Here is a 115,343-nt window from a genome sequence, read left to right on the forward strand (position 1 = left end):
AAATATTCGAATGCATGAATATGTGCACGCAGCCAGGAAGTTGATTTCATATCAAGAAATGCCTCTACATAACTCAACTGACTGTAGGGAAGGGTTGCAATGAATACATACGCTGGTATAACCTCGCCGGTCGAATTATCTATGATCTTAAGCGTCGTTCCTGCCCAGTCCACCTCTAAGATCTCGCCTGGCTTTCTTCTGATTGGCATGGTTAGCTTATACTTCTTTGCGAAATTCCCATGTTTTTCAGCGAATGTTCGATAGGCATAAGGGACTTTTCTATCTTCTCTAGCTGCACTGGCATATTCGTTATGCAGAAGCGTCAGGGTGACATTTTTCTTTTGAAGTTCTTTGTGAACCCACTCAAAATCAACGGGGCAGTATCCCTTTTCAATAGCTTGTTTCTCAGGGAACAAGTAAGTCCCAAGCCACTGATTATTCATGGAATCCTCTAACTCCCTTAACCCTCTATCTTTAGCCCGCTGGATAACTTCAGCAATAGTATTTCGCGAGTGGCCGGTACTGGAACTGATCGTCCTCTGGCTTATACCATCGAACTCCATCCCCAGAATCTTCCGATAATTAACCATAAAAAAATCCTCCTTCTACACAAGTGTCATGCTTTTTAAGCATGTTACTTAAGTATACCGGAGGTATTTATCGTGAAAATATGTTTTTGGCTCTATATTACGCATACGGTGGCTCAATCTTCCGCAATTGGTGGTTTAATTTTGCGCATAAGTGGCTCATTTATTATGCAATATTCAAAATTGCGTACCGATTAAATGTCCACCATGATCTCCTTGAGTACTAGGAGCTTTAATTCGGTCTATCCCCCCAGCAGCTAACTGATGTTTTGTATCACGTACACCCATTTCCAACTTTAGTTCTCCTGAAGCTTTCTTAATTCTCCCCAAATCGTCTGTTTGATATTGATATCCATTCGTTTCATATTTAACATTAGGTTTTAATTTAAATTCATTTAAAAAATGACTACCTAATGCATACCCACTATTAACTCTTTTACTATTCTTACCCTTCTCACCATAAACCCGATCAATCTCAGTCTTAATCCGAGAAACCGGATCATTCCACACATTAGAATCGCCGGGACGGTTCTGTTGATTCCATCTCATAAATAAAAGGAGCATTAATTATCGGAATAATTAATGCTCCTTTTCATTTTATTTCGAAATATTGCATCATGAGAACCGTCCCCGCGATGCTTTTGATTCCTTTAATAATCTGGGGATGTACTCTGCATATGACAGGAAGAATGAACTTGTCCTTAGATAAACAGTTCACCTGTTACCTAAAAGGCAACTAAGTGCTTTAATATTTTACTTTTCTTCAAATTCCTTCATTCTCTCTATTAAACCTAAATCTATCTTTTCTTTGTTTTGATTAACATATTTGTATTCAAAATATTTTATTCTATCTGTTGGACCAAATTCACTTTCATGCCAATTTGTATAATCAAATTGCACCTTTAATTTACCTGTATCATTTAATAATAATGTCACTGAAAACCAAGGATCTTGGTCAAAATCAGTAAAAACTTTTTGGAGTTCAACCGTTAGTTGAAATAATTTGTGTAGTTCTTTTTTATAAGCTCTCTTATCTACACTATATAATTTTGGAATATAATGTGAAAAAACGCCTCCTTCTCCATCCTTAACTTCGCCATTAAAAAACAAATTATTCCATTCAGTAGGAATCATATCATTAACCTGTTGTGCTATTTCTTTGTACAAGTCGTTTAATTTTGTTTCAAAACTCATTAATATCATCCTCCTGATTTATTTGGAATCTCACGAAATACTGGGAATCATCGGGACGGTTCTATTGATTCCATCTCATAAATAAAAGAAGCATTAATTATTGGAGAAATTAATGCTTCTTTTCACTTTATTGCAAAATATTGCATTATGAGAACATTCCTTGCGACGCTCTATAAAAGTGTATTATAACTCCAAATTTAATTAATCACCAAGGATTCTTATTATACTTCAGGCTCCTCATACAAATTACTCAAGAATTCATCAATATCATTTGCTAAAAAATACATATTGCTCATGTTGTTAGGGTCTTCCGGTTCTTGTTCATGATCCCAAAAATAAATCTTGTCGTAATAAGGTTTCTTTGTCCCTATACATATTACATTCCCTGAAGGGTCATCTCCTATTGGAATAAATCCTACTGGTAACCTTTCATCCATTATCTCAATAAAATCTGTTAAATTATCATACATATCGCCTATACCATAAAACACATTCAAAACACTTGGTCCTTGCTCATTAGATATCATAAATAAATTAGGTTTTACTTTTCCCCCATTCCATTTCAATAAAAATTTTATATATTGTTCAGTTAGTTTAACATTATTTTCATTTTCAAAACTTTCTATTTTTTCTATCGATAAATTATCATGTGAACCAAAAATTTCAGCCATGTATATCCTCCTAATTAATTTCCTTTAACGATACTTACTCCACCAGCATGAGTAAACTCTCTATGAATTTTTTTATCAACAAGAATCATTGTTTTTCCATCTTGATGGTGATGCCATGTATAACCTTCAGGAGCCTCATTTAAAGAAGCAACTGGTGGATCAGAATCTTTATTCAATCCTGCCTTTATATTTGCTTTTTTATAATCTAAAGGACGATTTGTTGGATTTGCAATCTCAATCTGTACAGGCTTCACAGTTGGATGAGAGTATTCAGTGAAATCCGGATAACCATTAGGGTACTTTACAGTCTGACCCTTCTTATTTGTATATACCCAAATTCCGTTATCATCAATTCTTACTGTACCACCTTTTTTTGTCCATTTATCTGGAGAGGGGGAGTATGAGGGTTTAGTGACAAGTTGTTTTTTTGTAAATTGGACGTCTAAATTACTTTTCACCTTATCCTTCCCACCATAAACCCGATCAATCTCAGTCTTAATCCGAGAAACCGGATCATTCCACACATTATAAGGAGCGCCACCTCTAGAAGCTCCCCCTGCACCCGTTCCAGCTAACGCCGGTTGAGCACCCTTCCCTTCAACTTTAACATTCTTCGCGGCATCCGCAACGTCTTCAATTGTTTTTGCTGTTGTTCCGATTTTGCCGAGACCTTTATCTCCTATTGCTCCAATTCCTAATGATGTTAGACCGTAAGTAATGAATGCCGTTCGACTTTCGGCATCCCCATTCACAAAGTCTCGATCCCAGGCTTCTTTAAATCCTTGCCACATGTATTTCGGTACATCCAACACCTTCTGAACATTGCCTTTAGGATCATCGAAAATGTTCTTATAGAAGTTTATCGTTTCTAAGCTTTTAAATAGTAATTCAGGGAGATCTTCCTCATCGCGGTATAAAGCAAGGTTCGGTCCAAATGCTTTTTCAGCTAACGCTTCAAGCTCCTTAAACCCATCAATCGCATCCTCTACGGCATTCCCGCTTCCAACCTGCACACCTTTTACCACATCACCTAAAAAGCTCCGTGCCGTATTCCGCGCTTCATCAATCTTCTGCCGCGTCTCACCCCACCAGCGATCCACATAGCTTGAGTACCTGACCACACTATGAGACACATCCTGGCGAACATCGTCTAGATAAGCCGTCGTTTTCGATAAAGGATCGAGGACGACACTTTCATACGTTTGCTTCATCCTACTCTGAATCACCTGTGGGTTTAAGGCATATTGCAGATCTGGAAACACTTCTCCAAATGCACCACCGTATGAAGCATTCAGTGGATTTTTTCCAAAAAGACGTTCACTCCAGCTTAATGCTTCTCCCGTGATAGGATCATAATTCTGAAACAGCTTGTTTAAACCACTGAATTTTAATGCCATAAGGCCGAACTTAGCAGAAAGCGATCGATCTTCATCCATCAGTTTTCTTTCTGTTAGTTTCACTGCCGCCTGTAGGTCATGGAGCTTGTCCCGGTATTTGCGCATTTCATATTGCAACTCCGCTTGAAGGGCATCAATTTTACCGGTGTTCGCGCCCGTGATGTTCATTAGAAGAGATTGATAGTTCCATTTAAAATCGCTAATCGCTTCATCTGCTTTTCGCTCGGCATCCTGGATGCCGCTTGCTAGCTGGTCTAATTGTTCTGGTTTAATTGCTATTCTCGTCACTTCAAGCCCTCCGCTTTCTGAAGAAGTCGGTCGATTTCTTCGTTAATCGCAGAGGTCAGTTCCTCATGAACCGCATACACACTTTGAGAGGCTTGTTCGAGTTCTCCAATAAGCGATTCATAAGCTTCACGTGCCTCTCCAACCCAATTCGACGAGTAAGTCGAATGATGGTGATCAAAGACTCGTTTACTATCATCGATATCAAATCTAGCTTCCCTTACCTTTCCTAGATACGCTTCCAACGTCTCGGCTTCTGCTCGATACTTCATACGCTCTAAATAACGTTTAAATTCTTCTAGTTCGTTTAGCACCGCAACCTCCTTTTCGACCAAACCTCGTTTCACCACAAATGAAGTCTATGTGTACGTCTAGTTAGGTATAGCCGCTGTATTGTCGAGCAGGAAATGATCGCTCTCATATCTTCCATTAATTTCTAAACTTAGAATACCCTCTCTTTCCCTCCTTTTCTATGTCTTTCGACGCATTCAACGAAAATAGTCCTTTTCTCATGAGAGAAAAGGACTATTTCTGCGAATCTCGTATGGTTTTCACAACTGTATCTATTCATTCCGTTCTCCACTCACATGATTCATACCGCTCTGAATTCCATAATCTAATCAAGGACTCCCAGAGTGATGCAAATTAGAAAGCATGTGATGAAAGCACCTTTGTTTACCTCACCTCGGTAACGTAAAAAACTCCTTACTCTCACTATAGTTCCCCGCAAGCCTGCCAAGGGGTGAAAGCTTTTCGAGATCGACTTTATAGTCACCTAAATACGTATCATCTTGTATATGATAGTGCGTCATTTCCCCAAGAACAAGGGCATTAGATCCAAGCGGAATAATTTGATGGAGCTTGCATTCCATATGAATCGCCGCTTCTTTCACCCGCTTCGGTTGCACCGTCTTACTATCGATCGGTGTTAACCCAGCATGCTCAAATTCATCGACTTCCGCAGGTACGTTTTCTGCACTTTTTTGCATTTCGTTTCCAAGAGAGCTCGACACCACATTGATGACAAATTCTTGTTGCGATCGGATATTTGCGAGCGTATCCTTCTCCGTACCCTGACGCTCCCCCGTCCCTGGTCCGATGGAGATCGCGAGAATGGTAGGCCGGATGGAAGCAACGGTAAAGAAACTAAATGGTGCTAAGTTATGAACGCCGTCTTCAGACACTGTTGATACCCAGGCAATCGGTCTTGGAACAACGGAGCCGGTTAGTAGTTTGTAGATGTCTTTTGTTTTTAGGTCGGAAGGGGTTAAATCCATTGGTTTCACTCCTCATATGATGACTTATGCACTATTTTCACTAAGCCCTTTTTCCTTGAATTTAATACTCTTCAACCATTGGAGGAACTCATCTTCTTTACTATTATCCTCGCAGCTATTATTGGTTTCGAAACATTGAATGTAATAAGAAATAAGAATACCACCCGTATCTTTCGAGTTTTGTACGTACGCTAGATATCCATAGTTATCTTCTCTATTAAATTTCCCATAATAGAGATCAACCGTATCGTTGTCTATTTGTTGAAAATCTACATCTTCAGCAATGCTACCTAAAAGAGAGAAATTCGTCTCTAAATTATCTTTTTTTAAATGGCTAATATACTCAGAAGTAATCCCAATATTATAAGGAGAACTTTCAATGCCAATCAAAGCTGTTCAAATCCCTCGTCTTTCGAATAACCTTTTTCACCGATTACTCCCGATTTCGGGAAATTCATTTCATAACGATCAATACCAGAAACAAATGAGTAGTAACCTTCCTCTACCTCTTTCGTAGATTTCAAGAAACTTCTAGTAAATTCATCCTGCATCGCTCTTGTGTCAGGTAAATCTTCTGCAGACACTTTTTCAGGATCCGTAATTGGTTTGTCATTTCCCATCTGACAACCTCCTGTAAAAAGAATCACGCATAAGAAAACGAGCTTAACTATCGATTTCACAATGGAAACCTCCGATTTTGTAAAGTCTTATAGAATAAAGAAAGGATGAAACGACTAGCACCCAATATATGTATCTCTCATTATATGATATCTAAACATACCATACTAATAAATGACTGCTTGACTGAAAAGACCAAATTAAGTAATTTTTTTCTGTTACTTTTTGATCAAATAACAAAGGTAGAAGAGGTTAATCGTATCTGCCCCACCTTATACTCACTACAAAACCACTTGATATATAACCAAATGGTGTTATAATCTATATGAAACCAAATGGTGTTATATCGAGGAGGATCCATATGAGTGAAACAAACAAAGTACCACAAATCAAAAAGCAAGTAACCTTTCAAGCGCCAATAGAAAAGGTCTGGAAAGCTGTTTCTTCTCAAGAAGGCATGGCGGAATGGTTTATGCCGAACGACTTCGAGCCTGTGGAAGGGCACGAATTTAAACTGGAAACTCCTTTTGAAACATCCCCTTGTAAAGTCTTAACGGTGAACCCACCAAAAGAACTCTCCTTCTCGTGGGGGAATCAGGGCTGGGTAATTCACTTTTTATTAGAAGAAGTAGAGAACAAAACGGAATTCACACTCATTCACGATGGCTGGGGTCATCCAGATGAAATCATGAAACCAACCGATAAGACGCAGCAAGACGCCCGCAATACGATGAACAACGGCTGGGAAAGCATCGTCAACGAACGATTGCGCAAGGTTGTAGAAGCCTAATGTCGGCAGCGCCTAAGCATGATGTTTATCAGGCAATCGCAGACTCCTCCAGAAGAGAAATGCTGATGCTACTTGCTAAAAACGACGCTTCCATTAAAGAAATTAGTGAGCATTTCTCAATTAGTCGGACCGCGATCGTCAAGCATTTGAATGTTTTATCAGATGCAAACTTGGTCAGTGATCGCAAAGTTGGCCGTAGCAAAATCTACTCCCTTCAACCCGAGCAGTTAGCAGAAGTAAGAGAATGGGTCTCCTATTTCGAGCAATTCTGGGATAATAAGCTTAGTATGCTGAGGCATATGGTAGAGGAGAATGTTAAAGAATAGCTTTTGGCCCCAAAAACGCCTTTCTTAATGGAGCAATCATTAAGAAAGGCGTTTTATGTTAGCAGGGAATCGGTGGGACGGTTCTATCGATTCCATCTTCAAAATAAAAGGAGCATCAATTAAACTAATAATTAATGCTCCTCTACCTTTTTCGAAATATCGCATCATAAGAACCGTCCCGGCGAAGCGTTCTATATTTCATTAGACTCTTATTCACCTACCATACCGTCGTTATCATTATCACGCATATACGAATATAACCAATGATCACTCATGATCGGCATACTATAACCTGCTGCCTCTGCTTCTTTAATCGTCACTTGTCCATTACCGTTTGTATCAATACTAGAAATATCACCCTCTGTGTCTGAAGGAGTTGAATCGTCAGGCTCACTCTCAGTTAAGCCGAGCGATGCGTTAACTTCATCAGGGTTCACATTATCAAATGTATCAACGATCTCATTTCCGTTCAACGTATACGTGTACTCATAACTTGAAGGTATCTGCTTTTCTGTATCCGGATATGTGATAATGGCTTCGAAATCAGTAGCTTCACCTGCGCTACGGATCGCGTCTTCCATATAAGCTTGATCACCATGTCGGTTGAGTGTACTCTCTTGTGGGGTAATGTTATAAGCATTCGATACCCCTCCAAGAGAATCAGCAATGATATGTCCTTCATCTAAAACATCACTCTCGACGCCCGGAACCTTGGCCTCATCAGAATAGTATCTGCCAGACGATAATACAGGTTCGTTACGATCATCTTGTAGAATGATTTCGTCAGCAACGACACGTACGAGTTGTCCGTATTCATTCGTAAATGCCCAATATTCACGGTCACCGTAACCAATATCCACGACGACGTTAGGTTCTCGATGTCCAGACAAATCTCCACCATCAACTTCAATAAGTTCGTATCCTGCGAACTGGTCATCAACTGTTGGGTCTGGTGTTTCCTCTTCTACTGGTTCATCAACAACCGTAGTGTTCGTTTCTTCTTTTTCACTATTTTCATTTGTTTCAACTGTACTTACTTCTTGTGTATCTGTTTCTGCATCTTTATTGGATGCCTCATCTAAATTGGTACAACCAACTATAAAAATGATCGTTAAAAATAAGATGAAATAGTTCATTTTCGTTTTCATATTAGAACGCTCCTATAATAGGGAAATTTCGTAATGTTAAAAAAATCAAAAGAAAGAGTAAAAATGGAACCATAATTTCTTCTAACACTTTTATTATCCATTACTTTGATAGTTTAATTTTACCACATTTATCTACAGGGTCATTTAACATAGCCAAAGATAAAGTATCTAAAATCCACTTTTCACGCTTCATTCCTCACGCCACAAATCGACACTTCGGAAAACTAGAGCACCCAAGAAACTCGCCCCTCTTCCCCGTCCGCTGCACCAACTTCCCGCCACACTTCGGGCAAATATTCGCATTCACCTTCGTCTGGTTAATCTCTTTCTGCCTACGGATCCCATCAATGTGCGCCTGCTGCACTTCCTTGATATTTTCCTTATCCCGCTTTTCAAGCACCTTCAGCTTCACACGTATTTCTTGTTGTGAAAACAAAGGAAGAACATCACCAGGATACTGATCAACAATCCGTTTCAAATCCTCTGGATGAATCACATCACTATTTTGGAAAGGTCCCTTAAGCTTCAGCTCAGAACGGTTTGTAAAAATCACGACAGAGTAATAAGGAATTTCAGAATACTTCTCTCCCAAAAAAATTTTAAGCGACTCAATATGTCCGTAATTTTGATGAAGAGGATTTTGAAACCTCTGCTTATGCTGATAGATCGTTTGTGTCCAGTAACGCGCCTTCTCACTTCCAAAAATCCAGCCTTCATAGTTCTTCGTTTCAATCACAAAGATCCCCTTATCCGTCACCATTACATGATCAATCTGACTTGTCGTGCCGTCACCCTTTGGTATGTATAAATCATGAATCGCGGAAATCTGATAGCCTTCATACTCGGCCAGTTTTTCAATATAACGGCGGACGAGATTCTCACCCGCCTGGCCTTTCGATACTGTGAAATTTCCATTAAGAATGAGCTTTTGGAAAAGAAATATAAGACCGCCCAAAAATAATAGAAAAAAGATGAATGACATGTTCTTTGCTCCTATCTACCTATATTAATAACCTACATTTATTTCCATCGGCTTGGATAGGAGGAAAGTTTAGGATTTAATAGCTAATTATTATCAATTTTTAACATTAATCATTATGATTATCTTTTTCACTAAAAAAGCCCTCGAATGGCTATTCCATTCAAGGGTTTAAACTCCCGAAACAACACTTCAATAAATTTAATTTACTTTTGATACCGTCAATAACAATCCTTCTGATTGCTTATACTTCATATTATATCGAATTGTATCACGCTCAACAGTTGTTTCATTGTTTTCAAAATCATAACTTTCATCAAATAATTTTAATTCATTCATTATTTCTTTTACTTCATCGATAGACTGATCTTGATTTGCTAGTCCGATAGTAACGCCCATTGCTAAGACAATATCAGACCCTTCGCCCTGCCCTACTAAAACGACTTCATGAATTTGTCCCGCATCATCTTTATTTTCTATGATTGTAAGATCTTCGCTAAGTTTGGATGTAATGGAATGATCCGTTTCTTCTTCTTGCTTAAGTTCAAAAGGAACATTAACTTCCTTAGCCTCCGCTTGATAGGCTTCCACAAATTCTTCGTGGTTATAAAACAATGGAATAGTTGAATTTGCTAAAAGAAAAAATGATGAAGCAAAATAAAGAACACCCACTGCTGTCAAAACAAATCGTGTCGATTTTTTGAAAATTTTATGCTTCCATAATAAGAAGATCCCTACCGGAGGAAAAATGATAAGAAAAACCCACATAAACCAGGCTTTTTGATAAAAACGTCTATTTCCTTGTTGTTCTGGTTTATGCCGCATCCTTTTCACCACCATTAAATAGCTCTGTTATCGACTTTTCAAATATAAAGATAACGTTATTCTTCGCATTCCCCACAAGACTTTCTAGCTTATCGACGACGTTCTCTTGATAAGGAGTTTCATTTCCCTCTATTTGCAAATGATCATATAAAGAAATAGAATCTCCTTGTTTATCAGGAACATCTAATCCATATGTATCCACAAGACGTTCCTCTCCCTCTATTTCAATAATCATGTCTTGGTAAACATCTTTTTTATTGACTTCAAGTAAAAGGTTATACTGTGTTTTTGCCTGTTTTAGCTTTGCGTTGCTGTAGAGTTCCTTTGCATCTTTTTCTAGCTTCTGGATCGTTTGTTCTCTTATTTTTTCCGTCTCATCCGATTCCTTGATTTCTTCAGCTTCTTCTAAACTTACAAAAACTTCTCTGAATGCTTTTTCATCTATTTTATTTTGCGCTCTCTCAATTGCTTCTTCATATTCCTCTTCTGATTCTATCTTTGATAGTAATTCTTCTGTTTCGTTAACCATTTTTTCGCTTACCCGATCATATTCCAGAATCTTATTTGCTTCTTTTTTAGCCTCGTTATAATCTTTATCTTTTAAAGCATTTTCAGCGTAAGAATACATACTACTAACCGTTGTTGCAACAAATGAATCGATAGCTGCTGTATCCTTATCAAGGTCGTAAACCTTTTCAATTTCCTGTAATGCTTCTTCATACTTTTCTTCTTTTACTAGGCTTTTTGCTACAGACGTGTACTCATCTGCTTTAACTTGTTTTTCATCTATTTTCGGCTCTGGTTTTGGAGCTGGCTTCTCTGATTGAGATGAACTACTAGAATTTGATGAGTTTGAAGACTGGGAAATTGTTGAAGATCCACTTGATGAGTTACTTGACGAACTACTTGAAGAATTACTTGAAGAACTGCTGGAACCGCTATTTCCACTATTATGATTGTGATAGCCTGTGCACAAACCTTTGTCGATTGATTTTTGAGAACAGTTATGCCCTCCACTTGAATCAGTTCTCCCCGAATGTGCAAATGCAGATATAGGCTGAGTGAGTATCAATAGAATGACTAGACCAAGCCCAATCCAATTCGTTTTCATTATGAAATTTCCCCCTTATGAAAATCTATATCTATTAAACAACCTTTACCACATAATTATAACAGTTATCATATTGTTGTAATTATGAGATTTTTTGGATAATGATTTGTTTACATGGATTTAGGCAATACCAAATTAAACTTCAATTAGTCAGACCAAAACAAAAAAGACGAGACATCATCTCGCCTTCCCTCAAAGTACTTATGCAACAGATACTCAAAAGCCACTCTAATCCTCTACATCAATTAAATAAACCCGCTCTTCAAACCCACCACGAATTTCTCTCTTCTCCCTACGGACTTCTTCCAATTCTTCAATGGAAGAATGATGCACCTCAACTAATGAATAGATCAACTCAAGCACATCCGCCAGTTCTTCAACCGCATGACTATCTTCCTGAGCTTCAAGATACTCCTGTAGTTCTTCTTTTAATTTTAGCTGCAGCTCTTTTTTATACTCAGCTTCCTCTAAGAATTCGGTATTGCACTTATTTCCATTTGCACGAATGATTTCTGGAATACGATCTCTCACTAGCTTGTTATAGGTAGGCATTCCCTTCTCCCCTTTGAATTGTCAGTTAATTTAATCATAATATAAGACAATCTAAATTGGAAAGGAATTGCTAGATTAATCTACTATATAGATAGCAACTCAGAGATCTGCTTAAATACAATTGCAGGATTTTGAATTAACCATTTTAATTGAATTTCTCTTACTTTCTTTGAAGATTCAACTATCAACATAGCTTTACTTTGGTCAATAGACAGTCTGATGTCCTTCATTCTATATGCTTTGATTCCCGTCGCCTTATCTAAATGAGTACTATCTAACTCTGTTCTTACTTGATTAGAAAACCTTCTCAACATTCGCCACAGCGTTATTTCTTCTTTCGTTTTCATGAACAGTTCTGGAAGTTCTCTCGACTGCTTTAGTAAATTAATCGTAGATAAAGCATAAACGGAAATGCCATAACCAACGGGTCGAATAACCCTACCGAGCATATTCCAAGCTTCTACTTCAAATCGAACATATTCATCCGAGCTATTTTTCGGAAGCTCATGAATTTCATAACGCTTAAGAAACCTCACGTTAACGATTTTACCGTAGCACGTGACACCATTAGTCTTTGCTGCACCCTTTTTAGGATATAATGCAATATACATTGCATCCTGCCAGCCTTTCTTTAACTGCTTCACTGGAATATGATAAAAGCGATTTTGAAGGTGAGCCTGATAGTTCTGTTCTCTCGGAACGATTCCTATAAGGACCTTCTCTTCAAGAGAAGACTTCCACTCCTTGATAGATCCTTTAGGTAGGATCCCTTCTTGTTGGATCTCTTCTGGACTTTTTTCAATGAGATGCTCGATAAACTGTTCTACCATACGAGTTGATTGTGGTAAAAATGGCAGTGCCCCGATATTGACTTTGTTAATGCTTTTATAGAAGTCATGTTGTTCATATGTTTCTTCATCAAACCAAGGAAATAAGACATAAGCACCAAAAGCATACCGTTCATATGGACCTTCTTCTTGAACAACAAGGGCATCACGATAACGGTGCATGGTATTAATGTCATCTTCAAGTGGTCCAGGCGTCTTATACTTCCCCTCGTAATAGCTTCCTTCCACGGCAAAATCAACTCGGTACTTCGCGTCAAAAATATAATGATAATGATGATCTTTACCTTTTTTCTCGATTTTAAGAACAGTATCGGGCATTTGAGTCACTGTCGGTAAATTTCCGTCCTTCATCTGAAATTCGAGAATAATCTTTTCATTAGTTAATGGATGTTTGAACTCTCGACGTGCTGACTTATCCTTCACAAGGTTTACAAACAACCCATCGCGATCTACTTTAATAATATCCTGCTTAACTGGTATGTACTTCTTACTTAACATTCGTCCGAGCTTTAAGAAGGTCCAGTACTCGTAAAGAAGAGCAACATCCTTAATAGACATTTGATAAATCCTGCCTTCAAGAGCTAACCCACGCGATAAAATAAGAAAGATTTTATAAGATTCTCGGTACCCTGGCGCCATTTGTAAAACTAAGCTCATAACCGAACGATCAAGCTCTCCGATTTCTCTCCAAAAAACCGAACGTAGCTTTCTCTCTAATTCCTTTTTCATTCTGTCGACTTGTCCTAAAAGGTCTTGATCAACCTCTGCTTTTCTCCATCCAGGGTCAGCCACTTTTTTTCTTAATTCATCTAGCTTGTTGACCAACCGATTCATCATCCATTTCACAAATCGGTTTTCATGAGTGTCATAGGAAAGCACTTTTTTCATACCTAAGCCTTTAGATGGCATATAGGACTTTCCTGCAATCTCAATCCCTTTTGGAACCTCCTGCAAAAGATGTGGCCTTTTTCTTAAATAACTCCTACCTCTAGAATCAACTCGTCGTAGCTGATCGCCTCGAACATGCTCATGAACCGTTTTCAACTCATGATGAGGTTGTGTTTCAATCCGCTTAAGAGCATGAAGAAAATCTTGAAAATGTGCTTGAATTAAACGATAGAATTCAGCTAATGATGGCTTTTCTTCTACTTTAGAAACCGCTCCAATGTACGTCTTTTTCACAAAATGATAAGCAAGATTATAGATCTCTTCATTTACTTCCTTTAATAGCCGATTGTAATCTTCTTTATAATTTAGCTTTGAAGGAAATACCTCAATCGTTACTTCAAGTAACTGCTTCTCCCCATCATAAATTTCAAATGTGGAGTACCCTACTTCATTTTGAAATTGAAGGTTCCCCATGAGAATTGGATCTCTACCAGCTTTCACCATACTCACTGCACGTCTTAAGCTAGGATGTTCATGATGGAAACGAAGTGACTTTCCATGCTTAGAAAAAGCAACGAGCTGACAAACAACATTCTCAAAGAAAATAGGGGCATGCTCGTCCTTTTCGACAAGCTCTCCCTTCTGAACATCAAACACATGAACAGATTGAAGATTCTCTGCTGTTACGTCTAACTGCATTTTTTCATCTTGAAAATAAGATCGATCGTGATACTGCATGAGGGTTTCGTAACGCTCATGATAAGCCTTTCCCTTCAAATAAAGGGTGAGTTCATCCATTTCAATCATAACAAGTTCTACTTCTTCTCGATTAAGTCCAGAAGGAAGTAAAGCCATCGTCACGGAACCTCCTTATCATCTCAAGGAGTTTATGAGCAGATTTAGGATAGGCAGCCTGTTTTGCTGACTCCACTAGATTTTCAAGCTGATCATCAGAAACTCGCTTTCCCGCAGTAAATGTATAAAGATCTTCTAACATGCGTAATACTCTAGCATCACTTCCGGCAAGGCGAGGAAGAATTTTTTGCAGAAGCTGATAATCAAATGCATGATTAAATGTCATTAAACCAGCCTGATCATTGTAGATGCAATAAAAACATACCTCATCACGCACACGATAGCCAACATGCGCACCGATTTGTTCGAGAATGCGATTCACATCTACAAGCAGATTCGTTGCTCTATGTACAATGTCTTTATTTCCGTCATAAGCATCCTTTAAATGCAAAAACTCTCCACTTAACGCTTCATTTTGAATCTCTAACTTTTCTATCTCCTCTACACTCTCTAAGAAAGCAAAGTTATTTAAATTCACTCGATTAAACTCAATCGTGTTAGCACGGTCCAATACCTTTTTACTGAAGGGATGCGTTGTTTCATCCATATTAACGGTTCCTATAAAATACAGATTCTCCGGAATCCCCAAGTGTTCTCCAATCGTTTCTTCAGGTAAAATAGAGGACGTTATAAGAGCTCCCTTCTCCCACCGCTTACTTTCCATAACACTGAGAATATCACTAAAGTAGTATTCCACACGGGCAAGGTTCATTTCATCCAATAACACAAAATAAGGCTTGTCTCTATGATTAGATGCTTCTCGAATTACCCTAGTTAACGGGCCTTCCTGAAACTCACCTTTAATATCAACGTATCCTAATAGATCTGACCCATCACACCAGTCCGGTCGGACAGGAATTAGAGTAAATTGATCATTTTCTTCAGTTGCTCCTACACTTTCAGCAAACCATTGAACGATTTTTGTCTTACCAGTTCCAGAGATTCCGGATAGGATGACGAATGGTTTAGTTTTTAAAGATAGAAAGAGGTTCTCTACTTCTTCTTTTTCGTAGTAGAAGCCTTTGCTTGATATGTAGGAATTGATGTGTGAAACGAGTTTTGAATCAGTCATTTCTACTTTATCTCCCTTATGTTCAAAATAGGGATGAACCTCTTCAGGAAAACGTTCTTTAAATCGATGAAATAGATTTGTAGCAAAGTCATCTGTTACATTAAAGAAGTATCCCTGCTTTACGTTTCCATTACGATCAAATGGCCCCTTTTCATCTAGTCTCCACTTTTCCGGCACCTCTGCTTTTTCAATAGGAGGAGATAAATCATAGTAATCTACCGAAGTATAATACCCTTCCTTCTCCCACATACCATTAGAGATCGTATCAGGTTGAGATTGCGATATCGTAGGCTCACGAACAATAGCTACTGTTTTTACCTCTCCAGAAGAATAAGTGAATATTGGATCCTCTACCTTAGCTTCTAGCAAGTCAACATGGTGTTTAAGCGCCCTACCTTGTTTGTTCTGCTTTGGAGCCCATAGAAATCCGCCTTGCTTCTCAGAACGATGTGTTTGACCTTGGTTAACCCACCAGTATTGGTTGGCAGTTGAATTGCCCCCTGTATCTAAACTAATCCAATAGAGGAACCAATCCAGTTCGATATAATCCTCAGCAGCAACATCATTTTTAAGGTTAGAAAGCTGTTGATGGAAACTTTCTAAATCATGATGTTCATACCCTAGTTTGTTTAGCGATTTCTGTGAGTGAACATTGTATATACCAAACTCATCAGGGTGAAAGACCATAACAAGTCCTGTGGCGCTATTTTCCCCGAACCCTTTCAAACTAGCAATTCTCTCTGCCTTGTTTATAAGCTTCATATCATCATTTAGAAGTTGGACTGCCTCACGAATAATACTTTCCTTGTCCTCTACTGAAAGATTAGTTAAACCTGAGCCATACACTCTACTTCCAGATCCCCATATAGAGTTACCTAAATATTTTAAAGAGGCATTTTCTAACTCATTCTCTAACTGATTTAAAATGGTTTGATTATTTGAAGATAACGCTTCAAATACATCGACTTTCTCTCCATTTAATACAGCATGCCCTAAATTCCATACTTCCTTGTTGAAGGTATCTAATGAAATGTGATTCTTACTACCTAACAAATTGCGAAGTTGTTTTGCTCTCTCTTTCCGGAGTCTTATAATAACGGAGTGAAAAGGGTCTTGTCTTAACCTTTGAAATTCGTCTATCTTATGTATCGAATTTTTATCTACAACATTCCAATCAGAATCGATAAGGTTAACCTCCTCTAACCAAGATAGGATATTTCTTGTTCGGTATCTTGCTACTGATTCTTTCATTAGGTTCTCACCTTGTGAATTGCGAACGATGTGCATGCCTAGTTCTACTAATGAATCTAGTTTTTCTTCTTTTGTGAAGGAACTGGCGGAGCTGAGTAGTTCAAGAACCAATTTATAGTATCGATGATGAAGGATTCCGTCTCTTATGATGTTAACCTTGCTTATGGCTTGTTCATATTTCATCATCTTTTCTTCGTTTTTATTGAAGGAAGAGTCTAGAAATCCAAGGATTTTGAGGCCTTGCCTGGCTCGTGACTTCAGTCGTTTAATACTATCTTCTGAGAATTGACTACTAATTCGATGAGGATTATATTTACCTGCAATAATTTCTTCAAGAAAAGCAAGCACTTGATTAAGTGAAGCCTCTGGAAGTTCATCTGTAGTATATTGAATTAGATTAACAACTGATCTACCATTCTCTCGCTCTACCTTTGTAAAGGGTAGCTGAGCTAATAAAGAATGGAGAGAGGCTGTTCTGCCATATTCTTTTAAATCGTTACGAAAAATTTGTTTATAAGTTAAAAGGTCAGTGGTAGCTGATAGAATGATATTTTTCGAAACTAACTTCCATTGTGAATTTCCTTCTAACTTTTCTGTATCTTGAGTTTTCACCAATATTCCTTGATTACCTGAGGGCTTTATGTAATTTGTTTTATTGTTTGTTAGAGTATAGATTTTTTCATTTTGAATGTAGAAATTGTAGAGCAGTTCATACAAGTTTCATCACCTCAATCTCCTTTTATTTTCCCTTTGGTGGGACGCTCTCTTTATTTACTTTCTCTTAAACTCCTCAGTTTTCTAAACAACGGCGTTTCTATTGACAAAGGTACTAAGGCACCCCCCCAACAATTTACTTCGTATTTCTTTTTATACTCCCGATACCACCGTATGGATATTGGACTAAAAACAGCAGTTATTAAAAGAAGCAACTCATTTATCTAAAATACTGTCGAATCGTTTCCTTCATTCCCTCTTTTTTCTCTGCAAACTGCCGATGACGATGGCCGTTTCCTCCAGAAGGATGTGGAAAACCGTTTACGATCGAGTTAGCTGAAATCAAGTTGTTTTCTGCTAGATGCATCAGTACTTTCGTTACATTGACACCTAAAGGCACCATTAATGGATCGTTTAATTTCTCTAACTCGATCGGAAGATGGTTCAAAGCATATCTATGTAATACTTCCGTTTTTAATATATTTGGCGTTGAACCACTGAAGTTCTTTCCTTTATAAAAGACTGGATATGGAAGAACAGAAGTCGTTTGGATGAGATGACTGGCTGGACCAAACAGCTCACTTGTAGAGTCTAGGTTTAAGTATGTATGTAGTTCCAATTCATCTAACATCGTAATCAAATTTTTCCTCATCGGACCTTCGAAACTGGAATGGTTCTTCACCTTTTGTAAAACTTCTTCATCTTCAATTTCTTCACCCTCGTTATTCCAAACCGTTTCAAATGATTTCTTCATCTGATGAAGTCCAGGAGTAATTCCGACAATCACAATTTTTGCATGTTCATTTACGTGTTCGAACGGGGCATAATACATTTCTAAGTTCTTTTTCTCATCTCTTTCCAGTAAAAACGTTTCTTTCATTAGCTCTTCCCGATCAACAGGATTTGTTAGGGAATGAATAGTTTCTTTGAAGCTAGTAAATTTTGAATAGGTAGCGATGGCCACTTTAATCCCTCCAATATATATCAATATGTACTATGTCTATAAGCTTCCGTTTTTTTCAATATGTCAAATCAGATTCATTTTATTTTTTCTATTATTTTACTATTTGCTAGAGGTAATCGAAAGGAATAATGGATTATGATACGTAAATCATTTTTTATGAAATCATTCAATCGGTGCCTGTCACCTAGATAAAAACAAAAAAGCGAGGGACTATAGAATGATGTGTCCCCTCACTTTTTGATAATACAGATTCCCGTTATCCTAGTTCAATATGAATCTCTTTATCACCTAGCCAATTAAACACACGTGTTGCGATCATTTTCTCAAATTCATCCTCCGTCTGATCCATACAGCTTTTAAATATGGCGGCAAGATCTCTCCAGTAAAAGACGGTAAGTCCCTGTAGATTAGAAAGGCCAACCGTACGGTGCTTCAAATGATCCTCGACTTGACTCACATCCTCCGTTAGCTCCTTACTATACTTTTCAACAGCAGCAAGGCCTTTAGAGGAAGACTTATCATCTAAAATCAACAATGAGAAGTAAAAATCTCTTCCTTCTGCATAGTTCGAGCCAACGTCGATATTCCGTAAGATCTGGTTTCTCTCCTTGTCGTGGGTCGTGCCGGTAGAAATATCTGATTTATATTTCGCTTCTATGATCCATACGAACTCCTCGCATTCGATGATGACATCCACTTCCGTTGCGCCTTCAGCTGGACCTTTCTTTAAGAGAGTCTCAGGAGGTTTGATAGACTGCCAGAGTTTGATATCGAGCTTGTTCGGCAACTGATTCGTTTGGATCTGTCTCTTAACATCGTACCTTGTCTGGTTAATCCCTTTTGAACTCAGTTCAGCATACCAGTATTCTGGATTAATTTGTTGGAGTGATTTGAACACATTCCAGGTGATTGCGTCTTTACTATTCTCGCTCCTCAAATGCTTTGTTTTCATACTTCTCATTGATTGAAGGATTGGATTGTACTTATCTATCAAAAGATTGTCTCGAAAATCGTCGTACTCAAACACACCGCTTGTGGTGTGTTTTCCTTTTTTAGAGATTATCTTATTGCCACTTATAAAATCTTCGTAATTGAAATAAATGTGACCTGGGGTGTTATGCTCCAATTTCGGCCTGTGAGATAATTCCTTCTCCTCTTTAAGAACCCAAAACATATAATCACTTTCTGGCTTCTCAAAACCAAACCCTTTTTTCCGATCCTGGATGTAGGTAAGAACCCTTTTTCTAGTCTCCTGGTCAAGGTGAGCGAGTTTGGAATGAAGATCATCTCTAGTAGGATGTAGCACAACCTGATCACTGACACTGTATAACTTTTCGATATACCCGCCTGTTTCTCTAAAAGCGACAAAAGGCTTGTCCTGAAAAGGCATTGGATGCGGATAAGCATGGATGCTGTGCTCACTAATGATCTTAATGGTTCCACTTGCAGGGATGGTTAACACATCTTGACTCATCAAATCACCACTTCCATTTAATGTATTCATCTGGTGATTTTAGTGTACTATAGATGCTCTCTAGATTGTTAAGTAATCTAGGAAGACAACTCCAATATAAGATCAATAAAAACAAAAAACAGGACATCGAACCTCCCTCGACATCCTGCAAAAGTTTAATCCCCTCATCATTCTTCATCCTTATTCACTTTCTTCCTACGCAAATAAATCCACATGGCACTATACGTTATCAGCGCCAATATCAAAAAGACGGGTACAGATAGAACATCACGGATCATCATAATGGCTGCTCCACTCCTTAATTATTTTAGACTGTCCAATGGGACGGGGAAAAATAAATAGAAAAGGATGGCGATGGGGATGGAGATGATGAGTGCTTTTACCGGACTTCGATAATGGAGATAAATCATCACGAACAGGATGATATTTAAGGGAATGTTTAACCAACCGTTCCAGCCGTTATCATAGACGTACAAGCCTTTATAGGCGAAGATCGTCTCAAGCACCGTGTAGAATCCTGCCCATATGGCGATGTAACTGAATTGATTGATCCTTTTCTTTGGAAAGCGCTGCAGGTAGATGATGAGACCAACGGGACAGATAAAGAAAGTGAAGGCCATGTTAATAATCGAATGATTGATCCATTCTGCCGTAACTCCTCTGAACGCCCATAGTGTGTGATTGTAATAGAGGAAGTTATATGTAAGATTGACCACTATGAAAAAGAGAATGGTAGCATACTGCTTTCTCCACTGTGTCCAGTCGATAAATTTATAAGCAAAAAAGATCCAAACGACCATCACGAATAATAAATACATAAAGCCACCTCAATCGGATTAAGTCGTTTTATTATTGACGGTGCTTGGATCTTTTATACGTTAGTCGTCGCAAGTTCGCGGGTGCCTGTCACCCGCTATTAATAATGCCTATACCTCTTCAGCACCGTAACACCTGCAATAAACAATAAGAGCGATAAGGTCGTCGTGCTACCGATGACAGTCCAGGCTGACTCGGTCCACTGCTGTTCGACTAAAAGCTTCGTCGCTTCTCCCCGTATGTTTCCTGGGCTCCATTCCATGAATTTCGAAAGGAGTGACGTTAGCAGACTGATCAGCGAAAGGAAGAGAATACTAACGCCCGCTATTCCACCATTATGCTGGAGAATTGTTCCGACAAAAATCGTAACGGAGACGACGAAGAGAACCCAAAAGCAGTAAATGACGAGGCTGCTCACCATAAGCTTCCAGTCTACTGAAGTAAATAATAAATTTGTATAATACCAAGTGAGGCAGTAGCTTAATAGGAGTGATAAGAGCAAGAGAGCAAGCTGGGCCACAGTCTTACTGCCTAAGTATTGCCACTCGTTAACGGGACGGACCATAACAAGCGTAATGGAACCGTTTTGTCGTTCCTGAGCGATCACATTCATGGTTGCAAGAACGAACAGTAGGGTACCGATCGTGCCATATTGAGAGAGGGCGCCGCTCAATACTTCTTCACCCGTAGGTGTCGGAATCGTGATACTAGCTCCTTCTGGAAGGTTACCGGCCATATCAAGAATTTGTGGCATATAGTAACTAGTTAGAGGTTGCGAGATGCCGATAATCATTAGTACGACAGGAAGCCAGATCCATTTGCCATTCCGCATTAGCTCGAGAATTTCTTTGTGTAATAGCGTTAGAAATCGATTCATTGTCTCACAACCTTCATATAAGCATCTTCTAATGAATCATGCATCATTTCAAAGTGAGTCACTGCTTTATTCCGGTTAATGAGCTCCTGTAACAGCTCATTTGGGTGAACATGCGCAGGAAGTCTTACTTTCACAGTTTTAGGATCAATGTATTCATAAGCTTCGATGATCTCAAGCTGTTTGATGATCCCGTTCATCGGTTCTTCGGTTTGTAATTTGATTGGCAACAAATCAAATTCTTTACGCAAAGAAGGTAATGACCCTTTCCATTTTAAGCAGCCATCTTGCAGAATAAGAACTTCATCGCAAATTTGCTGGGCATCGTGCAAGATATGGGTCGAAAATAGAATCGTCATGTTCTGTTTCAGTACTTCAATCAGTTGTAAAAAGTCTCGTCTCCCTTTCGGATCGAGTGCTGATACCGGTTCGTCTAGAATGAGAAGCTTCGGTTTGTGAAGCAAGGCCTGCGCTAATCCGAGGCGCTGTTTCATCCCACCTGAGAAGCCACCGATTTTTGTAGTCATCGCCTCTTCTAAGCTGACGAACGCTAGCACCTCCACTACGCGATCATGAAGCTCTGCCTTTGGTATCGACGATAGCTTACCGGCGAAAGTAAGAAATTCTTTGGCTGTCATCCAATTAAAAAAGGATGGATGCTGAGGTAAGAAGCCAATCAATGGCCGATAGTCTTTGTTCGGATATCCCTTAAATTGAATGGATCCTGAGTCAGGTGTAAGCATTCGGGCTAACATTTGCAGCGTCGTTGTTTTACCCGCTCCATTAGGACCTAATAGGGCCATGCAGCTTCCCTCCTGAATGGTGAAAGAGAGATTCGAGACAGCTTTTTTTCCTTTAAACTGTTTCGATAGATTGTCGATTTTAACAAGCATGATTTTCACCACCTAACTGTTTTTACGTCCGATCACAAAGTAAAGGATTGCCCCAAAGAGATTCACAAAGAGAATAAGAAGGATCCACATCCATTTCGGTCCGTTTGTTTCTTTCTGTTTGATACAACTAACAAGCGCTGAAATGGTTAAGATCGCCTGCAAGATCAGCAATGGCGCCACTAACGCCCAGTTTATGTCGTTCAAGATGTCCATTTTTTCACCTCTTCCCCTTTAACCTTCGTTTATGTGGCCATACGACGAACAGCAAGTAAATTAACGTCGGCATCGGTAATTGAATCAATCCCCAGATCCCCCATAGCCACGGGTAACTTCCTTTTTTCTTTGCATCTACAAAGAGCAGCATGCTTTGCGTGAGTAATAAGAGAATAAGAATGGGAATAAAGACGTAGAGCTCAAGATTTGTCATAATCAAACATTCCTTTCTTATTCACTTTCTTATAAGTGAAATAGACAGCAAAAGGAGCAATCAGAGTTGCAGCGATCTGGAAGTATAGAAAGAAAAGTGGAGCTTCAAAAAGACTTACGATAACCACGGTTAAAATCACGACCGCTGTAAACATGAAGAGCGTACTTTCGATGTAAAACGCTTTTTTCTTTTTTTGTTGAAACAGGACTAGTTGTTTCTCCATATCAAGCTGAGAAAGTGATTCTTTTCCAAGATCATCGATATGCTGCCAATCCTGCTTGAGGTGTTGCACAACCTTTTCTTCTTCCTTGTCATTCACGGCGTATCCAACTCCTTTCGTAACTTCCGTAAACCAGTATGCACCCTGGATTTCACTGTTCCTGAGCGTATCCCGAGCATTTTCCCAATTTCATCATACGAGTATCCATAATAATGCCGTAACAAGATCGGAACTCTGAGCGTGGAGTCTAACGTATTAAAATCTGTGAAAAGATCGCTCCAATTCATCCCTTTTGTACTCGAGTCCCAGGCTAGCTTTCGCGATAAGGTACGCTTTTCTTCATCCACCCATTTCTTTTCTCGTTTTTCTTTCCGAAGCATGTCAATGTACAGCCTAGAAGCGATCGAAATCATCCACGTCGAGAACTTCCCTTCTCCTTTATACGAAGTAAGTTTGACATAACACTTCATCATCGTCTCCTGAGCAAGATCCACGCTGATTTCTTCATTTAAGGTTAGCTTTAAAAGATATTTGTAGAGGAAAGCATAATAGCACTGAAAAAGCTGAGTGAACGCATCATCGTTTCCAGCTTGTGCCTGCTGAATTAATTGAATCTCCTCCTCGCGTTCCATACAACCCTCTCCTTTACCTGCACCTATATGACGCTGACCTCTTAGAAATCGTTCATTTGAAATAAATTTATTCACGGTTATGTATATCTTTCCCACAAACAATACATAAAAAAGCTAACTTCCGTCTCGAAGAAGTTAGCTTCTCCCTCTTTCCTTCTTCAACGCTTCAAAACCCCTAAATACTCTTCCCATGGTCCAACATCTTTTCTATACCTCTCTGACATCACTCTTACGATTTGGGAAACATGAGTGAAATCGTGTACGACCCATGTAGCTAGCAATTCATTTAGCTTTGCTTCACCAAATGCGGGGTGAATGCCCGTTAATTCAAGCTGAGCTTCGGAGTCCACAATCTGCTTTAACCGCGATAAGCTATTGAAGCGAGCTTCTTTAAATTCATCTAGTTTCTATTCGATGGGGGTTTCAGTGGTTTTTGTAAGATGAGCGTACCGGTCAAACGGCGGAAAAGTATTCTGCCCACCGTTTAGTATCGTTTCTACCCTTGGAATCCAGTTCGGTCTCTCACTCTCGATCAAGTGATCGATCACTTCAGAGACAGTCCACGTTCCATCTCCTTCATTCGTCGTTAACCAACTGTTTGATAATCCGGTGAGTAAACCTTCCAGAGATCTAGGCGTTCGTTCTAGTATTTCTATCGCTTCAGCCAGATTAAAATTCATGTGATAATCCCCCTTCTTTTCTTACTTTTTAGTTCGCGAGTGCCTGTCACTAGCCGTTAACTCACAAACGGCTTCTTTCTGTTTCGTTTACTCCCTATTAAGCGTCTCATACGATCTCTTCATTCTCTACCTTTATTTGGTATAATTAGATTCAGCGTTTTTCATCACTACCAATCTATTAACAACGTGAACCAAAATGAGGTGGTTCCCTTTTATAAACGATTATTTTTATTCTTCACCCTCTCCATTCTATTAGGGGCTTGCGTTTTTTTCTCACAGGGAAACGACTATGATAAGGAAACAATCGATAAGGCAAAGAAATCGGTTGAACGTTTTATTGCTCATAACTATGAAGATATCGGATCCGTTGAGATAACCAGTTCCTATGAAAGTGAAATGGGTGGTTTAACGATTGAGGGAACGATTAATGACGGGGAGGCTGAATTTACAGCTGGGGTTCGAAGTGATTTTTCAATTGGGCATTTAGCTCCAGGAGAGGATTTCCCTAATATGAAAGAAGCGTGTAAAGAACAGATTTGTGAGTGACCGAACCTTTTAGCGAATTCAATATGTGAGGATATGATTTCATTGAAAAGCGTCTACATCTGTCTTATCTCATTATTAGTCCTCTTATCAGGCTGTAGTGTAAACTCTACTGATGATGAAATATTAGAAAAGGCAAAAGAGAAAGCGGAAAGTTATTTGAAAAATAATTATCAAAATGTAAGTGAAGTCACGTTTGTTGAGGATCCCAACAATCCAATGGATGGCATAACCGTTGAAGGAACGGTAAATGGAGAAGCGGAATTTACAATTGCGATGGATGAACGGTTTGAAATTACTGGAGTTAGTCGAGGAAAGAATTTTCCGGAGAAGAAAGATGCTTGTAAAAAGCAGATATGTGCATATTAATCTAGGCGTCTCCCCTCTGATACAGAGTGTCATCCTCTTTATTGGCCAAACTCGCGATATATTGGCCAAATCCTCATTTTATTAGCTAACTAGAATGATTCTAACAGTGGTGGGGCAACTTCTAACCGCCGTTCACGAGAGGTGATCATCATGCAATGGAAAGCACCAATTTTTATCATGCTCGCCCTTTTCCTTAGCGGGTGTAGTCTATTCTCTACTGGTAGCAATGAGTACTCGGAAGAATTCATTTTACAAGCAGAGAAAGAAGCGGAACATTTTGTAAGAGCGAATTATGAAAACGTGGATGAGGTCACTTTTAGTGACGATCATAGTAGCCCTATGGGTGGGCTTGTGATTCGAGGAAAAGTAAATGGTGAGGCTGTGTTCTCATTGGATATGGACAACTCGTTAAAGGTGATCGCGATCAGCGAAGGAACGGGTTTCCCTGTAGAGAAACCAGCGTGTAAGGAGAAAGTTTGTGATGACTAAGTTGTCATTATATTCTTTAACAGGGAGGTGTTTTTTTGAAACGTACTATTGGCATCTTCCTTTTAATCTTTTTATTAGGATGTAACGCCATATCTTCATCAGAAACGGTTGATAAACAAACGATTGAAAAAGCAAGAGAGAGCGTAGAAAGCTATTTGCGCCATAATTATGAAGACGTTGAAATAATGACGTTCAGCGATGATACGAGTGATCCGATGGAAGGTTTAATGATAAACGGAACGGTCAATGGCGCTGAATTTTCAGCGAGCCTCGATTCGGAAACGTTCAAGGTGAAAAGCGTTGGTGAGACGGAAGGATTTCCTGACGTAAAAGAAGAATGTCGGGATACCGTTTGTGATTATGAATAAGCGTTTCCTAACATTTCTAGTAAGGAGCATAGTGAATGAAAAGAATTGTCTTATTCCTATCGTTTACGATCCTAATCGGTTGTGGTGTGGAGCAAGATCCAGAACAAATCGACAAAGCGGAAGCGAGCGTGGAGCGCTATCTAAAGGCTAACTTTCAAAACGTTGAAAGCGTAGAATTTAACAACTCCCCTTCTGCCCCAATGGGCGGGCTTGTTCTAGAAGGAACGGTCAATGGGGAGACCACATTTAATATTGGGATAAATGAAGATTACACGGTCGGAGGAATCGGGAAGGGCGAGGGATTTCCCGAGCGGAAAAAAGCGTGCCTGGAGCACTCGTGTGACTATGGACAGCTGGAAAAATAGGTTAATATCTAGTCTCAAAATGATAGTTTAGTACTTTTTAAGGAAGTGATTTTATTGAAATGGCCCCTTTCTCTTTTGGCATTAACACTTCTTTTACATACGGGATGTAGCATGATTCAGAAAGAGGAATATGACGAGGAAACGATCAAAGAAGCGAAAGCGAGCGTGACAAGCTATATAGAAAATAATTATGAGAGCATTGAACAGATCACGCTGAAGGATCCCTATCAGGGAGAGATGGGAAGTTTTGAGCTTGAGGGTAAAGCAAATGGAGAGGCTTTTTCAGTGATGTTAAATAATGATTTGACGATTTCAGTTATGTCGATCCAGAGTGAGAATTTTCCCGAGAAGAAAGAAGCGTGTCTGGAGAACATTTGTGACTATTAACGTGACGAAAAAAGCGCGTCTTCCCTTTCCTGATCGCGAGGTGATTTTTTGTTAAAACGACTTTTTATGGTGCTTCTTATTTTAATTGTTCTCGGTGGGTGTAGTTGGGGATCTTCCCAAGAAACGTATGATGAAGAAACCATCGCTAAAGCGGAGGCTTCCACACAAAATTACATCGAGAGCAACTTTAAAGAGATCCAATCCGTTACAATCACAAACGTCTACCAAAATGAAATGGGCGGCATGGCGATTGATGGTACGGTGAATCAGGGGGAGGATTTCACCATCAACCTCGAAGACGATCTTACAGTCGCCGGGTTAGCCATTCGAAGCGATGATTTTCCCCCTCGGAAAAAGGGTTGTGAAGAAAGAGTTTGTGATTACTAAGAATGGCTATGAGGTGACTCTATGAAAAACCAAATCATTTTGCTTGGCACACTCCTTCTCCTTGTAGCAGGCTGTAGTGACGATTATGATGATGGAACAAAAACAAAAGCTAGAAAATCTGTTGAAAGCTTCCTTATGAACAATTACGAGGATATCAAGTCAGTTGAATTCACTAATGTTTATCAAAGTGAAATGGGTGGATTGAACGTGGATGGTACGATTAATGGTGGAGAAGCTGAATTTTCCGCTGGGATCGAAAACGATTTTTCAGTGGGAAGTATCGGGTTAGGTGAGGGGTTTCCCGAAATTAAGAAGGCGTGCCTGGTTGAAACGTGCGATTACTGAGCAAGAATACCCTCGTGATAGGAGAGAACCGCTCTTTATTGGCTAACTAGAATCATTCTAATTCCACAATTACCACTCCCCCTTCCACAACCTCCTTCAATACAATAAAACCGGCATCTGTCTCCACTTTCGAAGACAAACACCGGCCCTTATTCTTACATCTCTATCATCCGACTAACCTTCACCAAACGCCCGATATTCTCAAGCGTTTTCTCCATATTCACAGCACCATTTTCCAACGCCTCTTCTAACGTCATCACACCATTCATCACGCTGAAGACAGCATCAATGCCATGATCAAAAACAGTTTCATAGCCATCACCCAAACTGCCAGCGATCGCGATGACCGGAAGAGCAGCGTTCAAAGCTTTCCCTCGCTTTGCAACACCGACCGGGGCTTTTCCGTGAACCGTTTGCGAATCGATCCGGCCTTCACCTGTTAGGAGAAGGTCCGCTCCACTGATACAGTCTTCAAACTGAATCACATCGAGAACAAGATTAATCCCGCTCCGGAGCTCTCCTTTTAGAAATGCCACAATCCCCGCGCCGAGACCTCCTGCAGCTCCGGCGCCGCTTATGTGCGTCACTGCTTTTCCAAGGTCCTTTTCGATGACTTTAGCATAATGCGCAAGGCTGCGATCAAGTTCGTCAGCCATTGCTGGGTTTGCGCCTTTTTGCGGACCAAATATGGCTGATGCTCCTGATGATCCTGTTAAAGGATTCGTCACATCGCACGCCGCTTCGATTTGAACGGTCTTTAATCGCGGATCCAAATTAGAGACATCAATCGATGCGAGCTCACTGAGCGCTTGTCCGCCTGGAGAGAGCTCTTCGTTATTTTGATCAACTAGTTTCGCGCCTAGTGCCTGCACCATCCCTGCTCCCCCGTCGTTTGTTGCCGATCCTCCGAGACCGAGAACGATACGCTCCACACCTTGGTCTAGCGCATTTTTTATGAGCTGACCGGTTCCGTACGTTGAGGTGATCAGTGGGTTACGTTCATCACGTGGCACCAGATGCAGTCCAGAAGCGGCGGCCATTTCGATTATCGCGGTCTTTCCTTCTCCAGTTAAACCGTAGAAAGCATCAACATTAGTGCCAAGCGGACCTTTTACCTTAATGGGAATGATTGAGCCATTTGTCGCATCCACTACTGATTGAACGGTCCCTTCCCCGCCGTCTCCGATTGGAAGGTGTATATAGGTCGCTTGCGGAAATGCTTTCTGTAAACCCGCTTCCACCGCCTGACAAACGTCTAGTGCTGATAAACTTTCTTTAAATGAATCGGGTGCGATGACGATTTTCAAAGACTTCACCTACTTTAATTGTTTGATCCACATAAATTGATATGGAGCTAACGTAACATCCCCCTCCACCAATTCTTCACTGATGAGATCGTACCCACCGTATGGAAGGTCGAGGTCGACTTCTTCGTTACATGAATTTACGATAAAAAGAATCGATTCGTTTGTTTCGTTATTTCTACGAATTAACGAAAAGACCTGTTCATTGATTGGCAAGATTTCCTGATCTGCGAAAGGAGAAAAAGCGGACTCCTTCTGACGCGTACGGATTAACTTTTTCAGACCATGAAACACGTTCTTTCGTCTTGGAGAAGATTCTAACTGCTGAACGAGCTCATCATACTGGAACTTCTCACGATTAATTCGGCGATTGATGCCTGAAGTTTCTAGACCTTCTTGATCATTCTCTGAACCTAGTAGAGAATGATAATAAATCGCTGGTACGCCCATGAACGAGAACAAAATTGAGTGAGCGGCAAGCATTTTTTGAACCTTTGTATCTTCCTCAGTTTCTTCAGGATTGACGAGTGCGTCCATGTAGTTGATGTTGAGTTCATATGGCGATTGGGTGCCATCCGGGTTGCTTTTGTACGAAACCCGTCCACCATTCTCTATCACCTTATCAGCAAGGACATTTCGTTCTGCTTCCGTTAAAATACCCTCGGTTGGGCGCATGCCGATCCCATCGTGACTGGCAAGGAAGTTGAAATAAGTCGCTTTGTCTGAGACTTTATCGATTGTTTTTGCCCAATCCGTCAGCGTCTTTGTGTTATAGGTCGATAACGTATGCAAGACGAGCGGAGGTAAGGAAAATTGATACACCATATGTGCCTCGTTCTCTCCATCACCAAAATAGCTAATGTTCTCCTGGTGAGGCACATTTGTTTCTGTAATCAGCAGCGTATTTAACTTCAGCTCTTCTAAAATTGCTCGCCATAGTTGAATGATTGCGTGCGTTTGTGGCAAGTGGATACACGTTGTGCCAGATTCCTTCCACATAAAGCCGATCGCATCAAGCCTAATGCTTGTGCCGCCACGGTAGGCGTATTCTAAGAGAATATTCGACATCTCAAGTAAAGCCGGGAAATGCTTGAAGTTTACATCGACCTGATCTTCACTGAACGTTGTCCAGGCCGTTTTTCCTCCTTCGTATTCATGAAAAAGGGGCAAAGTTCGCGGACGAACAACTTGAGACGTATCGAACGTATCGTCCTTCGGAATGAAATAATGCTTATACTCCGGATCTTCTTTTAAATACTTCTGGAACCATTCACTCGACTTCGACATATGATTTGTCACAAAATCAAACATGAGGCGGTAATTGTGCGAAAGTCTTTCGACATCCGACCAGTCCCCAAGCTCTGGATGAATTTCACGGTAATCGACAACAGAAAACCCGTCATCAGACGTGTAAGGAAACATCGGGAGGAGATGCACGTCTGTGATTTCTTCTTTTGCATTTTCCTGAATAAACTTGTTTAACGTTTTTAAAGTAGGCTGCCCTTCCTCTCGAATCGCATCGCCATACATGATGAGGTAGACGTTTTTCTCGGAAAGTGGGGCCGACTCTTTCCAAGCTTTTTGTTTCCATGCTTGGACAATTTTCATTAGCTCTTCTTTGTATGATGGTGTGTAGTCTTCACCGTAAATCGTCGTTAACAGATTCTCGACCTTGTTTAAAAAGCTCATTGAACATCCACCTTTGTCGTCAGTTTCAAGGTCACGTATCCTTTTGATGGGACTGTGACATCTTCGTTCATTTCGATGCCATTTTTCTCATCCAATGTCGTTTGTGTTATCGATTGAACGTGCTCACCAAGTAATTGGACCTTCTGTTCTTGAGTTCTTGGATTAAAGAGCCTGATTATGATTGTCCGATCATCATGTGCTTGTTTCATGGAACTGAAGAAAACATTCTCGTTCGATGATTGCATCAAACTGAACGATGTTGGTAGTGACATAACAGGGTATGGAATTTCGAAACGATCCAATCTTTCTTCAAACGTGTTTAGCGTTTGTTTTTGATAGCTTACCGCATGATCATTGTAGCGATCGATTGTTTTAAATAGTGCGCGCTCATCATAACTTTCCGAAAAGTGAACCGCGTAATCAAACGTCATCTCACCCTGCATCTGCGCGTCAGGTGTGTAGACGACTTTGTTGTTAATCCCTGATGCTCTCCCCGGGCGCCATTCTAGGTCATCTCGACCAAGTAGCCCGACACTTCTAAATAATGTTAACGCAAGTTCGCCTGTCTCTTTAATTAGCTGATATTCTTTGATTCCCTTCGTTACAACCGCAGCGGTTAGCTTGCTATCTGTTGCGCCCGCGATATTTTCAAGCGGATAAATCGGCACTGGTGCTTCCGCGAACTTTTGCTCTTTCCAGCTCGCCATGTAAGGATTAACAGTCGGGCGCTGGATGAAGCTAAAGCCCTGATCACCGAATGAATGCTCTGGTTGATCTAGCGACGTTTGGAGCAATACTCTAACACGATGATCTTTTACGTCATTGTTTACATTGTGTGTCACCCGAAGGAAATTTTCTCCCGTACGCAACTCGAACGTGGAAAGAATGACGAGCTCTTTCGTCCGCATGCCGGATTCGCGCTCTTTCAGGTTTGCAGGTACATGAAGCTCGTGCTCGACGTTCATCATTTGCACACCCTTTTTAGCACTCACATTGACGGATTGAACACGACTGTAGATCGGCTCGTCCCCTTTTAATGGAGAGAAATCGTACGAGTCCCCTGCATCCGCTACGTTCTCGAACGTCAAGAAGTCAGGAATGATTTGTCCGCTTGATTTCATTGCGAGCTTCAAGGACTCATCCTCTACGAAAATAGCCAGATGATCATTTTCGATCTTCGTTTTGTCCACCTGACCTGGCTTTTCACTACTCGCTTCAACGTCTTCAACAACTTCATACGTTTGATACCCCATTGCAGGCAACTCAAGGTTCTGTAGCAGTACTTCATTTCGGTAATACCCCGGCGCTTCTACTTGCTTTTCGCCTTCAGCTGTTACGACGATCGTCTTTCCACCGCTCATATAGTCCTGATTCAGGTTGTCCATCTCAACGGTATTCCCTTCCAAATCTTTGACGGAAAACGCCTTTTCTCTTGTAAACAAGATCGCCGTTTGTGACCCTTCGAATGGAGTAGGAAGTAGCTGGAACAGAACCAAAATGCTATCGTTATTCAGGTTACCGCTAATCGCTTCCGTGATTTGCTTTTTCAATAAATTCAAGCACCCATTCGCCATGCGAATCACTTTCGTCAATCGATTGACGATTTCCTGATTCGTATCATCCGAATTACAGCCGCCGATGCTATCGTGGGCATGCACATCGAAGAGCATCTTCCACATTTCATCAAGCCACACGTTTGGATAACGTAATCCGAGTGTGCTGGCAATACTTCCAAGCGGCTCTAGCTCATGAATCAACTTCTTTTCTGCGATATCATTTAGCTTCTTAATGTCATACCGCTGTGAACGGATCGTGTTGTGAATACGTGATTTTTGCGTTGCGATGAGCTCGCCTTCAATCTCATTCGTGAAGCGATCCGCTTCATGGAACGTTTCGTTCATGAACGTTTCATAATCTGAAAGGATGTACTCATGTTTCTCATCCTTTTCGTTCAACGCCTTTACGGTTTCAGGGAATTGTTCCCGAATAAGAACCTGATCGCCTCCCGCTGGGAGTAACAAGTTATCCGTGCTTTTGTTCATAGCAGAAATTTTATCTAAAATGGGAAGCAGTCGTTCTTCCATATAATCCTGTTCATCTGACAAGAATTTTCCTGGTCCATACCCAAAGTAAGTGTTATTGGCTTTCACACTTTTTCCATCAGGAGATTTCCATGTGAAATTCAGATCACCTTTTAGCTGATCGGTATAAATACCGCGCTGCAGAATGCTGTAATCGATGCCGAACTCGTTAAAAATTGATGGTAAGTACGTGTTTTGCCCGAAGATATCTGGGAGATAACCAATGTTCATGCTGTGCCCCATCTTTTCGGCAATGCGCGTACCATATAGTAAGTTCCGGATGAGCGACTCTTTATTAACTAAAAGCGAATCTGCCTGAGTATACCAGGGACCAACAAATATCCGCTTGTTCTGGATTAAGCTCGCAAGACGCTCTTTCTCTTCAGGACGGATTTTTAAATATTCATCAAGAATAGACGATTGCGCATCGAACACATAGCCTGTATAGTTGGGATCCTTTTCCATGACGTCCATGAGACGGTCCATATTTTCAACTAGCAACAAGTTCGAATCTTCTATTGTGAAATACCATTCACGGTCCCAATGTGAGTGTGGGACGACGTATACTTTTTTCTGCTTCATTCGGTTTCCCTCCAAGGATGCCTCGTTAATAGAAAGAGGGGTCACCCCTTTGCAAGATGTGCCCCTGTATTTATTTTAAGCGTGACTTTCTTTTTTCTTCAAAATCGTAAAGCGAACAAATATGTTCACGAATGCGATAAAGGCTGCACCAACGATAAGTCCTAGCAAGTAAGCCCACAGATTTTCAACGAGCGGCCATCCCCAGAAAGCGGGTAGCGGCAGCCATTGCACTGCGCCTAATAAAACGGCTGTACTAGCGCCAAGAATCGCGCCGATAATGTTGATCGGTATCGTGATAAGCGGATTCCGAAGCATAAATGGAATTGCCCCTTCACTAATGGCAATAAAACCTAGTAATAAAGCGGTGTTCCCAGCGACACGAAGATCTGCTTCAAAAACGCGACGTCCCACAACATATTTATCAATAACCGTTGCTAAACCAAGTCCGATTGGTGGGATAACAATCGCTAGTACACGTGCCGTTAATGGATAAACTTCATCCGCTGCGAGACCAATCGCGATCGCACCGGCTGCTTTATTAATTGGGCCACCAAGGTCAAACGCTGTCGCTGCAGCAATAATCGATGCCAGAACAACATCGCCCGTGCCTTGAGCTGATTCGATCCAAGTACGCAAGACGACGTTCAACCCACCAAACACAGGGTCAACAATGTAGAAGTTTAAAAAGAAGATGGATAATACACTGATTGCAGGGATCAGAAACATCGGTTTCATCGCCTGGAAGTTTTTACTAAGTTGAATCTTCTGATTTAAGAATCGTGAAATATACCCTGCAGCTAGACCGAGAATTAATGCACCTAAGAAGCCAGAAGGTATGCCGTCTGCAATACCCCAAAAAGGGTAATGAAGTCCACCAGCAAAGGCTCCTCCAATAAACCCGGATACTAATCCAACACGGTCAGCTAATGAATACGCAACAAAAGCAGCAAAGATCGGATACATGAATTTAAAGATTAATCCGCCAAATAGATCGAGATGGTGCAGGATGACGAAGAGTTCATTTGAATGAGTCGCGTATTTCGGATCGCCTAACTCATTCACAAGACCAAATGGCATGGCTCCAAGCTTCGCAATCCCCATCATTAACCCTGCTGCAACAATGACTGGAATCATGTAAGAGATCCCTGTCATAACCGCTTGAACAGTGTCTTTTAGAAATCCACCGCCACTCTGAGAAGAAGGGACTGCTGCGTCGTCTGATTCGTTTTTCTCAACAACGCCGTCTGGATTCGTTAACGCTTTTTGAATCATTTCTTTTCCGCGTCTAAGCGGTTCAGCTACACGTGTTTGCACATACGGTTTCCCAGCAAATCGTTCTTTTTGTTTAGGAGCTATATCCGTTGCTAAAATCACGGCGTCTGCTTTTTCAATAACAGACGCTGTTAGGGCATCCTCGATCCCGTTTGCGCCTTGCTTTTCAACTAGGACGTTCACACCAAGTTCACGCCCGGCCTTTTCAAGTGCTTCTGCTGCCATGTACGTATGAGCAATTCCTGTGGCACAAGCAGTGACCGCCACAACGGTTTTTGTATATGCCTGATCACCTTTTGTTTCTTCCTTTTCTTCCAGATCGAGACCGTCTAGAAATTCCTTCTTTGATTCCGAAGCCATCAGACGTTCAAGGTATCCCTCACGCATTAAATTCGTACTTAGCGTAGACAATACTTTTAGATGCGTGGTTCCCGCTTCGCTCTCTGGAATCGCAATCAAGAAGATCAGTTGCACTTTGTTCGTAGGATCAATGCTTGCCCAATCGTCGAGAGGGGTTGTTAACCTCGCCACGGCAAAGACGGCTTTTTTAACAACAGTTGATTTGCCGTGTGGAATCGCAAGGCCTCTCTCCATTCCTGTTGGTGATACATCCTCTCTTTGTAAAACCGCTTCCAAAAATGGCTGCTCTGATTCTAAATAGCCTTCTTTAAATAATGTTGATGTGAGTTGTTTAATGACTTGCTCTTTGTGATCTGCTTCCACATCGAACATAATTAAATTTGAATCTGTCATATTCTTTAGTTCCATATCCCATTCACTCCTAACTTTCTTGTGTTGAAAACACTTACAAGTTGTTATAGTTATGTTGTACCATAGAATGATTGGTTGTTTATGTACATAGTCTGTACAATTGTACAGACTCATGAAAGCTCATGCTATACTTGACCTAGCATACACGTAAAAGAGGAGTTTATTATGGGACAGATCATTGATCAATTTGGGAATCACCTCGCACAACTAACACCTACTGAGAAGCAGGTACTTTATTACATTGACCAGCATTTAACCGAAGCGAAAAACCTCTCCCTCACTAAAATAGCAAAAGTGAATAATGTGAGTACAACGACGATCGTCCGCATGTCTCACAAGCTAGGGTTAGAGGGATTTTCAGAACTGAAGTACCGTTTGAAGAGTAGTGATGAGAAAGAAAGGATGCTAAACGATCATCCGGTAGAAAACTATAAAGAGAGTTTTATCCAGGCCTTCGAAACCATTCAACTAGATGAACTCGATCGACTAAGCGAGAAAGTTGCAAGAGCTTCCAGGGTTATAGTTGTTGGTGTAGGTTTATCAAAAATGATGGCCGAATACTTCAGTAAATTACTTATGCAAACGAACAAACAAACGCATTATACATATGAATCACATATGATCGACTTGCTACCGAATATGGTCAAACCCGATGACCTTGTCTTTTTTATCTCAACAAGCGGCGAAACAAAAACGCTCATTCACGCTGCTGAAAAGCTTTCCTTTATGGTCGTTGATACAGCAGCGATCACAAATTCATCTGATTCCACGCTCGGGCGAATGGTAATAACTAACCTCAGCATGACGGTTGGAAAAGTGAAGTTCGGAGGTTATGACATCACCGCACGATCGACGTTAATGCTCTTAATTGATTTGCTGTTTGAGAGCTATTTAAAGAAAAATGTTGGTTCATGACTGTGGGCTGGACAGTTTATTGTCCAATACCAGCTATATTGGCCAAAACCCCATTTTATTAGCCAACTAGAATCATTCTAACCACCGCCCCCCAACCTAACTACCCTCCCACCCACAAGTTCTCATCCCCCCGCCCTCCATCACCACTACAAAAAAGCCGCACCTCGCGCGAGCGCTAAGTACGGCTTTTCCCTATTCTCGATCAAACAACGACACACCAGCGATTCCTGGGTGGGTCATCTCGTACGGATCTAAGATTAAGTTTAGTTCTTCTTCTGTGAGCACATCGTACTTCAAGCAAAGCTCTCGGATTGAGGCGCCGCTTAGGATTGCTTCTCTGGCGATTCTTGCGGCTACTTCATAGCCGATGTGCGGGTTTACTGCGGTTAGGACGCCGACGCTTTTTTCGACGTACTCATTTAGTCGGTCTTCGTTTGCTTCGATGCCTTTTAGGCAGTTGTCTGTGAACGTGCGGAACGTGTTCTTCATGATGCTGAGTGATTGAAGCAAATTGAAGACGAGCACGGGTTCCATGACGTTTAATTCGAGCTGACCTGCTTCTGAAGCGAGGCAGATGGTGTTGTCGTTTCCGATTACCTGGAAAGCGACCTGGTTAATAACTTCGGGTAAGACGGGATTCACTTTACCAGGCATAATCGAAGATCCGGGCTGTCTTGCTGGCAAGCTGATTTCGCCTAATCCCGCTCGTGGTCCGGACGCCATTAGCCTTAGGTCATTTGCGATTTTTGACATGTTCATCATACACACTTTTAACACGCCAGAAACTTCGGTGTAGGCGTCGGTATTTTGCCTGGCGTCGACCATATCTTCCGCTCCTACGAGTGGTAGACCGCTAATTTCCGCTAGTTCTTTGACGACGAATTCAATATAGCGCGGATCGGCATTCAGTCCCGTTCCTACTGCCGTTGCGCCCATGTTCAACTCATATAAATGCTGACGAGATTGTTTGATCCTTTTCATATCGCGCGCAATCACGCGACTGTAAGCTTGAAACTCCTGACCAAGTCGAATCGGCACGGCATCCTGAAGATGGGTGCGTCCCATTTTAATAATGTGGTTAAACTCTTCTGCTTTTTGTTCGAAAGCGGCATGCATGTCTTCCATTGTGCTTAGCAACTGCTCCATCATATTTAAGACGGATAGATGGATAGCTGTTGGAAACGAGTCGTTTGTTGACTGTGACATATTCACATGGGTGTTCGGGCTACAAGCAATATAGTTCCCTTTTTCTTCGCCTAACAATTCAATCGCGCGGTTCGCGATGACCTCGTTTACGTTCATGTTGATGGAAGTTCCAGCGCCTCCCTGGATCGGGTCGACGATGATGTGATCATGCATCTTTCCTTCCATCAATTCATCCGCTGCTTCAACGATTGCGTTTCCGATTCCAGCATACAGATGCTTCACTTCCATGTTGGCGAGCGCCGCCGCTTTCTTCACCATGGCGAACCCTTTGATCAATTCTTCGTGGATGCGATAGCCCGTGATCGGAAAGTTCTCCACGGCGCGCAGCGTTTGAATGCCATAATAAGCATCAATCGGAACTTCCTTCTCTCCCAAAAAATCGGATTCGGTTCTTGTGTTGGTCATAGTTGTCGGCATGATGATTCTCCTTCTTCTACTTCGTCTTCTAATCTATCGAACTGTCGTGTTAAAATTCCGGCAAAAGGTGGTTTCACAAACTGCACCAATTTCTCTACAGATAAGCCTGAAATTCACCCTTTCTCTGCTTCTAGCGAGGGGATGGTTCCCCCTAGTATTTATTCATAAATAACATTTCCATCACTTGAAATAGTTCGTGTAACGCGTATCAACATTCCCCATTATAATTACTTCATGAAATAGTTCAAGGCTTTTGTACTTAATAGGCGTACCTTTTTATAGAAGCTTTTATTTGTTTAAGCTAATCTATGTAAAAAGTTTCTATAGCTCGCGTTTTATATGAGGTTAAAACATTTAACGGAACTACGGAATTGGTCCATACAAGCAACGGCCGACCACCTTAGCCTAGCTAACTACGCTAGTTACGAATCGGCATACCGCATCCCCTCCGTTCTATCGCTCAAATCAAGGAGACAATCCCTCTCCCCATTTTCCGAAACACAACGAATCGCCCCATTCGATAATGCTTGAATGGGGCGAAGCAGCGTGAGGCGATTATGTACTTATAGATCGTAGTTTTTTGATACCAGTATTAAAGCTCCCGCTTTACTTCCAGCTTCATTTCAATCTGATCTGCGGACTGGTTTGTCTTCACAAATCCTACCTTCTCATACACGCGCATGGCCGGTTTGTTTGCGGCAGCCACTTCTAACTGGATAAAATCGTTCAAACCTTCATATTGCTTTAAACCGAAAGCAATGCCCTGCTTGACGAAATCGGGACCTAATCCCTTTCCCACTAAATCAGGAGCTAAAGCAAGTCCGATTTCTAATCCTCCATCGACGATCGTAAACTCAAATAAACCTGAAACAGTCCCTTCATGCATCGCGACAAAGCCATCGCAGCCACCAGGGCCTGTGAAAACACCATTTTTCTCACCAGATATGAAGTAAGGGGTCATATAAAGGTCCGCAAACTTCCCCTCATAGTCCCAATCTTCAATTTCCTGTGCAGTTTCGAATGAGATTGGCACAAAATGAAATTTCATCACGTCTCTCCTCCGGTAAACGGCTGTTTTATTGGCCGAAATACCAATATATTGGCTAATTTATCATTTTATTGGCCAAAAACGAAATATATTGGCCAAATTCCATTTTTATTAGCTAACTAGAATCATTCTAACATTCATAAATACCGATCTCGCCAGATGCTCATCCTCCAGGATCAAAGGCCTCATTTCGCCCGATTTCAACCGTGGCTACGCCCCATGTTTTCGGGCTATTCTCACGCATCTAAAACGTTCTCTGATTCTTAAAATAACATAAAAATGGCTTAATCCTCATTTAATCCGGGTAACACTAGGTGTAGTGCTAATTAGAGGAGGTTATATCATGGAAGCTCGTGAGCGAGTACAAGAATGGATTCAATCAACGTTTGATATAGAGGATGTTACACTTCAACATGATGATTCGCTACCTTATGGGCAGCGTGTTTTATCGGAAAGTGATGATGATTATGCGATCGTCTTCTTTGATGAATCATCCGATCAAGTGATGTGTTCGTTTAAAGAGATGAAGCCGCTTTGTTTTCGCGTCGATCCGATTGTTGAATTTGCTGAAAGATACAATCAATGAAGCGTTTTAAGAAAGTCATTAGAGTAATGTAGCTATCCTTTTCGTATCTGCTAATCTACTTTTCAAAGTCTGGTTATGATTGGCTCTTCGTATGAAGATTTAAAAGGATAGCTAGCTTATTTCTACTCATCAACAATTAAAAACCTTCATCAGCTGAAGGTTTCTTTACATAAATAAATCCCCCACCTAAAACCCACCCAAATACCTTGCATATCTCATATTCTGATACCGACTCGTATAGAATGCCAGTCGATCCTTCGCCATCATCGCAATATACGGATCGGGATTTTGATGATTGATTTCAATGATTGAGATCTGACAGTTGTCGTCTAATCCGATATCAACGCCGATATTGGCTAGATGGTAGCCCTGTTCTTCGATTTTCTGAATCGAGTTTAACACGGCGCGTTTCATTTCTTCTTCTACCCTTTGAATTTCTTTGTCCTGTAGCTTCCAAACGGTTTTTAACGTTGCCCTCGCTATTTCGGTATGACCACCGGCTGTGATGTTGCTAACGATTTGCCCTTTTGCGCCATAGCGGGAATAGATCCCGATCGTTTCCCACATTCCTTTATGATTCTTTGAAGTCATCACGCGAAAGTCGATAACCCTTTGTTCATATGTTTTGAGTGGGATCGTTTGCTGCATAAGAAAGCTATTTGTCTCAAGATGCTTCCGGAAAAAGACATCGCTCTCCTCTTTACTCTCGAAACGTTCTTCGCGTCTTCTTCGGTTCTCATCGTATTTCACGATAATGTGATGTTTCTCCTTCTTCACATTCAATATACTTTTCCCTAACCGGCCGTTTAATGGCTTGATATAGACGCTGTCATGTCTACGCAGCATGTCGTGGACGCTCTGCACACCCTCGTACAGCACAGTTTCTGGCAAATATTCACCAAATTCAGGTTGCAGCATTTGATACATCTCCCATTTAGAGAAATGAGGATAGTTAAACACTCTTCCTCCTAAACGAAGTTCAAAATCGGTCATGCACTCGTGAAACTTCTCCCAGGAGGACGTTAAGCTTGGCTCGGCAATAGACATCACGACGGCAGGATAAGGGAGCTTTATAACTTCCCAGGCTTTTTTCACTGGGTGATAAAGGAAGCCGTTGATCATTCGCTTTTCTTTCTGAATCCCTTCGATAGAGAAAACCACCACAGCGCCGCCGATCGCGCGGTAGCCTTTGACAAAGCTTTTGTATGTGGATACTAGTTCGACTAGCTTTCTGTTTGTTAATTCGCAAAGAATCCCAATAAATGGACCGATAATGATCGTGTCTCCTTGCACGATAACATCATAATGACACGATAATGGGAGGTCGAGCTCTTCGATTACGTTCGTTGAGAGATGGAGTTCATCTTCTTTCGCATAATCTGAATGATATACAGTGACGTTCCAGTATTTGATGCCAAATTGAATACGATAAGTCTTTTCCGATTGTACCTCGCGACTAATGTGAGATTTCTTCGATACAATCAACCGATCATTTTTCTGAAGGTACGGTTTGACGCCTAACATCCTACTCCCTCCGCTCCATTGTCTAAAACATATCATTCTCTTCCGACTGACTACGAAGGTAGTATATGCATTTGGAAGTAAATAGGAATGTGCTTCTAAAAGATTGGTAGAATGACAGGAGAGATATGCCCGTACACCTCCCCCTTGTCTGGAATAAGATAGGAGTAAGTCTAAAGCGAAAGTGTGGTTAATATGAAGCATCTTCCACTGCCACGGCTCCTTCCTGTTCTAGAAGGAACGGTTCTATCTGGAAGCACCGCAAAAACAGTGAAAAACGCCGCGAAATATGGAGAGCACCTTATTACAGATCAGTCGTTAGTTTTTATGCTTAAACGAAAGTCGTCCATGCCTTTACCAGATAAAGCGAAAAATATCATGGTTGTCACCTCTAACCCGAAAGCTCTTAAGAATGTGAAAGAAGACGTAACGGTCATTTATGTAGAAGACGTTAGAAAAGCGTATTATCGCTTTATTTCGTTTTACAGAGGCTTATTTCAGCTGCCTGTCATTGGAGTGACAGGCACCTGCGGTAAAACAACGACGAAGGAAATGATCACGTGGATTTTGAAGGAAAGAGATCGCGTTGTTAGTACGAAGTTAAGTCATAATGGACTGGCGAGAAACCTCGATTATTTACTAGAAATTGATGATGCAACAGACAGTGCTGTGTTTGAGATGGGCGTTTCTGGGTCTAATCAGCTTCTTTATTCCGCCCATTATTTCCGGCCACAGATCGGTATTATCACAGCCATTGGTACGGATCACATCGAGGGATTTCTAAGTCAGGATGCGTATATCGCGGAAAAAGCGAAGATGTTAAAAGCCGTTGGAAAGAATGGAACGATTCTATTAAACGGAGACGACGAAACGATCCGAAACCTTGATCTAAGTGAATTTACCGGTAAGGTTCTTTACTATGGAGAGGATTCGTCAGCTCATTTCCGAGCACGCAGCATTCGGTTCAATCTTCAGAAGAACGGCATGGATTTTATCCTTGTTTGTCGTGAAGGTGAATTTTCTTGTTTTGTACCAGGATACGGCACGCATAACGTCTTCAATGCGCTCGCAGCGATCGCCGCTTCTTTCCTCGTTGGGGTGAAGATTCCAGACGCCATTCGTCGCTTGAAGTCCTTTCACCACGTCAAAAGTCACCTGCAATTTCACGAAGGAAGAAAAGGAAGCCTGCTTATTGATGACACGTGGAATACGAATCCCACTTCTATCGAGGCAGCGTTAGAAGTTCTTATTGAAACCGCTCAGGGAAGAAAAACAGTTGCCGTCCTCGGTGAAATGGAAGAGCTCGGTCACTACGCCGAGCAGGAGCATCGCAAAGTCGGTGCGCTTGTCGCGAAGAAAGACGTGGATGTGCTAATCGCCGTCGGGAAAAACGCCTATCCGATTTGTAGCGAAGCCGCTAAGTTAGGCATGAATCCGTCAGCCATTCATAACGTGACAACGCAATCGCAGCTACTCACGCTCTTAGATCAGCTCGCCTCCCCTCAAACGTCGATTCTTTTAAAAACATCGATGCGAAGATCGTTTAGCGATACGCTACAATCACTCGTAGTGAAATCAAAAAGAAACTAACAATTCCTCATAATAATAAGCCACATCTCCATTTTTTTAGATGGAGATGTGGCTTGTTTTACAAATGATCATGTATTTTTAATAGAATCTTGCACGACAATCGACTTCAAATAATGATAAACACCGTCATCATCACACGTAAATTCCGTCACATCGTCGACAATTTCTTTAATTTGGTCGGATGCATTTTTCATAGCTACAGCATAATCGGCAAATTGGAACATCGGTAAGTCGTTGTTACTATCGCCTATGGCAAGCGTCTCTACACCGGACAAGTCAAAATGCTGGAGCATTTCTTTAATGCCAGTCGCTTTGTTTACATTGGCTACCATTACTTCGACGTTATGCGCTGAAGAGATTGACGTTGTAAAATCAATGTCTTGCTTGATATTTTCTAGCTCATCTTTCCATTGATTGATATGTTCTTTCGTTCGAGCGAAGAAATAGAATTTGGAAAACTTATTTCCTTCAATTTGAGGTTTCCAATTGATCGCTTCTTTGATCGCTTCTTGACGCGAAAGCCATTCATTCAGTCCGACACCTTCTGGCTGCGGATCTTTAATTTCTGCTTCCATATAGTGACGATCTTGTTCTAAAGCAATGCGATCTCCTCCGTATGGAAAGAGCTCATAATAAACTTTCTGCTCACGCGCTTTTTCAATAATCTTTTCAACTAAGTCCAGCTGAAGTGAATGTTCAAATATGGCCTTACCTTCAACATACCCTGCCATCCCATTTGAAGAAATGATGCCATCTACTTGAAATCCTTCAGGGACAAGCTCATTAATTTCATCCGCAGCTCTGCCTGTTGCGATAAAAACGTATATGCCATTCTCTCGTAACTCATCAATCACTTGCTTCGTATATTCACTCACCTTGTTATAGTGATTCAAGATCGTACCATCCATATCTAAGAAAATAGCTTTTGGGTTCGTTAGCATTTTGACTCTCCTTCTTTCGTTATAAATCTTCTATTTTTGAATTTAAACGGCGTATTCTTTTACACCTGATCTCTCACTTCACTCTTAACGACAATATTTTCGTCTCTAACGGTTTATAAAGTTTCTGGATCTATGAATCTATTCGTAACTCCTAGTGATTGTACCATTGTATTTCCCATTTAATCATTATCAGCAAATAACATGTTACTCCTCTTTAATTACCTTGTTCAAGTTATTGATACCAATTAGTTTAAATTGGCATCAATAACCTACTTCCTTCTTTCATTATAAAAGGAGCCTATCTTATGACAGATAAGCTCCTCGTCTCTTTCATAAAATGGGGCTGAATCGGCTATGCTTGAAAGGTTAATCTACAGCTTTTTCTTCTTTTTGAAAGATGACATTAAATGAACCTAGCTCACTTGATTTTGAAAGCTTATCAATGATTGCGTTTATTTCTTGTTCCGTCTTTTCCCCTTTATATTCACTATTTGAAATGACAAATATAAGATCTTTTTTCTTTGCGTCGTATATTGAGTAATGTATTTTTCCCTCTGCTTGGTAACCTTGATTCTCTAACTCATTTACAACCTTACTAGTAAAATTAGTTTCCTTTATTTTCTTTGTGACATCCATTAGTTCAAGATCCGTTGATGGAGTGCTCCTGGCACCCACCGGCATATCATTATTATTCTCTATAGCAAAGAAATAGAAAACGGAAAAAACACTCCCTAGTAGAAGCAGAACTATCATTGCTTTTTTCATTTTAAATCCCACCTTCGCAAAGAAGTTGTCTTAGAGATATCGTATGTCCTCTTCATCGAACTATTCATAACGAGCAAACTAGGCATATGATTTCAGTTCTTTTTTTACTTATTACACCGTCTCACTCCTATTAATTTCAACATTCCGTTTTCGTTAAACTCCACTTCTACAAACAAAGAGGGAAGAATCGATGTACAATTCCTCCCTCTGTTCTAGTACATATTCATTATTCGTGATAGATAACAGGACCCGTTATGATTACTGCGCGACTCAAATCCGATCCATCAAATATCTCCCATACTCAATCGGCGTTCTGAAGACCGCTTCCCACTTATCGTGAAGGAGCTCTCCATCCTCAAACAATCCGCTCACATAGTCTGAGATAAAGTTACATTCAATAAAATAAGGCTTACCCGCTTTTGTGATGCCAATATCGAATCCAAGATCGGCTAGCTTCGGAAAATGGTGATCGAGTACGCGGGCGGTTTGAAGTCCTAGCTGTTCAATGCTTTGTAGGAGCGTTTCGTACGAAATTCTTGGATGGGAATGAGGCGCCACAGCTTCAAACGTGTACGTCGTTCCCCCTTGTGCTCCATTCGTTAGAAAGTCTCCCCCATTCGCCACCTTGCACATGACGCCCGACACCTGCCAGTCTCCATTTCGATTCTTTTGAACAGCGACGCGCAAATCAAACGGATGACCGTTAAAATCAGCTAGCGGAATCATCTCCTGAATCATGTACGTGTGCGTACGGAGGCGGTTAACGAGTACCGCAGGCAGCGTCTTTTTGAAATCAACTTGTTTGAGCTCGCCTTCCTTTGTTTTATAAGAGAGGAGCCATCCTTTCTTAACCCGCTCGACTTTCATCGCGCCAATGCCGAATTCGCCATAGCTTTTCTTGAGAATGAATTGCTTGTAGCGTGCAGCCATTTTATTTAAGTTGTTGATCGTAAAGAGCTCCGTCTCAGGCAAGTGGTCTCGAAGATTGTCATGCTTGATCAGGACTTCGTGAACTTTATGCTTCTCCACATCATAATTCGGCACATTGTAAACGACGCGGCCCTCCTTCATTAAAGATTTGATATGCGAACGGTAAGCTGGCAAGTAATCGAGCACGCGTGTATAAATGACTTTCGGCGCTGGAACTTCTTTCACGACAAACGTTTCCTGTTCATACACATAGGCTTTCACCGTCGCGACGCCTGGCTTTTGATCAAAGAATCGAAAATAACAAGGGATCATGCCAAGTTCTCTTGCTGACTTCTCCCAAATCATAAACATGCTGCGCGTGCCACCCTGTAATTCAGGCATCGCCTCATACGTTGATTTGGGAAGGATAATACCTAGATAGTGATCGCTCACAACGATCTGCCCCCTTCGCTTTAATCTATTGCGAATAGGGGCCGTGTTGTGCCTGGTCGAGTGCATTTATAGGCGCTTCTCCGCCCTATTTCATCGCCAGTGGACTGGCACCTACACCGGGCTTATCCTTTTTCATAGAATAGTAGAGAATTGAAACAGAAATGAGGAGAATATATGACAACTCCAGTATCAGGCTATATTACGGATAACCGAAACTTAGTAGGTCGAAAAGGAAATCCGAACCTTTTTTATGATATAAAAGATAATGTTGCGTTTAAAAAAGATCCAGAAAACCTTATCTATCTCTTAACCTCAGCGCAAATGCCAGCGATGATCGGCGGCTCACTTGCCGAATTAAGAATGTCGAAAGGATCTGTACGCGAGCCGCACTGGCATACAAACTCATGGGAGTTGGTATACCTCGCTTCTGGATCCGCAACCGTCGGCATCCTCAACCCGAACAATGATCAATTATTAACGTATCAGCTACGAAAAGCTGGCGAAACGGTCTTTATTCCAATGGGCTACTGGCACTGGATTAAGGCAGATTCGGACGAGACCTTGCTGTTACTATTCTTTAACAACGACCGCTTCCAAACGCAAAATGGCTCTAGCATGCTGACGAAAACCCCTCTGAAGGTTTATGAAGAAGCGTATCACATAGACCCGAAAACAATGGAAAAAGCGCTAGATCCAATTGAAGGGAAAAGTCCTGTCGTTATCGGACCGCCACCCCCTTTATCACGCAAACGTCGCAGGCGAAGATAAACGAGACAGACCTTTGTAATGGGTTCCCTTAACGAAACCTTAGGTAGGATTACCTAAGGTTATTTTTGATGCTATTACTTTGGGAGGATATGGGTGGAATGACGTTTTAAATTCGTTCGAATATGGAAGAGAGCAACCAAAGGAATTTGGTTTCATCCTTACAGGAAAACAATTATCCTTTATTATGTAACGATAAAAAGACTTAAGAGGTGACGACTTATGGCAAACATTCTAATGCTTAACATTCCAGCAGAAGGACATGTGAACCCGAGCTTAGGCATCGCGCAAGCTTTTGCCGATCGGGGAGACAGCGTCTATTATATTTCAACTGAAAAATTCAAAGATCGCCTAGAAGGCGTCGGAGCCAATGTGATTCTTCATAAGGATCGATTAGATGGTTTAGACATCAATCATGCTAGTTCAGAAGGTATCAATAACTTTTCCCATTTCCTTATGGACACATCTTTGGATATCCTTGCGCTTACAAAAGAGTTAGCGCAAGAAATTTCGATCGATTTTGTTTATTACGATGCTTTTGGACCGGGAGAAATAGTAAAAGACTATTTACAAGTGCCAGGCTTCTCTTCTTCTGCATCCTTTTTAATACCCGAAGAATACAAGAAAAACCTCCCTCTTCATCCAGATGCTTCGGTGTCATTTGATCTTGATGAAAAAGGGAGAGCTTTATTAGCTACGATGAAGCAAGAATTTGGCGTCGCTCCTAAGACCATGTTGCAGTTCATGCAAAATCAAGGTGAGCAAACGATGGTTTATTCAAGCGAGTATTTCCAACCTCATTTAAGTGAATTTAGTGAAGGGTATCATTTTATTGGTCCTAGCTTCCCGGAACGAAAAGACGCGACTGACTTCCCAATTGACCAGCTTGAAAACGAGCAGGTTCTTTTTATTTCCATGGGCACAGTGCTCGATCATGTTGAGAGCTTCTTTAATATGTGCATCGACGCCTTTACAGATTTTCCAGGGAAAGTTGTTATTTCAGCAGGATCAAGTGCTGATTTCACTAAACTAAAAGAAGCTCCCGATCACTTCATTATTCGAAAATATGTTCCTCAGCTAGATGTGTTGCAGCATACGAACGTGTTCCTTACCCACGGAGGAATGAACAGCACTAATGAAGCGATTTACTTTGAAGTTCCGATGGTCGTGCTCCCTCATGATAAGGACCAGCCTTTGGTCGCTGCACGCCTCGCAGAACTACAGGCCGGATATCCTATTTTCCCACCGAACGTAACAATCGAATCGCTACAGCATGCAGTGAATCAGGTCGTTCATAACGTGAACTATCAGCTAGGCATCCGAAAGATCAAAGAGAGCTTTCAAGCCTGTGGCGGACCTAATGAAGCATTGGAAATCATCGATCGCCACCTTGCGTCGAGATAACAGGATCATAAAGCCTCCCCGTTACGAAGTTGATTCACTTATGAAATAACCGTATACTTTTGATGGATACTAGTAGACTATTACTTACTGAAGACGGGGAGGACGAATCGTGATCGATTTGCGCAGTGATACGGTAACGAAACCAAATGAACAAATGAGAAAAGCGATGTACGAAGCTGAAGTAGGCGATGATGTGTATGGAGAGGATCCTACGGTTAACCGACTCGAACAAATCGCTGCAGAAATGCTAGGAAAAGAAGCGGCTTTATTTGTTACGAGCGGCACGCAAGGAAATCAAATTGCTGGCTTAGTCCACTGTCAGCCTGGTCAAGAAGTGATCATGGAATCTCAGGCGCACTTATTCCTATATGAAGCGGCAGCACTATCCGCCTTTGCTGGTGTACAAATTAAGACGATCGATGGGAACCGCGGTGCGATGAATCCAGGCGATGTTGAAGCGGCTATCCGAGGAGAAGATATTCATCAGCCGGAAACAGGACTCATCTGCATCGAAAACACCCACAACAAAGCAGGCGGCGCAATTGTTCCTCTTGAGAATATGGAACAAATCTATCAACTATCAAGGAAACATCAGATCCCTGTTCACTTAGATGGGGCACGATTATTCAATGCTTCTGTAGCAGCTCAAATTCCCGTAACAGAATTTGCGAAGTATACGGATTCTGTTCAGTTTTGCTTATCAAAAGGGCTCGGCGCACCGGTTGGTTCCATGATTGCCGGTTCTTCTGAATTTATCGGGAAAGCTCGAAAATGGCGCAAACGCCTTGGCGGTGGTTTAAGACAAGCAGGTGTTCTCGCTGCACCAGGCATTATTGCTCTCGAAGAAAATGTGGAGCATCTTGAGATGGATCACCTGAACGCGAAGTATCTTGCTGATGGTCTTCAGAATATTGAAGAGATTGTCCTTGTCAATCAAGTGGATACAAACATACTCTTAATTGATATTACGAATACGAAGAAAGCGACAGAAGACTTTATCCACCGTTTAAAAGAACACGGCGTTTTAGCGGGTGCGTTTGGTCCGAACGTGATTCGATTTGTAACGAATAATGGGAGTACGAAGAAAGACATGGATGCTGCATTAACGGCTGTTCGGAAAGTTGTAAGTTAAATTCTAATTTATTCATTTCACATTTTCATAGATTGAAAAAAGATCCACAAAATCATCATTCATTTTGTGGGTCTTTTATGTTGATATATCATTTTTTCACATGTAATGCGATGAAAAGTTTAACCGAAATAAGATACATAGGTAAGAGAGAGAATCTGAGACTATCCCTACTTGAAATAACCCTTACGAATCCACCTCCGCAAGATATTATTAGCTCCTTATGGATATTTATTTCCTTCCTTGCTATAAATTTCATAAACAAAATATCCAACTAAATAACCTAGTGCCGCACCTAAATTAACGGAAGATAGTAATGAGAACGAGAAATACATACTAACCACTACACCAATACCAGCCCCCAAAAGCATTCCGATTGGGATGAGACTATCTAATAAAAGTTGAGCAGATTTTGAATCTTTCTTCCCCAGATTGCCTTTATTAGATTTATACTTTAGGCTTTCAATCACAAAGACAATTATTATGCCCATTAAGACAAGAGGTGCTATTGTCTCAGCTATCCACATAATCAAATCTCCTCCCCTAAGATTATACCTGCCACTTAATATCTTCTTATGGAACTTTTATAACAGAAATGCTACACCTCTTTTAATCGAATAGAAAATTCCCAACCAATCCAATCAATAGCATAATAATCAAACTCCCAAACAGAAAATATCCGATTACCTTAATAGGTAAGGGCAATTTTCCACCTCTTGTTTTTGGATAACCTTCAATGTTTTGTTTATGAGCTATAGCATCATTGAATGGCTGATTTTCGTTTTCGTTGTTCATAGACAATCTCGCTCCACCTTTTGATAGAAGTTAATCAACTTTCGTGACCCCCCTCGATCTCTATTACTCTCGTTTCCCACTAATTCGCTTACTATACATCCAATAACATACAAAATAGCTACCCACCAAAAGAAGTAAATAGAATAACTCTGGATGATTAAATGGAGCGTTTTCTAGAGGTCCTGTTCTTAAGTCGAAAAAACTTAAGACCACATTTATCACAAAGACGGTTAGTAAGAAAATCCAACTTCCTACAATCGCTTTTTGTTTAATGAATCGAGAGCGTTCATCATTGGTTTTTGAACCACTTCCATACTCTTTATCTCCAGTAAACCAGCCAATAATTAAAAATAGACTAAATCCAACTAAAACAGACACACCCCATTCGTTTAACATTGTTACCACCTCTTCCATTTAAAGTAGACGCTTATAAATAATCTCCCTAAAAAAAATGAGATAGAATTATGCTTTGTTCGCTTAACAATCATGAACAAAACTAATCTATCTCAAATTTACATATTACACATTCATAGCGGCTAGCTTTTGCTTTCCTAAAATAACAGTTTGTATTTAATTTGAGTATGTTGGCTGACTTTCTTTATACTCTCCAAATTGGTAACGATTAAGTAGTCGATCAAGCTCCTGGCTAGCCATTAATGTCTGTTTATGTGTAAAGCCATGAGCTAACACCTTTAAGGATAAAAGAGATTTTTTTTCATCGATCAGATCAAGAAGATCTGCACGATTATAGCATTTGATTGGCGATTTAAACGCTTCCCTTCCTAAATTAATGTTGGAGAACCAGAAGTACATATAAACAGCGTGCTATATATGGATTCTAAGGAATGGGCCAAATAATAGTGCTCAAAATATAAAAAATAAAGATTTTCATTCCTACAAGTTCATTAATCAACATGTATATAACGCTATTAAATTAGTACGATAATATAGTAATTCATGTAATAGTTTACTATATTTTGCAAAAAGAAAATATAAAAAAAGAAATATTGCGAAAGAAATATTTGTGCTAACTCCAATAGCTAACTTACCATACTTTATAACGATTATGGCATCATGACTTCAATTGTCTTCAAATTTTAACCTGTTGGGGATAGATAATTGTCTTAATCTTATTTTCATATCCAACATAATGTGGGCAAATTATGCCTTCTAAAACGAAACACTGATTAACGCAAATCCGCTTCAGCAACGTCACACTCAGATTATTGACTATTCATTTTGTTGATGATCTCTATGATTTCTTCATTATTACCTGTATCAACGTTTACAAGCTTTGTATTGGTAATAATATCTTCCATTTCCTTTTGAATTTCTTCTTTATCTATATCTTCAGGAGGAGGAAAGCCACCATACCAGCGCATAGGAACGTTATATACATTAATCGTGCCATTTCCGTTACCACTATACGTAACGATGCCATCGACGATACGAGAACCACGTAATTGAACAACATCTTCTGGATAAGTGAGACTGTTCTCGTCATCAGGATTAAGAGGGGAACCAGCTGATATAAGTTGAACATTTAATTCATCTATTTCTTGATTCGCTCCTAGCTGTGACCAGACTCGAGCGTATTCAATTTCCTTGGAGGAGTAATCATCAAACGCATGATTTTCTTCGCTTTCATCTGCAGGATTTGACTCACCGCTTTTTGATTCTTCAGAAGAGGATTCTTTAGCATCTTCCTGGGAAGTGTCTTCTGATGTTGATGAAGATGAAGCTTCGTTTACTTGATTATCCTCTTCCACTTCAGTCGTTTCTTCCGTTGATAAAGTTACGTCATTCTCACCAGCATTTGCATTTAATTTAGCATTCGTATTATCTGAACATCCTGCAAGGAATAGAATAAACAATAATAAGGACATATGACAATAAAATAGCTTTACCTGTTTCTTCATTCGATCATTCCTTTTATTTATTATCTTGTCTAACGATTAGTAATAAAAAATGAAATCATCTTATTCAATCAACATCACGATCATCTAAGTGCCTCTACCAAAGCCTCCGCTAATCTTCCCCCCATAAAAATTCCCTAAATTTACAATTAATTTCCACACTATCATCCATTATTTCAGATTATTCTCATTAACTCAAGTATCAAATTTATTTTAATCAAACCTTTTTGTAGGGCTTATTTAATCAACAAAAGAAGACTATTGGTATCAAGGTATAAGAAACATACTTAAGGTATTTACTTAGTATGCTTTCACTCCTTCATTGAAAGCTTCCTATTCTATCCTTTTCCTTCCCTAACTTTATTTCCAGTTTTTCATATAAACGATCATAATCTAGCCCAGTTACATCAGCAAAACTTTCTTTAAAATCACCTGAATCATTCGTTGAATCGATAATTTCTTCAATCACTTCTTCACCTTGCTCATCTATAAGAAATTTGATCGTGAAATAACTTTGATCGTAGACATCCGTCTCTTTTTGCTCTCTAGCAGCTGCCCATTGTTCATGACTTCTAAGCTGATCATAAGTCAAAAGCTTAAAGTCACTTACTTCTATAGTAGTTTGATCATTTGATATATACTCAGCAATTCCTTCCTGAAACCATAGAGGATATTTATCCAATCCCAAAGGCGTATCAGCCACTTTTTGATCTAACGCATAATGCGTATATTCGTGTAATATCCTTTTCTGAAAAAAATAGAGTGGTGTTTCCTTACCATCCAATATTCCTTTCTTATCATCGATCCTAACAGCGATGAATAACCCATATTGATCATAAAAACCAGATACGTGATTTAAATCAGAAATACTTTCGAAATCCTTTTTATTATGAAAGAAGAGAAGATCTACGTCTTTTCCATCAATATCGCCCAATATATCTGCATTTCTATCCTTAGCCCAATGCAACGTATCTATAATTAAAGGAAATAGCTCAACATCTTGATCATCAACATAGATAGACATGTTTTCATAGACTTTCATTTCTTTAGAATGCTTTGCTTTTCTCTCTAGCTTCCCATCAAAGTTCAAACTAAGGCCAAATTTCACTGCTTGAAAATAAGTAACAGGTTCACCTGAATTTTCTTCAATCACATTATGTAATAAGATGACCCCAGCTAATAAAAGCAGTAGAAGGAGAGAAAGTAGACTTGAAAAAATAATGATAAGGATTTTAATAGTTTTATTCATATGAACCCCTTTGTTCTTTCTCATTTCTTCTTACAGCTTATCTACGAAAAGTTGAAATTGAGACATATTCTATCGTTACATCATTCCACTCATCTATGTACTACCTCAAGAAAACCCAAACCAATACTAATAAAATCGCTATTATTACCCAGATCAAAGCTTGTTGATTTTTCACGCTTTTCCCTCCTTCCATCCCACTTTGTCAAAAGCTAAGACTACTTAGCTTGTAATCAGAACAGCTGACAAATGCCGACGCACAGAAAGATATAACGGCATTTCCTTTCCTTCCAACCTTCATCTCATTTCTTTTTTGATTTAAATTTTTCTAATCTTTAGAACCAATTATTTCAAAATAGGTAGAATAACTCAACGTTCCATTCAATAAATAAGAAGCTTATCTTATGATTGATAAACTTCTTAACAGTTCTTTTAGTAACCACACATCACAAAGTAACTTCTATATTACTCCGACTCCCCTTCCCTTGCCCAAGCATCCTCATTTAACGAATAAAGGCCAGATCTCTTTTTTCAAGTGCATCCTTCAACCATCGAGGGTGCATGGTTAATAAGTTCTGTGGTAAGCGTGACTGCCCAAAAAATTGAACATCAAGTGATTCGGCAGAGTTGCATCGAAGTTCTCCACCTGTCACTTCAGCAAGGAAGCATGTTGTAATAAATTGAACAACTTTCCCATTTGGATAATGAAAAACCTGTGAAGTAGGATCAGAGTACACACCGATGATCCTGGTAATCGTTATATCCAAATTTGTTTCTTCTTTCACTTCTCTGATGGCTGTTTCGGAGACTGTCTCACCTATTTCGATATGACCAGAAGGGATCCCCCATTGCCCCACATCGGTTCTTTTCTGTAATAAAACCTCGTTTTCTTCATTTAGAATAATCACAGCAACACCAGCTTTTAGTTCATCGATTGACGACATAAACAATACCTCCTTTAAATAATAAAAAAGGCCCGAAGAGAAAGATTTCAGCGCAGTACAAATACGCTGAACCTTTCCCCTCGGACCTTTTATGTCAATAGGTGCCTTTTACTTATGTAAAAGATGTAGCCCTCGGTCACTAGCCTATCTCGATAGCGGAACCCTAGCTACAATTTTCCAGTTCATATTTACTTTACAACACATAACGATAAAGTTAAAGGTATTTTCACATGATCATGCTAGTTATTGAATAGACGAACTAAAACACCATCATCTTCCACGTCAGATACAAAAAAACCAACTCCATAGCTTGAAGCTACAGCCATAATCACAGTCCAAAGAACTAAACTCGTCATCATCCAGCTAGTGACCAGCTTTCTTTTCGAACCGAAGCTCATCCCCATAAACGCTGAAATATGCGACCCGACGAAAAAGGGACCGATGATCGTTAAGCCTGGCAAACCATACTTATCAAAAAGAACTCTTGCACGTTTCTCCTTCTTCGACTCTTGCATTTCCTCGACATGTGCTTCTGTCGTCTCGCCCTCCTCCTGAACCACACCTTTCATACGCTTTTGTTTTCGTTTCTTCCTCCATACTTTAAATTTATCTACAAATACAATTAACAAAACCACTGTCAAAGCATTTCCTAAAAAAGCAAGTATCCCTGTTAGTACTGGCGACAGCCCACCGATGATCGCTAATGGGATAACAGCAACAAGTTCAAATAACGGAATCGCCGCTAAAAGAAACACTAATAAATACGATAAAAACATCGTCTCCATTCCCCTCTAAAATAAGTCATTTCTCACTAAGTAGCCAATTATTCCACAAACAATTATCCCTATACCTAAACTATTCATAATGACCCAATCGTACCCTCAAGTATTAAGAGCACTTAACTAATAGGAAAAGCCATATTACCTTGGTCACCTATCTCACCTTGAAGACCTTTCACGGACTAAGTACCGTCACCTCCTCTCTTTCATCTCGAAAATGCTACTTAATCGTTTACTAGAAATCAATAATTCGCAATTATCCGCCAATTACCCAACACCAATTATTTCAAATTCATTTGGATAACTCAATCTTTTATTTTGATAAATATGGAAAACTTTTTTAAACAGTCCAAAAATAAATCGTCCATGCTTCACTATTTCACCCTTTCAAAACTCTTCATCAACAAACATTGAAAAAAGAACCCTTCTAATGAGGGCTCTTCCAACTTTACTCTATTAAACTATCTTGCATTCTCATCCGGTTGATGAAGACCAAAGATATTTCCTTCCGTGTCAAAGTAATAAGCCTGCCAAGCCATGCCAGGCAATGCGTATTTGGCCATCGCTGTTTTGCCGCCATTAGCAAGAACTTTCGATTCAGTAGCATCCAAATCTTCCACGCCCATTGTACAGGCGTACCCATTGATTGCAGCGTTACCTTCTGGAGGTGCACCTTGCCGTTTCATTAACGCTCCATCAATTCCTGGTTCTTTTGCATCACCAGTCACCACGCCAAAATAAGGCATTCCGGCATATTCACTCCAGTCTTCAAACTTCCAATCAAATACGTTCCCGTAGAACTTCTTAGCCCGTTCCATGTCATCTACATGAATTTCAAAATGAACAACACGTCCCATAATTCCCTCCTAATTTCAGCAAGATTTGAGAAGGACATCCGGTTATGAAATCTGTTCTTATGTATCCTTCACGTATCTATATTCGAGTCATCATGTCATACTCCTTCACGACTTTTGGTCCAATTACTCTTTCTTATCCAAATTGTCTTTCCATTCCAATTGAGCCACAATCGCATATTCCGCCGTTTTTACCGATTCAGGTAAAGTTTTGACATCGCTATCGTTCACTGACGACATTTGGTTCTCACTCGATCCAATCAAGTACGCCAAATACACCGTTTCTCCTTTTGTGATCGTGACTTCTTCTTCTATCTGTTCAAAGATAAATGCGCCCAGCTCTTTAGGCATATTGGTCGATCCTTTGCTGTATCCATCCGGTGATCCCATTGTAAAGTAAGCTACTTTTTCTTCCATTTGAAGTTGGAATGAGTGAAGAGCTTTATTGAAACGCTCTTGTTCATAATTTCCACCCCAGGTAACAAACTCTTCTTTTCCATCTTCTCCATCATTATATACAACGATCGAAGTCACGAGCGCTTCTCCTTCCCCTACGGTCCCGTCCACCGTATAAAAGGTTTTGAAATCGACTCCCATTTGATTCACGATGCTTTGCTCACGTTTTGATAGTTTGGCAGGCTTAATGTGTAAGGAACTTGCAGAAGTCTCTTGAGTAGAACCTTTCTCCTCCTGCTTCCCTTCATTGCTGCCTTCATTTGTACATGCTGCTAGAAGCAGAAATACTCCTAGTAAAGTGATAAATCGTTTCATCTTTGTGCCTCCATCTTTCTTCTAATCGATTAGTTAGGCTTTCATCTCCCTAATCTCTAGCTTAAATTCAGAAGCGAGTGCTCTTCCATGATCGAGCAGCTACTTTTTCAATCATTTTAATCACTAACAAGTTCACTATAGTCGCTTCCTCGCACTATTTCCCTTTCATCCATCATCGTCCATTCTTTCATAGAAGCTTCTGGATGATGACGTAGATAACTTTCGACTATTTTAAAACCCAGTTTATAATTGGACCACTTTGGTATATCTTTTTTCCAGTCACCGTTTTGGAATGTGTTATATAACTCCGCATTTGTGGAATCGCTCTTTTCTCTAAGTTCCTCTAGCACTCTCTTTTCTTCTTCAGTCGATAGCGGTTCTGACCAGGGCGGGCTCGCCTCAGGGTATAATTGAGATGCGAAGGAATCAGCTCTTCCCTCAAAAACAAACCCGTTTAACAGATTCATTCCTCCCGATCTATTTGGATTCTCTAGAAAAACGGTGTGATGGTATTCGTGCGCAACGGCGTATTCTAGCATTTCTTTGTCATATGTAGGTGATAAGAAGAGAACGATAACATCTTTACTTACAGTAATCGCACTAACTCCCTTCATCTCGTTTTGAATGTTTTGGTAGTCTGGGTTTACCGGCATAACATAAATGGTTTTATTTTCGCCATCAAGACTTTCCCCCGACTTAGTAAGTGATGCTTTGATTGCTTTATTAACTTCTTCTTGCTTCTTTAGTAGCTTACCTGTCTGTTCATTTAAAGTCTGAACACTTGTCGTAGGGGAGAAATAAGTAGAATAATCCAGTCCACCAGTTAAGCTCGCTCCTTCATGAGAAGCAGATTCTAGAAAAGGCTGTGTCACTTTACTATAATACTCCCCGCTCGTATTCAGTTCGGTATTCTCCATAGCCTCGTTAGTATATTCAAGAACTTCTTCGTATAGAGGAATGATTTTGAAACTTTGTCCACCTAACTCAACTTTCATAGAAGATTGGGAAGGAGTTTCATCCCTTTCACTAGAGCAACCAACGATAAGTATTAAGGCTATACATATAGCCAATCTTTTCATAAACTTTCCCATCCAAACCCTCTTTCCTATCGCAGTTTCTGTCTCACTTAGCTTCATCTGGCTTCAATAGAAGATAACGAAATGAACCACACATCCGCTGCCATCCTATTACTCCTCATAAAAAATAATCGCTTAAAACTAAAGCGATTACTTTTCTTTTCATTCCGTGCTGTCCTTATGATGTTCTAACTTCTTTATTTCCAACTCAATCTTCTTAGCTTCAAGCTCTAGCTCTTTCATCTTTATATCTTTTTCTGTTTTCTTAACATAGCCATAATAGATGAGCGATAAACCAACGACGATCGTAAGGTAAAAGAATATACCCAATTTTTCATCCCCCCTGATGTGATTAGTGTTTGAATAGGCTACACAATCATATATTTGTTTCGATCGGAGCTGCAAGTCTGTATTCTATAAGAGCTCCTCTTAACTAAAATCCCCTTAATAATATGTCGTAATGGTTAAAACAAGACTAAAAATCGTAAATAGCACTGAACCGTAAAAAACGGCACCTACATTTACTTTCAATTCATTATCTTCTTGAACTTTCCACCCTGCCTCGCTTGCCTCAGCAGTGGCGCCTTTTGATAAAAACCCTCCGCTACTGTTAAAGAAGTAAAGCACAATGGTTAGCCCTAGAGCAATAAAGAAGCTCCATTCACTAAATGAAAAAGAAATGAATACACTTGCAGCCCATACGAGTATACCGATCACAAGCGATGCAATCACTGACCTTATAATGACCTTTTTCACACTTATCTCCCCCTTCTTCTCATTAAGTTAATATCCAAGAAAATTAAACAAACAAATGACGTAAGAACAAAAAGCCGTATAGTAGCGCTCCACCAATGAAAGTGAGCAATCCAACCAATAGAAAGCCATAGACTAATCCCTTTCCCATGGCAAATAAGTCTAGAAACAAATTCTTAACTGAATGAAATAGTGTTTGCATAGCGCACTCCTTGAACATTTATCCCTTTTGTTATCTTCATTTGTTATACGAATGAAACGTATCAAATGTTTCACCTTTACCACATTATTCCTTCATTCCATAATACAAAAGGTGTAGAGAGGTTCTCCTCTCTACACCTTTTGTATTAGTTTAATTCTTGTTGCCTTACCACCTGGCCGTTAACATCTTTCTTCTCGTATAGAATTCCACTCCGTCTGATCCGTTCGCATGAAGATCGCCATAGAAGGAATTTTTCCAACCTGAGAACGGGAAGAACGCCATCGGGGCTGGTACGCCGATATTTACGCCCAGCATGCCAACTTCGATGTTTTCTCTGAAATACCGAACGTTGCTTCCGTCCTTCGTAAATAGGCAAGCCCCGTTTCCGAAATCAGATTCATTCGTGAGCTCGATCGCTTCTTCTAGATTTTTCACTCGCACAATTGATAGCACTGGCGCGAAGATCTCGTCCTTCCAGATTTGCATAGAGGAGTTTACGTGATCAAAAATCGTTGGTCCGATAAAGTAGCCTTCATCGTTGTATGCTTCGTCGTTTCGGCCGTCGCGAACGAGCGTAGCACCTTCCTCCTGACCTTTACGGATATAGCTTTCCGTTCTTTCTTTATGTTCTTTACGGATAACCGGTCCTAAGAATACGTCTTCATCAAGGCCGTTTCCGATTTTAATTTCATCGGCTTTTTCGTTTAACTTTTGAAGCAGTGGTTCCACAACATCATCTACCGCCACAACAACGGAGCATGCCATGCATCGTTCGCCCGCAGAACCGTAGGAAGCAGCGATGATTTCTTTAACCGCAGCGTCAAGATCAGCGTCAGCCATTACGATGGAATGGTTTTTCGCACCGGCAAGTGCCTGAACGCGTTTACCATTCGCAGCTCCTGTTTTGTACACATATTCGGCGACGGGCTGTGAACCGACGAAGGAAATCGCAGGCACATCTTTGTGCTCTAGAAGCCCATTCACAACGTCATGTGCTCCGTGAACAATATTCAGGACGCCATCCGGTAAGCCTGCTTCTTTAAAGAGCTCTGCTAAGCGGTTTGCGAGTAGCGGCGTTCGCTCAGATGGTTTAAGGACGAACGTATTCCCCATCGCGATTGCAAGTGGAAACATCCAGCACGGCACCATCATCGGGAAGTTAAATGGCGTGATGCCGCCAACAACACCAACAGGATAGCGATACATGCCTGATTCAAGATTCGTAGCGATATCCGGAAGGTGCTTGCCCATCATTAACGATGGCGCACCGGCTGCAAACTCAACGCATTCGATCCCGCGCTGCACTTCACCTTGTGCTTCTTTAAAACTTTTACCATTCTCTTTTGTTAGCAATCTCGCAAGCTCGTCCCAATTGTCGACGAGCAGCTGCTGGTATTTAAATAGAATGCGCGCGCGTTTCGGAACAGGCGTTTTACTCCAGGTTTTGAAGGTAGCCTTCGCTACTTTCACTGCTTCATCAAGATCTGCTTTCGTTGAAATCGGAACCTGAGCGAGCTCCTCCCCTGTTGCCGGGTTTGGTACAGCTTGAAATTGATCGGTATTCGCATCGACCCATTTACCATTTATATAGTTTTGTAGCACGTTCGTTGCCGTCGTAGCCATGTTTTCATTCCCCTTCCACTTGTGTTAGCGAATCTTTTCTTCACTTATAAATTCGTAGTCATAGCAAATCACATAAAGTTCTTCTAATTCCGCCTGTGTAGGCAAGCGAGGATGATGCGCTGGGCTCCCGCTGTCTAATGCGTCTGCTGCCATTTTGCTAATAACCTGCTTGAACGCTGTCTCATCAATTCCCCAGGATTTTAAGTTCGGGATATTTAATGAGGCACAAAGACTTTTGATAGAAGAAACCGCTACATTTGCTGCTTCTTCATTTGAGAGTGCCTCGCTTTCTTCTGTCTGAAACAGTCTTCCGAGATCAGCGAGTCGCTCGATGCAGAAGTCCTTGCTGTATTCAAGTACAGCTGGAAGCAGCATCGCGTTTGAATATCCATGCGGCACGTGAAAAAGAGCACCGATCGGACGCGACATGCCGTGTACAAGACAGACGGAAGCATTTGTAAAAGCCATACCCGCCTGAAGGGCACCTAAACTCATCGCTTCTCGTGCATCTAGATTCCCTCCATCATTGTAAGCGCTTTTAATATAACCGATAATGTGTCCAATCGCAGATAAAGCAAGCGTGTCTGTCATCGGATGAGCTCGCTTTGAGAGGTACGCTTCCACCGCATGACTGAGGGCGTCAATTCCTGTTGCCGCGGTGACATGCTGTGGCGATGAGCGCGAGAGATACGGATCCACAATCGCAGCCGCCGGCATGAAGGCGGGCTGTTTGATCATCATTTTCACATCAGTCGTTGTATTCGTAATAACGGTCACGTCCGTTGCTTCTGAGCCAGTTCCCGCTGTTGTTGGAATAGCGAGATGCGGAATCGGCGCCTTCTCTGCCATCGTTCTGTTCGCGCGATAGTCACCTATGTATCCTCCATTCGTCGCAAGAACGGCGATGGCTTTCGCCGTATCGATACAACTTCCCCCACCTAATGAAATAACGATCTCACAGTTCGTATTTCGAAAAAGCACAAGCGCTTCAGACACATAATCGTCCGTTGGTTCAGACGCAACACCCGTGTAGATCTCACTTTCCACTCCCACCTGCTTCAAATAATCCTGACAATCCGTGACATAACCGAGATTCATCATCACCTCATCACTAACAATAAGGGCTTTCTGCCCGCGACGAGCTGCTTCTGTGCCAATTTGTTTAAACGAATCTCTTCCATAGAGAATCGTTTGAGGTGTACGAAAAACCGCAAACTGTTCCACCATATCTCTCCTTTACTTAACTTCCATATGTGTGAAGCAAGAGCTGAAATCTGCGATGTGTTTGAAATGGACTTGTCTCTTTACACTACTTTCTTGATAAGAGGAGCTCATTCCTACTCATCAGTGAGAATTTCATCGTTTGTTTCTTTCAACAGCTGGTAATAAAAAGCATCCTAAGATTAAAAGAGTTCCGTTTTGCTAGGTAAATAAACTGATAGAACATGTTTTAGGATGATAGTACCTAACATAATGTTAAAAGAGAAAAAAAGGATCCGCCCCATTTATGCCGAATACATATTATGTAAATTTCATTAAAATCTATGCTTCTATTTCAAATCGATAATGATGTAAATATCGCTGCACAGGGGGATATGAATGAGTTAGAGAACTTATTAAGCATAGTTCCAAAACAAACTGTTGCTTCTAGCAAAACAAAGATTTCTCAATTGTAAAAGGAGGGCCGTGATGAAGAAGTCACTTACCTTGCAGATTGCATTCCAATTTCTATTAACTTCAATAGGCATCCTACTAATTGGCTCACTTCCTTACTTGTTTTTTAATATGAAATCGCAACTAAACGTGCTCAAAATGATTGATAACAATTCGTTAAATAATACTTCGTTTTTATATGACACAATCGTACTTAATTTTGATGCATACGTTCATCACATGCTTCATCTCTTAAACGTCATCCTAACAGGAAATACCATTGAGTACTACGTTCGGGGGAGAGAGTTACCTTTATTCCCGGAATTCATGGATGTTTATCTTACTTCTATGTTTTACCTCTTCATTTCTATCGTCCTAGCTCTTATCTTAGGAATCCTTCTTACATTCCTTACAATGTTACTTCCGGTTCATAAAAGAACTCTTCCTAAGGCTTTTCTTTTTATTATTGAATCATTGCCGGACATTTTCGTGATTTTAGTTGCACAATTAGGCATTATTTGGGTCTATAAAAAAACCAACTTTCTTCTTTTTAACATTTCCAGCGGTTTCGATGAAAACGCGATCGTTCTTCCGGTCCTCGTCCTATCACTACTGCCTGGTATATACATATATAAGTATTTATTGTTGTCCTTTGAAGAAGAGGAGAAGCTTCTTTACGTAGAACTAGCACGAGGAAAGGGATTAGAGCGATCAAGAATTTTAGTGTTACACGTTTTTAGGAACTCAATATTAACTTTATTTAACCACTTTAAGGGCGTCTTTCTTTTTGCAATCGCTAACTTATTAATGTTGGAGATTATCTTTAATATTAATGGGTTTATGACCTTTATTTTTGAGAATGGGGTACTGAATCCTGAAATACTAACCATGGGGCTGTTTATGGTATTTATCCCTTCTTTTATCATGTTCACAACAGGAAAAGTTACGCTAGAACACTACTTCAATATTGGTGGGAAGAATATATGAAGAAACAATTAATCCAACGTCCGTTGTTAATAGGAGGCACTCTCTTTATCTTATTCCTCCTTATAGGAAGTTTCGTATACACCACGTTTGCAGATCCGGCTCCACCTGAAAAAGTATTGTATGATGAGAATCGTAATGCCATTGCCTTAGCACCTTTCCCGCCCTCCCTACAGTTTCCATTAGGGAGTGATCTCGATGGAAATAACTTCGTACTCATGCTCCTCGAGGGGGCCAAGTATACCATTGGACTATCCATCATCGTTGCCTTCGGACGAATGCTATTCTCTTTCATAGGCGGATATCTTTTGTTTAGGTTACCGAGTGCTTTTCGAAAACTGTTAGCCGGGCTTGCAGATGCGCTTCACTATGCGCCGGTTACGATTTTCACCTACATATTGATCGCTCCCGTTGTGTTAACCTTCAGCTGGAGCTATGATACCGTTACGAAAGTCGTCTTCCCTATGCTCGTGCTTACTTTCATCAGTGTACCAGTACTTTCCCTTTACATTCAAAATGAACTCGACCTCATATCTAAAAAGGAATTCATAGAAAGCGCCAGAACTATGGGCGGAAGTAAATTTCATATTTTCAAAAACCATCTAGCACCTTTCCTGAATCCTAAGTTACTACTCCTTTTCGTTCAACAAGTCGGACAGGTCCTCGTTGTCTTTGCCCATCTTGGTCTTTTGAAAGTATTCATAGGCGGCACAGACGTCAGAGTTATTGAGTATGACATGGACACTGGAAAAGCCTTCACGGACTCATTTTCGATGTCAAATGAGTGGGCAGGGCTGATCGCTCAAAATTTCCAATACGTCTCTTCTTTTCCATGGATGATTCTTGCGCCCGTTACCGCCTTTGCATTAACCATTCTAGCCGTGAACTGTATCGTATATGACTTAACCTCTTCTAAGCCTCTCAAATTGAAAAGAAAGAAAAAGAAGCTGCATACTTCAACGATAAAAAGGACCATACCACCGGAGAGTTTTGAATTCAAAAGCTAATCCAGTCTTATATAAGAAGTCATTCAGTCACGAATGGCTCTTTTTCATTTCGTTTTTCTATGTAATGACGGAAAGGGAGGCGAAGGTATTGAGAGCATCTATCACAAATTCAATCATGCTCACTCATCATAACTTCATAAGAGCTTCATTTACAAAACCAAATGAAATAAGGAGCTTATCTTATTATTGATAAGCTCCGAGATACTTGAAAACTAGCTTCAGAAATATCTTCTAGTCCAAAAAAATTCTCACCCGGTAATGTTTAATGCTCTTCCTTCATGGATCTTTTAATATCAAAAAAACCTATCATTCCACACACCAATACGCCCAATAATAAAACACTTGTAAGAATCCAATTATCTCCCCAACTAGTGATCACGCTAATTAGACAACTGAATGCTATAGCTATCGCTCCATACTTTTCTCGCCATTTATCTATTTTAGACATATAAGCACACTTCATCACGCACCTCCATAAAACAATCAAGTACTCAAATCGAAACGATATCATGGAAAAACTCTGATTCAATCGAAGATCAAATCTAGTAGAATAATGCTTCTTACTTTCAAAATTTTCATCCATACCCCCCCTCGTATTCCCAATCATATTTCCTTATATAATCGGACTCATTTGGCGAATGAAGAAAACGGCCATTTCAACTTAGTATGTGTCTTTCATATTTCTCTTAAATCGATTAACCACTAAACCCGAAAGTGCAGATAGCAAAGTTACGATGAACCCTGTTGTCGGATTCAAGTTTCCCGAAAACTTCAGGATACTCAAAGTTAGGAGCAAAAGTGGTAAAAACACTAAAAAGAAAACCTTTATTTTCAGCCTCATACATTACCTCCTACATCTAGGCTTAACTAAATTCTCTAAACTTCTAATACCAATTATTTCAAATCATCTCAACTAGTACAATCGTTGCTTAAATAAAATCGAAGCTTACCTTTTTAAAAGTAAGCTCCGAAACAACTGGAAATACCAGTTCATCACACTTTCTTTATAATCATTATTTCCCTACTGACTTTAACAATTTATGGCTTACTACAAGAGAGGCAGGAATGCAAAAGATAACAAATAGGATTATACCGATGGCATCAGTTGCAAAACTGTAAGGTATATATTTGTTATAAATAAATCTAATGATCTTAAAGAATCCGTACAACAAGAAACAAGTAATTAGTAAATACAATATTTTACTAGATATCGCTTCCATTAAACCCCATCCCCTTTTACCCAAAGGCTATCATAAACAATTATAGAAAAATAGAATTCGATAGAGATTGAGCCATACCTCTTCTCTAGTGAATCCCCTCCCTCCACCTATTTAAAATCATTTATTTCAAACAAATTAAGCAATGAATAGATATCACTGGTACATATCTTGAAACCAATGAGTATAAGGAGAATGCTTCCTTTTTACAAAGTTCCTTCAAGAAGCCAAGCTTTTTATCAATATATTATTTTTCATTTGCTAGACTGCCTTATTAATACCAATTGATAATGAGAAATGATAAACTGGTACAATTAATCTTTTACAAAGATAATAAAGGAGCGTTCAAATTGGATAAGCCTGGCTTATCAACCAACATGCTAGAAACCTTCCAATGGTTTGTATTTCTGCTTGCAAGTGCGGTTGCATTGCCTATCGTCATTGGATCGATTTATGAATTGAATTTTATCGAAATTTATGGTCTCATGCAGCGTACCTTTTTCACTGTAGGGATCGCTTCATTATTACAAGCATTGTTCGGCCACCGACTCCCCATAATGGAAGTACCTGCTGGCATTTGGGTTAGCATTTTTTCCGTTATGGCCGTAACAAGCGTTCAAGCAGGAGGCACTTATAAAGGAACATTACAGACGTTAGAAATGACCATGATAATTTCAGGATTTTTCTTGATTCTCTTCGGCGCTTTCAAGGTCACACAAAAGATACTTCCGGTTTTCACACCGTTAGTAACCGGATCATTCTTCCTACTCCTGACAGTACAATTAAGTGGCACTCTCCTAAAAGGGATGCTCGGGTTACAAGAAAGCTCAAGTACAATTCAAGGTACGCAAGCGCTCATTGCTTTTCTTACCTTTTTCATTGTCCTGGGTTTATCTACGTTTGCAAGAGGATGGTTGAGCAGTTACGCCGTATTTATTGGCATCGTTATCGGATGGGTGATCTTTAGAAGCGTGATTGGAGTCCAGGAAGAACAAGCGACAGTGGCCTTATTTTCAACACCTGATTTGTTTGGATTCGGTCCCCCGCACTTTAATCTAGGTATTTTACCGTTAGCGTTTATCATTGCTCTCATTTCAATATCCAATATTGTAGCCTCCATTGAGGCGGTGAGACAGACCCTTGGCGAAGACCCCGAAAAGCGCAGCCGTCAAGTGAATAACGGAACCATGTTCTCGGGTATTAACCACTTCATCGCCGGTGGATTTGGTTCTGTCGCGAATGTTCCATCAGCTACTTCATCTGGTTTCATCGCATTAACTGGGCAAAAGCGTAAGATGCCATTCGTTTACGCAACCATCTTGTTATTGCTGATTGCCTTTTTCCCTCCCGTGATGACATTAATTTCAAGCATTCCATCTCCAGTAGCCAATGCCGCTTTAATGGCTTCCTTTGTACAATTAGTAGCTATTGGAATTAATAGTTTCACACTCGAACCACTAGATTCTAGAAAAATGACGATCATTGGCGTCTCTTATTTATTTGGTATGGGAGCGATGTTTCTCCCTTCTGAAGTCTTCTCAAATATGCCAGCTATCGTTCAGAATGTGGTGAGTAATGGGCTACTTGTTGGGACTGGTCTTGTCATCATAATGGAACAATTGTGGAGGACAAACAAGGAAAGGCGATAAAAAGTAGCCACGATTTTAACTACCCTACAGAAGCTAGTCTATCTTCTAATAAGTGCTTAAAGCTCTTCGCACAAACTATTAGTGAAAAACTGCCGGTCGAACAAATGAGTAAGATGTTCGACCGGCAGTTTTTTTATTAGTACTTTTTATAAAGTTCATTTATCAACAATACTTATAGGATTAACAAAATTCACCTTTTATATATTGACTCTTTTAATCAAACATAAAAATGAGTGCCAGAACTGACATTGTCATTAAAATGAATGCACTAATAATAAAGGTAACTATTGAAGCGAAAATATATTTCCCCTTTTTAGAATAATAAATAGAGCTTACTACAGCCAATAAAAATAAAATAGGAGAAAGCACAATTCCATATGAGCCTAATGTTAGTATAGCTAATAATAAAAATAGTAAAGGCAAGTCTTTCAACTCCTAATTTCTTTTGTTCCGTAATCCCGCCCGTTCTCTCAATAACAGCATACTTTCATGTAAATGTTTACGTAAAATCATATAATCATCAAAACAAAATAATCCAGTTATATAAAAGGTTTGATCAGCTTTTCGTTAAATCAACAACCATAACTTTTGTATGACTTTTCATTTTCTAAATAAATCTATTTAAATATTCGCCAAATATTTTGTTCATTACTTTCGGGGTGTTTTCTAAATAAACATTCATCTGTTCAATGTTTGATTCGAATTTATTAGCGTTTCTTTCATCCGTTGGAAAATCAGATATTCCTTTAATAATAATGCATTCAACATCATTCTTCTTACAAATATAAGCAATTGCTGCCGCTTCGGTATCCGCTATGGTTATTTCGTTTTTCTTCAGTTCTAAATAGTCGTTCCACATAACGACTGCTTTATCAGCGGTACCAATTGTTCCTTTATGAAAATCATCTCCATATTTTGATAGATCAATATGAACGATAAAGGATTGTTTAATAAGAGGCTCAATTTCTTTTACCGTGCAATCATATTGAACGGCTCTGTCGGGTACAAAAATATCTACATTACGAAACTGATCATTTATTCCTGCACATGTTCCAGCAACGATTACTTTAGTTAAATTAAATTTAGAAATCATATACTGATTACCACCAACACCATTTACTTTTCTTACACCAGTACTATAAAAAACAAGTTCGGTATCATTCATTGTTCTCATGAAATACTCCCCATATGGATAACCGAAACGTTCGTTATCTCTTATTCCGAAGTATTTCAATGTCGCTTCATATTCCCACTTCGTTGCTATGCTTATTCCTATCATCGACTTCGCACCCTACTAAAATGATTTATCACTATTGAATGTCTATGTACGGACTAGATCCCATTTTGTCGCTATTCTTTTTTACAATGTTCAGCGACAATTGGTTAATAATTTTACTAACCTGTTTCGTAAGGTCAATAAGGGATAAACTCTGAGATAATGGAATCACCTCATAAATAAAAAGCTAATTATTTCCCAAAGTAGAAGGCTATACCCAAGAACCATGATTAATCTATTCATAAATGCTGGATTTTCCCTACCGTTTCTCCTATCCTCAAAAAAGTCATAGGAACCTTTCACCGTCCAAAACACTATGAATATGAGCCAACCAACATAGTCGTTTAAAGGACTTTTATCAAGCAAGAACTTGGTGGCGATTAATATAATGGCAATAAGAATTAGGTTTCTTAAGAGAAACGTTAAGTTCTTTGAATGCTTGTAGGATACTTCACTACTCTTCAAATGAACCCTCCTCTTGTTTGGCGATTCTTCATGATTCATAAAAAAACTTACCAAATATATCGATACCAATTATTTCAAAATATTCCTTATTACTCAATCTTTTATTTTATAAAAGGAGCCTTTTCTATTAAAGAAGTGCTCTGGATAACAAAAGCAGAGTATGCACAAAGATTTTAAAAGAGTCTAACGGAGCTTCATTTATTTGTTAAACATAGGGAAGCTGATTCATTTAGTCTCCATTAACTAGTTCGAGGGAGAATTATTAATAGGATCTTATAGAGTGAACTACGCGTGTCATCTTGATAGTTGAAACACGATATTATAAGAAATATTGTTAGTTACCTAGCATCAATTTTCGTTCGACCCCTATTCATTTTGCCTCTATCCCCCCACTTCCTCATGATTCCTTTTCACGATCTCGCACTTTTAACACCACTTCCGTTTTATATTTGATTAATATGAAATGATTGTTGTCAAAAGTGTTATGCTAGTCTTTAAAGTGGTCAAATTGATAATCAGAAGCGACTTTTTTCTAAAGACCATTCGTACCCTACCAGAACTCCACATCTCCATGAAGGCTAGAGTAAATCCCTATCTTTTGAATGACACACACTTATTAACACTGCGATTAGAAAAGTTGATTAGCAGATTCCTTGATTAAACGAAACCTTATCCTAATGAACTTTTACTATTTGAATGAGTCGAGAGGAGTACATAGATTGAAAAAAAGGTATGCATTAACGAATGTTCATGTGATTAATGGGGACTTAAATAGAAAACTACAAAAGAACATGACAATTTTAATCAATGAACAAGGAAATATTCAACAGATTGAAAAAGAACAATCAACGACCATCCCGAATGATTATGAAATAATTAATCTATCGGGAAAGTACGTAATGCCCGGTCTTATTAATGCACATGTCCATCTATTCTCTGACGGTAAACCCTATCATGTATCCCTAAGTGAAGGTATTCTCGACTTTGCTTATAATCATCTATTAAATACGAAACTAGGAAGAAAAATATTAAAAAAACGAATGAAGCGAAACGCCCTTACAGCGCTCCATTCTGGAGTTACAACGATGCGAAGTGTAGGAGAATTTTTCTACACAGATGTTGAACTGCGTGATGAAATCATTGCAGAAAAATTTATAGGTCCGAATTTACTTGTATCAGGATATTTCCTAAGCGTAACAGGAGGACATGGTGCACCTTATCTCGCTCATGTTGGAGACTCTCCATGGGAAGCAAGAAAAAATGTTCGATTGAATGTTAGAAGTGGTGTAGATTTGATCAAAATATGTGTGACTGGTGGAGTAACAGATGCGAAGCAAATTGGGGAAGCAGGCCGTTTGCAAATGACTGTGGATGAGGTTTCAGCAATCTGTGATGAAGCTCATAAAATCGGTTTAAGAGTGGCTGCTCATGTAGAAAGTACTGAAGGTGTAAGAATCGCATTAAAAGGCGGTGTAGATACTATCGAGCACGGTGCAGAGATGGATGATGAAATCATTAGTCTTTTTAAGTGCAATCCAAATTCTTTGGACGGTTATACTTCGCTTATCCCAACACTTCAAGCAGCTTATCCTTCAGCTATTTTAGATGCAAGTCTATCTAAGGTAAATGATGTTGTGAAGGAAAACTCTAAGTTGGTATATGATTCGATGTTATTGGGTGTTAAACAAGCTATTCGCCACGACATCAACATGGGGATTGGTACCGATTCCGCTATGCCTTTCGTCACTCATTATGACTTGTGGAGAGAACTCGACCATTATATTAGGCAGACGAGCTTGGATACCAAAGATATCATTGATCTTGTTACTCGTTCTAATTCGGAGATTTTAGGTATTAATGAAAGTACTGGAACTCTTGATATTGGTAAAAATGCAGATTTGCTCGTCTTAGAAAAAAATCCGCTAGATATCATTGAAGCAATATCAGGAGTAAACATGGTTATGGTTAAAGGTGATTTAATCAAATCACCTTCTATTCCTAACATTAGCGAAGTTGACGATATTCTAAACTCCGTATGGAAAGCTCAGAATTCAACAAATGAAACGAGTTTTTAGTTATCATTTACTCATTAAACACTACCATTGTAGGATATAGTGTAGGCCTCCTGTCTATTCGAGAACAGGAGGCCTTGTTTATTAGTGAAGGAGAATTGTATGACTGGGGTTGCTCCCCTGGAACATTTACATTGAAATGAACCCCGAACTTGTCTTTTCCCATCCCATACAAAGGGCTAAAGTCTGTTTTATGAAGGGGGATAACCACTTGTCCGCCGTCTTCCAAAGCAGAGAAGATTTCTCCTACTATTGCCTCTTCTTCATGGTGGATGGCAATCTGAATCGTATTACCTGGCTGATAAGGCATACGTGCAAACGTAACAGAGAACATCAGATCCGCGTCGCCTACTTTCAATTGGGCATGCATAACACGATGCTTCATGTCCTCCGTCATATGAAAAGAGATATCTAGAAACCGCCCTTTTGTTTGAACAAACACTAAGTAAGTTTTATCTCCCTTCCAACTTTGAAAGGGTTCATACTCTAACTCCTTTCAAGAACCAACTCTTAAAATGAAGTTGGCCCTTTTAGATTAGATCAGACACATCGATTTCAACATGGTGAAGTAACCTCTCCGACACTTAGATCCTCCCTTTTATTATTCAATGATCGCACCCGATTGCAAAAAATATCGAAATAAAACTTTTCATACAAAAAACATAGGAAAGATTTAATCTCCCTATGTTTTTCATCATATTATTTATCTGCCTGGTTTTGCTTCTTTTTTAAATACTCCACACGTATTTTTACCACTTTTCTTCTCTTACAAGAGAATTTATTCAACAATATAATCTATTTATTGCAGGAAGCTTTATCTTGTACACTTATTTCATAAAAAGTGTTCTTCTACTTTTTAAAGAAAGGCTCCGACATGACGGATCATAGATATTCATTATGATTGTTTCCAACCACTAGTTTGTATCCTTAGAACAGAAGCTGTTACTCCTATGAGGCAGAAGATAATTCCTATTGGCAAGATGAAGAATAGTAAAAGGTCTGGAATTATTCCAAGGTACGGTAGAATTGTACACATTGGAACTGCAACGGTCAGGGTTAATAAGATAATCAAATCTAGTTTTTTGGTATCCAAATAAAAGTCCTCCTAAACAAATCAATAGTTTGATTAACATCTAATCTTAGCCAAAATGATTAATACCAATTATTTCAAAACAGAGCTTATAAATCCATCTTTTCTCCTCAAAAAAAGAGCCTATCTAATTAAAGATAAATGAAGATATCCCTATGCTCACGAAAGTATCATTAAATAAAAATACACACAGAGCTGTCCAAATTACCACAACTATTACAAAAGATAGCCTTGGATAAAATACTTTGATTACAACTAAATAAAATATAATCAAAAAAAGAACCAATGTGAAACCATTGTAATACCAAAACTCAATATCCTTTGTATCATAAATAAAAAAAGAGAAAAAAAACGGAAATACTATTATAACTAACAATTTACTTTTATTATCTTTGGTCATAGCAACCCCTCCTAATTCCTCAGGCTTTCCACAAAAGATAGCTCACTTTGTTCACCATGACGACAAGCGCATACTAATGGTCTGTTCCGTCCCCTTTACTTCATCAGGAACACATACCCTCAGACGTTTCAATTCCCTTTCAAGGTTTTGGAGTGAATATAGCTAATTTCATATATGTAAGAGTTTGGTTTTATTTCCAATAACCTCAATTAGCTCGACTTCAAGTCTTCCACAATCCTTCCATGAAAACTTAACCTTACCACCCTTATTTTACCATAAAACTGACCTATCAAATGAATATGCCCCGTTCCGATTTACATTGCTTGACATTGATGCATTTTAAAGATTCACTTCAACTAGAGTCCTTCACTAAACTTCAGAAGAGGTATTATAAAAGGAAACTGCCTCTACTTAAAGTTACTATATTTTCATCTTGATTTTGGTAGTTTACCTTTCCTCTAACGAGATTAAGAGGAAGTATGTTTAGCGCTCTGGATCGGTTCTGATCTATTTATTCTAAGGGAAAAGCTAACTAGCTAGCATTTCAGCTAGTTATAAGTATCCTGTCTCATCAATCGATGAAGTAGGATCCTTTCGTAGGCGCTAGCGTAAACTAATTGAGGGTGGCGCGGCAAAAGATGCGTTTCAATAAATCGACCATTCGATTCGACTCTGAGAAATGGCAGTAGGTCAGCTTAAGGATCAAGGTAAAATAAAAGGAGCCCGCTTCATCACATAGGATGAAGCGAACTCCTTGTTAATACAATGGACATCATTTATTAAAAATCTTTTTCAGAAAAGTAGTTCATCTGAGGACTTTGCTTTTGGCCCCCTACTTCTTTTCCTGTTTCTTTCACAGCTTCCTTCGCTCGTCGAACAGCATGACCGTACTTACGCTCCCAACTCTTCGTTGCAATAGCGAATGCAATAAGCGTTACAACCGAAAGAGCTCCAGTCGCTGGTAGGAATGAAGGCGAGATCATCCCATCTGCATACGCTACACCAATTGGTGAGAAAAGGATATACGTTTCGCAAATGCTTGCGATTAATAAAATACCAGCTGGCGCGCTGTATTTCCACGGCGTCATATTCACCTTGGAAGCCTTCGGGAATACATAAGCTTTCTCCTGTGGCTTAACGTAAGCAATCCCAAACATGATCGCCACTTCAGCGACAAATAGAATACCGTAAATATGAATAAAGTGAATGTCGAGCGGAAGACCAAAGAGCTGTTCGGTTCCCCACACCATCATGTAGTAAGCGACCACATGAAATACAATCGCTACTTTCGCCGCTAATGCCGGCACCTTCTTGGAAATAATTCCGATCAATACAACGGCCACAATAGGAATGTTGAAAAAGCCGGTGAATTTTCGAATCAGATCCCATAATCCGTTCGGTGCGTACATCAACATCGGTGACACGAAAAACGTAACAAGTGCAATAATGGAGCCAAACCACTTACTAGATTTAATCAGCTGGTCGTCTGAGGCATCCTTTTTAAATGCCGGCTTATAAATATCAAGAGCAAACATCGTTGAAGCACTATTCAAAAGGGAGTTATATGAACTTAAGACGGCCCCAAGCAATACAGCTAAGAAAAAGCCAGACAAGTAAGGTGGCAGCACATTCGTTACGAGCGTAGGATAAGCCAGGTCAACGGACTTAAGATTCCCTTCGTAAAGGTGAAAAGCGATAACGCCCGGAATCATCATGAAAATCGGAATAAGAAGCTTGAAGAATCCGGAAAAAATAACGCCTTTCTGTCCTTCCTTTAAACTCTGTGCACCGAGCGTACGCTGTATCACGTATTGATTTGTTGCCCAGTAAAACATGTTGGCGATAATCAAACCGGTAAAGATCGTACCGAATGGAACCGAGTCATCCGCTCCCCCAATCGCGTTCAGTTTTTCTGGATTTGTCGTTGTGATGGTTTTTACACCGTCTAGAAAAGCGCCATCGCCAAGGGCGATAAGTCCAAGAATCGGAACGAGCGCTCCGATAATGAGTAGACCGACTCCATTAATCGTATCGGAAACGGCAACGGCTTTTAACCCGCCGAAGATCGCATATACTGCCCCGATAAGGCCGATCCCCCAAATCACAACCCAAATCGACTGGGTGTATGTAATGCCTAAAATCGATGGTACATCAAACAATTTCAGAACGGCTAGAGCCCCAGAGTAGAGCATCGAAGGAATCGTGACGAGTACGTATCCAACCATAAATAAAACGACAGTATAGCGACGCACCCCTTCATCAAACCGTTTACTAAGAAATTCAGGAAGGGTTGTAATCGACATGTTCAAATATTTTGGTAGTAAATAAAGTCCCATGAGAACAACCGCTACACCTGCCGTTACTTCCCAGGCCATGTTCGATAGATTCGTCCGAAACGCCTGGCCGTTTAATCCAACTAGCTGCTCAGCAGAAAGGTTCGTTAGCAAAAGCGATCCTGCTATAAACCCACCGCTCAATCCTCTTCCTGCCAGAAAATAACCTTCTGACCCATTTGTAGTCCCTCTTGTTTTGCGATAAGCTATGTATCCAACAAGCACCATGAATGCTATACACGTAAGCAATGTAAACCATAGTGACTGCATTTTGTCTCCTCCTCTACCCCAAGAAAAAAATTTTCTCGTATGATTGTAGTAGATGGAATATCCTTTTTATTATATTAGTAAACATTTTTTTGAAATTTGGGGTAGAAAACAGGTGAAAGTTAGTAAAAAAGGAGTGGAATTCGGAAGATAATCTCTCATATAAAAAAGAGCATATAGTTCTTCCTAGTAAATCAGGAGGTTTTCTAACATAATTAATAGACAAAAGTGAATGTTGCGCATTTACCCCTTTCCCTATACACTTACTCAACAAAATACTATACCTTTACTCTCTACAACAGACCTAACAGGACGAATCTCTCTATCACAATGAAAAGAGGTGAGTGCATGTATGCTACTGGTATGAGCACATTTGATTTTGTACTCTATTTCGCATTTATCATGCTATGCTTTTGGATGAGGATCTATCGTGAACGTGTTAAAGAGCAAAAAAAGGAAATCCATCAGTTGAAAGAGGAAAATGAAAAGCTGAAAGAAGCCGTGCGTTTTTATCATGAGCAGCGTGATAATATGGGTTAAATAGTCGAAATATAGTGAGCTTAAGTGAATAAAGAAACGTACTTAATATATGATAATAACACGCTATTTTCAAAAAACAGGCACTTCCAACCTTTTAGTTGGATTGTGCCTGTTTGTTTATTAAGCCATCCTTTTGTGAGCCATTATCTAGCCCAATACAACTCTACCATTCTACTTTTTTCATTCAAAGAAAATTTCATCTCATGGGGAGATTCTCCATATGGATTCTCCACTGTTACTTCCCACATATTATCATTTCGATCGATGTGCGTATGAGGTACGTCTTCAAGTGCACTTATGTATTCCTCTTCAGTAACGGTCATCTCTTCGCCGTTCTTCTTTAGAATGTATTTTCCATCTTTCTCATAGCCAATGTGATCCCCCATATGACTCTCTAACCAATTTTCTACTTCAGTAGAGTTTTGTTGAGCGATATCTAGGACATTGGCTTCCGTGATTTGCGGCTTTTTCTCTAAGAGATCAAAAAGAAAGTACTCATGATAATCGCAATCTGCATCACAAACATCAACCACAAGTGCATCAGCTGGTAATTCACTACTTTCTACCTTTTCCTTACCAGCAGTATCAATTCTGTAGGATTCGTCATCCGTCTGAGGGTGATTTGTTCGTTGACCGCTCGCACTTAAAAAGTAAGTATCCACATCCTTTTCTTTAAGCATAGGCTTCTTTATAAGGTCGATTTGTTTCAAGAAAAAATCCGCTTTCGTCAGCGTTTGAGCCGCAAAATGCACTCCCTCACTTCCAACCTTCGTTCGTTCTACTATAAGTTCCTCATCATTAGCTGCAAGTTCAATATTGTAGTGAACCTTCTCGGGAGAAGCGTTCTCTTCCACAACCATATAGAGATCGTTCATTGTTCCTTCATCACTGATTTCCATATTAAAATCGATTACTTTTGAAGAATCATTTTCATCTCCAAGCTTACTATGTATGTTCTTCCATTCTTCCGCTAAACTGCCACTATAGAAATTAGTATTAAGAAGAGCGACTTCCTGAGGTTGTTCATACAAAAACGTTTGAACCCAAGGAGCAATTGATGATGTTAAGAAGATAAATAACCCAACATAAACAGCCCGCTTCTTAGCCTTCACATTTACTTTAGTTTTAGTGAAAAACAAGAAGGATATAAGGAATCCAAGTGGAAGCCGCCAATCATTGAATTGCAACGAAAAACCTCCAAGAAACGTATAGCCGATCAGCTTTAAGAACAAATAGTGTTCAGAGTCAGCCGCCTTCCGAAAAATAATAATGAGAACTATTAGAATGAGAACGTAATAAAACAACCAAATCAAATTTTCCATGTTTCACCTCCTATCTAAACGGTACCATAGTGGTGGTGCCTGTCACCACCCGTTTTCGCTCGAACATTGTCGATCTGCTCCACTCCACCTAATCGTCACTCAAAGGCGGTTTGTGATCTCCTTTTAACTCCACTATAATGGAGGGTAAGCTACTTAACAGGCTAGAAAGGAGTACGACATGTTTACGACATATCGCTCTAAAATGACAACCTGGAGAACGGTTTTCTTCATCTTCATCAGCGCGCTTACAACGCTTGCCATGTTTCTGATTGATCCGGTATCTTCTAGCTCTGGCGAATCTGCCGCTTTATATATCATGATTTTTATTTTAGTTGGGTGTGCCCTCTCCATATTAATGGCCTTCGTTGTATATCGAACTAGTGATGAGAAAAAAGGATGGGCTACGATCGGATTGCTACTTACACTTTTCAACATCGCTGTAATCGCTTACTTTATCTATGTGGGTCTTCGGCTAGCATAAGCTGATTGAATAATGAACCAAAAGCGTCACTTATAAAAAATCACTAAACTAAACAAAACAAGCGTCTTCCCTTTTACGGATGGGAAGACGCTTGTTTATGGACAAATTCTATCTCCTAACACGCCATAAGTCTTTTCTCTTTCTAACAAAAGCACCCCCCCGCCCAAGCATGCTTCGTGATAAAATACAATAAAAGGAAATTCGTGAAAAGGACTGACTCCCATGCCAAATCAATACTTTATTGGTATCACACCACCACCCGACTATCTTGCCAAAGTTGAACATTTCCAAAGAAAATGGATCAACTTCCTAGGAGTAGAACCACATATTACTCTGAAAGCGCAGGGCGGACTATCCCCCGACAAGAAATGGATCGAAAAAGTGGAGAACTTATGCAAAAAAATCCATCCGTTCACGCTAACAGTAGCAGAACCTCACTACTTCGGAGACAATATCCTCTATCTAAGTGTCACTTGCGATCAATTATTCCCGCTCCATGAAGCCATTGTAAAAGCGATTTCTCCACCTGAAGAGCTCATCAAGCACTACTTTGAATTAGATGACTACGTTGGGCATTTAACTCTCGGCAAAGAACAGTACGGTATATCGAAATCTGATTTAAAGGATATGGAGCTTTTAGCAAAACAGGAACTCACGCCCTATCCTACCTTCAAAGTAGAATCCATTCGAATTTATGAATTAAAGCCTAGCAACAAGCGGTACGAACCCTATGTAGATCTTCCGCTAGGAGCAAATCTATAACTTATTTGAACCCCTCCGTTTCTTCGAGACGTAGGGGTTCTTCTATCTTCGTAATCTCACAAGATCCTGAGCTTCAAGAATAGAAAAAGAAATGAAAGATCCTCTCTTCGTAACATATGATGAACAAATGCATCGTTTCAGAAGGAGTGGCACAGATGCTCGAAAAATTCGTAGATCGCCTCCCTATCATGCCAATCATCCAACCCGTAAAGACAAATCACGGGATTCCCTATTATGAAGTGACGATGAAGGAAAGTTTTCAGAAGCTTCATCGCGATTTGCCAGCAACACGCGTTTGGGGATATAACGGGCAATACCCTGGTCCTACGTTTCAAGTTCACCGAAATCACCCGATCCGTGTGCTTTGGAAAAATGAACTTCCTGAAAAGCATTTCCTCCCAATTGACCACACCATTCATGGGGCTGGTACAAACGTTCCTGACGTTCGTACGGTTGTGCATCTTCACGGTGGGGTTACGCCTGATACGAGCGATGGTTATCCTGAGGCATGGTTCACCCGAGAATTTCAACAGGGAGGGCCCTATTTCACCGATCCCATTTATGAATATCCAAATCATCAAGCAGCTACGACCCTCTGGTATCACGATCATGCGATGGGGATTACACGGTTAAATATCTACGCAGGTCTCGCTGGGATGTATATTGTTCATGACGAAGAAGAGCGATCCCTCAGGCTACCGGAAGGTGAGTTTGATATCCCCCTTCTTCTTCAGGATCGTTCTTTTCATCGAGATGGTTCCTTGTACTATCCAGCTGAACCAGATCCTCCTGTCGAAGGCGTTACGCCATCGGTCCTTCCTGACTTCTTCGGGAAAGCCAATCTTGTTAACGGGATGGTATGGCCTTATCTGGAAGTCGAGCCGAGGAAATACAGATTTAGAATCCTAAATGGATCAAACGCAAGATTCTACCGCTTCTCCCTATCCAACCAGTTCCCATTCGTTCAAATCGGCACAGATCAGGGGCTTCTCGGAAAGCCGGTGCCTGTCACTCGCGTTTTGATCGCTCCTGCCGAGCGTGTCGACGTCGTCATTGATTTCAGTCGCTCGGCAGGCGAAACCCTTACCTTAATGAACGATGCCGCCTCCCCTTATCCTCAGGGGAAAAGTCCGAATCCCAAAACAACGGGCGTAATCATGCAGTTCCGTGTAAAGAAGAAGCTCTCTCTTCCCGATCAAAGCGTCGTTCCTCAGACATTATCTCGGTACGAGATCATATACGAACAACAAGCAAACAATCAACGCAACCTTCTCCTCAACATGAGGCCTGATCAATATAAACGATCCATTCACCTATTAAACAACCAGCTCTGGTCAGATCCAATCAGTGAAATGCCTAGATTAGGCGATGTTGAAATCTGGAGCTTCGTCAATTTATCAAATGCAACGCATCCCATCCACTTGCATCTCGTTCGCTTTCAAATCCTTAATCGCCAGCCCTTTGATCGAGATCTATATGAAAAAGAAGGTAAGATCGTTCCAACCGGCCCACGCATGAAGCCAGATCTCAATGAGCAGGGCTGGAAAGATACCGTGCGAGCAAACCCAAAAGAAATCACGCGAATCATCATGAAGTTCGTACCTTATGCAGGCTTGTTTGTATGGCACTGTCATATTCTCGAGCATGAAGATTATGAAATGATGCGACCTTATGTAGTAGTCAAAAAATAAGAAGGGGGTCAGATAGGAACCTGACCCCCCTTCTTTGGATTTCTTCCCCTCAAAATGGTATTCTTATTCCGTTAATAGCTTACATAAAAGGAGCCTACATATGACGAACCCATCCATTTGCGTGATTGGCGCAGGCTTTCATGCAACGACGAACATTTATCCCGCTCTTGTCGAAACAGGTGCAACGATTACGGCTGTCGCTACACGAAACTTAGATCGCTCAGAGCAAACACTTCTTCGTTTTGGAAGCACTGGAACACCGTATGATAATTACAAGAAAATGCTAGAACAGGAGTCATGTGACGGTGTCATCGTTGTCGCACAACCCACAGACCAGGCAGCCCTTGTTATGGACTGTATCCAAGCCGGTAAAAATGTGTATGTCGAAAAGCCACTTGGCATGACAACGGAAGAGTCAGAACTAGCGGCAGATGCTGCAGAGAAAGCTGGCATTAAGCTTATGGTTGGCTTTATGAAGCGCTATGCGCCGATTTATAAGCAGCTTCACTCGCTTATTACAAATGAAGAACTAGGATCAGTTCGTTCATTCGAAGCGCGATTCGCCGTTGATACAACACCATTTTGCCAAAACGATGAAGAATTCCTAAAGTTTGCTGCCATTCACATCGTTGATTTAGTTCGCTATCTATTTGGAGAAACAATAGCTGTAAGTGGATTTAAAAACAGCTCGAATTCACACATCAATCAAAGCATTAGCCTTCAATTCGAAAGCGGAACAGTTGGAACCCTATCATTCACTGGGATGACAGCCTGGTCTAGAGAAAGCGAAAAACTGACGGTTACGTTTGATCACGGATTTGCCTCAGCCGATGAGGTACACACCCTAACCGTGCACAAATCTCAATCCTTTAAGGAACTTCCATGGAAAGCACCGGCTGAATCTGATTTCGTATACAGTCCTTCCGCCTCAACGATGTCAGGCTCAATGAAAGATCTTTACCTCCGCGGCTTTGTCGGTGAAATGCAGCACTTCGTCTCATGCTGTACAACAAATGAGACGCCCCGCTCAGATGGAAAAGATAACATTCGTACGATGGCGTTGATTGATCGGATTTTGAAGACGTTAAAGTAAGTTAAATTCCTAACATTGCATTTCTTTAGGATATAAACATATAAAACCCCGTAACTAGATAAACGTGTTACGGGGTTTTTCAACCCATTCTTTCAAACTCTCTGACTTGAACCTTTATTCCCGTCTCTTTTTTCTCTCAACCAGAGCAAATATCAACAGAGCAATGGTTAATACCATCATGACCATGTATAGCCAGGGAAAGCTCATGTTCCCAAAATAATCTAGACTCATGACGATAACATTCAAAAACATTAGTAAGATAAAGGCTATATCACTTTTGTAAGGCTTCCGTTTTTCAAAAAATAAGCTCATAAAAAATCATTCTCGCTTTCCTATAATATTAACGACTATATCTTAAGAAAATTAATTTCTAAAAAGTGAGCAACTCCAATTTAAAACTGTATATAGGAATGCCTTTTTCTATTTCTTTTAAAAGCAATCTAGATTTATCACTTAGGAATAACGAAAATACGAAGTTACCGCTCCCATACCATATCCAATGGCAGCAATTAGAAGGATATCTCCCCCATTCGAAAAGAAAGCAATAGATTGGAATTTCGTAGGATCTGTGAAACCGTCCAAGAATGGCAACAAGTTCGTTAATCGAATCAAGGCATATAGCATAATAACTTGCCAACTCGACATTGCGGCATCTCTTAATATTTTCTTTTGACGTTCATCTTCCTTTGAAAAGCCAGTATCATCACCTGATACTCTTTTCGTGGAAACAATAATCACTGACATGATACATCCCATAATCAGAACAAGAATGATATCCATTGCATTTATCCCCTTTTCTTTAGCGTTTTTTGATAGTTAAAGAGTGAGTCTACTTTCGTTTCTAGAGCTAAAGCAATAGCAAATGCCAATTCTAAACTTGGATCATACTTATTGTTTTCAATAGCGTTGATCGTCTGTCTGCTAACTTGACACAATTCCGCTAACTTCCCTTGTGAAATCCCCTTACCTTCTCTTAAAACCTTAATGCTGTTCTTCAACTTTGAGCTCTATCCCTTCTATCTATCCTGTCAAATTCCTTTTACACCTTATATGTTAATAAAATCCAGAAAAGGTGTCAAATACTTTTGACACCTTTTCTGGATTCCTTGATAAACTAGCCTATAAAAATACAACCTCAATTTATTTCAAACCCCGTCCACATACTCCTTCGCCTCCAACAGCGATAACCCAAATTCTTCTCGTGCCTTTTTCACGGCTTCTACCGTTTTTCCTTCTTTCATGAGCTCTCGCAATTCATCGTTAATCGGATGTTCAGGCAAATCCAGATGCTGGGCCATTCGATTTAACTGATCGTGCATACTTTTCATTCGCACGCTAAGACTATTCATCTGAGCACTTACTCGAAAAACGAGATAAAAAACAGCTGCTAACAAGCCTACAAGTGCAATCTCCATCACGTCAACATTCCCCCCTTCCTCATTTCAAACAGCTATAAATACAACCATACTGATAGCACACCGAACACAACGATAAATAAACCGTGTCCTAACCAGCGATATTTCCTATGAATACCAACCCGGCTTTCTAAATGTCTAAAGTACATGGCACAGCACAAAAGTCCTAAGAAACCGATCCAGAAGCCTTGTTGATCATCGTAAACGATGGCTAGCTTGATTATTCCTAATCCTACAAACGCCATGCCAACAGATCCTATCGCAGTATAAAAAAGCAATCCTAAATGATTGTTCACAAGCTTCACCACCAAAGCAATATTAAAGCTAGCTCACTGACTAAAATGATAGTTAAATAGAATATAGCCCATAAATAAGACATGCGCTTCTTCGCCATATGTATCTTTCATTTCTAATTTATAAATCGAATTTCCTAATTCAGCCCTTTTCCCTTCCCCAATCTTATGGTCATCTCTACGAATCACTGTTTTAGACCCAATCCCAAATGACTGATAATGATAGGTGTGATCACGATAGTTAAGATAGAGACTTTCCTTTAACTTGGCGACATTTTTGACTGAGTAGTCCATTTGAATGCTGCCAACTTCATCGTTATTAGAGAAGATCAGCCATTCATTTGTTCCGCGAAGGCGATTTTCATTTTTACCTTTTAGAATGATGTGATGACCATCTTCTGACGTAAACGCTAGATTAAGAAACCATCTTCCTGGGCTGTCCATAATATCTGCGACAACTCGCTTCCACGGCTTATGATAAAGTCGCTTGTATTCCCCAACAAGTTCCCGTCCGTCAAACACTCGCTTCGGCGCTGCTGAGACTCGATCTCCTAAGCGTGTCACCATACGTTCTTCATCCGCTTCTGGCTGAAAAGCAAGATCCTTCTTATGCTGCCACTTCATCATAAATATAATCAATATAGCCGCCACCGGAAAACCCATTAGCAACAAGAGCTGATCCATCTCGAATTTCCCTAGAAACAAATAACGTAGAGATAGCCCTATAAAGCCTACAACAAATAGTAAAAGTAGTTTCCCCAAAATGAACTCCTTTCTTGCTAAATAACATCCATTTTTGTTCTATTACTACTTACGAATCGATTTAATGAAAGTTTCACACCTTATCACAGGCTACCCCTTATCCCCACCCTCTAACAAGAAAGATCCTCACCAGCTCGCCATTGATTAATCGCTTCTTTCACAAATTCCTCCACACCGCTTTCCTGTAAATCAATTGATTTTTTAATTCGGATACATCCTTTTCCACAATCCAAACCATTCAATAATTCACTTGCTCGATCGATTTTCTTAATATCTCCTACATAAAGACTTACATAGGACTTTTGAGCATTAAGATTAAACAACACGCTCGACTTCCCTTTATAGCTAAGCATTTTATATTGAATGCCTTCTTCGAGCTCTGGAGCATTTTCAATTATGTACTGTCGTACTGCTAGGAGCTTTTCCTTTCTCCAATCATCCTCTAGCATTTCAAAATATCCCTCTGGTGTTTTCGCTTCATATTGCATGTTTTAGTCTCCTTCTTATTATTAAAATAAGTCACCGTACTAGCAAGAAAGGTCAAATTGCTCCGGTGTCTCCACTTTCGGAAAGCGCTTAAAACCATTAACCTATTAGATAACTCTTGATAGATACATAAAAATTAAAGAGTGCGGCAACGAAAAAGAAATAACCTAGGTAGGGCGTAGCCTCTTTTTTACAATATTCTATTCCCATAACCAACATAATACTGCCTAGAAACAGCATCATATAAGGTATTGCCGCATAATCCTCCGTTATACTCGCATATACAATTATAGAAAATGTTACGACCGCTAAACCAATCCTAATTTTTTTAATATCTCATCCACCTCCTCTTCATACGTACTTCTATCATTTATAAACTAGCTTTTCCCGCTTACGTCTGCTTATTAAGACTTCTAACCCCATGAAGCCAAACCCTACAAGATTCATGAGGAAATTACCGATATTGCCTAAGTCGTTTACTCTTAATCCTATCAAAAAACTACCTAACAAGATCATTGGAATCACGATAAAATACCTCAAATGCGCCCCTCCTGTTTGCCATATTAATTATAAAAACCCTCATCCTAAATAATACCATCTTTCACCGATTTATTGATTTTCGTTCGAGGCAATTAACGAAAGCACTATTGCACAAATATTTTCGATTAGACCTGGAACCCTCTCTTATTTTCCTTTAAGCTTAATGAAGAAATAAATGAAAGGTTGATTGTTTGAAGAAGTTACTATCCCTGTTTTTAGTATGTTTATTCGTCTTCTTTCCTATAGAAGACACGCTTGCCGCTAATGTGAACAAAGACTTTTCCGTTGAAAAAACGAAAAATTCACCGGAAGACAACCGGCAATCCATTGCTAGAGAATATAGAGAGAAAACAAACTCCCTTCTATTATCCACTCAAACTAGTAAAAACACATGGAACAGCGCTGAGACCTCACATAAGCTATTGACCACACATGTACAGGCGCTAGGAAACGGAAAATACCGCGTAACTGTTGTGATGGAATGGAAGATAGTGCCCAAGAAGCGATTACATGATGTGATCAGCTTCGCTTTACCTGACCTTGGGGATGATTATTATATAGAGGCAAACTCGTTAATCGGAAAGCAGCTGGTGGTTGCGGAGAACATTGAGACCGGGGAGACCCAAACGATGGATTACGAGTATACGAACACCCCGGCGGAAGAGGCAGATTCCTTTTATGTTTCTCCAGCGGAACGAGTTGTTCTAAGTCAAAACTTAAAAAATGATTGGGACGAATACAAGGTTCGTAGCATCTATCAAACGCTCAGTGGTGTGATTCAAGAAACTGAGGAACTAAATACATATGCCTTACACGTTAATGGGGGTTATAGTCATCAAATTCACCCTGATGAAAATTGGAGCGTACGCTTATTTCCGTATGAATTCAGCATTGATATCAATCAGTTGGTGAACGGGGATCCTTATCAAACACCCGATTCTTTTGATCATTACCTACAAGCTGAAACACAGCTGGTTATGAAATAACGATCACTTACACGCAAAAAAAGAGCTCGCCATGAGCCCTTTTTTTGCGTTAATCTTTATTCCGTAACGCCAACTTGATCCCAGGCTGACGCGACACTATTGTACGTAGTAGATCCGGCGCCGTATAAATCATCTGCCGATTGTAGAAGAGCCGATCTTGCGTCACTAAAGTCACTTGTTGGAGTGAGGTATGTTGTAAGAGCACGGTAATAAATTTGCTCTGCTTTGCTATCTCCAATGCTTTCGATGGTGAAATAAGCTGCTTTGTTTGGAATGCCACTGTTCGTATGAACGCCGCCATTGTCTTGAGACGTTTGAACGTAGTCATCCATATGAGATGGTTGGTTATATGCTTCTGGATTCGATAGACTTCTTAGCGCATCTCCAGGTGTACCAGGCGTATAGACGTCTTCCCCCATAAGATAATCTTCGGGCTCGATGAAATACCCGAACACATCTGACATTGATTCGTTAAGTGCTCCCGATTGATCACGATACTGTAGTCCCGCTGTGCGTTCTGTTACTGCGTGCGTTATTTCATGACCAACAACATCTAGCGCTGCTGATAATGGAGCAAAAGTGGTCCCATCGCCATCACCATAAACCATTTGCGTTCCGTCCCAGAAAGCATTGTTATAGTTTGAGCCATAGTGCACTGTAGAACGAATCGTTGCACCGTTATCATCAAAGCTATTGCGATTATGTGTCGACTCATAATAGTCATAAACAACGCCTGCATTGTAGTGCGCATCAACAGCTGCCGCTTGATCTGAAGAAACAAACTGATTGTCATCATCTGTTACGATCGCGCCAGGAAGGCTTGATCCATTATTGGCACTATACGTCTCAATGAGGCCACCTTTTGTTACGTCACGAAGAAGATAGCTACCATTTTGTGATACCGTATTTAGCGATTTCTGATCACCCAATACGCCCGTTCCTGTTCCTGTCTCGGCGCCGTCAGCTAGCGCATTATACGCTTCTACAACGGAACCATCGCGAGCATCCACATAGATTTGCCAGTTCGCAGGATAAGGATCAATAAAGTTCAGCTGCACTTTATAAGCAAGAACATAGCGATCGCCGTCCTCATAAACAACTTTTTCTCCCTGACCCGTCATGTTTTTATTATCACGAAGACTTGTTTCAGGTTGTACATCAACATGGTTCCATGCTGTGTTAACCGCTTCTTCTTCAGATACCTTCGCATTCTTACTTCCTTCAAATTTCTTTACAGCGTCTGGATGCAGATTGCCGTTCACGGCTGCAACTTCCCCATCTTTATCTGTATGTACGATGAATGTCGCTCCATCAAGTGGTACCCCATTTACCGTTTGAACATATGTGTAATGAGTCATGCCTAGCTTATCTTTCGATTGATCGATCAGCTTAAGATCATTCTCATTCACCTGGAATAGGGCTTCATTTTCCTGTAGATATTGCTGGACATCTCCTTCACTCGCAACCTTTTGTTCTGATAGTTTACCAGATAAGAAAGATGGCACCTTCCGTTCCTTTTCCCAGCTCTCCTTTACAATCTCCATCTTTTCAAGTGCTTGCTTCTGATCCACATTCAAATCCTTTGGCGATGCGGCTGATGCAGTTGGTAGTGCGCCCCCAAATGCAAGTCCTGTCGCAAGTGCGACGGCGATTCCCTTTTTCAAAAAATCTCCTCCCCTTCTCGGAATGTTTTGAATTTTTAATACACTAGTAGCCTATCATAGAATTTCTGAAGGTTGTATTGGGAAATCTGTTAGACGATACGCCCGTATACTCACTATGTTGCCATAACATTTCCCAATAACTTTCTAGAGATTTAAGTGATAAGCTTAATCTAGAACGTTTAGTGATTGGAAAAATATTCTTTTTATAGAAATCACATGAAAATCTAACCATCTATCGTCTGATCACTTGATATAATTGAGTGTAAATGGCAGTCATTTCGTACTACAAGATTGGTACCCTACCATCTAAAAAGTATTTCCCCTTTTAACTCGCAACAAATAATTCGCAATACATTTCAATAATAATTATTTCAATATTATTTCAGTTAAGACAATATAGAGGTTTCTATGTAACGAATTGGAAACCAGTTCAGGCAATATGTGAACGGTTCATTGGTTGACGAACAACTCTAGTTAGATTAGTATCTAATTAGATACTAATCTAACTTATAGGAAGGTGGGTCGTATATTGCAGTTAAACCGATTAGTTAATTTCCATAAAACACTCGGGGATCCAACTCGGATTCGCATTCTTTCGTTGCTCGCTAAAGGTCCTCTCCACGGCCAAGCCATCGCTGGCAAACTTGGATTAAAAGCACCTACGATCACTCATCATATGACGAAATTAAGAGACACCGGCATTGTTTATCAACGTAAGGATAAAAACACCATCTATTACTACATAGATGAGAAGAAATTCCGCTCTTACTCAGAAGCCCTGCCGATTATGCTTTACCAGCCTGACTACGATAAGGAGGACGATTCTGTGAAAACGCAAGCTGTTATCAATAATTTCTTAGCACCAGATGGTACGCTCAAGCACCTCCCTTCTCAACGAAAGAAAAAAATCATTATTCTTAAGCACTTAATCAACGGATTAGAACGAGGGAAAAAGTACCCTGAGAAAGAAATGAACGAGTATATCAAAAAGTTCCATCCCGACTTCGCAACCATTCGTCGAGAGTTTATTATCAATCATTTTATGTACCGAGAAAATAACATTTACGAACTAAATCCAGAAGAAATGTGGGCGACGATCGATTAATCGCAAGACAGCTATTTGAACTCTGTTGAAGTACAATGGACGAATTCAAAAAAAAACGGATTCCCTCACTCATGAGGAAATCCGTTTTCTTTTTACAATCCGTAATTTGTGACGCCGCCATCAACGAAAATATTTTGTCCGGTAATGTAGCTTGATCCTTTTGAAGCGAAGTAAAGAACGGATGTTTTAAGCTCATCCAACTCTCCAATTCGTTTCATTGGCGTTCTTTTATTAATCATCTCTTTAAACTCTGGGTCTTCTAAGGAATCTTTAATGAAATCCGTCTTAAACATCCATGGACTGATCGCATTTACGGTAATGTTGTTTTCAGCTAATTCGTTAGCTAATTGCTTCGTTAAGTGAATAACGCCTGCTTTACTTGTCCCATAGACTGAGCTGAAGAATATACTTACATCTCCTGCAACAGAAGCGGTATTAATGATGCGACCATATTCCTGTTTCTTCATATATGGTACAACTGCCTGACTCATAAAGAAGACAGACTTCACATTAGTATCCATCACTTTATCCCAGCCATCTTCGTCGAGATTTTCGATCGTGCCAGGTGCATTCGTTCCTGCATTGTTAACGAGAATATCAATTTGTCCATACTCTTCATTGATTGCTGCGGTTACTTTCTCAATGTCCTGCTTACTTGTCACATCGCATGAATAGGCTTTAACTTCTGCGCCGGTTTGATCAGCGATTTCCGCTGCTGCTTTTTGAACCTTATCTAGTGAACGTCCAAGCAAAACGACTTTTGATCCGCTCTCCGCTAGCGTTTCTGCCATAAGGCGACCGATTCCGCTACCCCCGCCAGTTACGATGGAAACTTTCCCGTTGTTTTTAAATAAATCCAATATCTTCACTTCCTTTTATTATACAAGTATTGTGATGGTTTCCCATATCGCATGGAAATGAAACTTCACGCTTTAGGGCTTGGATGGACCTTTATTGATCCCTTCTCCCTTTACACCATTTCGTTTAGCTCACGTACCCATGTGGAAAACTAATGTGTAGAGCTTACAAGAGAGAAAGAACATCTTTCAACTATAACGACTTACGAAAGGAAACGAACATGTCTATTTTACCTAGAGAATTCTACCAAAAACCGACATTAGAACTAGCGAAGGCTCTCCTCGGCTGCGAGTTAGTGAAGGAAACGGATGAAGGAGTTGCCTCCGGTTATATTGTGGAAACAGAAGCATATTTGGGCGCACAGGATCAAGCCGCTCATAGCTTCAACAACAAACGAACGAAACGCACAGAAGTGATGTTCGGGCCTGCAGGGAATGCTTATACGTACGTGATGCACACGCACTGTTTATTCAATGTGGTCAGTGCTGACACCGATGTCCCTGAAGCCATTCTTGTTCGCGCCGTTGAACCTCTCAAAGGATTAGACTTAATGGAGCAGCGAAGACCTGGACGTAAACAAAAGGAATGGACGGATGGTCCCGGCAAATTAACTAAAGCGCTTGGAATTGATCCAGGTGATTATGGTCATGCCTTAGTACGTCCTCCTCTATATATTCAACGTGGCTATACGCCGGATCACATTTCTGAAGGAAAACGAATCGGTATTGATAATTCAGGAGAAGCTCGTGACTATCCGTGGAGATTCTGGGTGACTGGAAATCCGTATGTATCGAGGTAGCTCGCAATATGCTTCCCTCAAGTCGCTTTCTTTTATTTTCAAAATTTAAAGGTCTATACTAGTACTATAGCAACAAGATATCATCTTCAATCAACTAATCAGGAGGTTTTATGCATGAGTAAAGTCGCAGTTATTACAGGTGCAGGAAGTGGATTAGGACAAGCAGCTGCTGTTCGTTTAGCAGATGAAGGGATTAATATCGTTGCAGTAGACATTAACGAAGAAGGCGGTAATGAAACGGTCGACCTAGCGAAAAAAGCGGGTGTTGATGCGCTTTTCATAAAAGCTGATGTATCTAAAGCGGACGAAGTAAAGAATTACGTCGACAAAACAGTTGAAACCTTTGGTTCAATTGATTATTTCTTTAATAACGCCGGCATCTCCGGTAGTGGTGAATATTACTTAAATACGAAAGTAGAAGAAATAGAAAAGATCGTAGACATTAACTTAATGGGCGCCTTATACGGTGTTCGTTACGTAGCTGATGTTATGATCAAAAATGATGGAGGTTCAATTGTAAATACAGCTTCAAGTGCCGGTGTGATTGGTCAAGATTCTGTAGTCACTTACTCTGCCACAAAGCACGGTATTATTGGACTTACGAAAAGTATCGTAGCTGAATATGCGAAGGACGGATTACGCGCAAATGCAATCGCTCCGGGACCAACGGCAACTCCAATGGTAAAAGACTTCTATGAAGCGAATCCAAAAATGAAAGAAAATGCAGAAGCTGGTATTCCTCAGAAGCGTCTCGGTACCCCTGAAGAAGTAGCTGAGCTCGTGACGTTCCTTTTAACTTCTAAAGCGCAGTACATCAATGGTGAAGTCATTCGCATTGATGGTGGGTTTACGAATACGAAGTAAGGGTTAAGGAAGCTTCATTTTTAAATTAAGTACAATTTATTAACAACTATGTCATGCCCCACTTCTTAAGAGGTGGGGCACCTTTTATGTCATTTTCCTCCGCTCCACTAATCTAGGAGCGATAATAAGGTTAAGGAAAGCTCACTCTTGACAGTATACCGACCGGTGTGTTTATATTATTGATACTACACCGATCAGTTTACTTTAAAAGGAGCGAAACGTATGTTTTCGAAATCACAAATTAGCGTCATAGCTGCAGTTGGATTTGTCATTATGTGGAGTTCAGGTTTTATTGGCGCAAGATTAGGAACGGCTGAGGCTAGTTCAATGACGGTATTAATGTGGAGGTTTATTGTTGCTTCCCTTATTTTAGCGAGCTGGTGGCTATGGAAGCACCGTAAAAAATTATCGATAAAAAGTGTCATTACTCAAGCACTCATCGGTCTCTTTGCTCAAGGTGTTTATTTGTATGGCGTCTTTTTATCTGTGGAAAACGGCGTGTCTGCTGGTACTTCAAATCTAATCACAACCCTTCAACCAATAGCTGTAGCCGCTTTAGCTGGTCCTCTATTAAAAGAATCGACTTCTCTGAAGCAGTGGAGCGGGTTACTGTCGGGGATCGCTGGGGTTTTGTTTGTTGTATATGGTGATTTAGGAACTTCTTCTCAAGTTCCCTTATGGGCTTATGGACTATCCTTTTTAGCAATGATGAGTCTCGTCTTTGCAACTTTATTTGAAAAAACAAGAAAAAACACTGTTTCAATTATCGACGCTCTACCGATCCAAACTCTTATTAGCGCTCTTCTTTTCTCGATTGTTGCATTCTCCACGGGAAAAGCTTCCCCTCCAATCACGGTAGAATTCTGGGGAGCTGTTGCCTGGGTGGCTGTTCTATCTACGATTGGAGGATATGGGTTTTACTGGTGGAATCTTAAGTTAGGAAGCATTACTCGAGTGAGCAGCCTGTTATACCTCACTCCACCAGTCACGATGATCTGGTCCTTTCTTATGTTTGGTGACAGAATTGGTTTGCTAACGATTATGGGAATGCTATTATGTTTACTAGGTGTATGGGTCATCAAGAAAGATGTCCCAGAAGCAGGATATCAGAGAGAATTAAATAATAAAGGGTGTGGAATAAATGGATGAGAAGATCAAAATGACACCTGCTGCCTCACGAATTCTAGATACAGCCTCCGATTTGTTTTATTGGAAAGGAATTCATTCCATCGGGGTCGAAACCATTGCCACCGAAGCTGGCGTGACTAAAAAGACACTATACGATCGCTTTGGATCAAAAGACCAATTGATCGTAGAATATTTAAAAAAACGAGATCAACAGTGGAAAAAACACTTATTCACATATTTAGACCGTGTAGCTGATCATCAACCTTTGGAAAAGATCTTAATCATCTTTGACGCTTTGGAGAGTTGGTTAGAAACAAATAATCAGAGAGGCTGCGCTTTTGTAAATGCATTAGCTGAGTTGCCAGAAGAGTCACATCCCGGTAGAGAAGTGATTATTGAAGAGAAAAGATGGTTAATGGAGCTGTTTACAACGTATCTTAAGGAATTAGAATTTCAGAATGCAGAAGAATTAGGCGAAATACTGCTGATTCTTCATGAAGGGGTGACGGTTTCTTATTCGATGAGCCTTTCGTCGAAAGTAGCTTCAGCCAAGGAAACAGCTAAATTACTCATTCATAAAATATAAAACATATCACTTAGGAGGCAATTGCCTCCTAAGTGATATGTTAAAAAGTTCTGCTTCTTATCCCTTTTGTTTTCGACTCAATAGTGTAATCGTGATGAGAATGATCACGAGTCCTATACTTTGCGTTAAAGTCAAAACCTCTCCCAAAATGACTAATCCAAATAGAGAAGCCGTAACCGGTTCGACCATCGCGATGATCGCTGCAACGGATGCTGACGTTTTCTTCAAACCTTCTATATATAAGTAAAAAGAAATACCTGCGCCGATGATACCGAGAGTGATAAACCAAATTAGATCCTCAGAAAACAAGGCATCGAGCGCTTCCTTATGATCAATAAATAGAAACATAACAATGGTAAATGTCGCAAAAGCCATACTAAGAACAAAAGGTGGACGCCCTTCTTTAGAAGCGTTCTTAAAACCAAAAATAAACAGAGCGTATGAAAGACCTGATAATAGTCCACTTGTGATTCCAAGAATATTTAAACTGCCAAGTCCCGTTTCATAAACGTTTGTTAATAAGCTGATCCCCCCCATCACAATAACCATTGCAATAACCTTAAATGGGGTGACGGTCTCTATTCGAAAAAGAAATGAACTAAACAGCACGAACAGTGGTGCCGTGTACATCAAAGTTGACGCTACCGCTACACCAGATTCCGAAATACTAAGAAAGTAAAAACTGAAATTTCCAGCGACCGCTAAACCGGCTAATACTGACCACATCATCGTCTTCGTTGAATAATTAATTTTATTTCCTTTTCGATGAAGTAGTAGCCATACAAAAATACCAACAAATCCTATTGATCCTCTATAGAATGAGATCACTAACGGATCCCAACCTTTATCCATTAATATTCCTGCCAACCCTCCGGAAATCCCCCACAAAACAGCTGCTATGATCACATAGCCTATATTAAATAAATGCATTTATACCCTCCTAAATTGAAGCCTTTATGACCTGTTTGGAGGAAATTCCCACTCTTTTACTAACTAAAACTAAAATCATGCAAACCCGTTCACATTCCATACTTTTTACTACAACGCCATAATATTTTAATAATTATACGATAACTTAGGAATTCGCCAATAATTGCGCATATTCTCCATCATACACAAAAAAGCTCATCCTGATTTTTTCTTCAGGATGAGCTTTTATTACTATTATTCATCTAGCAAACCATTCTCTACTAACCAATCATGGGCTACAACGGAGACGCTGTTTCCTTCAATGTCGACTTTATAATTTAACTCGCGCATAATATCACTATTTAGTTTTTCACCTAAACGCGCTGTAATCTCTTCCACTTCCGGATACTTTTCGAATACATCCTCATTGATACTAACCGCCGCTCTATATGGCGGGAAGAAGGTTTTATCGTCCTTCAGGGTAACAAGGTCATACTCGACAATAGTAGCATCTGTTTCAAATGCGACCGAGACATCGACCTGTCCATTGTCTAAAGACCTTTGTGTTAAACCAAGGTCCATCAGCTTAATTTGACTAGAATCAAATTCAAATCCGTATGTTTTCTCTACACCAGGCAATCCATCAGGTCGATTCGCAAACTCTGCGTCTGAGGCCATTGTTAGCTTTCCTGGGTTTTCATTCACGTACTTCGCTAAATCACTAATCGACTCAATGCCTAATTCTTCTGCCTGCTCTTTCTTCATAGCGAGAGCATAGGTGTTGTTAACGTTAGACATATTCATCCAATGGATATCATTATTTTTGGCATCTAACTCTTTGACCTTATCAAATGCTTCCACTGGATCAGCAATCGGCTCTTCGCCCATATATGTAATGAGTGCCGTTCCTGTATATTCCCACATCATATCAACCTGACTATTTTCGAGCGCTTTACGAACAACGGTACTCCCCAGGTTGTTCATTTGCTTCACGTCAAACCCTTCCTCCTTTAGAAGAAAAGCGGTCATTTCGGAAAGTAGGTATTGCTCTGTAAAGTTCTTGCCACCAACCGAAATCTGTTTCCCCCCAATCCCTACGCTTGAGCACGAGGCTAGCATGGAAAGGATGGAAATGATTCCGATAATACGAAATAGTTTTCTTTTCATACAAACACCTCCTATCGTTACGTTTCTTGTGGTGGTCTAGATCCCTTTGGTACAATCTTTCGTTCAAGTAATCGAAGAAGATAGTCTACAAAAATAGCTAGTAAGGTTACTGGAATAGCACCAGAAATTAAATAACCGTTATCAAATAACTGGATGCCGGTAAAGATCCATACGCCTAGACCGCCACCGCCGACAACATAAGCAAGTGCAGCCGTTCCGATATTTAATACGACGGCTGTACGAATACCTGCAAGAATCGAATATGATGCATTCGGTAATTCAATTCGAAAGAGTATTTGAATTGGCTTCATGCCCATCCCTCTTGCTGCATCGATTAAATTCTCATCAATGGAATCAATTCCCGCAACCGTATTCCGATACATCGGTAACAGCGAGTATATAAATAGGGCAAATACTGCCGTGTTAAATCCGATTCCTAGAATACTAATCATCAAAGCAAGAACAGCAAGACTTGGAATCGTTTGACCAAGGTTAACCGTATTTGAAACGACCCACTCAGCTCTTCGAAAGCTTTTACGCGTGACAAGAATGCCAATAGGTAGCGCTACGATGACCGCTAGGAAAGAAGAAACAAGTACAAGCTGCATATGCTGCTTCAATAAGTGAAGAAACGTACTGGATTGACTGAAAATATAGTCAAAATAGCTGTTGCTGATGGCCCAAATAAAGAACACGGCCACTATTCCGTAGACGAGAAAGCTTACAATACGGCTCATAACTTTTTTCTTATTCATCAAATCACCCCTTCTGCACCAGGGTAGGCTTTGCCTTAATTTCAAAATGAAGATACTTTTGAACGAGATCAATCGTAATGGCGCCAAGTTTGTTACCGTCATCATCAACTACGATCACTTGATCCGCTTCCTGATTTAGAAGCATGGATAACGTATTACGCAAATCATGGTGAACATTAATCGTAATGGTATCCTCAATCGTTTCATCTTCATTAACAAGACCAATGATTTCTTGAATGTCTTGAATGGTATGAAGACTTAAACTCTTAATTGCACGGTCTTTCCCGAAGAATTCACGAACAAATTCATTCTTAGGACGAACAAGCATTTCAGACGGCGTATCGTATTGCATGACTTCCCCACCGCGTAATAGAACGATTTTGTCTGCCATTTTAATCGCTTCGTCAATGTCATGACTAACGAAAAGAATTGTTTTCTTTACTTCACGCTGAATTTGAAGAAACTCATCTTGAATTTTCTCACGAATAATCGGATCAAGAGCTCCAAATGGCTCATCCATTAGCATAACGGGCGGGTCAGCTGCTAATGCGCGAATAACACCAATACGCTGCTGCTGTCCTCCAGAAAGCTCATGCGGATAACGTTTACCAAATTTCTCACCGCTTAATCCGATCATTTCCATCAATTTATTAAAACGATTGCGCTTCTCTTTCTTTTTCCACCCTAATAGGTCGGGAACAATCATCACGTTTTCTTCAATCGTCATATTCGGAAATAGACCATTGCTTTGAATGACGTAGCCAATTTTTCTTCGAAGAGCAATTTGATCTAAAGACATAGAATCTTCACCATCAATAGTGATCTTTCCATCTGAAATCGATTCCAAACGATTCACCATTCGAAGCAGGGTTGTTTTCCCACAGCCTGACGGTCCTAATAAAACCACAATTTGTCCTTTTTCAACGGTGAAGTCTACACCATTCACAGCTGTTACGCCGCCTTCAAATGTTTTGGTTGTTTGATCAAATGTAATCATTTCTTCACCTCACTCCTTAATTCGCAATGCTTTTTGGTGTATAACGTTTTTGAATCCATAACAAGATGCCATCTGCGATCATAGCAAGAATGGCAACGGCAATTGAGCCACTAATAATTAAGTAATTGTCCCCACGTGAAATGCCCTGAGTGATAAGAACACCGAGTCCTCCTGCACCAATATAAGCAGCGATGACACCGATTCCGATGTTAAGTACAACGGCTGTTCGAATACCTGCCATTATGATGGGGAACGCATTCGGAATTTCGACGCGAAGAAGTCGCTGACTCGTTTTCATCCCTAATCCCTTTGCTGCATCTCGCATTTCAGGGTTTACGTTACGAATTGCGGTATATGTATTTCGTATAATGGGGAGCTGCGAATACAGAACCAGTGCTACAAAGGCTGGAACAAAACCAATTCCCTGGTTGACGATCGAGAAGACCGGAATCATAATACCGAATAAAGCAATACTCGGAATCGTAAGCATGACAGAAGCAATCTGTAGAATCGTCTCAGCTAGATAATCATTTGTTGTTAAGTAAATGCCTAGAGGAACGCCAATGATAAGCGCAACAATGATCGCTAATCCGACGAGTATCGCGTGCTCAATCGCTAAATCAAAAATACGAGGAGCGTTTACCTCGAGAAATTTCATCCACTTGTCCAATACGATAACCTCCTTTTTCATTCAATTTCATCATTGTATCAAATTAGGTACAAATTACCAACCTACCAACGAACTTTCACCCTCTTTGATCAACTGTCTCTTTCGCTCGTATTGACAAACATTTGTTTATACGAATGTTTTCGAGTTAACTCTAACTTAATACCCTAATACAAAAGTACTAACCCTGAATTTTCTGCGAATTTTTAATTTTCACGTATGAAAATCTTACATTTTAATAAAGTATCACTTTCTCATCACGGTCTCAGTAACTTTTGGGATGCTAATCGTCGGATATTGGCCAAACGACAAATAAGGACGGCTCACAAGCCCCCCTACTTGTCCGCTGTTTTCCACAGCTTGAAGTACATAAAAAAAGGATCCACGCCTCAAAAACCGTGGAACCCCTTTTCATCTTTCTCCCTTATTCACCTATCACACCGCAAGCAATACGATCTCCGGCATCTCCTGACGGCTGTGATTCCATATCATCTGCACCGGCATGAATAACAATGGCTGTTCCGCCTTCTTTTAGTAGCGAATTTTCTTCTCCAGATTTTAGCGTAACTTTGTCATTCATAATGTCGGTTTGAAGCGTTCCATCTTCGGCAACTTCAATATTTTCCATATCTCCCGCATGTGGACCATTATCGGATTCTGTACCGTGATCCTTATCACCGGGATTATAATGACCGCCTGCCGATTTGAAATCTGGTGCTTCACATGCCCCAGTTTCATGAATATGAAAACCGTGCTCTCCTGCTGGCAAATCACTAACATCTAGACTGATCATCGTTGCGCCGTCATGCTCATTCAGCTCGGCTGTCCCAATCTCTTCATCGTCCTGATTTTTCATAGTAACAGTGATCGTATCCATTTGTTCCTGTTCACTTTCACCGGCATTTTCCGTGGTTGTTTCCGGTTCGTTTTCTGTCGTTCCTTCTTCGTTACCTCCTCCACAGGCGGCTAACACAAGTAGTACACTCATCATTAGTAAAAGAATCGTCCATCTTTTCATCGAAACAGCTCCTTTTCTCCCTTTATACTTACCATCATGACACCACTTTCCATTCAGTAAACCCAACAAATCCAAATTCCTTCCAATTAACTACCGGATTATGACTAAAAAGAGGCTTTAGTATGAGGCAAGACGTTTTAAACGTGGATAAAAAGTTGCACGGAATATTGAAAGAATATTAACAATGTCTTAACTTAAAACATCTTGACTTCGAGATAAATTTACGGTATCTTTAATCTATACTAAAAAGCAACAATCCTGAGGAGGAATTTTTCAATGTCTACATTAACACTAGATAAAGTTCACAGCAGTTTAGATTTTCAAATCAAGCATATGATGGTATCAAAAGCAAAAGGTGAATTTACTGACTTTGACGTCGATTTCAACGGCGATCTTGATAACCTGACTTCCGCAAACATTAAAGTTACAATCTCGGTGAAATCAATCGATACAGGTAACGAAGACCGTGACGGACACCTTCGCTCTGGTGATTTCTTTGAAGCAGATCAATATCCAAATATTGTCTTCCAAAGTAAGTCTATTGCAAAGAAAGATGATGGAGAGTATGACGTTACTGGCGACTTTACGATTAAAGGCGTAACGAAAGAAGAAACGTTCACAGTTGAATACAACGGCAAATCCAAAAGCCCACTTGATGGCAGCACAGTAGCTGGTTTTGACGTTTCAGGTAAAGTGAACCGTGAAGCTTACGGCATGACGTATAATGCTGCGATGGAAACAGGCGGGTTCTTGCTTGGGAAAGACGTGAAATTCGAAGGGAACTTTGAGTTTGTTGTAGCAGAATAAGTGAAAGCATATGGAAACACCTCATCCCTTAACGGATGAGGTGTTTTTATTCATGAAGCTATTATCCCTGTTCAATTGCCCTTTCATCCATATGCATCACTTCCCACAAGTGGCCATCAATGTCCTGAAAACTCCAGGCATACATAAATCCATGATCGATGGCATCATTCGAAGCTTTACCTCCAGCTGCAAGGGCACGACTCACCATTTGGTCCACCTCATCATTGCTTTCTGCAGAAAGGGCCATAATGACTTCTGTTGATTCTCTGGCGTTCGTAAGGTTCTTCTTCGTAAATGTCTTGAAGAATTCCTCTACAAGTAACATAACAAATGTATTTTCATTGATCACCATGCACGTCGCATTCTCATCTGTAAACTGTGGGTTAAATTCAAAGCCAATTTCAGAGAAAAAAGCGATGGATTTATCGAGATCTTTGACCGGTAAATTTACAAACACGTGCTTCGCCGTTTGAGCCATTCGATCACTCTCCTTAGAAAAATGAATTCTTTCCTATATTCATTTCGCTATGAAACCTCAAACTCCTTATACATATCCCAAAAGATTTTTTCACACATAAGAAAAGAGAAATCAACACGTTCACCTTACAGAGCTTTTCATAAAGAAAATTTCTAAAAAACGTAATAACAACTATTCGTGCGATGAATACTATCCCTAAAGGTGGTGTTCATCATGGATCGACAACAGCAGTTTGATCAAATTGTCTTGTTGCGAAGAGAACTTGAAGAGAAAGCGAATCATTATTGGCAAAGTTATTCTGACTATACAACCTGGCAATTTTGGCTTATTTTAGCGTTCATCTTCGTGCCGCTGATTATCCTTTATTTTCGAATCGATCGACGCAACATTTTTCTGCTCGGATTCTTCGGCTATTCCGTTCACGTCATAGCTGCTTATGTGGATGCATTAGGTGTTCGTAAATCCTGGTGGGATTATCCTTACATTGCGATTCCCCAATTACCTGCAAGCATTAGTATTGATGGAGCTCTTGTCCCGGTCTATTTTATTTTGCTTTATCAGTGGTGCTTATCACATAAGAAAAACTACTGGTTATACGGCACGCTTTCAGCAGTAGGCTTTACGTTTATTTTTAAGCCGATTTTAATTTGGCTCGACCTCTTTGAACTATACACCAATTGGTTTGTTTTATTAGCAGCTTATTTATTCGTCATATATGTAGCGAAAGTGATAACTGATATTTTTATCAAAATGTCTAAACAAAGCAGAGAGACTTAAGGAAACAAGAAACTGAATCTTGCCCTTAAGTCTCCTTGTCTAAAGATAAAATGTTGAATTTTGATACGTACTGTTTCAATCTTTCCACATTCTGTTCACTATCCGCTAAAGCTACATAACCATCAGGCCGGATCAGGTACAGCGCATTTTCCTGCAATCCTTTTTTCGTCATTGCTTTTTCAAAGCTAAACTCATATAGAGCATATCCAGATACCCTGGCAAAACCCTTAACGGCTTCATTTGCTTGACCGTATACGTGAAGCTGCCAATCCATTGACTTAAGCGCATCATAATTAATGCATGATTCTGTTCGGATCCATGGCAGGCGATCTCCACCATGAACTTTCCCCGCTGTACCAACACTAAGTTGACTGTTGCGATAATGAATGTTGATTTGAGAAAGCCTTCTAAAGGCTGCTTTTCGAGCAATGGAAAAGGAACGAAGCGTAAATGGAGCCACGTTGGGTATGACGATTTTCCGCAGTAGTTTGCTCGTCATGTGGTCACCTATAATAGAAGTAAACGCCCGATCAGTTGTATCGATTAACGTTCTCGCAAAGTTAATACGCTCTTCTTCAAATGTATCAAGAATGCCTTCGTCCGTTTTCCGAAGCAACACTGCAGCTAGCTTCCACGCTAAGTTCACCGCGTCCCCAATACCGGTGTTCATGCCCTGTCCGCCAGCCGGGCTATGAATGTGTCCAGCATCTCCGGCAATAAACGCACGTCCTTTTCTAAAGTGACTGCTAACGCGATGATGGACTTTGTATGTTTGGAACCAGTTCACATGTTGAATCGTTAAGCCTGTTCTCTGCTCGATCAGCGACTGGAAATCCTTGAACGCAACTGAGCTTTGATCGGTTAAATTGCGAGGAACTATTCCAATAATCCGTTCCATTCCCGTGCTTCTAACCGGCATGAATAAGTAAAAGGTGTCAGAATCTAAATACACATTTAAACTACTTTCAGCTATTTGTCCGGTGTTCGCTTTAACATCCGCCACAAAAAACAGTTCCTCGTACGTTCCACCTGGAAAATCAAAAGCAAGCTCTCTTCGAACAGTACTATGCGCCCCATCACACCCGCATATATATGAAAACTCACTCCGTTCTTCCTTATTATCTTTTTTAATAACGGCTTGAACATGGTCCCCTTCATCCATAAACGAAACCAACTCTGTCTCCCATTCCACCTCAACGCCTTCGTCGGCTAATTTGTTAATTAGCAGCTGCTCGTGATCATCTTGCGGATAGCTTAGGGCGAATGGGAAAGGACTTAATCCTTTTCCAAGATCACGAAAATATATGTTCGCTTTTACTTTCTTTCCTTCTCGAAATTGGATAGTCTTCACTTCAATCCCCTGATGGATGACTTCTTCTGCGAAGCCCATTTGGTCATAGAATTCTAGCGTTCTAGCGTGTACAATTAGCGCACGTGATGCTTCTCCGGGTCCCGCATTTTTCTCAATTATTCGTAATGAAACTCCATATTTCGCCAGATGGAGGGCTAATACAAGTCCAGTCGGACCCGCGCCAACAATTAATACGTCAGATTTCATATTCCAATCTCCTTTCAAAAATAAACCTATCATAACACATTAAGCTATTAACAAATCCCACTTTTTATGGTAATGATTATATAAGTATATCCTCATGACATGATACCTCAGTAAGAGATCCACAAAAAAAGAGAATGCGATGAACTATCATTCTAGCCTGGGCACTTGAGTGATAGGGAGTAAGTAGTGCAACCGGCTCCTTAAAAAGGAGAATGAACATGGAAAAGTGTACATTGTACGGGCACACTCATTTATTTTCATTGCAGTCACGACGGATAATGGAACTGCTAAGGCGTCACGATCCTCATGCCTTCGTCCATTCGGTGCAAACAACGAGCTATTTCATTGATTTCTGTTTGCATTACAATTTCCGGTCATTGTTGAAACGACCCTTTCTTGAGTCTGTTTTGCTACATGACATCGGTAAACTGCTTGTTCCAACAGAAATCCTTCAAAAAAAGAGCCCACTAACCCTTTATGAGAAAGAGTATGTCGAGCAGCATCCAGAGTTTGGAATAGAACTACTTAATGATTTTCCAGAGATTGATATTGAGCCGTCTCTTATACTAAATCATCATGAGAATAACGATGGTACTGGCTATCCTTACCAATTACACGATGAGCAAATTCCTCGATCTGTTTCGATTCTTCGAGTCATCGATAGCTACATTGCAATGACGTCTGATCGAGCTTATCGTCCAAAACATTCTGACCAATTAGCTATTCAAGAAATTCATGCCCATCGGAATAACTTCTATGAGCCATACACCACCTCCTTGTTTATCTCTTATTTGGAAAAACGGTTAAAAGGGAAAAAGATTCTGCTTCATTATTTTGATTACGCCAAACGTCAAAATTAAGCAGCGCTTTTCAATAACCGTTTAAACAAAACCAAATAGAACAGGGAGGTCGAATAGATTGCGACTCTTATCAACTAAGGATTTACTAATCGCTTTTTGTGATGCGTATACTCTTCAATTAGATGAAGCTTTTATTGAAATGTTAACTAGTGAAATCATTAGAAGAGGAATCACTCCTCCCCAAACACGAACAGAGTGTTATGAAAAAATCCTCAATTGCACTTGATAAAGCCGCTTCTCATGACTCTCTAAATATAAAAGAAGCTTATTTGGTCTCTTCTAGCTAATAAGCTTTTTTTGATATTTTTCATTTGATCTCTCCCCCTTTCACAAATAAATTCACTGTTAATACGCTTACATATGTTTGCATTTTTTAGGAAGTGGTAGATTTAAAGTGTGATAAAAAAGGTGATTATTATTGAAAGGAATGATCTTTGATGAAGGAATCAATCCCAGAACTAACGTTGAATGATGGACTTACACTACCCGCTATCGGTTTCGGTACTTACAAACTAAATGGAAATGAAGGCGCAACTGCAATTAATAGTGCGATTGATGTTGGCTATCGCCTCATCGATACAGCTTACAATTACGAAAATGAAGGTACCGTAGGCGAAGCCATTCGTCGAAGTACAGTTCCTAGAAATGAACTGCGCGTCACTTCTAAATTACCAGGTCGCTATCACGAATATAATAAAGCGGTTACGGCTATTCAGGAGTCGTTATATAGAGCCAATCTTGATTATTATGATTTGTACCTCATTCACTGGCCGAACCCTAAACAAGGTCTTTATCCAGAAGCTTGGCAAGCTCTAATTGACGCTAAGAAATGGGGACTCATTCGCTCGATTGGCGTATGTAATTTCCTTCCGGAGCATCTTGAGCAATTGGAGAAAGAAACCGGCGTAAAGCCAAGTATCAATCAAATCGAACTACACCCCTTCTTCAACCAGGAAGATCAGAGAAGATTTCATCAACAAAACAACATCAAAACACAATCCTGGAGTCCGCTAGCTCGAGTGACTGACATTTTAGAAAATGAAACGATTAGTCAAATAGCAAATCAACATAACAAATCAGTCTCTCAGGTGATTTTACGCTGGCATTATCAATTAGGATCCATCCCGATTCCTAAATCATCTTCTCCAGAACGTCAGCTTGAGAACCTCTCTATCTTTGACTTTTCTTTAAATGAAACAGAAATGGCGATGATGGCTGAATTAACGAAAACAAATGGACGATTGAATGATCAAGATCCAGCTACTTATGAAGAATTTTAAATTTCCCCATCTAAAGATTTAAGTAACCATTACCAACTAGAAAAGGATGCCCTTCAGCAGGGCACCCTTTTTTTACCATCTGTTCACTTCTTCAATAAATCAAATTCACTGCTACTTATTCCATTACTGTGCTTTAGCGCTCATTGGTTTATTCGTTTTTACATACTTCACGAACAACCACCGAACGAGTGGCCCTATAATGAGGAGCTGTAACGGGAAGGCTACAATGACATTTTTAATAAATAACGATACATACTCTCTTAGGAAGGAATGCTCCATAGATCCGCTATTAGCATATGACATTATTAATCCGTAAAATGACATAAAGAATACCATACCGATAACCATACAAGTTGAAAGAATTAAAATAATCTTCCATTTATGAGATTTGTTAAATGGCAAACGAAACGTAATTTTTTTCGCAATGGGACCTACCACAATCATTTCAAATAACAAAGCGATAATATAGCCAACCAGTAGACTCATAAGCAATTCTATAAGAGTCATTTCTCCCATTAATCCATTCGTAGATAAGTTATAGAATGTCATCACACATACCATTCCAAAACACATCATTAATCCAAAATAAAAACCTTCTTTTTTCGTTTCTGGCAAACGACTCATCCTCTCTTTCTAGCATAGTGACTAGTATAGTCATTTCAATTCGCGCTCGTAAGTGAACATTCTGTGAATATTTCAAGCGAATCGTATCGCATGAATATGCTAGTGAAGATATGCTACACTGTTGAAAATCACTGTTCTCATTTCAAGAGAAAGACTATTACGATGTTGTCTTCTCGATAAACAACGATATTGTTTTTTGAAGGTGCTGTTTGAATGAAAAAAGGACTACTACTCTTCAAAGCTTTTACCGTTGGGTTTCTCTTTGACCTTCTCAACATGCCCGCTGGATGGTTATTAGGGGCAATGCTTGTTGGAGCCTTCTATCGTCTTATGATTGATGATATAGCTTACCCGAATCTATTGTTTGACCTCTCGTTAGCCGTGATCGGTGTCAGCATCAGTCTAAGTATTAAAGCAAAAATGTTTCAGGAAGTCGCAAGTTACCTCTTCCCTCTAGCGGTCTCAATGATCATCTTATTAATCGCAAGCTGGGTCCTAGGAAAGATTCTAAAAAACTATTCAAACCTTGATTCAAAAACAGCGCTATTCTGCTGTTTACCAGCCGGAGCATCGGTTATGATGGCTCTAAGTCGCGAATACAATGCGAATCTAGGTATGGTTGCTGCCTTTCAAACGGTTCGCATCATGATGCTTGTCTCAACTATCTCGCTCGTCGCTGGTTTTATGTCTTCCTTTCTATCGACAGATGAAGTACAGGGTGCTGCGATGAAAGCCACTTCTCAAGTGAATATGCCGTTGGGACTTGCTATTCTTTTCTACCTTTTGTTAATTGGAATCACCCTTTTCCTCGCAAAGAAATGGCGCATTCCGATCGCACCTTTTCTATACGCCATTATCATTGGATTTCTCTTTCACACGTTTATCCAACCGCTTCCAACCATGCCGAATCTCCTTGTAGGTATGGGAATGGCGATGCTTGGCGTCATCATCGGAGTGCGATTTGATCGCAGAGCTTTAAAGGAAATCAAAGAAATCGGGTGGACAAGCGTTTGGATTCTTCTCTCATTCTTTTTCTTAACATTTGTCGTAACGTTTGTGTTCTATCTCATGACGCCGCTCGATTTCATCACAAGTCTACTCGCGATCGTTCCAGCTGGCGCACCGCAAATGTCTTCTGTTGCAGCATCTCTTGACTTAGATGCCAGCATCGTTGCTGCCATGCAGGTCATACGCCTGCTCGTGCTTGTATTAATTATTCCAATGCTCGTTCCTTTTCTGGTTTCCAAAGAGCAAGGTAATGAAATAAGCGGACAAGAAAACACATAAAAAAAGCAGGTTCACATCCTTTTAGTGTGACCTGCTTTTTCTTATGATTTTCATAGAAGTTGATCATTTTAACCTTTTGGAGTAAATAATCGGCGCGTTCATTCCTTCCTCATCTTCTTCAACCAATTCGATCAGTGCCACTTCTTCGATTCTGCCATAGACCGTATCATTCCGTTCAATACAATAGTGATACACCTTCGCTAAATCTTCATGCGAAAGATCATTAGCTAACGTACAGTGAGGAATCCACTTGCCAGGTAAATATAAAGAGTTAGCTGTTTCATTGAATTCGCCAAGGTTTTGATAATGATCCGAATGAAACGTAAGCAATTCTTGCGTCACCGTAGGCGTTAGAAAGATTGCCCCATAATCCAGGAAAGATCCGATTGTATTAAACGTAATCTCAATGCCTACTTTTTCATTATAATAGGCATCCACTTCGTCTATGAACTTCTTTTTATCTAAGCTTTCATAGCTTCCTAATGTAATATGTGGCCTACCATCTTTCACTTCATCTGCATAGAAAGAAATGGACTGCTCGCTTAGGTCATTCCATATGTCTTTCACCTGCTGTTCTGTCTTCTCATCAAATAGTGCTATAAACCAGTACACTTTTTTAGCCGCCTCTCTCTTCTTATCCCTTTGTTACGAAGCCTTCTCTCATACAATTTAGCTATAACGTTTGTTCCATTTCTTTGTTGCTTTTGTATTGTAGTAATTTGGCAATATGGAAAAACCCGTAGACCGAAATAAGCGTAATCCCCCAACCGACTATTTGTTTCAAGAGAATGCCTTTATCAAAAGAATCCACGCCATATTGTAAGATCAACCAAACATTGATCGACGCTACGATGATGTTCTTACACACAAAACCAAAAGTGATGAGCTTAAATATCGTTAAGATTTTCTTCTGGTAAAACTCCTGTTTTAGAATGCGACGGCTCCTGCCCTGGAGCTCCATGATATCGACTGTAAACAATAAATAGATCGGCCGATTAATCACAATACTTACAACCATAATCAGTGCCATCGCATAAGAATAGATGACACGATTCCAAAGCATTTGAATGGCAGACCCGGAAAGAACGTCAACTAACGTACTCGTTGCTAACGTCACAATGAGAAAAATCCCAAAAAAGTTTATTTTCTTCAGTAGAATAAAGCGGATGATACTATATATCAACCCAGGGATAGTTGATATAAGCATAGCATAGTAGTCACCAATGATGTCTCGAGACAGGTGCCAAATGCCAATCGGAAATACAACGTAGCAAATGAGATCCCATATGAGAATATTTCGATTCACTAACTGTTCATCCTCCTCCGTACAAACGCTTGTGATTATAAAACAAGAGCTTCTCCTCATCCCGGAAAAGCTCTTCCTTAGAAATTTCATCGTGTTAGAAATCAAACGACTGATCAGTTCAATTCATATGTTCCATCTTCATACACTTTGTACAACCCTACCGTTCCAGAACCACCCTTTTCCTTAAGGGATTTAGAAGTAAGTTGCACAGTATAATAAGATCCACCATCATCTGTTTGAATCGGTCCCATCTCTCTAAAAACGATATCTTCAAAATCAATGTTTTGTGTTTCATCAGCTTCTAATTCACGCTTCAAATAATCGACAGCCGAAGAACCAGACGTTATTGCGACCTCGCTCGATTCAGAAGACTCCTCTTCAGAATCACCTTCTGTATGATCATTCGGATGCTCTTCTGTACCCTCTTCACTCGGATTATCAGATGTTGCTTCGCCTTCTTCATCCACAGAAGCTTCATCGCTCGTTTCGGTGCTTGCTTCTTCATTCATTGAAGCGTCGGATTCTTCACTCGAACTACTAGTCATTTCATTCGAGCCATTCCACTCGGCTTGCTCACCAGCTGAATTATTTCCACACGCAGCCAGCACCAGACAAGCAAACAAGCTCAGTGTAACCATTTTTCTATCCCATTTCATTTCGCAAGCTCCTCTATTGCAGTGATTTCAAACTATGTATCTAGCTCGCGGTGGGATTGAAGAGTCTAAACATCGATTGTTCTTCACCAAATCGCTTCAATTGGCCTTCACACGTCATCCCCACTTTTCGGAGAAGCTTACATGACGCCATATTTCGCGTTTGCGTCTCAGCGACGATTTCCTGTAGCTGCCATTCATTAAACCCGTATTCGATTACACAAGTAACGACCTCGCTCGCATAACCCTTCCGCCAGTACTGTGGTAGTAACTGATATCCAATCTCTGTACGAGCACCATCATGATAAGAATCAAGAAAAACAAAACCGATAAACGCATGACTGTCATTTAGAAAGATCGCCCAGTAGCGGCCTTTCTTTGCATGAAGCATATGTGTGAAATGATGCTTAAACGCCTCTTCCTCCACCGTTCCACCTAAGTATTTTCGCACATCCTCATTCTCATAAAGCTTTTTAACAGACTCATAATCCCTCTCCGAAAATAAGCGGAGATAACATCTTTCTGTTTTCAGGAATTTCCCTCCTATCCATCGCATTGTTTTGAACAAAATCTTTCATTAATATACAATTCCAATTATTTCAAAACAAACAATGAAATTCAATCATCTCACGTGAATGGCATTAAATCCTTCTAATGAAAAATCAACTTTTCGTTTTACGACATCAATGCCATTTGTTTCATTAACTTCTCTTTCGTAACTCGTAAGCTAGCTTTCTCTTTACCATTCTCGCTCTCTTCTTCATGATAGAAAGCTTGTCCTTCATATCTCGGGATCACATGCATATGGTAATGACTCAAATCGTTGAACGTCCCGCCATTTTGGCAAACTGTGATTCCATCTGGCGCATAAAGTGCTTTGATTGCTCGGGAAATTTTCATAGAAGCCACCATGATCGCATTGGCTGTTTTTATATCTAACTCTTCTACATCTAAAACGTGTTTCTTAGGTACAATTAACGTATGACCCTCATTAAACGGCTCAATATCTAAAAAGCAACAAACATCATCATCTTCGTATACGACATGTACCGGTTCGATTTTGTTTGCCAATTGACAGCCTAAGCATGCTGATACCATAGACATTCTCTTCCCCTTTGCTTAATCGCATTTATTTGGTGCATGAGCTAAATTCTTTTACTAGTCAACCTTTACTTCACCTGATAATCATTACTCGTTTTCACACCAAACCGATAAGTTGATTCTCCTAAAGACTTACCGCCTTTCCCATTCCAGAAGAAATGAAGACGATAGACTGTTTCACCATTAGTCGAAGGGGTAATGGTAATATTATTTGAATCCAATTTGATATGTTCGCCCGTCGTTTCATTTATAAGATTGATCGTAGATGGGGCTGGTTCCATCACATCAAAACTGATGCCTATGGATTGCTTGCCGATATCGACAATTTCAGGATTGTTCTGTGATTCACTATTAGCTTTTGTTACCATGACACAGTCATTCCAGCACACCGTTTTTGCGCTGTGCGCTATTTCAGTTTTCACTTGTTTATCAAGATTCCACACTTCCACTTTTGGTTTAGGCGCTTCTTCACCGTTCAACTCCCCACTGCAAGCAGTTAGTAATGCAATCAGAAGGAAGAGTAATAAACGTTTCGCCATATGCCATCCCCTTTACGTCTTATGAAAATTCACACCCTAAGTTGTTTCTCGATTTTGGCTCATTTGAGAGAAACCATTCCTTCACGTATCATTCAGCTAAGTCCAAACACTTCCTTAATGCTGACATCGATCAAATATGTCATCGCACATAAGGAAATGAACATGATTGCACCAAACCGAAAGTGGATAGGTTTCCTTATTATTAATCGATCGATAACCAAAAACGTTACGGCAGGAATGTGGCTACCTAAGCCTACTATAGAGCCAGCTAGCAAGTGCAGAATAGTCGTCATATATATTTCCTTTTGACGAGTTGTGATTGCAATCGACTTAGCCAACGAATCACTTATTACCGAAACCGGCACTCCGTAAAAAAAGACTCAATAGAACAGAATAATGTATGTATACGCCGTATCTTCTTGAAGCTCTGAGAGGCCCCTACTTAGCGTAGCGTCAATAAGAACGGCAGAAACAATGAAATAAATGCTTGCTAAGAGAAGAATCGTGAATGATCCAGCAATGATTTTTCTTTTTATATTTTCAATGAAACCTGCTTTACTTTTCAATAGATCCCCTCCAGTCTAGTCATATATCGGGTATCCTTTTCATCAAATAATCCCAAAAAAGTTTGTTGAAAACATTGATGTTAAGAAGATAATGATGAGCGCCAATTGAATCGATGTGAAAATATAATCATTTCTATTAGCTGCATACTTCTTCTCCATAATGACTCGAACAGCTTCCGACGCAATAATAAAAACAAACAAAAGAATATGTGTTTGTAGGTACCAAATAGGATCATGAAAACCACGATAAATAGTAACGACAAAACTAATGATCAGTAAAACGATAAAACTAATCCGAATGCCCCAATCCCATTTCTTATGTAGTTCATTCACATGGTTATAGGAGAAAATCGGTTTCTTTTCAACCTTAAGCCATTTTCTTAGAGCTTTATTTATGAAATAAAGTGCAAATCCAGCAACCGTCATCATTATGATTACCTTCGGGAAAAACGTTTCCACTACATCACCCTCAAACCTTAAAGTAACAAAACACGAACATAGAATTTATTAATATTTTTCAACTTTTCCCTAGCCCTCTCTTATCGGTTTATTCCTGTTGCTTCTTTCTAGAAAGAAGTGATAAGAAAAACAGCGCTAGTCCTAGAGAGATGGAGGCTACTATCATCGATTGATCCTCTTTCACACTGCCTTCATTCACCTTTATTGCTAACAAAATAACCCCAGCGATGATAAAGAAAACACCTGCAGCAAAATTGGCTTCCCCTAAGCGTGTTAACGTTCTAAACATCATTCCATTCGCCCCTTTTGATAGAGTTGAAACATGGTTTGGATATGTATGATTGCACTAACAAATTAATGAAGGAATACTTTCATTCGCTCGTTCTTATTTTCCGTAGTTCACTCACAATCCCACCTACACAAACAAATAATCATACAATGCCAACTACATTTACAAAGACGCCAGTAAAATCATCGAACTTAATACCTTCTTGAATATTTGACCAGAGGATTAAAACAAACAGAGCAACTCCAAAGATAAAAAAGAAGATTCGCTTCAAGAGATCACTTCAATACAGTTAATGCCTCTATCCGATCGGCTTCTCACTAAGCGTTACTCCATTTGTTTCACTGAATTCTCTATGTTCATGAATGGAGCCAACTATTTTTTCACAATCCATTTGAATAAAGAAAAGATGACTAAAGCACCAAGTACGGTGAATAGAAGCGCCACTAATGCAACCGACAAACCTCCCATCCCCATTCAACTCTCACATCCTTTTAGCGATCCTGTTCTTAATTCGATTGTTATCATCCTCTCCCTCTCACAAAGAAGTTCCGTATTCCCTTACTAACTATACGAAGTTCACCTTAGAATCGTTTCGCTTTTCCGTAAACAAAAAGGCTGAGTATAATGCTCAACCTTTTTTCATGCCTCTATAATGGCGTTACTTGTTCTCTTTTAAAACGAACTTTTCCGTTTGACCGTCCCACTCCATGACTGTATGGATTCCCTTATCGAGCTGAAGCTCATCACACGGGTAGACGCAGCCTAATGTATCTTCAATCTCGATCGTAGAGTTATTCATTTCTACTTCTCCGGTTTTCTGCCAATCAACATCGTAAGCTGTTTCACCACTGAAAGCATATGTAACATTCATAGAAGGCTTTTCACCATCGCCAATATATTCTAGCGTGATTCCTCTCAACTCTTTCCCTTTCTCTTCACGGAGATCGTATTGAACACTCCAATTCTCGCTCTTACCGGCTAGAATCCCTTCAGATAATGACCCTGAAGATGAATTTGAACACGAAACGACCAGCATAGCTAACAACACGACCCATAAGTATCTCATTCTATTGACCACTCTTTCGATAGATTTTACTATTTCCACAGAACGTCTCACGTCTAAATTATCATGAATGTCCGATGAGAAAGATGAGATAAGAAAGTCCAATCATGAAAGAGCCTAGAAATTGATGGTAATAGGCTTTATCATTAAAATTTCTCAGTCGTTCCTCGATCCCTTGATTCAGATTTTGAAGGAAAAACAATGCAAAAATCGGGCTAACCTTCATCATAATAGGATTGTTTTCACTATTAACGTCGATATTAAGACTTAAAAAACTATAATTAAAAGAAACGACTAAGACGATATCAGTAATCATAGAAATCTTGTAACGATCCTCCGCAAACATCCAGGTCCATTTGCTTCTAATACCAAGATGCCTTTTCAAATAATACTCGCTAAGCCACAGATAAATCGCTAGTAAACTAACTAAGCATACAATCGTAAAAGTATTCAATCGAAAGCTACCCCCTAACATTGTTTTTTATAGCGTAGCTTTCCATTCATCCGAAAGAATTGAATACATCTTAAAGTCATGAAACTTCCCCTTCGCAAACATCGCTTTTCTCATAATGCCTTCAAACGTCATGCCCGCCTTTTCCATCACTCTAGCGGATCCTTTGTTCGCGACAAAGCACCTGGCTTGAATTCGCTCTAATTCTAATACATGAAATCCATAATCTATGATTTTCTTAGCCGCTTCGGTCATATACCCTTTGCCCCAGCAATCTTCAGCAAGCACATAGCCTATTTCTGCTTTTTGATGTTTACTCTCAATGGTTACAAAATCGATCGTACCGGCAAGCTGACCAGAAGATTTTAGTTCCATGCCCCATAGTGCTTTGGTTTCTTGACGATAACCGTCAAGGATTGTCTCAACGAAGCCTTTTGTATCCTCTATAGATTGATGCGTTTCCCAACTTACATGCTGTGATACATTGGGATTGGAGCCGTATTGATAAATAGTTTGAAGATCACCCTCGGTGATTTTTCGTAGAATCAAGCGTTCCGTTTCTAACTGTGGTATTTTTAAAGAATTCAATAATTAGCCCCCCATTCTATGACGATGTAACGTATTTTTTCAGGAACACATTCTTTTAAAGAACATTGATTAAATCCATATTTTCGTATTCAACCGAACACCTATTCATATCTTAATGCTGTGTTTTGATTCATTACTCTGCTTACATCCATAAATATAACAATTTCATAAAAAGCAAAGTAAATAAGATTAGTAGGATGCTTTTCATTTCCGCTATCGGTGAAGGTTCTTCCTGTTTCTTCCTTATTTTTCGTCTATACTCATTCTGAATTTTAAAGAAACTCTTCTTCTCTTTCTTTTGACCCTCCATCTGAGTACCTCCCAAATGAATCCGTAAAATAGTCAATCCATTTCCAGGAGCTTTATATTCAGTTCTTACTTTGGTAACCCTTACATTACTAACGTCTCTTTTCTTAAAACCGCTGGATTTGTACCATTTTAACATATTATTCCACGTGGGGTTCCAAAAGAATGATAGGTTATTAATAAAACGACACATGAGCCGGCTCATGTGTCGTTAAGGTTACTTATTTCATATTCATCTAGAATTCAACTTAACTATTTTTATGAAGGAAAGGGCATTTTCCGACGATTGGCTCTATGTCATCCCCGATAAACGACTGTTTCCATTCATTATGGTTAGGATCTCCGAAGTGGCTAATATCCGGATGCTTCGGAAGGTTATCCCATTTCTCTACACGCGCACGCACTTTGTCACGCGACATAATGCCGCCTTTTTCGGTTCCTTCCAATCCTTGAAAGATCGTTCTTGGCTGAAATCCTAAGATCAGGCTATTACCAAGGTTACGCGTTTTGCGTTGTTTATAGGCAGGGGCGTTTCCAAAAGTAAAGATCGGCTCTCCCGCGAAGTGAAAATCCCATAAAAAGTGTTCGGGATCCTTTGGTGCTTCACTTGGCCATGGAAAACGATCCTGGTTATGTAGATACTGTAGAATGTCCCAGAAGTAAGAACGATAGTAGTCAATCGACTTTTCTTCCTTTTCCGGCTCTACAAAAATAAATAATCCATGCCTTATTTTCGTAGGTTCACGAAATAAGCTAAGAAAGCTTTCCACCGCGTCAGGCAAGTTCGCCCAATCATCGTGTTCAATGTAGGAATAGCGCAGCTCTCCTTTTAGTTGAGCAGTTCTACCGAAAAAACAAGGAAATGTCGGATCTGTGACTAACTCACTGAACGTCTTGTATTCAGATAACAGCCATTCTGGCAGATCTTTACGATTCTCAATATCCTCCTTTGTTAACAAGAAGCGACTTTCTGTCTTTAGCATGGGTTTCTCTCCTTTGAATAAAAACTTAACTTTGAAAACGTAGCCTGTTATGTGACTTAACCTCGTTTAAGTGGAAGAGTACAGCACCGAAACGAACCGCCTGATTTAATGATTTCAGAGAAGTCTACAGGCAATACGCGAAAGCCTTCAGACTCCAATACGCGATTTAATCGTTTGTTTTGCGAGAGGCTAACAATTTTACCTTGACCGATCGAAAGAACATTTGGGCCCATATAAAACTGTTCTTCTTTTGACACGTAAATCAAATGAAAACGAGCATTTAACTTCTTTAAATCCTCACTAGTAAAAGCGTGCGGATAGACGAGCGCAACCTTTTCACTAATGATGTTGAACACACAATCTAGATGAAGAATCTCATCGGTTAACGTTAATGGTTCAATTTGATAATCAGGTAGGCGCTTTTGTAGTTCTTGAATGGCTAAGTTAGACGTTCGTCCACTTTTTCCAACGTAAACGGTCGAGCCATCAATAACGACATCGCCCCCTTCCATTGAGAGCGGCAATCCTTCTTGATAAGTAATCGAGCTTTCTTCCAGCCATGCTTTTAATGTATTCGTTTCTTGCTGACGAACTTGTTCACTCATTGAAGCGACGAATAGCTCTTGACCAATCGTAAACCCAATGTCTCGCGTAAAGACTTGCTCGGGAAGCTCGGGATTAGCCTCAAGTTCATGAACATCAACAGAATGTTCTTTAAGAACGTCAACAAATTCACTGTGCTGCTTTAGTGCCTTAGGAATGTTAATGTTGCTTCTTTCATAATGCTTTTGCGTTTCATTTATAATTTCAGTTATTTTCATAAAGGAAGGTTTTACCACCAACACCTTTTTTAGATCCGTATATTCAGTGTTACACTGTATGTTTTGTTTGATCGCTACTTCGCTCATGTCCCTTACCTCCATCTTGCATTTACGTCTTTCTTCCCTCTCTCGGCCAACCTAAAACCTGGATAATCAAAATAAGTGAACGCTTTGTCAATCGGAAGATCTTTCATTCCTCATCTAAAAAAATCCCCGCGCTGTACGCAGGGATTTAGTATTTTACTTTTATTCCATTTAAGCATCCATCAATATTTCTCGTATATCTTCTTCCGTTAAGTTTGTGTTCGCCTTTTCGTCTGAATCAATGATTTCCCCGATGAGCTCGCGTTTTTTCTCCTGGAGGTCGTTCATTTTTTCTTCAATTGTACCGCGGGCTACTAGCTTCATCACGTTGACAACTTTATCCTGCCCAATGCGGTGTGTACGATCTGCCGCTTGCTCTTCAACGGCTGGGTTCCACCAAAGATCGTAAAGCACAACCGTATCCGCTCCAGTTAGGTTCAGTCCTGTGCCACCAGCTTTTAACGAAATCAAGAAGACATCTCGTTCGCCATTGTTAAACCGATTGCACTTCTCTACTCTTTCCATAGATGGCGTTTCCCCATCAAGATAGAAAAAGTTATGTCCACGAGCGGCTAGCTCTCTCCCAATGATTTGAAGCATTTTCGTAAACTGAGAGAAAATCAATATTCTCCGACCAGAACGCCTTGATTCTTCGACAATTTGAAGCAGCTGCTCGAATTTAGCAGAGCTCCCCTTATACCCATCAACGAACAATGCGGGGTGACAACAAATTTGGCGCAGTCTTGTTAAGCCAGCTAAGATTTTGATGCGATTCTTACTAATCGTATCTCGATCAAGGTGTTTGAGCGTATCGGTTTTTAACTTCGCAAGAAAAGCGGCGTATAGCTTCTTTTGCTCTGGTAGCAAATCTGTTAACTCTAGAGATTCGAGTTTATCCGGAAGCTCTGCTAAAACATCCTCTTTCATTCTTCGCAGTAAGAACGGCCGCACTCTTCTCGCGATCGTTTTTTTCGTTAAATTCCCGTAAGCTTTTATCCCCTTGAAAAGCTCAGGGAAAACAACGTGATAAATCGACCAGAGCTCTTCAATCGCATTTTCAACAGGCGTACCCGTTAGTCCAAAGCGATGATCGGCGTTGATTTTCTTTACCGCACGGGCGGTTTGAGTTGAAGGGTTTTTGAATGCCTGTGCTTCATCAAAAAAGACGGTGTGGAAGGATTTTGTTTCATACCATTTCACATCGCGACGAAGTAACGGATAAGACGTGATGATA

General features: G+C 40.1%; 129 protein-coding genes, 2 pseudogenes and 1 riboswitch (1 of these 132 running past the window's edge). Of the genes and pseudogenes, 37 read left to right on the forward strand and 94 right to left on the reverse strand.

Annotated elements, in window-relative coordinates; translation table 11 throughout:
* From ABVF21_RS08225 to ABVF21_RS08265, 9 genes and pseudogenes are all read right to left on the reverse strand, one after another.
* Positions 1-590 (reverse strand): annotated as a pseudogene (locus ABVF21_RS08225) (IS21 family transposase); the annotation flags it as partial.
* A gap of 174 nt (positions 591-764) precedes the next feature.
* Positions 765-1,097, reverse strand: a complete 333-nt coding sequence (locus tag ABVF21_RS08230; RefSeq protein ID WP_371017959.1) for a DNA/RNA non-specific endonuclease — start codon at positions 1,095-1,097, stop codon at positions 765-767.
* A gap of 243 nt (positions 1,098-1,340) precedes the next feature.
* On the reverse strand, positions 1,341-1,781 hold the full coding sequence (locus ABVF21_RS08235) for an immunity protein YezG family protein (RefSeq protein WP_371017960.1): 441 nt from the start codon (positions 1,779-1,781) through the stop codon (positions 1,341-1,343).
* A 221-nt stretch (positions 1,782-2,002) separates the two neighbouring features.
* Positions 2,003-2,452: an SMI1/KNR4 family protein gene (locus ABVF21_RS08240; RefSeq protein ID WP_371017961.1), complete on the reverse strand. Its 450-nt coding sequence runs from the start codon at positions 2,450-2,452 to the stop codon at positions 2,003-2,005.
* A gap of 14 nt (positions 2,453-2,466) precedes the next feature.
* A complete protein-coding gene (locus tag ABVF21_RS08245; RefSeq protein WP_371017962.1) occupies positions 2,467-4,137 on the reverse strand; it encodes an HNH endonuclease in 1,671 nt (556 codons plus the stop codon).
* Positions 4,134-4,448: a hypothetical protein gene (locus tag ABVF21_RS08250; protein WP_371017963.1), complete on the reverse strand. Its 315-nt coding sequence runs from the start codon at positions 4,446-4,448 to the stop codon at positions 4,134-4,136. The genes ABVF21_RS08245 and ABVF21_RS08250 overlap by 4 nt, the downstream gene beginning before the upstream one ends.
* A 366-nt stretch (positions 4,449-4,814) precedes the next feature.
* The gene (locus ABVF21_RS08255) at positions 4,815-5,411 is read right to left on the reverse strand and encodes a flavin reductase family protein (RefSeq protein ID WP_371017965.1); all 597 of its coding nucleotides are present in this window, start codon (positions 5,409-5,411) and stop codon (positions 4,815-4,817) included.
* 24 nt (positions 5,412-5,435) lie between these two features.
* Entirely contained in the window at positions 5,436-5,801 is a 366-nt protein-coding gene (locus tag ABVF21_RS08260) for a hypothetical protein (RefSeq protein ID WP_371017966.1), read from the reverse strand.
* Positions 5,798-6,031, reverse strand: a complete 234-nt coding sequence (locus tag ABVF21_RS08265) for a hypothetical protein (protein ID WP_371017967.1) — start codon at positions 6,029-6,031, stop codon at positions 5,798-5,800. Before ABVF21_RS08265 ends, ABVF21_RS08260 begins: the two co-directional genes overlap by 4 nt.
* A 359-nt stretch (positions 6,032-6,390) precedes the next feature.
* Here ABVF21_RS08265 and ABVF21_RS08270 point away from each other — a divergent pair, with 359 nt between their 5' ends.
* Positions 6,391-6,819, forward strand: coding sequence for an SRPBCC family protein (locus ABVF21_RS08270; RefSeq protein WP_371017968.1), 429 nt, complete (start codon positions 6,391-6,393; stop codon positions 6,817-6,819).
* On the forward strand, positions 6,819-7,145 hold the full coding sequence (locus ABVF21_RS08275; protein WP_371017969.1) for an ArsR/SmtB family transcription factor: 327 nt from the start codon (positions 6,819-6,821) through the stop codon (positions 7,143-7,145). Before ABVF21_RS08270 ends, ABVF21_RS08275 begins: the two co-directional genes overlap by 1 nt.
* A gap of 209 nt (positions 7,146-7,354) precedes the next feature.
* On the opposite strand, the gene ABVF21_RS08280 is transcribed toward ABVF21_RS08275, so the two are convergent.
* From ABVF21_RS08280 to ABVF21_RS08360, 17 genes and pseudogenes are all read right to left on the reverse strand, one after another.
* Complete coding sequence (locus tag ABVF21_RS08280) at positions 7,355-8,293, reverse strand: DNA/RNA non-specific endonuclease (RefSeq protein WP_371017970.1); 939 nt, start codon at positions 8,291-8,293, stop codon at positions 7,355-7,357.
* Positions 8,294-8,489: 196 nt separating this feature from the next.
* Positions 8,490-9,275 (reverse strand): NERD domain-containing protein, encoded by a 786-nt coding sequence (locus ABVF21_RS08285; protein ID WP_371017971.1) that lies wholly within the window; start codon positions 9,273-9,275, stop codon positions 8,490-8,492.
* A 198-nt stretch (positions 9,276-9,473) separates the two neighbouring features.
* On the reverse strand, positions 9,474-10,097 hold the full coding sequence (locus ABVF21_RS08290) for a hypothetical protein (protein ID WP_371017972.1): 624 nt from the start codon (positions 10,095-10,097) through the stop codon (positions 9,474-9,476).
* On the reverse strand, positions 10,087-11,208 hold the full coding sequence (locus ABVF21_RS08295) for a YHYH domain-containing protein (RefSeq protein WP_371017973.1): 1,122 nt from the start codon (positions 11,206-11,208) through the stop codon (positions 10,087-10,089). Before ABVF21_RS08295 ends, ABVF21_RS08290 begins: the two co-directional genes overlap by 11 nt.
* Positions 11,209-11,436: 228 nt before the next feature.
* The gene (locus ABVF21_RS08300) at positions 11,437-11,760 is read right to left on the reverse strand and encodes a phosphoribosyl-ATP pyrophosphohydrolase (RefSeq protein WP_371017974.1); all 324 of its coding nucleotides are present in this window, start codon (positions 11,758-11,760) and stop codon (positions 11,437-11,439) included.
* 83 nt (positions 11,761-11,843) lie between these two features.
* Entirely contained in the window at positions 11,844-14,351 is a 2,508-nt protein-coding gene (locus tag ABVF21_RS08305; protein WP_371017975.1) for a DUF2357 domain-containing protein, read from the reverse strand.
* Positions 14,326-17,391: an McrB family protein gene (locus tag ABVF21_RS08310; protein ID WP_371017976.1), complete on the reverse strand. Its 3,066-nt coding sequence runs from the start codon at positions 17,389-17,391 to the stop codon at positions 14,326-14,328. The genes ABVF21_RS08305 and ABVF21_RS08310 overlap by 26 nt, the downstream gene beginning before the upstream one ends.
* Positions 17,392-17,608: 217 nt before the next feature.
* Entirely contained in the window at positions 17,609-18,352 is a 744-nt protein-coding gene (locus ABVF21_RS08315; protein ID WP_371017978.1) for a hypothetical protein, read from the reverse strand.
* Between the two features lie 256 nt (positions 18,353-18,608).
* Entirely contained in the window at positions 18,609-19,826 is a 1,218-nt protein-coding gene (locus tag ABVF21_RS08320; protein ID WP_371017979.1) for a hypothetical protein, read from the reverse strand.
* Positions 19,827-20,128: 302 nt separating this feature from the next.
* Entirely contained in the window at positions 20,129-20,644 is a 516-nt protein-coding gene (locus tag ABVF21_RS08325; protein ID WP_303529699.1) for a CBO0543 family protein, read from the reverse strand.
* A gap of 98 nt (positions 20,645-20,742) precedes the next feature.
* Positions 20,743-21,519, reverse strand: coding sequence for an ABC transporter permease (locus ABVF21_RS08330; RefSeq protein ID WP_371017980.1), 777 nt, complete (start codon positions 21,517-21,519; stop codon positions 20,743-20,745).
* Positions 21,516-22,409, reverse strand: a complete 894-nt coding sequence (locus ABVF21_RS08335) for an ABC transporter ATP-binding protein (protein ID WP_371017981.1) — start codon at positions 22,407-22,409, stop codon at positions 21,516-21,518. Before ABVF21_RS08335 ends, ABVF21_RS08330 begins: the two co-directional genes overlap by 4 nt.
* A 12-nt stretch (positions 22,410-22,421) precedes the next feature.
* On the reverse strand, positions 22,422-22,622 hold the full coding sequence (locus ABVF21_RS08340) for a PLD nuclease N-terminal domain-containing protein (protein ID WP_194220751.1): 201 nt from the start codon (positions 22,620-22,622) through the stop codon (positions 22,422-22,424).
* A gap of 4 nt (positions 22,623-22,626) precedes the next feature.
* Positions 22,627-22,836 (reverse strand): transcriptional regulator, encoded by a 210-nt coding sequence (locus ABVF21_RS08345; RefSeq protein ID WP_371017982.1) that lies wholly within the window; start codon positions 22,834-22,836, stop codon positions 22,627-22,629.
* Positions 22,823-23,155, reverse strand: coding sequence for a YxlC family protein (locus ABVF21_RS08350; RefSeq protein ID WP_371017983.1), 333 nt, complete (start codon positions 23,153-23,155; stop codon positions 22,823-22,825). The genes ABVF21_RS08345 and ABVF21_RS08350 overlap by 14 nt, the downstream gene beginning before the upstream one ends.
* The gene (gene sigY / locus ABVF21_RS08355; RefSeq protein ID WP_371017984.1) at positions 23,152-23,688 is read right to left on the reverse strand and encodes an RNA polymerase sigma factor SigY; all 537 of its coding nucleotides are present in this window, start codon (positions 23,686-23,688) and stop codon (positions 23,152-23,154) included. Before sigY ends, ABVF21_RS08350 begins: the two co-directional genes overlap by 4 nt.
* Positions 23,689-23,846: 158 nt before the next feature.
* Positions 23,847-24,368, reverse strand: a pseudogene (locus ABVF21_RS08360) (DinB family protein).
* A 201-nt stretch (positions 24,369-24,569) separates the two neighbouring features.
* On the opposite strand from ABVF21_RS08360, the gene ABVF21_RS08365 reads away from it, so the two are divergent.
* The 8 genes from ABVF21_RS08365 to ABVF21_RS08400 all read left to right on the forward strand — a co-directional run bounded on the left by ABVF21_RS08365 (position 24,570) and on the right by ABVF21_RS08400 (position 27,621).
* Positions 24,570-24,914 (forward strand): DUF1433 domain-containing protein, encoded by a 345-nt coding sequence (locus ABVF21_RS08365; protein WP_371017985.1) that lies wholly within the window; start codon positions 24,570-24,572, stop codon positions 24,912-24,914.
* 42 nt (positions 24,915-24,956) lie between these two features.
* Entirely contained in the window at positions 24,957-25,280 is a 324-nt protein-coding gene (locus tag ABVF21_RS08370) for a DUF1433 domain-containing protein (protein WP_371017986.1), read from the forward strand.
* A 150-nt stretch (positions 25,281-25,430) separates the two neighbouring features.
* On the forward strand, positions 25,431-25,769 hold the full coding sequence (locus ABVF21_RS08375; protein ID WP_371017987.1) for a hypothetical protein: 339 nt from the start codon (positions 25,431-25,433) through the stop codon (positions 25,767-25,769).
* A gap of 35 nt (positions 25,770-25,804) precedes the next feature.
* Entirely contained in the window at positions 25,805-26,137 is a 333-nt protein-coding gene (locus tag ABVF21_RS08380) for a hypothetical protein (RefSeq protein WP_371017988.1), read from the forward strand.
* A 35-nt stretch (positions 26,138-26,172) separates the two neighbouring features.
* Positions 26,173-26,502 (forward strand): DUF1433 domain-containing protein, encoded by a 330-nt coding sequence (locus ABVF21_RS08385; protein ID WP_371017989.1) that lies wholly within the window; start codon positions 26,173-26,175, stop codon positions 26,500-26,502.
* Between the two features lie 111 nt (positions 26,503-26,613).
* Positions 26,614-26,889, forward strand: coding sequence for a hypothetical protein (locus ABVF21_RS08390; protein ID WP_371017990.1), 276 nt, complete (start codon positions 26,614-26,616; stop codon positions 26,887-26,889).
* Positions 26,890-26,937: 48 nt separating this feature from the next.
* The gene (locus ABVF21_RS08395) at positions 26,938-27,276 is read left to right on the forward strand and encodes a hypothetical protein (RefSeq protein ID WP_303529742.1); all 339 of its coding nucleotides are present in this window, start codon (positions 26,938-26,940) and stop codon (positions 27,274-27,276) included.
* A gap of 21 nt (positions 27,277-27,297) precedes the next feature.
* Complete coding sequence (locus ABVF21_RS08400) at positions 27,298-27,621, forward strand: DUF1433 domain-containing protein (RefSeq protein ID WP_194220733.1); 324 nt, start codon at positions 27,298-27,300, stop codon at positions 27,619-27,621.
* Positions 27,622-27,776: 155 nt separating this feature from the next.
* Here ABVF21_RS08400 and ABVF21_RS08405 read toward each other — a convergent pair whose 3' ends face one another.
* From ABVF21_RS08405 to ABVF21_RS08420, 4 genes are all read right to left on the reverse strand, one after another.
* On the reverse strand, positions 27,777-28,928 hold the full coding sequence (locus tag ABVF21_RS08405) for a glycerate kinase (RefSeq protein ID WP_194220732.1): 1,152 nt from the start codon (positions 28,926-28,928) through the stop codon (positions 27,777-27,779).
* Positions 28,929-28,937: 9 nt separating this feature from the next.
* Entirely contained in the window at positions 28,938-30,614 is a 1,677-nt protein-coding gene (locus ABVF21_RS08410; protein ID WP_194220731.1) for an alpha-amylase family glycosyl hydrolase, read from the reverse strand.
* Entirely contained in the window at positions 30,611-33,277 is a 2,667-nt protein-coding gene (locus ABVF21_RS08415; protein WP_194220730.1) for a glycoside hydrolase family 38 C-terminal domain-containing protein, read from the reverse strand. The genes ABVF21_RS08410 and ABVF21_RS08415 overlap by 4 nt, the downstream gene beginning before the upstream one ends.
* 75 nt (positions 33,278-33,352) lie before the next feature.
* Entirely contained in the window at positions 33,353-35,317 is a 1,965-nt protein-coding gene (locus ABVF21_RS08420; protein WP_371017991.1) for a fructose-specific PTS transporter subunit EIIC, read from the reverse strand.
* A 168-nt stretch (positions 35,318-35,485) separates the two neighbouring features.
* On the opposite strand from ABVF21_RS08420, the gene ABVF21_RS08425 reads away from it, so the two are divergent.
* A complete protein-coding gene (locus ABVF21_RS08425) occupies positions 35,486-36,235 on the forward strand; it encodes a MurR/RpiR family transcriptional regulator (RefSeq protein ID WP_194220728.1) in 750 nt (249 codons plus the stop codon).
* A gap of 192 nt (positions 36,236-36,427) precedes the next feature.
* Here ABVF21_RS08425 and aspA read toward each other — a convergent pair whose 3' ends face one another.
* Both aspA and ABVF21_RS08435 read right to left on the reverse strand, forming a co-directional pair.
* Positions 36,428-37,858: an aspartate ammonia-lyase gene (gene aspA / locus ABVF21_RS08430; protein ID WP_371017992.1), complete on the reverse strand. Its 1,431-nt coding sequence runs from the start codon at positions 37,856-37,858 to the stop codon at positions 36,428-36,430.
* A 592-nt stretch (positions 37,859-38,450) separates the two neighbouring features.
* Complete coding sequence (locus ABVF21_RS08435; protein ID WP_371017993.1) at positions 38,451-38,906, reverse strand: GNAT family N-acetyltransferase; 456 nt, start codon at positions 38,904-38,906, stop codon at positions 38,451-38,453.
* Between the two features lie 343 nt (positions 38,907-39,249).
* Between ABVF21_RS08435 and ABVF21_RS08440 the strand changes: the two genes are divergently transcribed.
* Positions 39,250-39,492: a hypothetical protein gene (locus tag ABVF21_RS08440; protein ID WP_194220725.1), complete on the forward strand. Its 243-nt coding sequence runs from the start codon at positions 39,250-39,252 to the stop codon at positions 39,490-39,492.
* Positions 39,493-39,678: 186 nt separating this feature from the next.
* Here the strand turns inward: ABVF21_RS08440 and ABVF21_RS08445 are convergent, their stop codons facing one another.
* Positions 39,679-41,016 (reverse strand): YheC/YheD family protein, encoded by a 1,338-nt coding sequence (locus ABVF21_RS08445; RefSeq protein ID WP_371017994.1) that lies wholly within the window; start codon positions 41,014-41,016, stop codon positions 39,679-39,681.
* Between the two features lie 192 nt (positions 41,017-41,208).
* On the opposite strand from ABVF21_RS08445, the gene ABVF21_RS08450 reads away from it, so the two are divergent.
* Positions 41,209-42,603 (forward strand): UDP-N-acetylmuramoyl-tripeptide--D-alanyl-D-alanine ligase, encoded by a 1,395-nt coding sequence (locus ABVF21_RS08450; RefSeq protein ID WP_371017995.1) that lies wholly within the window; start codon positions 41,209-41,211, stop codon positions 42,601-42,603.
* 68 nt (positions 42,604-42,671) lie between these two features.
* Here the strand turns inward: ABVF21_RS08450 and ABVF21_RS08455 are convergent, their stop codons facing one another.
* The 3 genes from ABVF21_RS08455 to ABVF21_RS08465 form a co-directional block, all read right to left on the reverse strand.
* A complete protein-coding gene (locus tag ABVF21_RS08455; protein WP_371017996.1) occupies positions 42,672-43,544 on the reverse strand; it encodes an HAD family hydrolase in 873 nt (290 codons plus the stop codon).
* 366 nt (positions 43,545-43,910) lie between these two features.
* A complete protein-coding gene (locus tag ABVF21_RS08460) occupies positions 43,911-44,309 on the reverse strand; it encodes a hypothetical protein (RefSeq protein ID WP_371017997.1) in 399 nt (132 codons plus the stop codon).
* A gap of 270 nt (positions 44,310-44,579) precedes the next feature.
* Positions 44,580-45,671: a YheC/YheD family protein gene (locus tag ABVF21_RS08465; protein ID WP_371017998.1), complete on the reverse strand. Its 1,092-nt coding sequence runs from the start codon at positions 45,669-45,671 to the stop codon at positions 44,580-44,582.
* 174 nt (positions 45,672-45,845) lie between these two features.
* Between ABVF21_RS08465 and ABVF21_RS08470 the strand changes: the two genes are divergently transcribed.
* From ABVF21_RS08470 to ltaE, 3 genes are all read left to right on the forward strand, one after another.
* Positions 45,846-46,439 (forward strand): cupin domain-containing protein, encoded by a 594-nt coding sequence (locus ABVF21_RS08470; RefSeq protein ID WP_283152674.1) that lies wholly within the window; start codon positions 45,846-45,848, stop codon positions 46,437-46,439.
* 219 nt (positions 46,440-46,658) lie between these two features.
* A complete protein-coding gene (locus tag ABVF21_RS08475) occupies positions 46,659-47,840 on the forward strand; it encodes a macrolide family glycosyltransferase (RefSeq protein WP_371017999.1) in 1,182 nt (393 codons plus the stop codon).
* Positions 47,841-47,949: 109 nt separating this feature from the next.
* Positions 47,950-48,972, forward strand: coding sequence for a low-specificity L-threonine aldolase (ltaE, locus tag ABVF21_RS08480; RefSeq protein ID WP_371018001.1), 1,023 nt, complete (start codon positions 47,950-47,952; stop codon positions 48,970-48,972).
* Positions 48,973-49,190: 218 nt separating this feature from the next.
* On the opposite strand, the gene ABVF21_RS08485 is transcribed toward ltaE, so the two are convergent.
* The 16 genes from ABVF21_RS08485 to ABVF21_RS08560 all read right to left on the reverse strand — a co-directional run bounded on the left by ABVF21_RS08485 (position 49,191) and on the right by ABVF21_RS08560 (position 61,152).
* The gene (locus ABVF21_RS08485; RefSeq protein ID WP_194220717.1) at positions 49,191-49,496 is read right to left on the reverse strand and encodes a hypothetical protein; all 306 of its coding nucleotides are present in this window, start codon (positions 49,494-49,496) and stop codon (positions 49,191-49,193) included.
* Positions 49,497-49,578: 82 nt separating this feature from the next.
* Positions 49,579-49,764: a hypothetical protein gene (locus ABVF21_RS08490; RefSeq protein ID WP_194222232.1), complete on the reverse strand. Its 186-nt coding sequence runs from the start codon at positions 49,762-49,764 to the stop codon at positions 49,579-49,581.
* 63 nt (positions 49,765-49,827) lie between these two features.
* The gene (locus ABVF21_RS08495) at positions 49,828-50,160 is read right to left on the reverse strand and encodes a hypothetical protein (protein WP_303529768.1); all 333 of its coding nucleotides are present in this window, start codon (positions 50,158-50,160) and stop codon (positions 49,828-49,830) included.
* A gap of 174 nt (positions 50,161-50,334) precedes the next feature.
* A complete protein-coding gene (locus tag ABVF21_RS08500; protein WP_194220715.1) occupies positions 50,335-50,577 on the reverse strand; it encodes an aspartyl-phosphate phosphatase Spo0E family protein in 243 nt (80 codons plus the stop codon).
* Positions 50,578-50,987: 410 nt separating this feature from the next.
* Positions 50,988-51,683: a hypothetical protein gene (locus ABVF21_RS08505; RefSeq protein ID WP_371018002.1), complete on the reverse strand. Its 696-nt coding sequence runs from the start codon at positions 51,681-51,683 to the stop codon at positions 50,988-50,990.
* A 316-nt stretch (positions 51,684-51,999) separates the two neighbouring features.
* Complete coding sequence (locus ABVF21_RS08510) at positions 52,000-52,929, reverse strand: collagenase (protein WP_371018003.1); 930 nt, start codon at positions 52,927-52,929, stop codon at positions 52,000-52,002.
* A 500-nt stretch (positions 52,930-53,429) separates the two neighbouring features.
* On the reverse strand, positions 53,430-53,870 hold the full coding sequence (locus tag ABVF21_RS08515; RefSeq protein ID WP_371018004.1) for an NUDIX domain-containing protein: 441 nt from the start codon (positions 53,868-53,870) through the stop codon (positions 53,430-53,432).
* A 239-nt stretch (positions 53,871-54,109) separates the two neighbouring features.
* Complete coding sequence (locus ABVF21_RS08520; protein WP_371018005.1) at positions 54,110-54,646, reverse strand: small multi-drug export protein; 537 nt, start codon at positions 54,644-54,646, stop codon at positions 54,110-54,112.
* 464 nt (positions 54,647-55,110) lie between these two features.
* Positions 55,111-55,506, reverse strand: a complete 396-nt coding sequence (locus ABVF21_RS08525) for a VOC family protein (RefSeq protein ID WP_371018006.1) — start codon at positions 55,504-55,506, stop codon at positions 55,111-55,113.
* Between the two features lie 123 nt (positions 55,507-55,629).
* On the reverse strand, positions 55,630-56,274 hold the full coding sequence (locus ABVF21_RS08530; protein ID WP_371018007.1) for a hypothetical protein: 645 nt from the start codon (positions 56,272-56,274) through the stop codon (positions 55,630-55,632).
* Between the two features lie 116 nt (positions 56,275-56,390).
* Positions 56,391-57,353, reverse strand: a complete 963-nt coding sequence (locus ABVF21_RS08535; protein WP_371018008.1) for a DUF2268 domain-containing protein — start codon at positions 57,351-57,353, stop codon at positions 56,391-56,393.
* Between the two features lie 159 nt (positions 57,354-57,512).
* Entirely contained in the window at positions 57,513-57,680 is a 168-nt protein-coding gene (locus ABVF21_RS08540; protein WP_194220707.1) for a hypothetical protein, read from the reverse strand.
* 114 nt (positions 57,681-57,794) lie between these two features.
* Positions 57,795-58,106 carry a hypothetical protein gene (locus tag ABVF21_RS08545; RefSeq protein WP_242057346.1) on the reverse strand — a complete coding sequence of 104 codons (312 nt, stop codon included), beginning with the start codon at positions 58,104-58,106 and terminating at the stop codon, positions 57,795-57,797.
* Positions 58,107-58,149: 43 nt separating this feature from the next.
* Positions 58,150-58,305 (reverse strand): hypothetical protein, encoded by a 156-nt coding sequence (locus tag ABVF21_RS08550; protein WP_194220706.1) that lies wholly within the window; start codon positions 58,303-58,305, stop codon positions 58,150-58,152.
* Positions 58,306-58,470: 165 nt separating this feature from the next.
* Positions 58,471-59,928, reverse strand: coding sequence for a CoA-acylating methylmalonate-semialdehyde dehydrogenase (locus tag ABVF21_RS08555; protein ID WP_371018009.1), 1,458 nt, complete (start codon positions 59,926-59,928; stop codon positions 58,471-58,473).
* Between the two features lie 24 nt (positions 59,929-59,952).
* Entirely contained in the window at positions 59,953-61,152 is a 1,200-nt protein-coding gene (locus ABVF21_RS08560) for an iron-containing alcohol dehydrogenase (RefSeq protein ID WP_371018010.1), read from the reverse strand.
* Positions 61,153-61,617: 465 nt separating this feature from the next.
* Between ABVF21_RS08560 and ABVF21_RS08565 the strand changes: the two genes are divergently transcribed.
* A complete protein-coding gene (locus ABVF21_RS08565; protein WP_371018011.1) occupies positions 61,618-62,568 on the forward strand; it encodes an ABC transporter permease subunit in 951 nt (316 codons plus the stop codon).
* On the forward strand, positions 62,565-63,572 hold the full coding sequence (locus tag ABVF21_RS08570; RefSeq protein ID WP_371018012.1) for a hypothetical protein: 1,008 nt from the start codon (positions 62,565-62,567) through the stop codon (positions 63,570-63,572). The genes ABVF21_RS08565 and ABVF21_RS08570 overlap by 4 nt, the downstream gene beginning before the upstream one ends.
* Positions 63,573-63,834: 262 nt before the next feature.
* Here ABVF21_RS08570 and ABVF21_RS08575 read toward each other — a convergent pair whose 3' ends face one another.
* Positions 63,835-64,035 (reverse strand): hypothetical protein, encoded by a 201-nt coding sequence (locus ABVF21_RS08575; protein ID WP_371018013.1) that lies wholly within the window; start codon positions 64,033-64,035, stop codon positions 63,835-63,837.
* A gap of 1,104 nt (positions 64,036-65,139) precedes the next feature.
* Between ABVF21_RS08575 and ABVF21_RS08580 the strand changes: the two genes are divergently transcribed.
* Positions 65,140-66,438, forward strand: coding sequence for a purine/pyrimidine permease (locus tag ABVF21_RS08580; protein ID WP_371018014.1), 1,299 nt, complete (start codon positions 65,140-65,142; stop codon positions 66,436-66,438).
* A gap of 213 nt (positions 66,439-66,651) precedes the next feature.
* Here ABVF21_RS08580 and ABVF21_RS08585 read toward each other — a convergent pair whose 3' ends face one another.
* Together ABVF21_RS08585 and ABVF21_RS08590 are read right to left on the reverse strand one after the other, a co-directional pair.
* Positions 66,652-66,861, reverse strand: coding sequence for a hypothetical protein (locus ABVF21_RS08585; protein WP_371018015.1), 210 nt, complete (start codon positions 66,859-66,861; stop codon positions 66,652-66,654).
* Positions 66,862-67,045: 184 nt separating this feature from the next.
* Complete coding sequence (locus ABVF21_RS08590) at positions 67,046-67,717, reverse strand: permease (RefSeq protein WP_371018016.1); 672 nt, start codon at positions 67,715-67,717, stop codon at positions 67,046-67,048.
* Positions 67,718-68,898: 1,181 nt separating this feature from the next.
* Between ABVF21_RS08590 and ABVF21_RS08595 the strand changes: the two genes are divergently transcribed.
* Positions 68,899-70,254 carry a metal-dependent hydrolase family protein gene (locus tag ABVF21_RS08595; protein ID WP_371018017.1) on the forward strand — a complete coding sequence of 452 codons (1,356 nt, stop codon included), beginning with the start codon at positions 68,899-68,901 and terminating at the stop codon, positions 70,252-70,254.
* Positions 70,255-70,261: 7 nt separating this feature from the next.
* On the opposite strand, the gene ABVF21_RS08600 is transcribed toward ABVF21_RS08595, so the two are convergent.
* On the reverse strand, positions 70,262-70,636 hold the full coding sequence (locus tag ABVF21_RS08600; protein WP_371018018.1) for a VOC family protein: 375 nt from the start codon (positions 70,634-70,636) through the stop codon (positions 70,262-70,264).
* Between the two features lie 1,884 nt (positions 70,637-72,520).
* Complete coding sequence (locus tag ABVF21_RS08605) at positions 72,521-74,344, reverse strand: solute:sodium symporter family transporter (protein ID WP_371018019.1); 1,824 nt, start codon at positions 74,342-74,344, stop codon at positions 72,521-72,523.
* 345 nt (positions 74,345-74,689) lie between these two features.
* Here ABVF21_RS08605 and ABVF21_RS08610 point away from each other — a divergent pair, with 345 nt between their 5' ends.
* Positions 74,690-74,881: a hypothetical protein gene (locus ABVF21_RS08610; protein WP_303529823.1), complete on the forward strand. Its 192-nt coding sequence runs from the start codon at positions 74,690-74,692 to the stop codon at positions 74,879-74,881.
* Positions 74,882-75,024: 143 nt separating this feature from the next.
* Here ABVF21_RS08610 and ABVF21_RS08615 read toward each other — a convergent pair whose 3' ends face one another.
* Positions 75,025-76,203 (reverse strand): hypothetical protein, encoded by a 1,179-nt coding sequence (locus ABVF21_RS08615; protein ID WP_371018020.1) that lies wholly within the window; start codon positions 76,201-76,203, stop codon positions 75,025-75,027.
* A 178-nt stretch (positions 76,204-76,381) separates the two neighbouring features.
* Between ABVF21_RS08615 and ABVF21_RS08620 the strand changes: the two genes are divergently transcribed.
* The 4 genes from ABVF21_RS08620 to ABVF21_RS08635 all read left to right on the forward strand — a co-directional run bounded on the left by ABVF21_RS08620 (position 76,382) and on the right by ABVF21_RS08635 (position 80,230).
* Positions 76,382-76,684, forward strand: coding sequence for a hypothetical protein (locus ABVF21_RS08620; protein ID WP_226616584.1), 303 nt, complete (start codon positions 76,382-76,384; stop codon positions 76,682-76,684).
* A gap of 222 nt (positions 76,685-76,906) precedes the next feature.
* Positions 76,907-77,446 (forward strand): 2'-5' RNA ligase family protein, encoded by a 540-nt coding sequence (locus ABVF21_RS08625; RefSeq protein ID WP_371018021.1) that lies wholly within the window; start codon positions 76,907-76,909, stop codon positions 77,444-77,446.
* A gap of 155 nt (positions 77,447-77,601) precedes the next feature.
* Positions 77,602-79,137, forward strand: coding sequence for a multicopper oxidase family protein (locus ABVF21_RS08630; protein WP_371018022.1), 1,536 nt, complete (start codon positions 77,602-77,604; stop codon positions 79,135-79,137).
* A 100-nt stretch (positions 79,138-79,237) separates the two neighbouring features.
* Complete coding sequence (locus ABVF21_RS08635; protein WP_371018023.1) at positions 79,238-80,230, forward strand: Gfo/Idh/MocA family protein; 993 nt, start codon at positions 79,238-79,240, stop codon at positions 80,228-80,230.
* A 453-nt stretch (positions 80,231-80,683) separates the two neighbouring features.
* On the opposite strand, the gene ABVF21_RS08640 is transcribed toward ABVF21_RS08635, so the two are convergent.
* The 8 genes from ABVF21_RS08640 to ABVF21_RS08675 form a co-directional block, all read right to left on the reverse strand.
* Positions 80,684-81,010 (reverse strand): hypothetical protein, encoded by a 327-nt coding sequence (locus ABVF21_RS08640; protein WP_303529842.1) that lies wholly within the window; start codon positions 81,008-81,010, stop codon positions 80,684-80,686.
* Between the two features lie 5 nt (positions 81,011-81,015).
* Complete coding sequence (locus ABVF21_RS08645) at positions 81,016-81,228, reverse strand: helix-turn-helix transcriptional regulator (protein WP_371018024.1); 213 nt, start codon at positions 81,226-81,228, stop codon at positions 81,016-81,018.
* Positions 81,229-81,375: 147 nt separating this feature from the next.
* Positions 81,376-81,645 carry a hypothetical protein gene (locus ABVF21_RS08650; protein WP_371018189.1) on the reverse strand — a complete coding sequence of 90 codons (270 nt, stop codon included), beginning with the start codon at positions 81,643-81,645 and terminating at the stop codon, positions 81,376-81,378.
* Positions 81,646-81,680: 35 nt separating this feature from the next.
* Positions 81,681-81,941, reverse strand: coding sequence for a hypothetical protein (locus ABVF21_RS08655; RefSeq protein ID WP_371018025.1), 261 nt, complete (start codon positions 81,939-81,941; stop codon positions 81,681-81,683).
* A gap of 33 nt (positions 81,942-81,974) precedes the next feature.
* The gene (locus tag ABVF21_RS08660; RefSeq protein ID WP_371018026.1) at positions 81,975-82,700 is read right to left on the reverse strand and encodes a tubby C-terminal domain-like protein; all 726 of its coding nucleotides are present in this window, start codon (positions 82,698-82,700) and stop codon (positions 81,975-81,977) included.
* Positions 82,701-82,810: 110 nt separating this feature from the next.
* On the reverse strand, positions 82,811-83,188 hold the full coding sequence (locus ABVF21_RS08665) for an iron chaperone (protein WP_303529848.1): 378 nt from the start codon (positions 83,186-83,188) through the stop codon (positions 82,811-82,813).
* A gap of 97 nt (positions 83,189-83,285) precedes the next feature.
* The gene (locus ABVF21_RS08670; RefSeq protein ID WP_371018027.1) at positions 83,286-83,429 is read right to left on the reverse strand and encodes a DUF3953 domain-containing protein; all 144 of its coding nucleotides are present in this window, start codon (positions 83,427-83,429) and stop codon (positions 83,286-83,288) included.
* Positions 83,430-83,552: 123 nt separating this feature from the next.
* Entirely contained in the window at positions 83,553-83,726 is a 174-nt protein-coding gene (locus ABVF21_RS08675) for a serine kinase (protein WP_371018028.1), read from the reverse strand.
* 191 nt (positions 83,727-83,917) lie between these two features.
* On the opposite strand from ABVF21_RS08675, the gene ABVF21_RS08680 reads away from it, so the two are divergent.
* On the forward strand, positions 83,918-84,712 hold the full coding sequence (locus ABVF21_RS08680; RefSeq protein ID WP_371018029.1) for a hypothetical protein: 795 nt from the start codon (positions 83,918-83,920) through the stop codon (positions 84,710-84,712).
* Positions 84,713-84,768: 56 nt separating this feature from the next.
* Here the strand turns inward: ABVF21_RS08680 and ABVF21_RS08685 are convergent, their stop codons facing one another.
* The gene (locus ABVF21_RS08685) at positions 84,769-86,376 is read right to left on the reverse strand and encodes a M4 family metallopeptidase (protein ID WP_371018030.1); all 1,608 of its coding nucleotides are present in this window, start codon (positions 86,374-86,376) and stop codon (positions 84,769-84,771) included.
* 529 nt (positions 86,377-86,905) lie between these two features.
* On the opposite strand from ABVF21_RS08685, the gene ABVF21_RS08690 reads away from it, so the two are divergent.
* Entirely contained in the window at positions 86,906-87,481 is a 576-nt protein-coding gene (locus ABVF21_RS08690) for a metalloregulator ArsR/SmtB family transcription factor (RefSeq protein ID WP_303529853.1), read from the forward strand.
* A gap of 92 nt (positions 87,482-87,573) precedes the next feature.
* On the opposite strand, the gene ABVF21_RS08695 is transcribed toward ABVF21_RS08690, so the two are convergent.
* Positions 87,574-88,350: an SDR family NAD(P)-dependent oxidoreductase gene (locus tag ABVF21_RS08695; RefSeq protein WP_371018031.1), complete on the reverse strand. Its 777-nt coding sequence runs from the start codon at positions 88,348-88,350 to the stop codon at positions 87,574-87,576.
* A 209-nt stretch (positions 88,351-88,559) separates the two neighbouring features.
* Here ABVF21_RS08695 and ABVF21_RS08700 point away from each other — a divergent pair, with 209 nt between their 5' ends.
* From ABVF21_RS08700 to ABVF21_RS08715, 4 genes are all read left to right on the forward strand, one after another.
* Positions 88,560-89,138 (forward strand): DNA-3-methyladenine glycosylase, encoded by a 579-nt coding sequence (locus ABVF21_RS08700; RefSeq protein WP_371018032.1) that lies wholly within the window; start codon positions 88,560-88,562, stop codon positions 89,136-89,138.
* Between the two features lie 114 nt (positions 89,139-89,252).
* Positions 89,253-90,002, forward strand: coding sequence for an SDR family NAD(P)-dependent oxidoreductase (locus ABVF21_RS08705; protein WP_371018033.1), 750 nt, complete (start codon positions 89,253-89,255; stop codon positions 90,000-90,002).
* 222 nt (positions 90,003-90,224) lie between these two features.
* On the forward strand, positions 90,225-91,151 hold the full coding sequence (locus ABVF21_RS08710) for a DMT family transporter (RefSeq protein WP_371018034.1): 927 nt from the start codon (positions 90,225-90,227) through the stop codon (positions 91,149-91,151).
* A complete protein-coding gene (locus tag ABVF21_RS08715; RefSeq protein WP_303529863.1) occupies positions 91,144-91,716 on the forward strand; it encodes a TetR/AcrR family transcriptional regulator in 573 nt (190 codons plus the stop codon). The genes ABVF21_RS08710 and ABVF21_RS08715 overlap by 8 nt, the downstream gene beginning before the upstream one ends.
* A gap of 57 nt (positions 91,717-91,773) precedes the next feature.
* Here ABVF21_RS08715 and ABVF21_RS08720 read toward each other — a convergent pair whose 3' ends face one another.
* The 6 genes from ABVF21_RS08720 to ABVF21_RS08745 all read right to left on the reverse strand — a co-directional run bounded on the left by ABVF21_RS08720 (position 91,774) and on the right by ABVF21_RS08745 (position 97,229).
* Entirely contained in the window at positions 91,774-92,646 is an 873-nt protein-coding gene (locus tag ABVF21_RS08720) for a DMT family transporter (protein ID WP_303529865.1), read from the reverse strand.
* Positions 92,647-92,880: 234 nt separating this feature from the next.
* On the reverse strand, positions 92,881-93,792 hold the full coding sequence (locus ABVF21_RS08725; protein ID WP_371018035.1) for a glycine betaine ABC transporter substrate-binding protein: 912 nt from the start codon (positions 93,790-93,792) through the stop codon (positions 92,881-92,883).
* 17 nt (positions 93,793-93,809) lie between these two features.
* Positions 93,810-94,547: an ABC transporter permease gene (locus ABVF21_RS08730; protein WP_303529870.1), complete on the reverse strand. Its 738-nt coding sequence runs from the start codon at positions 94,545-94,547 to the stop codon at positions 93,810-93,812.
* 4 nt (positions 94,548-94,551) lie between these two features.
* Complete coding sequence (locus tag ABVF21_RS08735) at positions 94,552-95,544, reverse strand: ABC transporter ATP-binding protein (RefSeq protein ID WP_303529872.1); 993 nt, start codon at positions 95,542-95,544, stop codon at positions 94,552-94,554.
* 16 nt (positions 95,545-95,560) lie between these two features.
* Positions 95,561-96,214 (reverse strand): ABC transporter permease, encoded by a 654-nt coding sequence (locus ABVF21_RS08740; protein WP_276511837.1) that lies wholly within the window; start codon positions 96,212-96,214, stop codon positions 95,561-95,563.
* Positions 96,215-96,635: 421 nt separating this feature from the next.
* Positions 96,636-97,229 carry a superoxide dismutase family protein gene (locus tag ABVF21_RS08745; protein WP_371018037.1) on the reverse strand — a complete coding sequence of 198 codons (594 nt, stop codon included), beginning with the start codon at positions 97,227-97,229 and terminating at the stop codon, positions 96,636-96,638.
* A 276-nt stretch (positions 97,230-97,505) separates the two neighbouring features.
* On the opposite strand from ABVF21_RS08745, the gene ABVF21_RS08750 reads away from it, so the two are divergent.
* Positions 97,506-98,036, forward strand: a complete 531-nt coding sequence (locus ABVF21_RS08750; RefSeq protein WP_371018038.1) for a YceI family protein — start codon at positions 97,506-97,508, stop codon at positions 98,034-98,036.
* 61 nt (positions 98,037-98,097) lie between these two features.
* Here the strand turns inward: ABVF21_RS08750 and ABVF21_RS08755 are convergent, their stop codons facing one another.
* The gene (locus ABVF21_RS08755; RefSeq protein ID WP_371018039.1) at positions 98,098-98,514 is read right to left on the reverse strand and encodes a VOC family protein; all 417 of its coding nucleotides are present in this window, start codon (positions 98,512-98,514) and stop codon (positions 98,098-98,100) included.
* 213 nt (positions 98,515-98,727) lie between these two features.
* Here ABVF21_RS08755 and ABVF21_RS08760 point away from each other — a divergent pair, with 213 nt between their 5' ends.
* Entirely contained in the window at positions 98,728-99,291 is a 564-nt protein-coding gene (locus ABVF21_RS08760; RefSeq protein WP_371018040.1) for a CBO0543 family protein, read from the forward strand.
* A gap of 25 nt (positions 99,292-99,316) precedes the next feature.
* Here ABVF21_RS08760 and ABVF21_RS08765 read toward each other — a convergent pair whose 3' ends face one another.
* Positions 99,317-100,849, reverse strand: a complete 1,533-nt coding sequence (locus tag ABVF21_RS08765; RefSeq protein WP_371018041.1) for an FAD-dependent oxidoreductase — start codon at positions 100,847-100,849, stop codon at positions 99,317-99,319.
* Between the two features lie 123 nt (positions 100,850-100,972).
* Positions 100,973-101,056, forward strand: a riboswitch (cyclic di-GMP riboswitch).
* 11 nt (positions 101,057-101,067) lie between these two features.
* Between ABVF21_RS08765 and ABVF21_RS08770 the strand changes: the two genes are divergently transcribed.
* The 3 genes from ABVF21_RS08770 (at position 101,068) to ABVF21_RS08780 (ending at position 102,989) form a co-directional block, all read left to right on the forward strand.
* Positions 101,068-101,709, forward strand: coding sequence for an HD-GYP domain-containing protein (locus ABVF21_RS08770; protein WP_303529894.1), 642 nt, complete (start codon positions 101,068-101,070; stop codon positions 101,707-101,709).
* 58 nt (positions 101,710-101,767) lie between these two features.
* The gene (sda, locus tag ABVF21_RS08775; RefSeq protein ID WP_369290135.1) at positions 101,768-101,935 is read left to right on the forward strand and encodes a sporulation histidine kinase inhibitor Sda; all 168 of its coding nucleotides are present in this window, start codon (positions 101,768-101,770) and stop codon (positions 101,933-101,935) included.
* A 211-nt stretch (positions 101,936-102,146) separates the two neighbouring features.
* Positions 102,147-102,989, forward strand: a complete 843-nt coding sequence (locus ABVF21_RS08780) for an aldo/keto reductase (RefSeq protein ID WP_303529896.1) — start codon at positions 102,147-102,149, stop codon at positions 102,987-102,989.
* 123 nt (positions 102,990-103,112) lie between these two features.
* On the opposite strand, the gene ABVF21_RS08785 is transcribed toward ABVF21_RS08780, so the two are convergent.
* The gene (locus tag ABVF21_RS08785; protein WP_371018042.1) at positions 103,113-103,604 is read right to left on the reverse strand and encodes a DUF2798 domain-containing protein; all 492 of its coding nucleotides are present in this window, start codon (positions 103,602-103,604) and stop codon (positions 103,113-103,115) included.
* A 222-nt stretch (positions 103,605-103,826) separates the two neighbouring features.
* Here ABVF21_RS08785 and ABVF21_RS08790 point away from each other — a divergent pair, with 222 nt between their 5' ends.
* Complete coding sequence (locus ABVF21_RS08790) at positions 103,827-104,900, forward strand: AbrB family transcriptional regulator (RefSeq protein ID WP_371018043.1); 1,074 nt, start codon at positions 103,827-103,829, stop codon at positions 104,898-104,900.
* 63 nt (positions 104,901-104,963) lie between these two features.
* Here the strand turns inward: ABVF21_RS08790 and ABVF21_RS08795 are convergent, their stop codons facing one another.
* The 17 genes from ABVF21_RS08795 to ABVF21_RS08875 all read right to left on the reverse strand — a co-directional run.
* A complete protein-coding gene (locus ABVF21_RS08795; protein WP_303529902.1) occupies positions 104,964-105,512 on the reverse strand; it encodes a 2'-5' RNA ligase family protein in 549 nt (182 codons plus the stop codon).
* 61 nt (positions 105,513-105,573) lie between these two features.
* Positions 105,574-106,206, reverse strand: a complete 633-nt coding sequence (locus ABVF21_RS08800; RefSeq protein ID WP_303529903.1) for a VC0807 family protein — start codon at positions 106,204-106,206, stop codon at positions 105,574-105,576.
* 113 nt (positions 106,207-106,319) lie between these two features.
* Complete coding sequence (locus ABVF21_RS08805) at positions 106,320-106,862, reverse strand: hypothetical protein (protein ID WP_371018044.1); 543 nt, start codon at positions 106,860-106,862, stop codon at positions 106,320-106,322.
* A 40-nt stretch (positions 106,863-106,902) separates the two neighbouring features.
* Complete coding sequence (locus ABVF21_RS08810; protein ID WP_303529906.1) at positions 106,903-107,415, reverse strand: GNAT family N-acetyltransferase; 513 nt, start codon at positions 107,413-107,415, stop codon at positions 106,903-106,905.
* A 119-nt stretch (positions 107,416-107,534) separates the two neighbouring features.
* Complete coding sequence (locus ABVF21_RS08815; protein WP_371018045.1) at positions 107,535-107,963, reverse strand: HIT family protein; 429 nt, start codon at positions 107,961-107,963, stop codon at positions 107,535-107,537.
* Positions 107,964-108,028: 65 nt separating this feature from the next.
* Positions 108,029-108,499 (reverse strand): hypothetical protein, encoded by a 471-nt coding sequence (locus ABVF21_RS08820; protein ID WP_371018046.1) that lies wholly within the window; start codon positions 108,497-108,499, stop codon positions 108,029-108,031.
* A 92-nt stretch (positions 108,500-108,591) separates the two neighbouring features.
* Positions 108,592-108,792, reverse strand: a complete 201-nt coding sequence (locus ABVF21_RS08825) for a hypothetical protein (RefSeq protein WP_371018047.1) — start codon at positions 108,790-108,792, stop codon at positions 108,592-108,594.
* Positions 108,793-108,879: 87 nt separating this feature from the next.
* Positions 108,880-109,065 carry a hypothetical protein gene (locus tag ABVF21_RS08830; protein ID WP_371018048.1) on the reverse strand — a complete coding sequence of 62 codons (186 nt, stop codon included), beginning with the start codon at positions 109,063-109,065 and terminating at the stop codon, positions 108,880-108,882.
* A 42-nt stretch (positions 109,066-109,107) separates the two neighbouring features.
* Positions 109,108-109,524, reverse strand: a complete 417-nt coding sequence (locus ABVF21_RS08835) for a DUF4181 domain-containing protein (RefSeq protein ID WP_371018049.1) — start codon at positions 109,522-109,524, stop codon at positions 109,108-109,110.
* 88 nt (positions 109,525-109,612) lie between these two features.
* Positions 109,613-109,816, reverse strand: a complete 204-nt coding sequence (locus ABVF21_RS08840) for a hypothetical protein (protein ID WP_371018050.1) — start codon at positions 109,814-109,816, stop codon at positions 109,613-109,615.
* Between the two features lie 295 nt (positions 109,817-110,111).
* Positions 110,112-110,291: a hypothetical protein gene (locus ABVF21_RS08845; RefSeq protein WP_371018051.1), complete on the reverse strand. Its 180-nt coding sequence runs from the start codon at positions 110,289-110,291 to the stop codon at positions 110,112-110,114.
* A 180-nt stretch (positions 110,292-110,471) separates the two neighbouring features.
* A complete protein-coding gene (locus ABVF21_RS08850; protein ID WP_303529944.1) occupies positions 110,472-110,879 on the reverse strand; it encodes a hypothetical protein in 408 nt (135 codons plus the stop codon).
* 61 nt (positions 110,880-110,940) lie between these two features.
* Positions 110,941-111,330, reverse strand: a complete 390-nt coding sequence (locus tag ABVF21_RS08855; RefSeq protein WP_371018052.1) for a DUF4181 domain-containing protein — start codon at positions 111,328-111,330, stop codon at positions 110,941-110,943.
* 27 nt (positions 111,331-111,357) lie between these two features.
* On the reverse strand, positions 111,358-111,915 hold the full coding sequence (locus tag ABVF21_RS08860; RefSeq protein WP_303529946.1) for a GNAT family N-acetyltransferase: 558 nt from the start codon (positions 111,913-111,915) through the stop codon (positions 111,358-111,360).
* Positions 111,916-112,469: 554 nt separating this feature from the next.
* The gene (locus ABVF21_RS08865; protein WP_303529950.1) at positions 112,470-113,204 is read right to left on the reverse strand and encodes a YqcI/YcgG family protein; all 735 of its coding nucleotides are present in this window, start codon (positions 113,202-113,204) and stop codon (positions 112,470-112,472) included.
* Positions 113,205-113,260: 56 nt separating this feature from the next.
* Complete coding sequence (locus ABVF21_RS08870) at positions 113,261-114,112, reverse strand: dimethylarginine dimethylaminohydrolase family protein (RefSeq protein WP_303529951.1); 852 nt, start codon at positions 114,110-114,112, stop codon at positions 113,261-113,263.
* Between the two features lie 168 nt (positions 114,113-114,280).
* A protein-coding gene (locus tag ABVF21_RS08875; RefSeq protein ID WP_371018053.1) for an SNF2 helicase associated domain-containing protein crosses the window boundary here: on the reverse strand, positions 114,281-115,343 show its 3' end. 2,129 nt of this gene lie beyond the right edge of the window; the window shows 1,063 of its 3,192 coding nt (coding positions 2,130-3,192); the start codon falls outside the window, past its right edge — the gene reads right to left on this strand; the stop codon is at positions 114,281-114,283.

This window comes from Pseudalkalibacillus sp. JSM 102089 (assembly GCF_041366475.1).
GTDB classification, from domain to species: domain Bacteria; phylum Bacillota; class Bacilli; order Bacillales; family Guptibacillaceae; genus Guptibacillus; species Guptibacillus hwajinpoensis_B.

Bases quoted from the DNA above. Each gene is read 5' to 3' on its own strand.
- ABVF21_RS08335 (WP_371017981.1), bottom strand. From the start codon at position 22,409: ATGCTTGTTAAAATCGACAATCTATCGAAACAGTTTAAAGGAAAAAAA.
- ABVF21_RS08320 (WP_371017979.1), bottom strand. From the start codon at position 19,826: ATGAGTCAAGATGTGTTAACCATCCCTGCAAGTGGAACCATTAAGATC.
- ABVF21_RS08330 (WP_371017980.1), bottom strand. From the start codon at position 21,519: ATGAATCGATTTCTAACGCTATTACACAAAGAAATTCTCGAGCTAATG.
- ABVF21_RS08715 (WP_303529863.1), top strand. From the start codon at position 91,144: ATGGATGAGAAGATCAAAATGACACCTGCTGCCTCACGAATTCTAGAT.
- ABVF21_RS08870 (WP_303529951.1), bottom strand. From the start codon at position 114,112: ATGAGCGAAGTAGCGATCAAACAAAACATACAGTGTAACACTGAATAT.
- ABVF21_RS08635 (WP_371018023.1), top strand. From the start codon at position 79,238: ATGACGAACCCATCCATTTGCGTGATTGGCGCAGGCTTTCATGCAACG.
- ABVF21_RS08735 (WP_303529872.1), bottom strand. From the start codon at position 95,544: ATGATTACATTTGATCAAACAACCAAAACATTTGAAGGCGGCGTAACA.
- ABVF21_RS08865 (WP_303529950.1), bottom strand. From the start codon at position 113,204: ATGCTAAAGACAGAAAGTCGCTTCTTGTTAACAAAGGAGGATATTGAG.
- ABVF21_RS08550 (WP_194220706.1), bottom strand. From the start codon at position 58,305: ATGCAAACACTATTTCATTCAGTTAAGAATTTGTTTCTAGACTTATTT.
- ABVF21_RS08815 (WP_371018045.1), bottom strand. From the start codon at position 107,963: ATGTCTATGGTATCAGCATGCTTAGGCTGTCAATTGGCAAACAAAATC.
- ABVF21_RS08305 (WP_371017975.1), bottom strand. From the start codon at position 14,351: ATGGCTTTACTTCCTTCTGGACTTAATCGAGAAGAAGTAGAACTTGTT.
- ABVF21_RS08670 (WP_371018027.1), bottom strand. From the start codon at position 83,429: ATGATGCTGTTTCTAGGCAGTATTATGTTGGTTATGGGAATAGAATAT.
- ABVF21_RS08415 (WP_194220730.1), bottom strand. From the start codon at position 33,277: ATGAAGCAGAAAAAAGTATACGTCGTCCCACACTCACATTGGGACCGT.
- ABVF21_RS08295 (WP_371017973.1), bottom strand. From the start codon at position 11,208: ATGAAAACGAATTGGATTGGGCTTGGTCTAGTCATTCTATTGATACTC.
- ABVF21_RS08385 (WP_371017989.1), top strand. From the start codon at position 26,173: ATGAAAAGAATTGTCTTATTCCTATCGTTTACGATCCTAATCGGTTGT.
- ABVF21_RS08410 (WP_194220731.1), bottom strand. From the start codon at position 30,614: ATGAGCTTTTTAAACAAGGTCGAGAATCTGTTAACGACGATTTACGGT.
- ABVF21_RS08510 (WP_371018003.1), bottom strand. From the start codon at position 52,929: ATGAATAAAACTATTAAAATCCTTATCATTATTTTTTCAAGTCTACTT.
- ABVF21_RS08450 (WP_371017995.1), top strand. From the start codon at position 41,209: ATGAAGCATCTTCCACTGCCACGGCTCCTTCCTGTTCTAGAAGGAACG.
- ABVF21_RS08600 (WP_371018018.1), bottom strand. From the start codon at position 70,636: ATGAAGCATCGTGTTATGCATGCCCAATTGAAAGTAGGCGACGCGGAT.
- ABVF21_RS08505 (WP_371018002.1), bottom strand. From the start codon at position 51,683: ATGAAGAAACAGGTAAAGCTATTTTATTGTCATATGTCCTTATTATTG.
- ABVF21_RS08650 (WP_371018189.1), bottom strand. From the start codon at position 81,645: ATGGAGATTGCACTTGTAGGCTTGTTAGCAGCTGTTTTTTATCTCGTT.
- ABVF21_RS08420 (WP_371017991.1), bottom strand. From the start codon at position 35,317: ATGGAACTAAAGAATATGACAGATTCAAATTTAATTATGTTCGATGTG.
- ABVF21_RS08770 (WP_303529894.1), top strand. From the start codon at position 101,068: ATGGAAAAGTGTACATTGTACGGGCACACTCATTTATTTTCATTGCAG.
- ABVF21_RS08555 (WP_371018009.1), bottom strand. From the start codon at position 59,928: ATGGCTACGACGGCAACGAACGTGCTACAAAACTATATAAATGGTAAA.
- ABVF21_RS08625 (WP_371018021.1), top strand. From the start codon at position 76,907: ATGCCAAATCAATACTTTATTGGTATCACACCACCACCCGACTATCTT.
- ABVF21_RS08325 (WP_303529699.1), bottom strand. From the start codon at position 20,644: ATGTATTTATTATTCGTGATGGTCGTTTGGATCTTTTTTGCTTATAAA.
- ABVF21_RS08590 (WP_371018016.1), bottom strand. From the start codon at position 67,717: ATGATAGGAATAAGCATAGCAACGAAGTGGGAATATGAAGCGACATTG.
- ABVF21_RS08810 (WP_303529906.1), bottom strand. From the start codon at position 107,415: ATGCGATGGATAGGAGGGAAATTCCTGAAAACAGAAAGATGTTATCTC.
- ABVF21_RS08640 (WP_303529842.1), bottom strand. From the start codon at position 81,010: ATGGATATCATTCTTGTTCTGATTATGGGATGTATCATGTCAGTGATT.
- ABVF21_RS08485 (WP_194220717.1), bottom strand. From the start codon at position 49,496: ATGTGGATAGCTGAGACAATAGCACCTCTTGTCTTAATGGGCATAATA.
- ABVF21_RS08285 (WP_371017971.1), bottom strand. From the start codon at position 9,275: ATGTCATTCATCTTTTTTCTATTATTTTTGGGCGGTCTTATATTTCTT.
- sigY (WP_371017984.1), bottom strand. From the start codon at position 23,688: ATGGAACGCGAGGAGGAGATTCAATTAATTCAGCAGGCACAAGCTGGA.
- ABVF21_RS08620 (WP_226616584.1), top strand. From the start codon at position 76,382: ATGTTTACGACATATCGCTCTAAAATGACAACCTGGAGAACGGTTTTC.
- ABVF21_RS08570 (WP_371018012.1), top strand. From the start codon at position 62,565: ATGAAGAAACAATTAATCCAACGTCCGTTGTTAATAGGAGGCACTCTC.
- ABVF21_RS08300 (WP_371017974.1), bottom strand. From the start codon at position 11,760: ATGCCTACCTATAACAAGCTAGTGAGAGATCGTATTCCAGAAATCATT.
- ABVF21_RS08850 (WP_303529944.1), bottom strand. From the start codon at position 110,879: ATGAGATACTTATGGGTCGTGTTGTTAGCTATGCTGGTCGTTTCGTGT.
- ABVF21_RS08705 (WP_371018033.1), top strand. From the start codon at position 89,253: ATGAGTAAAGTCGCAGTTATTACAGGTGCAGGAAGTGGATTAGGACAA.
- ABVF21_RS08495 (WP_303529768.1), bottom strand. From the start codon at position 50,160: ATGTTAAACGAATGGGGTGTGTCTGTTTTAGTTGGATTTAGTCTATTT.
- ABVF21_RS08565 (WP_371018011.1), top strand. From the start codon at position 61,618: ATGAAGAAGTCACTTACCTTGCAGATTGCATTCCAATTTCTATTAACT.
- ABVF21_RS08345 (WP_371017982.1), bottom strand. From the start codon at position 22,836: ATGACAAATCTTGAGCTCTACGTCTTTATTCCCATTCTTATTCTCTTA.
- ABVF21_RS08440 (WP_194220725.1), top strand. From the start codon at position 39,250: ATGGAAGCTCGTGAGCGAGTACAAGAATGGATTCAATCAACGTTTGAT.
- ABVF21_RS08445 (WP_371017994.1), bottom strand. From the start codon at position 41,016: ATGTTAGGCGTCAAACCGTACCTTCAGAAAAATGATCGGTTGATTGTA.
- ABVF21_RS08240 (WP_371017961.1), bottom strand. From the start codon at position 2,452: ATGGCTGAAATTTTTGGTTCACATGATAATTTATCGATAGAAAAAATA.
- ABVF21_RS08610 (WP_303529823.1), top strand. From the start codon at position 74,690: ATGTATGCTACTGGTATGAGCACATTTGATTTTGTACTCTATTTCGCA.
- ABVF21_RS08470 (WP_283152674.1), top strand. From the start codon at position 45,846: ATGACAACTCCAGTATCAGGCTATATTACGGATAACCGAAACTTAGTA.
- ABVF21_RS08840 (WP_371018050.1), bottom strand. From the start codon at position 109,816: ATGATGTTTAGAACGTTAACACGCTTAGGGGAAGCCAATTTTGCTGCA.
- ABVF21_RS08270 (WP_371017968.1), top strand. From the start codon at position 6,391: ATGAGTGAAACAAACAAAGTACCACAAATCAAAAAGCAAGTAACCTTT.
- ABVF21_RS08490 (WP_194222232.1), bottom strand. From the start codon at position 49,764: ATGAACAACGAAAACGAAAATCAGCCATTCAATGATGCTATAGCTCAT.
- ABVF21_RS08755 (WP_371018039.1), bottom strand. From the start codon at position 98,514: ATGGCTCAAACGGCGAAGCACGTGTTTGTAAATTTACCGGTCAAAGAT.
- ABVF21_RS08820 (WP_371018046.1), bottom strand. From the start codon at position 108,499: ATGGCGAAACGTTTATTACTCTTCCTTCTGATTGCATTACTAACTGCT.
- ABVF21_RS08765 (WP_371018041.1), bottom strand. From the start codon at position 100,849: ATGAAATCTGACGTATTAATTGTTGGCGCGGGTCCGACTGGACTTGTA.
- ABVF21_RS08525 (WP_371018006.1), bottom strand. From the start codon at position 55,506: ATGGGACGTGTTGTTCATTTTGAAATTCATGTAGATGACATGGAACGG.
- ABVF21_RS08290 (WP_371017972.1), bottom strand. From the start codon at position 10,097: ATGCGGCATAAACCAGAACAACAAGGAAATAGACGTTTTTATCAAAAA.
- ABVF21_RS08790 (WP_371018043.1), top strand. From the start codon at position 103,827: ATGAAAAAAGGACTACTACTCTTCAAAGCTTTTACCGTTGGGTTTCTC.
- ABVF21_RS08530 (WP_371018007.1), bottom strand. From the start codon at position 56,274: ATGAAACGATTTATCACTTTACTAGGAGTATTTCTGCTTCTAGCAGCA.
- ABVF21_RS08435 (WP_371017993.1), bottom strand. From the start codon at position 38,906: ATGAAATTTCATTTTGTGCCAATCTCATTCGAAACTGCACAGGAAATT.
- ABVF21_RS08280 (WP_371017970.1), bottom strand. From the start codon at position 8,293: ATGAAAACGAAAATGAACTATTTCATCTTATTTTTAACGATCATTTTT.
- ABVF21_RS08745 (WP_371018037.1), bottom strand. From the start codon at position 97,229: ATGAAAAGATGGACGATTCTTTTACTAATGATGAGTGTACTACTTGTG.
- ABVF21_RS08575 (WP_371018013.1), bottom strand. From the start codon at position 64,035: ATGAAGTGTGCTTATATGTCTAAAATAGATAAATGGCGAGAAAAGTAT.
- ABVF21_RS08535 (WP_371018008.1), bottom strand. From the start codon at position 57,353: ATGAAAAGATTGGCTATATGTATAGCCTTAATACTTATCGTTGGTTGC.
- aspA (WP_371017992.1), bottom strand. From the start codon at position 37,858: ATGCCGACAACTATGACCAACACAAGAACCGAATCCGATTTTTTGGGA.
- ABVF21_RS08460 (WP_371017997.1), bottom strand. From the start codon at position 44,309: ATGAAAAAAGCAATGATAGTTCTGCTTCTACTAGGGAGTGTTTTTTCC.
- ABVF21_RS08720 (WP_303529865.1), bottom strand. From the start codon at position 92,646: ATGCATTTATTTAATATAGGCTATGTGATCATAGCAGCTGTTTTGTGG.
- ABVF21_RS08665 (WP_303529848.1), bottom strand. From the start codon at position 83,188: ATGCAATATGAAGCGAAAACACCAGAGGGATATTTTGAAATGCTAGAG.
- ABVF21_RS08255 (WP_371017965.1), bottom strand. From the start codon at position 5,411: ATGGATTTAACCCCTTCCGACCTAAAAACAAAAGACATCTACAAACTA.
- ABVF21_RS08760 (WP_371018040.1), top strand. From the start codon at position 98,728: ATGGATCGACAACAGCAGTTTGATCAAATTGTCTTGTTGCGAAGAGAA.
- ABVF21_RS08265 (WP_371017967.1), bottom strand. From the start codon at position 6,031: ATGGGAAATGACAAACCAATTACGGATCCTGAAAAAGTGTCTGCAGAA.
- ABVF21_RS08605 (WP_371018019.1), bottom strand. From the start codon at position 74,344: ATGCAGTCACTATGGTTTACATTGCTTACGTGTATAGCATTCATGGTG.
- ABVF21_RS08615 (WP_371018020.1), bottom strand. From the start codon at position 76,203: ATGGAAAATTTGATTTGGTTGTTTTATTACGTTCTCATTCTAATAGTT.
- ABVF21_RS08825 (WP_371018047.1), bottom strand. From the start codon at position 108,792: ATGACGACTATTCTGCACTTGCTAGCTGGCTCTATAGTAGGCTTAGGT.
- ABVF21_RS08725 (WP_371018035.1), bottom strand. From the start codon at position 93,792: ATGAAAAGAAAACTATTTCGTATTATCGGAATCATTTCCATCCTTTCC.
- ABVF21_RS08710 (WP_371018034.1), top strand. From the start codon at position 90,225: ATGTTTTCGAAATCACAAATTAGCGTCATAGCTGCAGTTGGATTTGTC.
- ABVF21_RS08750 (WP_371018038.1), top strand. From the start codon at position 97,506: ATGTCTACATTAACACTAGATAAAGTTCACAGCAGTTTAGATTTTCAA.
- ABVF21_RS08340 (WP_194220751.1), bottom strand. From the start codon at position 22,622: ATGGACATCTTGAACGACATAAACTGGGCGTTAGTGGCGCCATTGCTG.
- ABVF21_RS08730 (WP_303529870.1), bottom strand. From the start codon at position 94,547: ATGAATAAGAAAAAAGTTATGAGCCGTATTGTAAGCTTTCTCGTCTAC.
- ABVF21_RS08780 (WP_303529896.1), top strand. From the start codon at position 102,147: ATGAAGGAATCAATCCCAGAACTAACGTTGAATGATGGACTTACACTA.
- ABVF21_RS08375 (WP_371017987.1), top strand. From the start codon at position 25,431: ATGCAATGGAAAGCACCAATTTTTATCATGCTCGCCCTTTTCCTTAGC.
- ABVF21_RS08235 (WP_371017960.1), bottom strand. From the start codon at position 1,781: ATGAGTTTTGAAACAAAATTAAACGACTTGTACAAAGAAATAGCACAA.
- ABVF21_RS08805 (WP_371018044.1), bottom strand. From the start codon at position 106,862: ATGAAATGGGATAGAAAAATGGTTACACTGAGCTTGTTTGCTTGTCTG.
- ABVF21_RS08515 (WP_371018004.1), bottom strand. From the start codon at position 53,870: ATGTCGTCAATCGATGAACTAAAAGCTGGTGTTGCTGTGATTATTCTA.
- ABVF21_RS08455 (WP_371017996.1), bottom strand. From the start codon at position 43,544: ATGCTAACGAACCCAAAAGCTATTTTCTTAGATATGGATGGTACGATC.
- ABVF21_RS08630 (WP_371018022.1), top strand. From the start codon at position 77,602: ATGCTCGAAAAATTCGTAGATCGCCTCCCTATCATGCCAATCATCCAA.
- ABVF21_RS08400 (WP_194220733.1), top strand. From the start codon at position 27,298: ATGAAAAACCAAATCATTTTGCTTGGCACACTCCTTCTCCTTGTAGCA.
- ABVF21_RS08390 (WP_371017990.1), top strand. From the start codon at position 26,614: ATGATTCAGAAAGAGGAATATGACGAGGAAACGATCAAAGAAGCGAAA.
- ABVF21_RS08425 (WP_194220728.1), top strand. From the start codon at position 35,486: ATGGGACAGATCATTGATCAATTTGGGAATCACCTCGCACAACTAACA.
- ABVF21_RS08700 (WP_371018032.1), top strand. From the start codon at position 88,560: ATGTCTATTTTACCTAGAGAATTCTACCAAAAACCGACATTAGAACTA.
- ABVF21_RS08520 (WP_371018005.1), bottom strand. From the start codon at position 54,646: ATGTTTTTATCGTATTTATTAGTGTTTCTTTTAGCGGCGATTCCGTTA.
- ABVF21_RS08475 (WP_371017999.1), top strand. From the start codon at position 46,659: ATGGCAAACATTCTAATGCTTAACATTCCAGCAGAAGGACATGTGAAC.
- ABVF21_RS08275 (WP_371017969.1), top strand. From the start codon at position 6,819: ATGTCGGCAGCGCCTAAGCATGATGTTTATCAGGCAATCGCAGACTCC.
- ABVF21_RS08500 (WP_194220715.1), bottom strand. From the start codon at position 50,577: ATGTACTTCTGGTTCTCCAACATTAATTTAGGAAGGGAAGCGTTTAAA.